Consider the following 104748-nt stretch of genomic DNA (forward strand, 5'->3'; position numbering starts at 1 on the left):
GAACTGTTTTGGTGTACTATCTGTTCTTATTGGGGTCATATTTTATAATTGCTGAAATGCTTTTTACATATACATTTTCGCAGTTTTTGACCCCTTTTTTTCTTTTCTTTGTGAGAAATCCGGGATCAGGGGGTTACTTCGTTCCCAATTCTTTATTGAGCCGATACTTCCAAATCTCGAATGGCAGGGTATTGAGAGCTAATAAATACTGTCGCTAATAGAAGAAATCCTATGATTACAAATAATAGTCCAATACCACGACCAGGACCAGACCCAATTATTTGGCCTAATAGTAATCCAGCCCCAGGTCCGTCAAAAGACATGAGTGGCTCAAAAACATAATCAGCAAGCGGTCCAGCAATAATCGCAGCAAGCGGTACAACCGTTACCCATATCGCTCCAGTTAAGGCAAATACTCTTCCCTGTAACGATTCAGGAACTATTGTCTGTAAGATAACTTGCACTGATCCACTGATAAAAGGTGTAGTCAGGAAGAAAAGTAAAGTAGCAATAGCAATTTGAATGATAGAAGGGCGTAAACCAGCAAGAATTATGCACAACCCACTCAGCGACATAGAGATGAGAATAGGATTGATCAAGTTCTGCCAATTTTTCTTCCATGTACTCATTACTATAGAACTGATTAACATCCCCATACCGCTAACAAATACTATCTGTCCTAAACCAGATGGACTGGTTAAAGAAAGAATTAGTGGAAAGCTTAGTACACTCATTAAACCGGTAAAAAATTGGTAAATGGTGAATAGAATCAGAAAGCTAAGTAATCCAGGATGCTCTGTTAGATAAGTCCAACCGCTTAGTGCCTCTTGCCAAAATGAAGAAGATGGATTGTCCCGCTTCCCATCAGCAGCATGATTTAACTGAGGGAATCGTACCAATACAAGGGGAACAAGAGCAACTAACACAGTTACAAAGTTGATGATAAGAATATCTCTTGGCTTCAGAATACCCAGCAAAATACCTCCGAGTAAAGGTCCAATAAGTTGCTGAATGCCCGTTCCTAGTTGAATTATTCCATTTACCCGTGTTAAATCATCTTTAGGCACTAGAGAGGTAATAGAAGCTTGATAAGCAGATGAATGGAAGGCACCAATGATGGAAGTAAAAATATTTCTGAGATAGATGTGCCAAATCTCTAATTGACCAATACTTATTAGCACTATCAACATCAGAGTAAACAGTCCTTGACAGACATCACTAATGATCATGATCAAGCGACGATCCCAACGATCAACTAATATGCCTGTTATAGGCGAAACAATAATGATTGGTATTGTACAAGCAACGGTAAGGAAAGCAAATTGGGTGGCAGAGCGAGTTTCCTGAAAAATTGAGATATCCAGAGCAAACCCGGTCATGGAAACACCAATTAAAGAAATTAGTTGTCCTAACCAAATAAATGTAAAAGTCTGCATTTTTTATTTATAAAACCTACTGCACATAAATCTAGATGAGACTAGCATAACAAGCTACAAGCTAGTTATCTAAAATCTTCACAATTTCAGCTACTAAATTTCTGACATCAGGTTCTTTGAGCATGGTCTGATGTTCACCTGTTACGCAAGAAACACGCACTTTTTCACAGGTTAATTTTCCCCAACCAACTGTAGGATCATTTGGAAACTGTTCTGCTAAGGATGCAGTTTTAAAGACTGTAATAGGAGATTTCACAGGCTGTGGTTGATAAATTAGACTAGCTTGTAAATTAGCTTTATAAACGTTAATTAAACCTGCAATTAGATTCCGTCCTGAGTCTGGTGGGATAACTTCATGATGCTGCAAAGTTTGTAGCACATATTCAAATTGGGATTCTTGATCTAAAGTTGCTAGTTCTTCATAGGCAATATTGATGGTTTTTTGAAAATGCAATCCTATTTGTTCAACAATAAAGCAAAGAATACCAGCATCATCTTCAAGGGAAGCTGTAATTTCATCAGTTGCTAAAGGTGGATGGGTATCCATAATTAATAGATGTGCAATTTGTTCTCCTCCAGTTTCTAATTGATGAGCCATTACAAAAGCAATTAATCCTCCTAAAGAGTGACCACCTAATAAATAAGGTCCAGAAGGCTGTATTTCTCGAATAGCACTAATATAACTAGTTGCCATTGCTTCGATAGTATCTAAAGGCGGTTGTTTACCATCTAAACCACGTGCTTGAATTGCATAAATAGGACGTTGTTTATCCAGTTCTTTAGCTAATTTTTCGGCTAATACTGAATAGGATAAACCATAACCACCTGCTTGGTGAATGAGAAATAAGGGAGGTAAATTACCTTTAGTTTGCAAAGGAATGAGAACATCTAAATTACTGCTGGGTTTTTCCTGCTCCAGTAAGGTGGCAATTTTTTCTATTGTGCCTTCTCGGAATAAGGAAACAACTGGTAAATTACATTTTAATTTTTGTTCAATGGCAGCTATTAATCTAATGGCTAAGAGAGAATGACCACCTAAATCAAAGAAGTTTTCAGTTACACCTATAGGACTGACTTTTAATATTTCTTCCCATATTTCCACCAACTTATATTCTAAAGGTGTGCGGGGTGAAATTTGTTGATCAGAGTCAATATTTCTGTCTACACTTAGGGTAGATAGGGCTTTCCGATCAACTTTACCATTAGGTGTTAAAGGTAGATGATCTAAAATCACAAAATTACTGGGTATCATGTAATCAGGTAATTTTGCTTTTAAGAAATCGCGCCATATACCTGAAGAGATTAATGGCTGTTGCTGAGTAACAATATAGGCAATGAGACAGTTACTACCAGATGAATCTGTCGAAGTAATCACCACAGCATTAAGTACATCTGGATGTTGAATTAATGCCGTTTCAATTTCTCCTAATTCGATACGGAAACCGCGTATTTTTACTTGATGATCAATGCGTCCTAAAAATTCGATGTTACCGTCAGAAAGATAACAAACTAAGTCACCTGTTTTATAGAGACGCGCACCAGGTTGATAACTAAAAGGATGAGGAATAAATTTTTCCGCAGTTAATCCTGGACGGTGAAAATAACCCCTGGCTAAATTATTACCACCAATATATAATTCTCCTGAAACTCCAATAGGAACTGGTTGTAAATATTGATCAAGAACAAAATATTGAGCATTATCAATTGGTTTACCGATGGGAATTGATATTTTATCTGTGTTATTGCAATTATAGATAGATGATACTACTGTTGCTTCTGTGGGTCCATAGGTATTTAATAATTTAGTTTTATGGGGTAAGTGATATACAGATTTTTGCCAGTTCTGAACATTTTCTAGTAATACTTTTTCTCCACCAAAAACAATTAACCGTATAGATTCAGGAATCATGTTTTTAGGGATAATTTCCGAAGTTAACTGATGCCAGAAAGCAGTAGGTAGTGACATAAATGTTAACTGGTGATAATGACAATGTTCCCAAAAACTTTTGGTAGAGAGTAACATTTCATCGGTTCGTAAAACTAAGGTAGCACCAACAATGAGAGTGGGATAAATTTGTTCTACTGAGGCATCAAAGTTAATGGAGAAAAATTGGATAATGCGATCTAAGGATGTGATTTCGTATTCTTTAATAGCTACTGTTGCAAAATTAACTAAAGATTGATGAGCGATCGCTACTCCTTTTGGTTTACCAGTTGAACCAGAAGTATAAATAATATAGGCTAAATTTTTGAGGTGAATTATACTAACTGGATTTTCTTGGTTATATTCGTTAATTTTTTGCCAGTTTGCATCTAAACATACTATATTTATCTCTGTGTGATTTACTGTTAGTTTTGACGCAAATTTTTCCTGTGTTAACAGTATGGATAAACCAGTATCTTCAATAATATATTCTAAGCGTTCTAGAGGATAATCAGGATCTAAAGGAATGTATGCACCACCAGCTTTCAAAATTCCTAATAATCCCACTATCATCTCTAAAGAACGTTTAATAGAAATCCCCACCAATACATCTGGTTTTACTCCTAAATATTGCAGATAATTTGCTAATTGATTGGCCCGTTGATTTAACTCCCGATAGGTCAGACTTTTGTTTTTAAACACCACTGCAATTGCATCCGGTGTTTTTTCAACCTGTAATTCAAATAATTGATGAATACATTGATTTTGAAGAATATCAACTTGAGGAGGATTCCATTGTAACAACAATTGATTTTGCTCTGTTGCTGTTAATAAGGTCAATTCCCTAATCCTCTGTTCAGGGTTAGCAACAATATTTTCTAGCAAAGTTTGCCAATGTCCTACCATTCGCTGAATGGTTGTTTCCTGGAACAAATCAGTATTGTATTCCCATTCCCCTTGTAATCCCTGTTCTGTTTCTACCATTGACAGAACTAAATCAAACTTCGCTGTCACCTGTTCCATTTCCCAGGGAGTTAGTTGTAAATTGGGTAATTCTAATTTACCCATTGGTGTATTTTGCAGGACAAACATCACCTGAAATAAGGGATGATGGCTCAAATTTCTTTCGGGATGTAGTTCTTCGACAATTCTTTCAAAAGGTACATCCTGGTAAGCGTAAGCTTGTAAGGTTTCTTCTTTAATTCTGGAGAGTAAATTGATAAAATTAGGATTACCGCTTAAATCATTTCTAATCACTAAAGTATTGACAAAAAAGCCAATTAAATCTTCAACTTGTTTACGATTACGGTTAGCAATTGGTGTCCCAATTAATAAATCCTCTTGCCCTGAATAACGCATTAATAAGATGCTAAATACCCCTAATAATCCCATGAATAAGGTAGCACCTTGAGATTCACATAATTTTTGCAACTTCTCACTTGTTTGTTTATTAATGGTAAAGGATACTGCACTACCTTGATGACTAACAACTGGGGGACGAGGATAATCTGTTGGTAATTGTAAAACCTCAGTTGCACCAGCTAATTTTTGTTTCCAGTAAGCTAATTGTGCAGGTAATTGTGTTTGCTCAAAAGTTGTCCGTTGCCAATTAGCAAAGTCAGCATATTGTATAGATAAAGGAGATAAAGATTTGATATTATCCTGACAGAGTGCAGTATAAGATAAGGATAATTCCTTAATCATTAATCCCAAAGACCAAGCATCAGAAATGATATGATGTATTACTAAAACAAATATATAAACGTCTTCAGATAACTGATAGAGATGGACACGCAATAAAGGCAGTTTACGCAAATTAAAAGGAGAAATGATGACTTCTTTAACGGCATTTTTCAGTGTTTCTTGTTGGGTTTGAGAGTCTAAATGACTAAGATTTGTTACTGTTAACGGCACTTCTAAAAATTCATGAATTACTTGGATTGGTACACCGTCTTGACTATCAAAGGTTGTACGTAATACTTCATGACGTTGAATAATGATTTGCAAACTTTGATGTAATGCTTCTTGGTTTAAATTGCCATCTAAACGGAAAGCAACAGAGATATTATAAGCAGGAGTATTGGGTTCTAATAAATCTAAAAACCACAGTCGAGATTGAGAGAAAGAAAGTGGTAAATTTTCTCGGTGAGTTAGATGAGATATAATATCTTGAGGTGTATTTGTAGAATTACTCACTAGAGATAAACTATCAATTTCATCTGCTAAACCACCAATAGTGGAATATTCAAAAACCGCACGTAAAGGCAAAGCTAAACTAAATTCTTCTCTAATTCTAGAAACTAATTTAGTGGCTAAAAGTGAATGTCCACCTAAATGGAAGAAATCCTCTGTAATACCAATATTATCAATTCCTAAAACATCAATCCAGATTTGAGATAATTTCTTTTCTGTTGAAGTTGTGGCTGGAATAAAAGCTTGTTTACTAATAGTTAAATCTCGCTCTGGTATAGGTAAAGCACGTCTATCTAGTTTACCACTGGGAGTCATGGGGAAACTGTCTAACATCACAAAAGCAGATGGACGCATATATTCTGGTAATTTTTCCCGCACCTGTTTTTTTAGCTGGGAAATTAAGGATTTGGCAAAACGTCCTTTAAGTGGATTAATCCAGTAAGATTGATTACTTTCAGTGGATATTTTACTGCTAATTGGCATTACTGGTGCAAGACGTTTTCCTTCTGTTGTGGGATAGAAACAAACATCAAAATAATCAGGCTTTGTTAGTGAATAACTAATAGTTACTTGACAACCAATTTCTTGAGCAACTGCATATAAATCTGCTGGATCAATTGCTTTTTTGATATCAATATTTTCAATAACTTGCTTTAATTCAGCAATGGTATTTTCACTATTATTCTCTGATATCCATTGACAAATGGCAACATCTTTAATTAACCGAGAATGGGGTATATTACACCAACCAATTGTACCCACTTTGATAATTTGCTGTTTTAAATCTTCTAATTGTAAATTTGCTGTTTCCCAATCTTGCCAAATAACTTTTATTGGTTGATTTGCTGATGTACCTAATTTATCTAAAACGACATCATAACGATATTTAGTAAGTTCATTATCGCTATTTTCGGCTTTGAGTTGAATTTCTACTGCTGTTAAATCGGGGAATACTTCTGTTAAATTAACAAAGAAAAGCGGATCAATTACTAACTCGTTTTCTGTTTTGGCTATGCGCCTAATTTGGGTATTAAAGGTTTCTTTATCTGTATTATCATTAGCTTGAAAATAGGCAACACTGGCATGAAAATAATTTAAAAGTGATAAATTCCGATTATCACCAATAAATAAACTTCCTCCTGGTGCTAGTATTCGTAAAGCACCTGTAATTACTTGCTGTAAATACTCAATAGAGGGAAAATATTGAGCAACAGAATTAATCACAATGCTATCGAAATAATTTTCAGGAATTTCTGAAAAGTCAGTGGCTTCTCTAGTTAATAAATTGATATGATTCCAGGAGCGATTTTGGAGAATATTTGTCAAGCGAATAATTGCAGCTTGGGAAAAATCTGTTCCCCAATAAGATTCTACTTGATCAGCAATATTTAATAATATCATCCCTGTACCGCAACCAATTTCTAAAACTCTTTGGGGTTTTAGAGCTTGAATTCGTGTTAAGGTATTATTTAACCATTGACGCATTTCTTCAGCAGGAATAGGTTGATTGTCGTAACTACTATTCCAACCGATAATATTAAATGATTCGTTAGTTTCTGTTTCAGTCAGATGATAGGTGTCGTTAAAAGTATATTGCCATTCTTCGGTTTGTTCTCTTATCAAAGTTTCCGAGTCGAAAATTTGATTTTTAGGAACAATATAAGCCTCTATTCGTACATCTTCTTCAGCTTCTTCTCTGACAATGACTAAGGCATCACGTACTTCTGGATGATGCTTAATAACTGCTTCAATTTCACCTAATTCAATGCGGAAACCACGAACTTTTACTTGATGATCGTTTCTTCCTATATATTCAATTTCACCGTTATCAAGAAAGCGAGCTAAATCACCAGTTTTGTAGAGACGTTCTGGTTTTGAATTATTAAATGGATTGGGAATCATCCTCTCTGCGGTTAATTGTGGACGATTAAAATAACCGCGAGTTACACCTGCACCACCAACATACATTTCCCCAACTACGCCAATGGGAACGGGTTGACAATGACGATCTAAAATATATAAGGAAAGATCAGGAATTGGTTTACCAATTAAACTTCCTAACCGTTGTTTAACATCTTTTAAATAAATCGGACGGTAAGTAACGTGAACTGTGGTTTCTGTAATTCCGTACATATTTACGAGTAAGGGAAATTGATCATCATGACGTTCAAACCAAGGTTCTAAACTTGCTAAATCGAGGGCTTCACCTCCAAAAATAACATAACGTAATTCTATTTCTGCTTCTCGACAAAGTATTGATTCTGCTTGAATTAATTGCCGAAAAGCTGAGGGTGTTTGGTTTAAAACTGTGACTTTAGAATCACATAATAAGTTATAAAATTCTTCAGGTGAACGACTAACTAGATACGGAACAATTACTAAATGACCACCAAAGAAAATAGCACCCCAAATTTCCCAAACTGAGAAATCAAAAGCGCAGGAATGAAAGAGTGTCCAAACATCTTTGGCGTTAAAGTTAAACCATTTTTCAGTTGCTAACATTAACCGCACAACATGACGATGACTGACAACAACTCCTTTGGGTTTTCCTGTAGAACCGGAGGTATAAATAATGTAGGCGGCGTTATCTGGAAAGACTAATATTTCTGGATCTGTTGTTGGCGCTTGTGCCAGTTCAGTTTGACAGTTATCAATAAATATAATTTTAGCTGAATGGGGTGGTATTTGTGTTTCAAATTGAGTATGTGTGAGTAAAACTGTAACTTGACTATCCTCTAACATATAGGCTATGCGATCGTTCGGATAGTCAGGATCAAAGGGAACATAAACACCCCCAGCTTTCAAAATAGCCAAAATAGCCACTATCAAATCTAAGGAACGGGACAACCATAGTCCCACTCTTGCTTCTGGTATCACTCCAGCACTAATTAAATAATGTGCTAATTGGTTAGCGCGATGATTTACTTCTGAGTAAGTGAGGTTCTCATTTTCAAATATCAATGCTATTTGTTGAGGACGTAATTTTGCTTGTTGAGTAAAAATTTCATGCAAACAAAACTGCACAGGAAAAGTTTGGGAAGGTTGATTTGGTGCTAAAACAGCTAATTCTTCTGTTCGTAAAAAAGGTACACGACTGACTGGGGTATCTGGTTGGGAGATTAAATTTTCTAGGAGTTGGCAAAAATGACGGGCAAATCTTTCTACTGTTTCTCTTTTAAATAAATCTACGTTGTAGGATAAAACTCCATTTAACCTATCTTCACTTTCAGTAATGAACAATTCTAAATCAAAACGAGCCGCTTCTTGATTTGCTAAAATGGAAACTTCTAAATCACCTGTGCTAAATTCTGGTTTGGGTGCATTTAATAAAGTAAAGGCAATTTGGAATAAAGGATTGCGACTGGTATCTCTTTCTAAATCTAATCTTTCTACTAAAGTTTCAAAGGGAACTTCTGTATGTTCAAAACCCGTCAAAATTGTTGTTTTAACTCTATTTAATAGAGTTTTGAAACTAGGTTCATCAGCTAAATTACTGCGAATTACTAACATATTCACGAAAAACCCAATCAGTTTTTCTGCATCCATTCCCGGACGGTTAGCAATGGAAGTTCCTACAGGTATATCGTCTTGTCCTGTGTAACGTGATAATAGCACTTGAAAAGCAGCCATCAAGGTCATAAATAGGGTTGTCCCCTCTTTTTGACTCAAGGTACGAATGGCTGTAGTTAGATGATTTGATAGTTCAAATTTAACTAAATCTCCGCGAAATGTTTGTAAACGGGGTCTAGAAAAATCAGTGGGAAATTGTAAAATTGGTAATTCTGCTAATTGCTTCTCCCAATAATTGAGACTATTTTCTAAATGAGAATTATGAGATTTTTCTTTTTGCCATAGGGCATAATCAGTATATTGAAATTTTAATTCAGGAAGTGTTATTTGTTCACCGGCAATTGCTAATTGATAAAGCAGGGCAATTTCTTGTAAAATTACACCAATAGACCAGGCATCAGCAATAATATGATGTAAAGTCAGGGTGAGAATATGTTGATTTGCTGCAAGTTGAAAAAGGCGAGCGCGAACTAATGGACTAGTTTGTAAATCAAAGGTATAATCACCTTCAGAACGGGCTATTTTAGCAATTATTGGTGCAGTTTCAGTTGTATTTGTACTCCAATCTTCTAATACCAGTTCAGTCAAAGGATGAGGATGAATTTTTTGCCAAGGTTCTCCATCAATATCTATAAATGTGGTGCGTAGGCTTTCATGTCGTTGTTGCAATTGTTGAAAAGCTTGCTGCAAAGCTGGGACATTTAACAATCCTTGGAGACTAAAAACCGAACAAATATTATAAGCAGAGGATGTTGGTTCTAATTCATAGAGAAACCATAACCGCCTTTGTTGAAAGGAAGCAAGTGCTTGGGTGAGGTTACGACGGGAAATCAATAGGTCTTTGTTTTGTAATTCGATTCCTTCTTCTTCGAGCAGTAATTCTAAAAGATCAATATCTTCAGCTTCTGAGTGATTTATCATATTAACTCTGGTTAAAATTATGTCTAGTTGAAAGTGGACAGAAAAAACAATGACAGGAAGTAGTTTTTTGCCCCTTGGAAATATAAACTCAAAGCTGGCAGGATTTTCCTTTCTGTAATTAACTGATTAGCAGACATCATTGCTACTAAAGGAACCAATCTTTTTTCATAAAAAAATATGGCGTGATCAACTTGTTTTTTTTGTTCGGAATTTAAATGGTTTTGATTTTTCCACTTATTGATAATTTTTTTAGCCTCTTCTTCAAAATTGACATTTATATGTAGTTGGTTGCTATTATGTAAACGATATTGATACAGTTTTTCGGACACAAAATGAACGTTGCTAATTAAAGCGATTTGTAGCAAAATATCAATGATTTGTCCACTATTTCTTCCAAAATTCTCATTCCATCCTGATGTTTGTTCATAGATACTGCGACGGAACATAGTACGTGCGTCTAGTCCTCCTCCTAACCCAGCCGCAATAGCTACTAAAGGTGTTTCAGGTATATTGTATGGTAAAGTTTTCACACCAAACACAGAAGGAATTAATCTAGGACAATAAACAGTTTCTATGGGGTTATCCTCCGCATCAATGTGATAAAAATCGCAGTAAGCTGCCCCAACATCAGTGTGTGTGTTCAGGTAGGCAATCATTATCTCTAGCATTTGCGGTTCTATACAGTCATCTGCATCAAAAAATAGTAAGTATTGCGATTTTTCAGAACAGGCTTTAAAGCCATTATTCCTAGCAACACAGGGACCACAGTTAGACTGTCTAATTAACTTTAAACGTGGTTCTAATTCTGTATAGGATGCGATAATTTCGGCGGAACTGTCGGTACTGCCATCATCTACAATAATATGTTCCCAATCGGTGAATGTTTGAGCGCGAACACTTTCTATGGCTTTACCAATAAATTTATCGGCATTGTAACAGGGAGTGATAATACTTACATGAACCATAGAAATTAGCTCCAATAATAGACTGCATCATGCTCTTTAGCGAAGGAAAGAAATCCACCAATAGTTATTCTGGTGCGATCGCCCACTGTTGGTACAATACAATGATAAAAACGACCACCATCAAAAAGCATCATATCTCCAACATTCGGCTTAAAAGTCATACTCCCATATTCTTGATCAAATAATGAATGTGATTTATAATACGAACGATTTATGTTGTCAAATGCTAACTCCTCACCGTCCCACTCCATTCCATAGACTACCAATTCCCCACCAGATTCGGGGAGAACTAAGGGAACGAAGAAACTTAGCTGGTCTGTGACATCAACCAAAGTTCTCAAATGCTCACTTTGAGGACTATTTAAAAAATCAGGCATAATCTTTACTCCAACACTATGTTTTTTAGGTTACGGTATTGACATTACCATATATTTCATATAATCATCTTCTTGTCAATCAAATGCTTCTAAATCTTTACTCCAACACTATGTTTTTTAGGTTACGGTATTGACATTACCATATATTTCATATAATCATCTTCTTGTCAATCAAATGCTTCTAAAACCAATGATAGGTTCTTATTATGTGTTGTGGTAAAAAATAAAGTTTTGATTATCAAAGCATCATCAGATATTTTAAACAGTTCATTGATTTAAGGAACTAATACATTATGAATCAGATATTGCCATTATCAATCAATCAAAGAGAAATCTATATTGACCAAAGGATGTGGGCAGAAGGTTTTCATCTCAATATTGGTGCGACTGTAATTGTTTATGGCACTTTTAAACGGGAAGTTTTCAACTATGCCATGAATAAGATAATTGATTGTTATCCCGGTTTGCGGACACGAATTTATGAAGTTGAAGGTAAACCTTTACAGACCATAGCAAATCATGAAAATGCTAATATTCCTTTGATTGATTTTTCCATTCGGGAAAACAGCAAAGAACAGGCTGAAGAATATATAAATCAGGAATTTAAAAAACCTTTTAGTTTTGGTGAAAATGCCTCTTTGGTTGACTTTCAATTAATTCGAGTTCGAGAGGATTACCATATTATTTTCGCAAAATATCATCATGCTATTACTGATGGTTGGGGAACCGCTATTTTCTTTCGAGAGGTAATTAAAACTTACAATCAAATTATCCATGATGGTAAGGATAATCAAATAGAAAGAGATTGGGTAATTGCTGAATATATAGATGACGAAGCAGCATATTTAGAATCAAAGAATTTTCAGCGCGATCGCAATTATTGGCAGCAACGTTTAAGCGACATTTCCCCTAATATTTTCACCTCAATTAAACAACAAGAATTGCACGGACAACGACAATCTATTTACATTTCCCGTGAACAATATAACCGGGTTAGTCAACTTTGCCAAAACATCCAATCAAACGTATTTCATTTTATCCTGAGTTTGATTTCCATATATTTAACTAAACGCTATAGCAAGAAAGATTTAGTTGTAGGTTTGTCTCTCTTAAACCGGAATAAAAAAAGCTTTAAAGATGCCATTGGTTTATTTGTTAGCACCATTCCTTTTCGTGTGGATGTTAATGGTAATGAAACAATTCATGAGTTATTAAATAAGATTCGTTCTTTACTACGCCAAGATTATCGTCATCAACGCTTTCCTGTGGGAGAAATGAAGCGTATTTCTGGGTTTCAATCCAATAATAAAGAACATTTATTTGAAGTTTATCTTTCCTATGAAAGACATGATTACAATGAATATTTTGCCGATACTCAAACAAGTTGTATTCCTCTTTATAGTCAGCAGCAAAAAGTCCCTCTAATTATTTATGTGCGAGAATATGAAGAAAATAGCGATATTAAAATAGATTTTGATTATAACCTTTCTTATCTGGATGCAGAAACAGTTGAGCAGATAACTACAAATTTCCAAAATCTATTTACTGAAGCAGCAAATAATTTAGAAAGTACGATTTGTGATCTTGCCATTTCCTTGCCAGAAGCAAGAGATATTACTATTTCTCAACCCGAAATATTAATAAAAGACACCACGGAAACACTAATTTCTGCCTTTGTAAGTATTGCTCAAAAATATCCAGAAAAATCAGCAGTTCAATTTAATAAACATATTCTGAATTATACAGAATTGAATAGTCAAGCCAATCAGTTGGCACATTATTTACTTAGTCAAGGAGTAAAACCAGGGACAAGAATAGGAATATGTTTGGAACGTTCGGAACAGATAATTACTGCTATTTTGGCAATTCTCAAAACTGGATCAGCTTATGTTCCCCTTGATCCTAATTCTCCTGCTGTCCGTCGGCAATTAATTCTGGAAGATAGTGGCATTTTAGTATTAATTACAGAAGAAACACTACTATCAGAATTAACTGACGAAAAAATTACCGCTTTTACTCTCAAATCTATCGAATCTGAACTTATCCAGCAACCACAGACATCACCACAAATCACGGTAAAACCGGAATTTCCTGCCTATATTATTTACACTAGCGGTTCGACTGGAACTCCTAAAGGTTGTATTGTCACTCACAGTAACGCTATCCGGTTAATGCGTTCTACAGAACCCTGGTTTGGTTTTAATGAAAATGATATTTGGACGCTGTTTCATTCCTTTGCTTTTGACTTTTCTGTATGGGAATTGTGGGGTGCTTTATTATATGGTGGTAAGGTAATTATTGTTCCTTTTTGGTTAAGCCGCACACCAGAAACATTCCGAGAATTTCTCACCACAGAAGGAGTGACAGTCCTCAATCAAACCCCTTCAGCTTTTTATCAATTGATTCGCACTGATGAAGCTAGTGTGGGAGAATTAGCATTACGCTATGTAATATTTGGTGGTGAAGCTTTAGATTTACAAAGTTTGCAACCTTGGTTAGAAAAATATGGGGATAAAAAACCTCGTTTAGTGAATATGTACGGGATTACAGAAACTACCGTTCATGTTACTTATCGTCCTATTTCTCGTCAGGATTTAAAAGTAAAAGCGAGTGTAATTGGTAGAGAAATTCCTGATCTTTCGATCTACTTACTAGATGAAAAATTAGAACCGGTTGCTGATGGTATTCCTGGAGAAATTTATGTAGCTGGTGCAGGAGTGACAGGTGGTTATTTAAATCGTCCAGGATTAACAGCAGAAAGGTTTTTACCAAATCCCTTTGGTAGTGGAAGAATTTATCGCAGTGGTGATTTAGCGCAAAGATTAAGCAATGGAGATTTAGAGTATTTAGGGAGAATAGATCAACAAGTCAAAATTCGCGGTTTTCGGATTGAGTTGGGAGAGATTCAAGCAGCTTTAACATCCCATTTTCAAGTCCGAGAAGCGGTGGTTATTACTGATGAATGGGAAGAAGAAAAACGTCTAGTTGCTTATTATGTGCCTGGAGAATCTCAACTGCATGGAAATGAACTGCGTCAATATTTGAAGAATAAGTTGCCTGATTATATGGTTCCCGCAGCTTATGTAAGTGTGGATGTTTTTCCTTTGAATGTGAATGGTAAAATTGATGTTAAGGCTTTACCTACACCAGATTGGAATTTGTTAAGAGTAGAAGAGGATTATGTCGCTCCCCGCAATGCTGATGAAGAAAGTTTATGTGCTATTGTGGCGGAAACTTTGGGTTTGGAAAAGGTAGGTATTGATGATAATTTCTTTGAAATTGGTGGAGATTCAATTTTAGCTTTACAAGTGATTGCTAAAGCTAAAAAAGCTGGTTTTGCGATTTCAGCTAGAGAGTTATATGAATTTGCAACTGTGCGTTATTTGGCTACTAAAAAAGCAACAGGTACAATATCATCATCTAATATTAATCAAACTCCTGCAAGTAATTTAATTTCAGCAGCAGACAAACAGCTTTTACCGCAAGATGCTGAAGATGCTTATCCTCTTTCTAGTTTACAGGGAGGAATGCTTTATCACAGTGAATTACATCCTGATTCGGCAATTTTTCACCAAATTTTTACCTTTGATTTACATTTGAGTTATTCAGAATCAGCCTGGAAAAAGGCAATTCTTGATATTTGTTTAGCGAATCCAGTGTTAAGAAGTTCCTTTCATTGGACAGGATATAGCACTCCTATCCAAATTGTACATAAAGACGTTGAACTACCTTTAACTGTAGTTGATTTGCGAACTTTGAAAGCCAATGCACTTGCACAAATTGCTGCATGGATCGAATCTGAAAAAAACCGGGCTTTTGATATTAAGAAATCACCTCTGTTCCGTTTCCAAATTCATAGAGTATCAGATGAAGAACTCAGTTTTAGTTTTAGTTTTCATCATGTCATTCTAGATGGTTGGAGTGTGGCAACTTTACTAACGCAACTATTACAGCGTTATGTGCAGTATTTAGAATCGGAAACTTTGTTACCTTTGTCCATATCAGAGATTACTTACAAAGATTTTATTATTCAAGAACAAAATGCGATCGCTAATCAAGAAATTCGGCAATTTTGGCAACAACATCTCAGTAATTTACAAGTAACTACCCTCCCGCGTCTTCATACAGGAAGCACTGCCAAAGAATCTCAAAAACGCCAGTTAAAACGCCTATCAGTAACTATTAATGAGGAATTAGCCAATAATATTCGTAAACTCACAAAAAATATCGGTGTTCCCTTAAAAACAGCCCTTTTAGCTTTACATCTGCGGGTTCTCTCCTTTATCACTGGACAAAAAGAGGTGGTAACAGGTAACGTAATTAATGCCAGACCCGAAACTACTGATAGTGAAAATTTATTGGGTTTGTTTGTGAATACAGTACCCTTGCGCTTGGAATTAACTTCTGATAGTTGGATGGATTTGATACAGGCTGTTTTTCGTGCAGAGACAGAAATTCTTCCCTATCGTGACTTTCCTTTAGCGGAAATTCAGCGCCTCATTGACAAACGCCCCCTATTTGAAGTGGGATTTAATTATGTGCATTTTCACGTCTATGAAGCATTGCTAAATTTACCAGAAATTCAAGTTGACAAAATTGATATTTTTGAAGAAACGGATTTCCCTTTCTTGACAGAATTTTGTTTAGTACCAGGAAGTGCAGCTTTAGAACTGAATTTAATCTATGACATCCAACAATTTACAGATCCACAAGTTGAGCAATATAGCCAGTATTACCAAGCTGCCTTAGCGGAGATGGCGACTCATCCGCAAATATCATATCACAGGCGATCACTCATCTCTATCCCAGAACGGCAACAATTACTGCAAGCAGTCAACACCAACCCCCAAAACTTTTTATCTGCTGATACCATAGTTTCTGTCTTTAGTCAAGCAGCAATAAAATATACAAATAAAACTGCCCTAGTTCATCAACAAACCAGCCTCAGTTTTACAGAATTAGAAACCCGTGCCAATGGCCTCGCCCATTATCTGCAAACTCAAGGAGTCAAGCCGGAATGCTTGGTAGGTGTGTATTTAGAACGTTCAGAACAATTGGTGATTACCATTTTAGCGATTTTGAAAGCTGGTGCTGCTTATGTTCCCATTGATCCTAATTACCCAAGCGATCGCATAGAATTTTTGTTACAAGATAGTGGTATTATCTTCTTAATCACAGAAAAAGCCTTAATTTCCCAATTACCTGAATGTGAAAAAGAAATCCTCATCCTCGAAGATATTGTCACCCAGTTAAAACCGGAAAATTCTCAACCGCCAATAGTCCGTATATTACCAGATTGTCCAGCCTATGTAATTTATACTAGTGGTTCTACAGGCACGCCCAAAGGTTGTATAGTCACTCATAGTAACGTCATTCGCCTCCTCAAAGCTACCGCATCCTGGTTTGAGTTTAACAGTCAAGATGTCTGGACTTTATTTCACTCCTACGCCTTCGACTTCTCAGTATGGGAAATCTGGGGAGCTTTATTATATGGTGGTCAAGTGGTGGTAGTTCCTTATTGGACAAGTCGTTCACCAGCAGACTTTTTCCAACTGCTACAAACACACAAAGTTACAGTATTAAATCAAACACCTTCAGCCTTTAAACAATTAATCCCCATTGCCAAAGAAAAGCAAGAAAAGTTACCTTTGCGCTACGTAATTTTTGGTGGAGAAGCCTTAGAACTACCAAGTTTACAACCTTGGACGGAATTATATGGTGACGAACAACCAAAATTAATTAATATGTACGGTATCACCGAAACCACCGTTCACGTCACCTATAGACCGATTACTCAAGCAGATATAATCAGTAACCGCGGTAGCCTTATCGGTCAGCCTATTCCCGATTTACAACTTTATATCTTAGATGAGAACTTAGAACCTTCACCCTTATGCGTTCCAGGGGAAATTTATGTTGGTGGTGCTGGAGTGACTAGGGGATATTTGCATCAACCGCGCTTGAGTGCAGAAAGATTTATTCCCAACCCTTACAGCCAAATCCCTGGTAGTCGTTTATATCGTAGCGGTGACTTAGCTAGGCGTTTACCAGAGGGAGAAATAGAATATCTCGGACGTGCTGACCAGCAAATTAAAATACGTGGTTTCCGCATCGAACTAGGAGAAATTACTGGAGTTATTAATAGCCATCCTCAAGTTAAACAAGCATTAGTCATGGTGCAAAAAGCCACAACTGGGGAAAATCGCATAGTTGCTTATTTTACATCTGACACCGCACCACACCTGAAAACAGACCTACCAGAGTTTTTAAAGAGTAAACTACCCGATTACATGATACCAGCGGCCTTTGTGCCACTAGAAACCATACCCTTAACAGTTAACGGGAAAGTAGACCAACAAGCCTTACCTGCACCGGATTGGAATTGGACAAGTAAACCTTATATTGCCCCCAGAAATGACCAAGAAGCAACTATTTGTAACCTCATGGCTTCCTTATTAAAGCTAGAACGGGTGGGAGTGACCGATGATTTCTTTGAAATTGGTGGAGATTCCTTGTTAGTAACACAACTAGCCATGCGTCTGCGTCAAACATACAACAGCGAATTTCCCTTATCGGAGTTATTTAGTAATCGTACCCCAGAAGCGATCGCCAAGCTGACCGAAGGTATCCCTTTATCACCAGCAAATTCTCCCACAGCATCAACAACCACTGATATCCCCAAAGCCAACCGACAAAGACGTTCTGTCAACTTAAGTGATGATGGTACTTTAGTTAAAGACAATAGATAACAAGTCCTTGGACAAAATCAAATTTAATCTGTGTAATTTTGTTCTGTCATTATATAATCCAATCAATAAGATCAAGGAAATAAAAAACCATGAGTAACAACGAACAAAACGACGAAACTATCTATCTTGTAGTAGTCAATCATGAAGAACAATATTCAATTTGGCCTAAATGGAAACAGGAACTACCATTAGGGTGGAAATCTGTGGGTAAAGAAGGTATTAAAACTGAATGTTTGGCTTATATTGAAGAAGTATGGACGGATATGCGTCCTTTAAGTTTACGTAAAGCCATGCAAGAATCATCAAATTAAACAACCACTCGAATGAGATACATTCAGTAAATCGAAAGCCCTGTAGGGGCGCAGGGCCTGCGCCCTTGATTGCATTGCATCCAATCAATAACTAAATCTATGAATAAAATTCCCAAAATCATCCATCAGATTTTCTTTCTAGGAGAAGCAGCAGTACCAGAAAAATATCGCCTTTATCATCAAACAGTTCTGCAAAATCATCCTCATTGGGAACATCAATTTTGGGATGAAGCCAAAGCCAGACAATTTATGGAAGCACATTATTCCTGGTTTCTACCAGTATTTGACGGTTATCCCCATGATATTCAACGTCGTGATGCTATTCGTTATTTTATCCTTTATCACTACGGAGGATTTTATCTGGATATGGATGTTGAATCCCTTAAACCACTTGATGATTTATTAGCAGATTTCGAGCTTGTATTATCAAAGTTAGTGGGGTTTAGTAATGCAATTATGGGTAGTATTCCCAATCATCCCCTGTGGCTGAAAGTATTTGAAGAATTAGAAAAACGTCAACATAATTTAGACAATAAAACTATGCCTATTTATGTTGGCTACAGTACCGGACCAATCATGTTAAATGATTGTGTAGTAGCAGGTAAATTTCATGAAAACCCTACAGTTCTTGTATGTCCAGGGTACATTTTTGAACCCGGTGCGCCAATGGAACTTAATGGTAAAATCTTCAAAAGTCGGCAGACATCAGAGACTTATACCATACACCACATGACTACTTCTTGGTTGCCTAAAAAACACCAAATAGCTAGAGTTTTATTCGGTATAATTTTAGAGCCATATTGGTTTTTCCGCTCTTTTGTACAAAGTAAAGTATAATTATTTCATATTGGCTATAGTCCTCATTATCTTCTTAACCCACTAAAAGTTCCACTTTAATCGTCAGGAAAAATTTATGAATATTAGTGTAAAAAATAATTTTGACAAAACATCACTAAATCAAATTGAGCGCATTTATCAACCTACATTAGATGAGTTTAAACGAAAAATTTTCCCTTCCAGGAAACCAGTGATTATTACTGGTAAAATAACTGATTGGAAAGCATATTCTTCATGGTCAGTTGATTATTTAAAGGATGTTGTAGGTCATAAAGAAATTAATGTCAACTTTTCCAAAAACAAGATATTCAATTTTGATCCTAAAATAGACTTTACTATACCTAGTAAAAAAATGAAGTTTACTGACTTCACAGATTGGATTCTTGAGGAAAAAACAACAGACGAATATTATTATCTTCAGCAAAGTCCCATTAAGGACACCTTTCCCGAACTGGTTTCAGATATTGAAGTTCCAGATTATATTGATAAAAAATTATTTATTATTACAAATCTGTGGATGGGTGCTGGTGGTAATATCTCTCAACTACATTATGATATGTCAGAAATCACAAATACCTGGTCTGATTTGGCAAAAAATTAAGAATTTTGCAGGAATTTAATACCTACTCTCTTTTCAGTGGAATTATATATTAATTGATTAGAAAATCTGGCTATCCAAGAAATTGTTATGAACCCACCTGACTCCAATTTAGAAAGAATTTACGCTTTTGATTATCTGAGAGCTATCAGTTGTATTTTTGTTATTGCATTACATAGTAATATAAGTTGCATATTTGATGAATATCCAATAATACATGGTATCCTGATTTTCAACTTATTTGATTTGGCTGTTCCTCTGTTCCTGCAAATATCTTTGATTCTGTTTTTTTTGAAGAGAGAACAGCAGCCGGATTATTTTCTCAAAAAAAGATTGTTTAGACTAATTAAATTGTATATTTTTTGGGGTTTGTTTTATCAGCTATTTTCCTTAATATCCCATTTTAACAAAATAAATTTAACTTCTATTAAAGATTTAATCAACATTAAATTTACTATTAAAGATGGTATAGTTTTTATTTTGACAGATGGAAACTCAGCAGTTTTTTATTTTTTGTTTTCATTATTTTTCATAACTGCCTTAGCTGAATTATTTGCTTTTTATATTGAAAACAATGACACCAATAATCAAATAAATAATCAAGTAATATCTTATATATTTTTAATATTTTCCTGCGTTATTCTTTTGCTTTTACCCTTAATCCAAATTTTACTGGGTGGAAAGTTTCCTATTTTAACTGATGTTTATAATCCTCTCAATTTTATACCTTATATATTTTCTTCTTTTTTAATTAGCAAATCTTTATTACAAAAGAAAATTGATTCTAATTATAATCTCAATAATCCACAAATTTGGTCTTTAATAATTTTATTATTTTGCTTTTTTGTCATTGAGTGGCGATATTTTAACCAGCCTATAATATGGGGTTGGGGTGTTGCTAACAAAGAAGGTTTACCAATTTATTCTAGGGTATCTTTAGTTCTTTGCTCTTGGTTAGTCACTTTAATTTCGCTAAAAATCAGACATTTACCTCCTTTAATAATTAAAATTATCTCTGATTTTTCTTTGGGTATTTATTGTCTACATATATTCTTGATATTCATAATTATTCGATTATTTCCAGAACAACCTTATCCTCATTATGTTCATTATTTAATATTTGGAGGATTACTTGTAGTGACAATTTCCATAACTAAAATTATGAAGAATTTACCGATTTTCCAAGATATTATATAGTTTACACACTAAAAAATGCTGATTTAGTGGAATCTACAAGTGTGAGATCCCACATAAAAAAGTTTTTAAATATCCTCTAATACCAATATTCTAATTGCTATTCTTTTCATACACATATCGCCAAATTTCATTTACTGCTCGTTCTACACCTCCAGCCGCGCGACAAGCATCACCTAAAAGACCACTATTGACTCCAAAAGAACTATCATCAAAAATCTGCTGTGCTGTCTGTTGCAAATTTTCTACAGTAACATCTTCTAACATCATCATAATTCCTGCACCCTGCTCCTGAATGCGACGGGAAATTATTTCCTGTTCATAAGTTTGGGGGACTGCAATCATTGGTACTGCATACCAAACAGCTTCCCTTGCACCGCCACCTGCTCCGTGCATAATAAATAAACTGGCGCGTTCTAATATTTTTAATTGAGGAACAGTACCAGTAGGTCGAATAATAAAATTATCTGGAATATCTCCTAGCAGCGTTACATCCATAGCAGGACTTAATATCATCACTACTTGAGCGTCTGTATTGCCAAAGGCTTGAAGACAACTGCGATAAAATTCCACACCGGGGTCATGAATATTGCCAAAGGAAATTAGAATCAACTTATCTTTTTGCAGTTGTTCCATTGGGAAATCATATTCCATTCCTCGCACCGGATTACAAGGGCCAACAAAATGAAAACGCTCGTCAAATTTATCACTATAGGGTTGTAATTCTGGTGGTAAATAACATAAGTTTAGCGGTTCAATATTGGTAAAGGTATCCACAAATTTAATGGGTGGTATACCATAAATTCCTCGTAGTTCTCGCTGATATTGACGATAATGTTTCATCCCAGCAGCAGCCTGTTTTAAAAATCCTGGTAATTTCTTTCTTAGCCAAGGACATTCATAGAAAGTTTGAGGAGTAAAAGCTGCCGTAGCAATGGAATTAACAGCAGGAATATTCAGGATTTGGGCTACTAATCTTCCCCAAAGACAGAGGGAATCATGAATAATATAATCTGGCTTTTCTGCACGTACTGACTCCAGCAATTCTGGCAACATTTGATGGGCGCACCAAGTTAAGGAAGGGACTAAAGACATTTCATTTTCTGCTGGTGGTGCTGTTTCCGGATTTAGCGGTGGATAAGAACGAAATTTAGCTCCAAAAGATTCAATTTCTGCTTGAAAATTAGGAGCTTCATAATAAATTACCTCCTCACCTCTGTGAATTAATTCTTTCACTAATCCCAAGGTGGGGATGACATGACCGGCTGCGGAAACGTTGAAAAAAACTACACGACCCATATTTAAGTTCCCTGTTGTATATAGAAAGTTATCAAGATAGATCCTGATCAGGATGGGGTTTTACCTAATTTTTTGATAACAGCTTAATTCATGCAAATTTCATCTCTCCAAGCTGCAACAATATCAGCAAAGATTGAGTTTAAGGATTTGGTAATATACCAATTAGGATAATGGTCTTTAATTTTGCGTAAATCGCTATAGTAACAGATATGATCACCCTCCCGATTTATTGGCACATACTCATATACCATTGGTTTATTTGTTAATGCAGCCACGATTTCAAAAGCTTCTAATATTGAACAGGTATTTTCTTTTCCCCCGCCTAAATTATAAACCTCACCACTACGTGGTGCTGCCATAAATTCTTCTATAAAACGGGTAACATCGTAAGCATGGATATTATCTCGGACTTGTTTACCTTGATATCCAAATATTTTGTAAGTACGATCTTCTAAATTACATTTGACTAAATAACTCAAAAAACCGTGCAGTTCTACACCAGAATGATTAGGACCTGTTAGACAACCTCCACGTAAACAGCAGGTTTTTAAGCCAAAATAACGCCCATATTCTTGAACCATAATATCGGCTGCAAGTTTAGAAGCACCAAATAGGGAGTGTTTGGATTGATCAATGCGAAAAGATTCGGGTATACCATGCTGATAAGTAAGATCAGCATAATCCCAACGGGTTGCTAACTCCAGCATCGGTATTTCATTTGGTGCATCACCATAAACTTTGTTGGTTGACATATGCACAAAGGGAACTGAAGGAACAAATTGCCGAGTTGCTTCTAAAAGATTGAGTGTTCCTACAGCATTGGTATCAAAATCATCAAAAGGGATTTTGGCGGCTAGATCATGACTGGGTTGGGCGGCTGTATGCACGATCGCATCTGGTCTAAGACTATCAATTAAGTCTAAAATAGCAGTGCGATCGCGGATATCAATTTCATGATGCACAAAACCCTTAATTTTCGACTCTAGCCGTTTTTGATTCCAACGAGTATCCCCTTGATTACCAAAAAATACGGCTCTTTGATTATTATCAATACCGTGAATTGCCCAACCTTTTTGAGCAAAATATTCACAGACTTCCGAACCAATTAATCCTGATGATCCAGTGACAAGTAGTTTTTTCATGTTGGTTAATTTCTTGGGTTAATTTTGTTGCTGCTTGGCTTGTAATAATTGGGCTTTTTCTTCTGGTGTCATGCGTTTAAGACGTAAAAAGGCTTTAGCAATTTTTTCTGTATTTCCTGATTTGGTTTCTCTTTCTACCAGAAGTGGCGCTATTTCTTCAATAGTTACAGTAGAAAATAGTTCTCTTAATGCCAAATCAACGGCAAATACTTTTTTAATCCGTCCATGAAATTGCCCAGCTAACAGCGAATGTCCCCCCAAATGGAAGAAGTTATCTTTTACCCCCACTTTTTCAACTTTGAGTAATTCTTGCCACATTTCTACTAATGCTTCTTCAATGGGATTTCTGGGTGCTAAATAATCTACTTGTGCATCTGCTTGAGTAGGTATGGGTAAAGCACGGCGATTTACCTTATTATTAGCGGTAAGAGGCATAGTATCTAAAAAGACCCAAGCCGAAGGTATCATATAATCGGGCAGTTTTGTCGAGAGATATAAGCGCAGGGTTTCTATTGTTGGTGTTTCCTCAATGGCTACGCCACGCAAGTTATCAGATTTAGCCACTAAATAAGCCACAAGCTTTTGATCTGTAAAAGTCTCACCAATTGCTTGGACAATGGCTTGAGTAATGGCTGGATGACTTTCTAGAACAGTTTCAATTTCTCCCAACTCAATGCGATAACCACGGATTTTTACTTGATAATCGAGTCTTCCTAAAAATTCAATTTCTCCATTTGGTAGCCACCGTGCTAAATCTCCAGTGCGATACAAACGCTCTCCGGGTTGTTGTGAAAATAGGTTAGGTATAAATGTTGTTGATGTCAGTCTTGGATTGCCACGATAACCTCGCGCTAGTCCCATGCCGCCAATGTACAATTCACCAGCAATTCCTACTGGTAGTGGATTTAAACCCCTGTCCAAAATATACAAAGATGTGTTAGTAATTCCCTGACCAATAGAAAGGGCATCTTCTGGTTGCTCTACCTTTTTCATGGCTGACCAAATAGTAGTTTCTGTAGGTCCGTAAACGTTCCACAGATTTACCTTTGATTCTAAGAGAGAAGCCGCTAATTCTCCTGGCATTGCTTCCCCACCACAGAGGGCGCAAAAGTCATTTTGTGGTTGCCAACCTGCGGTTAATAGTAATCTCCAAGTTGTGGGAGTGGCTTGCATAATTGTTGCTTGAGATTGTTGCAACAATTGAGCTAATTTAAATCCATCCTGGGTTGTTTCTCTGTCAGCTAGAACTAATTTTGCACCACTAATTAAGGGTAAAAATAATTCTAAACCGGCAATATCAAAGGAAATTGTTGTTACCGCAACTTGGGTATCAGCCGCAGTTAATTGTAGTTTGGCTTGGAAACTGAGGAGGAAATTCACTAAAGATTGATGTTGAATTTGTACTCCTTTGGGTCTGCCAGTCGAACCAGAAGTGTAAATTGTGTATGCTAAATTTAAGGGTGTTTGCGGTGGAGAAATGACTGTTGGATCTTGTGGTATTGCTTCTAGTAAGAGGATTTGGGCTGATGATGTGGGTATGTGGGGGGCAATTTGAGATTCTGTGAGGATTACCCCAGCCTGACTATCAGCAAGTATCCATTGTAAGCGATCGCTTGGGAAGGCTGGATCTAGTGGTAAATAAGCTGCACCAGTTTTGATAATTCCTAACAATGCCATGACTAAACCTGCATGGCGTTCTAAACATACAGCTACTAATGTTTCTTGTTTGACTCCTAACTGGATTAATGCTTGGGCAATTTGATCAGATTTTTGATCTAATTCACGATATGTTAACCATTTTTTACCTTGAAGAATAGCAGGGGAGTCGGGATTTTGTGAGACTTGTTGGCTAAATAAATCTAGGATGGTACTAATTGGTAATGGATGATGGGTAATTGGTTGGTCAGGGGAAGTTCGCAGACCAATTTCACCAATATATTGTGGTGATTTGGTGGCAAAGGTGGTTAAAATATGGGTTAGTTGCTGTAATAATTGCTCCCGTTCTTTTACCGTCCCTATATTTTTTTGGAAGGCAATTTTTAGGGTTAGATCTTCTCCTGGTAAAGCGTAGAGACTGACAGGATAATGATTTTTTTCTAAAGACTCTACACCATTGATTACCAAGTCACCGGGATGGTTACGTAAATTTTCGCCTACGGGGTAATTTTCATAAACCACAATAGACTCAAATAAAGACTCCCCTCTGTTGACATCACTCCAACCTTGAATATCTACCAAACGATTGTAGGAATATTCATTGATGGATAAAATGCGATCGCCTACTTCTTTTAACCATTTTTGCACAGGTGTGGCTGCATCAAATTTTAACCGCAAAGGTAGGGTATTAATAAACAAACCCACCATCTCACTAAAACCTGACAATTCTGTTGTCCTTCCTGAAACCGTCATCCCAAAAACAACTTCATCAGCACCACTATATTTACTCAACAAAATTCCCCAAGCGGCTTGCACTAAAGTATTGACTGTAATTTGATTTTTATTGGCGTAGGTTTTCAGTTGTGTGTAAATTTCCGGCGCAATAGTAGCTTCTAAAATTTGGTAATCAGTAGATTTTTGATTTATTAATCCTAAGCTAGTTGCAGACTGTAAACCTGCTAATTCTTGCCGCCAAAATGCTTCTGCTGTGTGAGTTTCTTTTTGATTTAACCAGACAATAAAATCTCGATAATTTGGTGTTGGTGATAAATGCAAAACTTGATGACTTTGTTGTGCTTGATAAAAAGCAATGACATCGCCAAAAACTAGAGGTAAAGACCAACCATCTAACAATATATGATGATGAGTCCAACAGAATCGCCATTTTTGGGATTCGGTTCTTACTAACGTTAACCGCATTAAAGGTGCTGTTTCTGTGGATAAGTTTTGTTGACGGTCATTTGTTAATAAATCTGTCCACATTGACTCTAATTCATTAACGCCTAAATTCTGCCAATCTTCGACGATAAAAGGCAAATTTACACTACTATGCACTCTAGCTACAGGATGAGGAAGCGATCGCCAAATAAAGGAAGTACGCAAGCTAGAATGACGATTAATGCAGCTTTCCCAAGCAGTTTTAAATATTTCTACATCCAAATTTCCTTCAATATTACCTGTTACTTGTTGCAGGTAAATATCCTTATCAGTTTCATAGTTAGTATGGAAAAGAATACCTTCTTGCACTGGTGCTAGAGGATAAATATCTTCTAAATCAGTAGTTCCCTCGACAGCTATATTTAATTGTTCCTGAGTTAAATTAACCAAGGGAAAATCTCTAGGTTGCCAACTTTCAGCTTGATAATCACTAGCTGTTAATAAATCTCTTAAACATCTTTGATAACTATTTACTAGATTGTGAATAGTTACTTCTTGATGTAAGGCTTTACTAAAACCAAATCGCATTTGCAATTTACCGTTAGCAATTAAACCAGTTATTTCTAATTGAAAAGCACGTTGATTTTCTGGATGTCGAGAAATTCCTGTATCTTCAACAGCAGGTGTAAATGGTGCATCTGGTGTAATTTGTTCGTCAAATTGTCCCAAATAGTTAAAAATAATCCCTTGGGGAATGGGCGATAAAATAGCAGCATATTCTGGTTTTTGACTGAGAATACCGTAAGAAAACCCATTATTGGGTAAGTTTCTGAGATGTTCTTTAGTTGTGGCTAAATTATCTAAAATATTGCCATTTGATTTTGCTAATTTGCAGGGGAATAGAGATGTAAACCAGCCAACAGCATCAGATATATCTAAAGTGGTTTCTCTACCATGACTTTCCAAAGCAATGACAATTTCTGATTTACCAATCCATTCGCTAACTGCTGCTAAAAGTGCTGTGAGGAGAACTTCTTGAATGCGTGCTTTGCGGGTACGAGGGATATCAAATAATAGTTTATCCGTTTCTTCTTTGGTGAAATTACACTCAATTTGCGTTGCCGAATTTTCTGTATTATTTGCTAGTTCTATGTCTCCTACGTCGCCATGCAAGCTATTAGGTAAATCCAGGGGTAATGTGAAATTATCTACAGTTTGGTGTTTCCAAAAGTCAACATCTTTTTCCCAATTAGCACTTTGAATGGTTTGTTGTAAATAATTACTCCATTGTGGAAAACTTACACTCTGCTTTTGCAAAGATTGAGGCATATTTTCCACAACTTTCGCTGCTAAATCTTGCAAAATCACACGCCAAGAAACACCATCAACTATGAGGTGATGAATAATCAATAATAGTTTATCGGCTGTGTTTGCTGCTGTTTGGAAATAGACAGCACGGAACAGAGTACCAGTTTCTAGATTAAGTTGGCTTTGAAACTTAGTGGCTATGGTTTGCAGTTGTGCAGATAATTCAGTTTCAGGAATATTTGTTAAATCAACAATATCCAAATTTACACCTTGAATATTAGGATCTAATTCTTGTATCCAACCTGTTTCACTTTGGCGGAATTTTAACCGGAAAGCTGGATGTTTGGTGACAAGTTGATTTACAGCTTTTTGGAATTTGGCAATATTGAATTGTGGTTTGATATCCAATAAAATAGCCTGATTCCAATGTTCTGGATAAGCTAAAGATTGTTGAAAAAACCAATTTTGAATGGGAGTTAAAGGAATTTCACCTTGTTCAATAGTTGGTAAGTTTGCAGGGCGATTATCAACTTTCCTGACATGATTAGCCAAATCACTGACCTGGGGATAGTTAAATAAATCTTGAGGTGTGAAATAAAAACCTAAATCCCTGGCTTTAGCAATAATTTGTAATCCAATAATTGAGTCTCCACCTAATTCAAAGAAGTTATCTGTCACCCCAATACGAGATACTTGTAATACCTGTTCCCACAGTTGAGTTAAAATCTTTTCTGTTTCATTTTCTGGGGCTATATATTCTTCCCTTGTTGTTTCTGCAATTTCTGGATCTGGTAAAGAATTAATGTCAATTTTGCCATTTGGTAATAATGGCCAATTTTCAATCTTCACCAAGAAAGCGGGAATCATATAATCGGGAAGAATCTGTGCTAATTCCAACCGCAAAACCTTTTGCCAATTTGTGATTGTTTCTTGTAGTTGCAAATAAGCAATCAGCCGATTTGGTTTTCCTGGAGTAGTAATTGCTTTAACCACTGCACGATTCACCCAAGTTTGTTGTTCTAAAGCAGCGACAATTTCAGCAGTTTCAATGCGGAAACCCCGAATTTTTACCTGTTGATCTGCACGTCCTAGAAATTCTATTGTACCATCTGGTAAGTAACGAGCGCGATCGCCTGTGCGATACATTCTTTCACCTTCCACAAAAGGATCGGGTAAAAACCGTTCCCCAGTCATTCCTGGTGCATTCCAGTAACCACGCGCTAATTGATATCCAGATACAAATAACTCTCCTGGTGTCCCCACTGGTACAGGTTGCAGATGAGAATTAAGAACATATAACTTAGTATTGGTGACTGGTTCACCAATGGGAATAATATCAGCATTTTCATTTTCTCGACAATCATGAACAGCCACATCAATTGTCGTTTCTGCTGGTCCATAAAGATTGATTAAAGGAATAGCTAAATTGTCTTTAAAATCATGCCAAACCCGTTTTTTCAGTGCTTCTCCACCACTAAAAACTAATCGCAAACTAGAACATTGAGAAAATTTAGGTTCACCCAAGATGATTTCTAATAAACTGGGTACTAATTGCAGCAATGTGACATTTTCTTGTTGTATTGTTTTCACCAAATAAGCTGGATCTTGATGTCCTCCTGGTTTAGCCATAACCAGTTTTGCACCCACCATTAAAGGTGTCCAAAATTCCCACACGGAAGCATCAAAACTAAATGGTGTTTTTTGCAGAACTATATCATGATTATTAACTGTAAAATTCTCTAAAAACCAATTTTGGTGATAGGCTAATGCTTGGTGAGAAACAGCTACACCTTTTGGTCTACCAGTTGAACCAGAAGTAAAAATGATATAGGCAATATTGTCAGGAAAAACGGTAATTTCTAAGTTGTCAGTAAATTGGGTTTCTATTTCTTCTTTGTAGATATCCAGACAAATAGTTTCACCATAATTGACCTTTAATTCTGACCGAGTTAGTAATAAATTAACCTTGGCATCTTCCAACATAGATTGGATACGCGCAGCGGGATAATGGGGGTCTATGGGTACATAACAACCACCTGCTTTCAGGACACCTAGCATGGTACAAACCATATCTAAGGAACGTTCTAAACAAATACCCACAGGTTGTTCATGACTAATACCATGCTTTTGTAAAAACCGCGCCAGGCGATTAGCTTTTTGGTTTAATTGCTGATATGTCCAAACTTCTCCTTCACAAATAACAGCAATAGAATCAGGATTTACGGCTGCTTGTTGAGTGACAATTTCATGGACTGGAGTAATTTCTAATTGATCATTTTTATCATTCGTGAAAATTTCCTGTGGTGTGAGCAAATATTCTCTATTTTTTTGAGGATTTTTACTCAATAATTCTGCACTGGTTTGATAGTAATTAGCAATGTTATTGATTTGTGCTGCGGTCAGTTCCTGACTGTTGTAGGTAATATTTAAACTGATGTTAACAGCAGCCACCTCTTCATTCCAAGTAACTGCAAAAGGAATATTTGTTTCCTCAAAAGATGTTGATTCTAGTAATTCAACTTCTCGCCAATTTAGTAATCCTTTGTAAACATGAAAATGCACAAAATTCAAAGAAGTTTCAAATAAAGGTTGATTACCATTTAGCCGTTGCAGTTCTGCTAAAGGAAAACGACGATTTGGCATTAATGCTTGTTCAGCCCGCCATGTTTCTTTAATCAAATTTACCCAAGAACCACGAGGTAATTTTAACCGTAATGGTAAGGTATTTAAAAATAGTCCTAAAATGCGATCGCTATCTGTTTCATCTGGCCTACCGTTACTTACCAAACCTGTAACTATTTCTTCTTCTCCTGAAAAAACAGCCAGAATATGTAGATGTAACGCCAGCAATACAGTCCTTAAAGGTACACCCAATTGATGAGATACATCTTTTAAACCTTGAGAAATTGTGTCTGATAAAGTTAGATCAATTTTCCCCATGCTTGATTGTGATTCCGAGGAAACTGTTATCGGTAAACGAGGTATTTTAGTAAAAGAAATTTCCTTCAGTTGTTGTTGCCAAAATTCCCTTTTTTTCTGATCTTGTAAAGCCTGTTGTTCTAAAGCAATAAATCGAGAATATTCTAAATTAGTTTGAGGATGTAAAATCGGCACACCCTTACCCATTAAATTTAGATATAAACCTGTTAATTCTGCTAAAAAGTTAGCAAAACTCCAACCATCTATAATGGCATGATGGAAACTAAAAGTTGCTTCCATCACATTTTGATCCAGCAAATGAATATGAAAACGCATTAACGGCGCACTTTTATAATCAAACCGACTTACTCGTTCTTGATCAATAAAGGTTTTGATATAATTATCTTGTGCTGATGGCAATAAATTAGTTAAATCTGCAAAAATCACCTTTGCGGGTACATCTTTAACAATCACCTGAGTTGGTTGACTAAATTCAGCTAAATAAAATGCCGTTCTTAATACCCTATGTCTAGCAAACATTTGACCATAAGCTTGTTCCCAAACTTGCAAATCAAAAGGTATACGAATCCGAAAACTAAAAACATCATGGTAAGTTGTTGAACTCTGAGAATATTCACCATGAAATAACATTCCGGCTTGCAATTGTGCTAAAGGATAAGCATCAATGGCAATATTTTCTAAATTTTCTCTATCTGCATCGGTAATTAAAGCAAACGGTTCTTGATGCCAAACTTGAGTTTCTACTGTTGCTGCTGTCTCCAAAAATTCCGCTAATTCCAATAAAACAGGATGGGAAAATATTTGCTCAATTTTTAAGTTTAATCCAGCGGCTTGTGCTAGAGAACAAACCCGAATACTGCGGATAGAATCGCCACCTAAAACGAAATAATTATCAAATCTGCCAACTCGATTTATACCTAAAACCTGTTGCCAAATTTCCGCTATTTTTTGCTCAATTTCTGTGGCTGGTGGGACAAATTCAATCCCTATATTTTCTCGATTAATTTCTGGTACAGGTAGGGATTTTCTATCTATTTTACCGTTGGCAGTGAGGGGAAATTTATCTAAATAAACTATCTGCGACGGGATCATATAGTCCGGTAAAAGCTGTTGCAGATGATTTCGCAGAGTTTCAATAGTTGGTTGTTGTTCAGAAGTACAAACCAGATAGGCAATTAACCGTTTTTGATTTGTTTCTGCATCAGTCGCAACTACAACAATATTTTCTTGCACAGCAGGAAACTGAGAAAAAGCAGTTTCAATTTCGCCAATTTCAATGCGGAAACCGCGTATTTTAACTTGGTTATCTATCCTTCCTAAATATTCCAAATCGCCATTAGGCAGAAAACGACCCAAATCACCTGTACGATACAAGCATGAACTTGAAGAAAAATGATCTTTAACAAACCTTTCTGCTGTCAATTCTGGGCGGTTTAAATAGCCACGAGCAACTCCCGCACCACCCACATACATTTCCCCAATTACTCCTGTTGGGAGACGATTTCCATCAGAATCAAGAATATAAAGATGTAAATCGGGAATTGGTTGACCAATTAAACTACCAGATGAATTATCTACATCTTGTTTGCTAATTGGTCTATAGGTAACATGAACTGTGGTTTCTGTAATTCCATACATATTCACCAAGCGCGTCTGATTTTCCCCATAATGTTCAAACCAAGGACGCAGACTTGCAAGATTCAAAGCTTCACCACCAAAAATGATGTAACGTAAACTTGATAAATTAACAGTAACATCTTTACAAGCTAATAATTGAGCAAAGGCCGAAGGAGTTTGATTAAGAACAGTAACTTGCTCATTTTGTAGTAGTTGTAAAAATCTTTGAGGGTCACGACTCACACAATGAGGAACAATGACTAATTTTCCACCATAAAATAAAGCTCCCCAAATTTCCCACACAGAAAAGTCGAAAGCAAAGGAATGGAAGAATGTCCACACATCTTGCTCGTTAAATTTAAACCAATGTTCTGTACTCTTAAACAATCGAGTTAGATTATGTTGAGTGACTAATACACCTTTAGGTTTTCCTGTTGAACCAGATGTATAAATAATATAAGCTCCTGAATCTGGCTCAATATTATCTATAATTAAAGCCTCTGTGCTTACATTCAAATAAGGTGCATTTTCTGCATCTAAACAAATTTTGATGGTCGAGTCTGGAAGTTTTTCAGTAATATTAGTTGTGGTGAGAATTAATTCTGCTTCACAGTCAGTAATAGTAAATTCAATTCTATCATCAGGATATGCCGGATCAACGGGAACATAAACTCCCCCTGCTTTGACTACAGCCAACATGGCTATAATCATTTCTGGGGAACGTTCTAAACAAATTACTACTCGTTTTTCTGCACTAATTCCTAATGATTGTAAATATCGAGCTATGCGGTTAGACTGACGGTCTAATTCTTGATATGTGAGGCTTTCATTGTCATAAGTTAGGGCAATGCGTTCTGGATATTTCTTAACAGTTTCTGTGAAGATTTCAGCAATGGTAATTGGTAACTGTTCTTTCTTTTCTGTTTTCTGTTCTCTTTCTTCATAGCCAAGCAGTGATAAAGAGTGCAAAAGTGCTTGAGAATTATTGGCCATGTTTAACAACAAATTGCTAAATTGTTCTAGCAATAATTCCATAGTTACTGCATCAAAACGAGCCGCATTGTAGCTTAACTTCAGAGAAATTATCTCCCCAGGAACGACTACTAAAGTTAAGGGATAATGGGTACTTTCAGAGAAGGATGACTCTGGTACATTTAAACCAAAATCTTCAGTTTTTAAGGAGTTGTCAAAGGGGAAATTTTCAAAAGCTAACAAACTTTCAAACATTTGTTGTCCACGGGGGACACGACTCCAGCTTTGAATGTCTGATAAACTAGTATGTTCAAATTGACGCATTAAAGATGCTCTAGCTTGCAGTTTTTGTAACCAAGATTCCAGAGTTTCTTCTCCAGATATCAAGACACGAAATGGTAAGGTATTAATAAAGGGTCCAATCATCCCTTCTACCCCTGGCAATTCTGGAGGTCTTCCTGCAACTGTAATGCCATAAACAATATCTGTAGTCCGACTATAGCGGTTAAGTAATATTGCCCAAGCCCCTTGAATTACAGTGTTGAGAGTGACGCTACAATTACGGGCTAATTTTTGTAAAAATGCGGTATTTTCTGGTGATAATAGTTGGTTAATTTCTCCACCTTTAAAGGTGTCGCTGACTTTGGTTTTAGAAGTCATTAATAATGGGGTAGCACTTTCAAAGTCGCCCATATATTCACGCCAAAAAAATTCACCATCTTGGGGATTTTTCTGTTTTAACCAAGCAATAAAATCACCATAGGGGCGGACATTAGGTAGGGAAATATTTATATTTTCTCTGGCTGCTTTATGCAGCATTAAAAATTCTCGCAGTAGAATTGGCCAAGACCAACCATCTAAAATTAAGTGGTGATGACTCCAGATTAAATGCCAACGATCTTCTTCTAACCGAATTAAGCTGACTCGCATTAAGGGGGGACGATTGAGAACGAAACCCTGTCGTTTATCTGATTCTAAAAATTCTTCAAGGCGGATTTTTTGGGCTATGCTACTTAATCCTCGCCAATCTTCTTCTGTGATATTAAATACGAGATTGCGAAATACGATTTGTACGGGTTCTGTTTGTCCTTTGGTAACAATAGCAGTCCGCAAAATGGGGTGACGATCTACTAAAGTTTGCCAAGCTTGACGTACTGCGACTATAGATACATCTCCCTGTAATTGACAATGTAATTGTTCAAAATAAACCCCTGATTCTGGTTCATAGAGGGAATGAAATAATAGTCCTTTTTGTAAGGGAGTAAGAGGAAAAATATCTTGGATTTTATCTTTGAGACTTGTCATAATTAACCTTGTGTTTTATTAAAAGCAGAACATGAAAAAGAGTTATTCTAAATCTTCTAAAATCGAATCTAGTTCGTTTTCAGATAAATCAACTAGGTTGAAATCAGTAGCACTATAAAATGATGAATTACTAGATGTTGAATCTGTGAGGTATAAACGCAGGTTCTCCACATATTTTTCTCCTAGATGATTGATGGTTTGTTTTTGATGTATATTTTGACTGTAAGACCATTCTATTTGCAGAAAATCGTTTTGAATACGTGCATTAATTGCTAACAGGTGAGGACGTTCTTGTTTAGCAAATAGCCCCGTTCCTGTAGGCACATGACTAAGATTAAATAGGTGATTACCTGGGTATTTGTTGTCAATTTGCCCCAAATAGTTGAAACTGATAGCAGATTGATTAGCATAATTAAGGTTTTCCTGTAAGGTTTTATTTTGACTGACATATCGTAGTAATCCAAAACTGATGCCATGATGGGGAATATTTCTAATTTGAGTTTTAATTGCTTTGATTAATGTATCTTGATGGGTATTGGTTTCTGGTTGCTGTAGTAAAATTGGATAGAGGGAGGTAAACCAACCTACTGTTCTAGAAATATCTAATTGATCAATTAGTTCTTCTCTACCATGGCCTTCTAAATCAATGAGCCAATTGTCAGCTTGATAAGTTTCCCAGAGAGTTTTAAATAATGCCGCCAACATGATTTCTTGGATATTGGCATGATAGGTTATAGTTGCTTGTTTGAGGAGAATATTTGTCTCTTCTGGGGTTAATTGGTAAGATATTATGGCTGTACTGTCTACTGTATTTTTACCGTTGATAACTGGATAATCAACGGGTAAGGTAGCGACAGGATTTGAGAGAATGTTCTGCCAAAAGGGGATATCTTTAATGATCGCATCAGAATCTGCTAAAGTTCGCAAAGATGCAGTCCATTCTCGATAGGAGGATGTTTTTGATGGTAAGGAAATGGGTTGATCATCTATAGTTCGTTGATAGGCTTGGTTTAAGTCTGTGAGTAAAATTCGCCAGGATACGCCATCTATAATTAAATGATGAGCAAAGAGAAATAAAACGTTACCATACTCGCTGAGATTGGTAGCATATAACAACCGCAGTAATGGCGGATTATCTAATTGAAAACTTGCGTGTTCTGCTTCGACAATTGCGGTTAAAGCCTCTTGTTGGGTTTGGGGTGAATGGTCGCTAAAGTCTGCAATTTGCAAAGGTGGGCTTTTCGCAGTACCAGTATAAAATTGTTGCCATTGTCCTTGATTTTGGGAGAATCCCAAGCGGAAAACGTCGTGATGGGCAACTAAGGCGTTTAAGGACACAATCAAGGCATCTATATTTAAAGGTTCACTGCTATTCAGGGCTATTGCTTGATTCCAGTGGTGGAGATGAGTCCAATTTTTGCTCAAAAACCAATACTGAATGGGGGAAAGGTCAACAACAGCAGTTAACGGCTCAATAATTTCTATTTTCCGCGCTAATGGTTTAGCTATTGCAGCAAGTCGTGATAAAGTTTGAGCTTCAAAGATGTCTTTGGGGTTAATTTCCCAACCAGCAGCACGAACGCGAGAAACTATTTGCAAACTGATAATCGAATCTCCTCCTAATTCAAAGAAATTATCATCAGGATTGACGGTTTCCAGTCCTAAGACTTCTGCCCAGATTTGCGCGAATATCTCCTCTGTAGGCGTTTTAGCTATGGTTGGTGTAGTTGATATTTCCGGTGCGGGTAAGACTCGACGATCTATTTTCCCGTTAGGTGTGAGTGGCCAAGCTGAAACTAACACTACTGCACTAGGTAACATATATGCAGGTAAAGTTTCTGCTAAATAATCCTTTAATTCTTGACTAGTTGGTGGGTTGTCTTGCGGTGCTAGGGCGTAAGCAACTATGCGTTTACGTCCGGGTAAATCTTGGCGCAATAAAACTACCGCACTATCTACGGTTTTATGCTTAGTTAGGGCGGCTTCAATTTCACCTAGTTCTATGCGGTATCCGTTAAGTTTAACTTGGGCATCCTGACGACCCATGAAGCGGATATTACCTTGTAGATCATATACACCGCGATCGCCTGTTTTGTAAAGTCTTGCCCCTGGTGTTTTACTAAAAGGATGGGGTATAAATGCGGTTGCTGTTAAATCGGGACGGTGTAAATAACCCCGTGCTAAACTGATACCTCCAATATATATTTCCCCAGTGACATCAGGGGACACTGGTTCTAAAAATGAGTCAAGAAGGTAAATTTCGACGTTAGCGATCGCTCTGCCAATACTCGGTTCTCTCAACAAATTGCTACAATTCATCAAGCTGGCGCAAACTGTAGCTTCCGTTGGTCCGTAAGCATTGAAACAGGTGCGGCTCTCTCCACTCCAACGCCGCAATAAATCCCCAGAAACCGTTTCCCCTGCCACAATCAAAGTCTGCAATTTGGGTAAATTTGCTGGTTCAATAGCAGCTACTAAGGAAGGAGGGAGGGTAACATGAGTTATTTGCCATGCAGTTAATGTCTCCCATAGAGCAGCATTAGGAGAGCGATTTGCTTGTTCTTGCAGATATAAAGTTGCACCGCTACCCAAAGCCATAAATATCTCGGAAACTGCCGCATCGAAATTCAAAGAAGCAAATTGATAAACGCGACTTTTGGCTGTGACACCGAAACTTGCAGTTTGATTGCGTACCAGATTCTCTATCCCTGCGTGAGAAACCAAAACACCCTTGGGTTTACCTGTAGAACCGGATGTATAGATCACATAAGCCAGATTTTCTGGTCTAACTTTTAAGCAAGGACGAGGAATATTTGCCGTTAAATCTAATTCAGAAATAGCAATAACTTTGACATCATCTGGAAATAATCCTGGTGCAGAAACTGTTTTTGTTAAAATCAAACGAGTTTGACTATCTTCTACAATAAATTGCCGTCGTGTTTCTGGATAACTGCGATCTAAAGGTAAAAAGGCTGCACCTATTTTTAACACAGCCAGGAGAGAAATCACATATTCAATAGAAGGATCAAAATATAAGCCAATTATGGACTCAAATCCAAACCCTGTGGCGATGAGTTTAGCTGCCAAATTATTGGCATATTTATCCAAATCACTATAAATAATTTCACTATCACCACAGACCAATGCCACGCTATCAGGCTTTAAATCAGCGCGTTCTTCAAATAATTGATGAGCAGGACGAAAATCCCCCCAGGTAATAGTATTAACTGCAATGTTACTGATAATTTGCGATCGCTCTGGTTTTGATAACGCCGGGATTGTTCCTAATGCCACATTCGGCTGTTCTGCCATATTCATCATGATATTCCGCAGGCGCAACAGCATGATTCTAGCCGCTGAAGGCGATAAAAATCTAGTTTGATAATTTAGTTTTAATAATAATCCCTGATCAGGAATTACACCCACCGTTAAAGGATAATTTGTTCTTTCATAAAACTGGATTTCATCAACTCTAAAATCTTGCCCTTGTTCCTTTAAACTTTGGTCAACAGGGTAATTTTCAAATACTAAAATACTCTCAAATAAAGACTCTCCTGACCCTATTTGAATCTCTTTTTGAATATCTGTTAATTTACTATATTCATATTCTCTCATTTCAACATGATGCTGTTGAATATTTTGCAACCAAGCAGCAACAGATAAACTAGGATTAATTTGGACTCGCATTGGCAAAGTATTGATAAATAACCCCACCATACTTTCTATTTCTGGTAATTCCGGTGGCCTACCAGAAACAGTAACACCAAATAATACATCTTCCCCTGCGCCATGCTTTTGTAAACAAATTCCCCAAGCACCTTGAGCTACAGTATTCAATGTTAATCGCTGGTTTTGTGCCATCTTTTGCAATACTGCAAATTCATCTTGACTCAGACGTAATTCTACTTCTTGATATGCAGGTAAATTAACATCAAATTCTGATTCTGGTATCTGCCAAGACAGACGAGTAGATGTAGAAACATCAGCTAAATTTTCCTGCCAAAATTGTTTTGCTTCCTGCAAATTCCGAGTTGCTAACCACTGAATATAATGGCGATAAGGAGGAACCGGTGGCAAAGAATGGGGAACTCTTTGACAGGTTGATTGATAAATAGTCAGAACTTCTTTGAAAATAACTGGTAATGACCAACCATCAAGGGTAATATGGTGATGACTCCACACCCATTGCCAGGTAAAATTATCTAAGCGCATGACGCTAAACCGCATCAAAGAATATTGGTCTAAAATAAATCCTTGTTGCCGTTCTGCGATGAGATATTCCTGAAGTTTATCTTCTTGCTGAGTAGAAGATAAATCACGCCAATCTTTTTGGACAATGGAAAAATCAACAGATTTACTCACAATTTGTAGAGGGGTATCTTGGTTATCCCAAACAAAAGCACTCCGCAAAATAGGATGTCTATCTACAACAGCTTGCCAAGCAAAATTAAAGTTGTCAACATCTAATTTGCCAATAATTTTACCAGTAACTTGTTCAAAGTAAATAGCATCTTCTGAATTATATATTGTGTGAAATAACATCCCTTCTTGCAAAGGAGATAGGGGATAAATATCTTCTAACTGAGAATATTTTTCCTGGAGCTTATTTACAGAAGATTGAGAAATTTTAACTAGGGGAAAATCTGATGGTGTATAGCTACCTACACCTACTTCTTTGCAATGGTTGATAATTTCTAGAAGATTTTTGTGAAATTCATCCGCCCATTTAGTAATTGTTTCTTCTTGATGTAACTTAGAACTATATAACCAATCAACCCGCAACTCTCCCTCAACAACAATGGCGTTAATATCAATAAGATGGGGACGCAAGCCTTCAGGATTTCGAGTTTGTTCTATTTCTGAATTCAATAAGCGGAGTAATTTTTTATTTTTACCACTTTCACTGCGTACTTGACCAAGATAATTAAAACTAATTTCTGGTGATTGATAATTGGTAAATTTCGGCTTTTCTCCCTTCTCCCTATTCTCTGTTCCCTGTTCCCTGTTCCCTGTTCCCTCTTCAAGATATCTTAAAAGTCCATAACCAAACCCGCGTTTGGGAACAGCACGCAATTTTTCTTTGACGGTTTTAATGATTTCTGATTCTAAATTAATATCCGGCAATTCTAAACTGAGAGGATAAAGAGTGGTGAACCAACCCAGGGTGCGCGTGATATCTAAATCTGAAGATAATTCCTCTCTACCATGCCCTTCCATCATAATTTGGAGATTTGATTTTTGGGTGATATTTCCCAAAGTTTTCGTTAAAGCTGCCAGTAATAATTCTTGGGGTTGGGTGCGGTAAGCTTTATTAGCTTTTGTTAAAAATATCTGAGTTTGTGCTGTGGTTAATTTACAAGCAACTGTTTTCACAGAAGACTCTGAGTTATTTATTAAGCTTTGGGGAAAATCTAGGGGAATTTTTGCTGCTTCTTTTTGAATAGTATTGAGCCAAAATTGTGTTTCTGCTTGAATATCTATAGAGTTCCTATAGGTTTGCAGAAAGTGACTCCATTGTTGGAAAGATGAGGTAGATGGTGAAAGTTGACTACCACTGATTGCTTCCACCAAATCTTGCAGTAAAATCCGCCAAGAAACACCATCAACAACCAAGTGATGAATGACTATTAAAAGTTGAGATGGGCGATTTTCTCCTAAATCAAACCAAATTGACCGAGCCAGAGGTCCATTAGTTAAATTTAGCGATCGCTGTACTCTCTCTCCAACTTCCCTCATCATAGTATTTTGTTCTAACTCTGTTTTCAGAGCTAAATCAACAATTTCCCAAGTTAAATTCTCCTCTTGGGTAGCTTTGTTTTCTACATAAAACTGTCGCCAAACTCCTTGTTTCTGTTCAAAGCGTAATCGTAAAGTATCGTGATACTCGGAAATTAATTGAATTGCGGATGCAACTGTTGAAGCTTCTAAAGATTGATGAACTTCTAAAACTAAAGCTTGATTCCAATGGTGAGGATTGGGAATGTTCAGATCAAAAAACCATTTTTGGATAGGAGTCAAAGGAACTTCTCCGGCAACTATAGCAGTAGTTTCCACTGGCAAATTCTGCTTTTGTACTATAGTAGATAGGCGTTTTACAGTTTGTTCTTGAAAAATTTCCTTGGGTGTTAATATCCAACCTTGACGACGCATTTCTGTAACGACTCGCAAGGCCAAAATAGAATCACCACCTAAATCAAAGAAGTTATCTTCAATTCCTATAGCATCTATACCTAACACTTGTTCCCAAACATGACAAATTACCTTTTCAGCATCGGTTTGTGGAGGTGTAAAACTGCGTCTAGCTGCCGCTTTATTCCAATCTGGTATAGGTAATGCTTGACGATTAATCTTACCTTGAGCAGTCAATGGCACCGCATCTACCACCATAAAAGCCGCCGGGATCATATAATCTGGTAAACTCTCTTTTAGATCCGTCCGTAACTTATTGTAGTCAATCTCACTATTCGAGACAATATAAGCTACTAAACGCTGATCATCTTCAGCTTCTGAGTAGACAATAACCACAGCTTCTAACACCTCTGGAAGTGCCGTTAAAGCTGCTTCAATTTCACCTAATTCAATGCGAAAACCGCGTACTTTTACCTGTAAATCGCAGCGTCCTAAATATTCAATATCACCATTTCTCAACCTTCTCGCCAAATCTCCTGTCCGATATAATCTCGCTCCCAATTGTTGACTAAAAGGATCAGGAATAAACCTTTCTGCTGTTAAAGCAGAACGATTAAGATAACCCCTAGATACGCCCATACCACCCACATAGATTTCTCCAGGAACACCATAAGGTGAAGGTTCAAAACCGGAATCTAATATATATAAAGATAAATCTGCAATCGGTACACCAATCACACTACCGCGATTTTCTAAAATATCCTCTTCTAGAATGGGACGGTAAGTAACGTGAACAGTAGTTTCTGTAATCCCATACATATTAATTAAACGCGGGTGACTATCACCATAACGTTTAATCCAAGGTTTGAGACTTTGTAATTCTAATGCTTCTCCGCCAAGAATAATTACTCGTAAACTATTTAATTTATCGGCAAATTCTTCATCAGCCCGGATTAACTGCCGAAAAGCAGAAGGAGTTTGATTGAGAATCGTCACACCTTCTTGTTGTAAAAGAGTGCGAAAAGCTGTGGGAGAACGACTTTCTAAATAAGGAACAATAACTAATTTACCACCATACAATAATGCTCCCCACATTTCCCACACTGAAAAATCAAAAGCGAAAGAATGAAACATTGTCCAAACATCTTTGCTATTAAACTCAAACCATGCTTGGGTATTTTCCATCAGTCTCACAACATTGTTATGACTGACTAAACAACCTTTTGGTTGTCCAGTCGAACCGCTAGTGTAGATGATGTAAGCCGTTTGATGAGAGAGAATTTGAGAAGTAAGAATTACATTCGGTGCAAACTCTATCTTATCAATCACCAAAATTTCCGCAATATTTACCGGAATTGTAGATAGTAAATTCTCTACTGTTAATAGTAAATTAATTCCACTATCTTGAGCAATAAAACCTAGCCTTTCTGGCGGATAATGAGGATCTAGGGGTACATAAGTTCCACCCGCTTTCAAAACTGCCAGTATAGAAATTATTAACTCTACACTACGTTCTTGAAAAATCCCTACTCGTGTTTCTCTAACCACTCCTTTTTGTTGTAAAGCAGCAGCTAAAATATTTGAGAGTTGGTCTAATTCTTGATAAGTTAATTTTTTTTCTGAGTCAACTACAGCTACGTTATCACTATAAATATTAGCTATATTAGCAAATAGTGCAACTAAATTTGTTGTCTCTGATTTTGTGTATTCTAATGCAGAACTTAATGCTAAAAGCTTTTGTCTTTCCCTAGTTCTTAATAGAGGTAAAGTGTTAATATCAACATCAGGATTATTAACAACAGCAATTAACAATTGTTGATAATGTGTGAGTATTTGTTGGGCAGTTTCCGTTGTAAATAAATCAGTATTATATTCTAGCGCTACTATCCATCCCTCAGCCGCAGGTTCTAACATCAGACTCAGATCAAATTTAGCACCACCATTGTCAAGATAGATAGGTGTAATTGTAATTTCTGGTAATTGAATTTCGCCATTTGGTGCATTTTGTAGAGCAAAAAGTGTCTGAAAAATTGGTGAACGACTAGGATCACGCTTAATTTTTAGTTTGTCAGTTATTAATTCTAAAGGAACATCTTGATTTGTGTAAACATCTAGGCAGGTTGATGATATTCGCTGTAATAATTGTCGAAATGAAGGTTGACCCGAAAGATCACTGCGTAGGGGTAAAGTATTAACAAAACAACCAATTAGATTTTCAATTTCGCTACGTCTACGATTGGCAAAAGGACTACCAACGACAATATCATCTTGACCAGAATAACGAAATAATAGAATTTGATAAACTGCTAAAGCCACCATGAAAAAGGTGACACCTTCAGTTTTAGCCAATGTTTCTAAAGAATTAGTAATAGATGCTGATAGCGGTTCACGTAACACTGCACCATCAAAAGTTTGTGATGCTGGACGGATTTTGTCTAGAGGTAAATCAAGAACTGGTAAGGGAGACGCTAAGGTTTGTTCCCAATATGCTAGTTGTTGTTGAACTGTCTGTGTTTGCAACCAAGTTTCTTGCCATTCGGCATAATCTCCATATTGAATCGGTAGTTCTGGCAAAGAAATATGTGAACCTTTAACCGCAGCACTATAAAATTGTGTCAGTTCTTGAATAAATATTCCTAATGACCAACCATCACTGATAATGTGATGGAGATTTATTAAAAGAATATGTTCCTGTGTTGATATTTGATATAAAATCACTCTCATCAATTGGTCTTTGACGAGATTGAAGGGTTGACGCGATTCTGTTTCTAAGATGATTTTGAGATGATCAGATTGCTTATCTGCAAGTGATTCTATAATTTTATATTCGAGATGAAACTCTCGTTCTGAATGAATTAATTGAACGGGTTCTGCATTTTCTATAGCAAAGGTTGTTCTGAGAATTTCATGGCGGTTCATGATTTCCCGAAAGCTATTTTCTAAAGCTATTCGATTAAGATTGCCCACTAACTTTAAGGCAATAGGAATATTATAAGCTATATTGCCAGGAGATAATATTTCCTGATACCATAATTGTCTTTGAGAAAGAGATAGAGGCAATACATAAACTTCCATAAATCAAACCACTTAAGTAATTTTCTGAACAACTGCGATCGCTCCATAGTAGGGTAAACCCATAGAACAGAAGACAACTAAATCACTAGTTATTTTGACAATTCAGTTTGAGATAAAATATTTAACCAATACTCTTCATCAATCCCTTGACTACTGCTTATTGGCTCTGTCAAAATTGACTCCGGCCTCTTAAAGTCAATAAGTAAAACGATTCTTGTTTTGTCAGATTTATTCCAGGCCTCATGCTCATAAGTATCGTCAAAAATTAGACATTTTCCTGCCTGCCAACTTTTTGTTTCTTTATCTACCCGAATTGCACAATCATCCGGTACAACTAAACCTAAGTGACAGCGCAGAACTGCCTTAGTAGCCCCAAAATGAGGTCCAATATATGTCCCTGGTGCTAAAGAAGAAAAACCCGCTGACATCATACCGGGGATGTTTTCAACTAGTTTGGTTGTTTCGGGACATAATCTACAGTTGTCCTCTAATCTTTGTCCAAAAGCATATAATCCAAACACTTCCCAGCCTTGGTTATAAATATTTTTTTCTGGCCAATCAATAAAGTTTTTTGGTTGGAGTTGTTCTAATTCGGTGCGAACCATTAGCCAGTTATTTTCTAAAGGTGCAATAAATTCAAAGTCTCTAGATTCAAAAAACATATCCCAGTATTCTCACTTTCTTTGTATATTATATTGTCAGTAATTTACCCCAATTATTAGAATATCATAAATTTTGAAATTTTCACCAGACGTATAAAAAAATAATTTAAAAAATTTTTCAGGCTCAGAAACTCTCAGGTTGACGTAAAATACACTTGACATTGTATAATTCTAACAGAAATACGATACATTTTTATACATGGACAAGCAAATTTTGACACACGAAAATGGACTGTAAGGTTTTATGAAATTAGAAAATATTAGAGCTATAGTTACCGGTGCAGCTAGTGGCATTGGGCGTTGTATCGCGCTAGAAATGGCTCGTGCTGGGGCTAAGGTGGTTGCTGGTGATTTAGATATGGATGGGCTAAAAAATTTAGTAACAGAAGCTGTAGAATTACCGGGAGAAATCTACGGATTGCATTTAGATGTTGCCAATGAATCAAGTGTTAAAGATTTTATACCTTTAGCATCTTCAAAAATAGGATATGCTAATACCCTAGTTAATAACGCAGGTATACTTAGAGATGGATTGTTAGTTACACAAGATGAAGAGGGTTGGTTGCGTAAACTACCGACGGCTCAATGGAAGCGAGTAATTGATGTAAATTTGACCGGTGCTTTTTTTATGGCACGGGAGTTTGCAGCTTTAGCCATTGAACAAAATATTTCTCCTGCGTTGATTATCAATATTTCCTCTGTCACCAGGTCAGGCAATCCAGGTCAGTCTAATTATAGTGCCTCTAAGGCAGGACTAGATGCGGATACACGCACATGGGCTTTGGAATTAGCTGCTTTCGGTTTTCGAGTAGCAGGTATAGCACCTGGGTTAACAAATACGCCAATTCTGAGTCGGGTATCCCCAGATGCTTTAGCGGAAATGACTGCTACCATACCTCTAGGGCGTATTGCTGAACCTTATGAAATCTGGCAGGCCGCACGGTTTATTATTGAATGTGACTACTTTACTGGTAGCATTATAGACGTGGATGGCGGGGCGCGATTTTAAGCTACACATATAACAGGAAAGTAGAGAAGAGAGTTTATAGACTTTACGTAAATGGAAAAACCAATTTTTACAACTCACTAAATATAGATGCAAATGATGAAACATCTTAATCAACTCATTGAACCGATTCGTGAACTCCGTAACTTTATTATTTTCTGGTTAGGGCAGTCTGTATCTGAAATCGGTAATCGTCTCACAGGATTTGGTTTAAGTATTTGGGTTTATCAAAATACTCACGCCGTTGCCCAATTAAGCCTAGTTTTATTTTTTACTATATTGCCAGGCGTATTAATTACTCCTTTTGTTGGTGCATTGGTGGATAAATGGCATCGCAAAACAACAATTATTATCAGTGAAATAGGTGCAGCCACTGTTATACTCACACTTGCCTTACTGCTACTAACTGACAATCTACAACTCTGGCATACTTATGTCGCTGCATTTTTTACCTCAGTCTGCGGTTCTTTTCAAATGACAGCCAAGGCTGCCGCTTTACCGATGATGGTTTCTAGTAATCAGATGGGACGAGCTAATGGTTTAATACATTTTAGTTCAGCAGTAGGACAATTAGCAGCACCAGTATTAGCCGGTATCATTATCGTTAATTTCCAACTTCAAGGCTTATTAATGATAGATTTATGCAGCTATTTGATTGGGTTTTTAACGTTATTAATTATTGATATTCCTCAGCCTGAGCCTAGTATTATCCCGATAACAGGAATAACTGCTATCTTTAATAACATTTTTTACGGCTGGGAAAATATTTCTTCTCGCCTTTTTTTGATTATCATGCTGGCATTCATGACAATTAATTCTTTTGTGAATGGTATGACTACAGTTTTAATTAATCCCCTCATTTTATCCTTTTCCACAGCAACAACCTATGGCAGTATCATGTCAATCGCTGGCTGTGGAATGCTTGCTGGCAGCATTTTTATGAGTATCTGGGGAGGTGGGAAAAAATCTATCTCTCCTTTGTTTATATTTTCTAGTTTAAATGGCATAGCTTTAGTAATTGCTGGTCTCAAACCTTCTGTCCCGTTAATTACCTTGGGTATATCGCTTTCGTTTTTTACACTGCCAATTATTCTCAGCACTAATGCCACAATTTGGCAAAATAGCGTGCATCCAAATGTTCAAGGGCGTGTACTGGGACTGTTCTACACTATTACAGGCTTGGGGGCAGCGTTTGGTACTCTCAGTGCTAGTCCACTGACTGATACAATTCTAGAACCGATGCTGGATGTTGACGGCGTACTTGCTAACAGTATTGGTAGATTAATTGAAACAGGTCCAGGTCGGGGAATTGGGTTTTTGATGATTATGGAAGGGGTGCTGATGTTATTTGTGTCCATCATTTTGTTCAATTATTTTTACTTCCAACATATTGATGAGGAGTTGTTGGTTGGTGATAGAAAAACTGTAGAGAATTTATGAACGGAAAATTTCATCAAACCCAGGAAAAACCAATGCGTGGGAAGATTGAGAAAATTGATTTAGATTCAAAAATTTCAGGTTTTGTCCGCAAGTTATATATCTATTTGCCCCCCAGTTATGCAGATAATTTGACTCGGAGTTATCCGGTTCTTTATATGCACTCTGGGCAGCACCTATTTGAGCCAAAAAAAGTGGATGGTGAATCTTGGCGAATACATGAAACAATTGAGCAACTATTACATGGTGATTTAATTCATGAAATTATTGTCGTCGGTATCGCTGCTGCTGCTGCTACTGTGACATCTGATTACTGGCATTATGCGGGTTTGTATAAAGATCAAGCACTAGGAGGTCATACCTATGAGGGTTTCATTATACAAGAGGTAAAGCCTTTTATAGATAATAATTTCAGGACTTTGAGCGATCGCTCCCACACTGCCATAATCGGCTCTTGTGCTGGTGCAACTGTCAGCTATAACATTGCCGAACGCCATCCTGATGTTTTTGGCAAAGTAGGGATGCTTTCCCCGGCTGTTCGTAGTTTTGATAGTAATACTTGGCTCTACTCCTGGCCAATGCAAAAACCACAGTTCATGCTCTGGATTGATGTCGGTGATGCGGAAGGAATTTATACCCGCCCGGTAAGAGAATTGGTTGATGTGCTAGTTATTCAAGGTTGTGTGCCTAATATTGACCTTTTCTACTATTTAGAACCCGATGCTGCTCACGTAGACACTCACTGGGGTAAGCGCTTAAAACACCCACTACTGTTGTTTTTCGGTAAGGAAGGGACACCTGTTTCTGTGGAACTACAAGGTGATCAAGTCCTGGGAGTAGGTAGCGCACCATTAACAGTTAATCCGGTTGTAGAGTATGACACTGGACTACGATGTACTGATCTTACTGGTAGCTATGATGTGGAAGATCCACAGATTTTGCAGGTGCAACCAGGCAACCGATTGACTGGACTTTCCACTGGTATGACCAGAGTATCCTTTTCATCTCAAGGAGTAAAAACATCCGATAATTTCCAAGTTGTACCTAGTTTACCTGATCAAGTGCAAGTTCATCTACGCGCCCATGTTCCAGATGAAACTCCGAATGTTGAGCAGATACATTTTGGAACTATGACCTTACAGCGAACCAGCGGAAATTTCTATGAGGGAAAATATACCTTGCCACGGGGTTTTAATCTAGCAACTGTTTTTAGCTGTGAGATGTATAACTTTGAGTGTCAAAAGGACGGTTCACCAATGCCACTGCGGTTTTTACAAGTGCAAAAAGATATATCTATTGAGTATAGGATTGAAAACTGGTCTAAGCTCTAATCTACAATTTGAGGTTTCATTCAGAGTAAAAAATGATATGGATAAAATCACTCTTGCATCCCAACTTCAATTGGAATTTCCCTATTACTACGTATGTCATTATCCATTAGTAGATTTGCATTTACGCCAGAATCAGGGTCGAAGTATACTCAGTCTCCTACCTAATGCTGATTTTTGGAGTATCCCTGTGTTTAGCGTTGATACCACTGATGTAGTGCCGAACCTGGTGATGCAGCGTGGATATAAGCTTTTTCGAGAGGGGATGGATCTATTTGAATTAACTACAACCGGTGAATCTTCCTTCCAAGAGGGACTTGCTCAAATTAGTGCCTCCATAAAACGCAATCAACCAGTAATTCTTACAGGGACGACTTACGAACTACCACATAGTCCAGATTTTCATAATCCAAATTATCTCAAACCGCCGACTAACTCTACATTAGGTGGTAGTTTTATGGTCGGTGATCACTATATCACTGTGGTGGGAATAGGATCTGAAGAGGTTTTCATTTATGACCCTATACCTAACAAGTTTCTGGGAACGATTTCTCTTGAGTCCTTAGAAAAATTCTGGCGCGGGAATCTCCAGTTTCCAGAATTTACTCAAGCTAGGGGCTATTCTTTTTTAGTCACTTACGGTATTATCAATGTGACAATTGCAGAGCATTATCAAAATAAAAAGTTTGATTCGGTGGCAATCAATGTTCTAAATAAAGTCAATACTGCTTTTCTGGAGGGGCGGACAAGAAGTAGACCAGGTAGACTTTATTTATCAGGTGTTGCTCTCAACACTTATATCTATGAAGCTTTTTGTGCTTATTACTCCACATCGGGAGAAATTCCGCAATCTTTGGGAAAATGCCTCTTTGATATGCGCTGGAGTCGCTATTATTTGCGGGACTTCCTCCATGATTTGGATCAAGAACTCAATCTTCCTGTCTCAGAACTCGTGGATGAGATTCTCGTGATTATCCAATTGTGGGAAGAGGTTTACAAATCATTTCTGATTATTGTCCGTAAAAACTCCCAGGACAATCAGACTCAAGTGCAAAAATTTATCACTTTTCTGGCTGGGGTGATCAAACGTGAGAAGGAGTTCCACTGTCAGATTCAGGATTGGTTAAGCAAAACAAAAGTGGGGTAAATTTTAAATGTCAGAACAAGCCAAGATTAACGAAACTGTTCAGGATATTGTCCTGGACTGTATTCAGGAAGTAACTACACAAGGCTGGGGTCGTATCCAAATTGAACAGGGTGCGGCTGCTAATATTCTCGCGGGTGGTGGATACATAGATTCTTTGGGACTGACCTCATTGCTGATAGCGATTGAGCAGGATATTGAGGCTGAGTTGGGATTCACGATGAATCTAACTAGTACAATTACTGAAATTACTCCCAGTAGCACTAATCCATTAGCTACTGTGGGATCACTAACTGATTATATAGTTGATTGTATTCACAATGCTACTGTGTGTGGGGGTGTCTGATGGCTATTGAATTTCTATTGGAGAGGTTTGATCAGACCAAAGATGCTGAGGCGTTAATCTGGGGCGACTCCTACGGAGCGCTAGTTCCCGCCGGGACGCAATGCGTTCGCTATCGTTCGGTGCTTTATAGTGAACTTGGGCAATTAGTCAAATTTTGGCAGGAACGATTGCAAAAGGAGGTTGTTCCCAAAGGTGCAGTGATCGCTTTGGAAGCAGATTTTTCACCCAATTCTGTAGCTTTGTTATTGTCCTTACTCCAACATAATTGCATTGTGGCACTGTTAACAGCAGAGATGAAAACCAGTCGGGACGAGTTGCGTCAGATAGCAGAGGTAGAATGGATCATCAAGGTTGGCTTAGATGATAATGTGAGTATTGAGCAGACTGGAACTCAAGCTAGACATGAGCTTCTGCATCAACTGCGCGATCGCCAACATCCCGGATTAATCATTTTTACATCCGGCTCCACAGGCAAAAGCAAAGCTGCTGTCCATGATTTCATTTTAATGCAAGAGAAGTTCCAAACGGTAAGACCTGCCCAAAGAACACTACTATTTTTATTATTTGACCATATTGGTGGTATTAACACCCTCCTGCACGTTCTCGCCAATGGGGGATGTGCAGTTATACCTTTAGATCACTCTCCAGAAACAGTAGCAGCAGCGATCGCCAAGCATCGGATACAAGTATTACCCACCTCACCCACCTTTCTCAATCTTCTACTTCTGGGTGGTGTTCACCAGAGATACGACCTTAGTTCCTTAGAAATTGTTACCTATGGGACAGAAGTGATGCCAGAAAGCGTTTTGAGCAATTTAAATCAGCTTTTTCCCAATATCCGTTTCCATCAAACCTACGGACTCACCGAACTGGGTATCATGCGTTCAAAATCCCGTTCCTCTGATTCTCTCTGGTTTAAGGTGGGTGGGGAAGGATATGAAACCCGCATCGTCAATGGAATGCTGGAAATTCAAGCCAAAAGTGCCATGCTAGGCTACTTAAATGCTCCAGCACCTTTTACACCAGATGGTTGGTACATGACGGGAGACTTGGTGGAAATTGACGGTGATTGGCTAAAAATTCTCGGACGCAAATCCGAATTGATTAATGTTGGTGGACAAAAGGTTTATCCTGCTGAAGTAGAGAATGTTTTACAGACTATGGAAGGTGTGCTAGAAGTGTCCGTTAAGGGTGAAGCAAATCCCATTACTGGAAATATAGTTACCGCTAAGGTTCGTCTGACAACGGATGAATCTCTGCGGGAATTTCGGATCAGATTACGAGCCTTTTGCCAAGATAAGTTAGAGTCTTACAAAATTCCTATGCGAGTTATGTTGGTGAAAGAAAAACTGCATAGCGATCGCTTTAAGAAAACCCATTAGCTTCTAATCAGAAAAAAAATTCTCACATCATCAAATGAACCAATCACAACTACTAACAAAAACAAATCCCCCAAGTTGGTTAAAAATTTTAGTAATAATCTTCATGGGATTAAGTATTTTCTGTCGGTTTACCAATTTAGGGCAAAAAATTTATTCCAGTGATGAAAATTGGACATCTGTAGCAATTTCTGGACACACATTAAACGAGTTGAAACAGGAAGTTTCTCAAAATCAAGGCATAATTCCCATTAGTAATTTTGACAAATATCAACATATTAATCTAGATCGCGGTGTGGCTGATACAGTAAATTATTTAATCACCTCAGACCCACAGCATCCCCCTTTGTATTACGTTATGGTCAGATTGTGGGCGCAAGTATTTGGAGATTCGCCGGCAGGAGTGAGGAGTTTATCAGCAATCATCAGTTTATTGATTTTTCCTACTGTATATTGGCTCTGTTTAGAGTTATTTGATTCAGCCGTTGTGGGATGGATAGCAATGGCATTAATTGCTGTGTCTCCCCTACAATTATATTTTGCTCAAGAGGCACGTCAATATACTTTATGGATGGTGGAAATCCTTGGATCAAGTGCTGCTTTATTGCGAGCTATGAAACAAGAAAATAAAATTAATTGGGCTTTGTATAGCCTATCTTTAGTCTTGGGTTTATACACCCATTTATTCACGTTTTTGATCATGATATCTCATGGTATTTATGTAATTATTCAACAACAGTTTCATTTTACAAAAACTTTCATTAATTATCTAATTAGTACAATCGCTGCCTTTTTAATATTTTTACCTTGGTTGCTTGTATTTATCACCCATCTTCAAACAGCATTAGCGTTAACTTCAGGGTTTGGCATAAAATATATCAATAATCCTTTCGAGCTAATTGCTATTTTTCTAGATCGAGTTACTCGCATATTTTTTGATCTAAATTTTACTACAAGTATAATACTTGCCCGCTTCACTGATGAAGGTTCTTTATACTATAGTATTACTTCGTTAATACTTAGCTTAATTCTAATTATTTATTCCCTATTTCTTCTAGTAAGAAATTATCAAAATAAAGCTTATTTATTTATTTTTCTATTGGGAGGATTTCCTAGTTTATTGTTGATGGTATATGACATAACCTCTGGAGGAAGTCGGTCTCTTCAAGTCCGCTACCAATTGCCTTTATATCTTTGCTTAGAAATTACGGTAGCTTATCTTTTAAGTTTTGCTTTTCAAATTCTGCAAGAGCAACTTTGGCGGAGAAAAATAGCTCAATTACTGATGGTTTTATTTCTTTTAGCTGGATTAGTTTCTGATGTTACATTTTTTCAAGCTCGGAGTTGGTGGACGCAATCAAGTAGTAGATTGATTATCCAAACTATTCAAACTATGAATAAATCAGAAAGTCCATTATTGGTAATTAATAACGCTCCTATAAATTTAGGAGGAATTTTAGCTTTAAGTCATTATTCTCCAAAAGTTCCTTTATTGCCAGTAGCAGACAATGAAATTATGCAAATTCCTGAAAATTATCATCAGATTTTCTTCATACAAAATAATAGTCGGTCATTCCATCAAATGGAACAGGATGAAAAGTATGCTGAAAAAGCAATAATAGTATTGGATATACCACCGGGAGGTTTATGGGAATTTGAGAAAGGTCAGCAATCATAAACATTGATTTTGAAAGTAAAATTATCAATAGAGAAAAAGGCAATGAATCATTTTCTGGAGATTACCAATCTCATCAACAGACTGCAATTAAGTTCTTCTTGGGTTTTTCTCAGTCGTCTGGTTCGTTTCGCTATTGTAGGTTTAAGTGGTGTATTTGTAGATTTGGGAGTATTTTACTTTCTACATACATTCTTAGGTTGGTTATTAACTCCCAGTGGAATGCTTTCTACCGAAGTGGCAATTATTAATAATTTTCTCTGGAATGATGTATGGACATTTGGTGATATATCTGATTCACAACAGTTAGATAATAAGCAACTACAAAGGTTTTTCAAGTTTAATCTAATTTGTTTTTTCGGACTGATTTTAAATAGTTTAATTGTGAATTTTTTAGTTTATAAATTTGAAATCAATGAATATATGGCAAAATTGATAGCAATTATTTGTGTGACATTCTGGAATTTTGGTATTAATTTAAGGTTGAACTGGCAAATTAAGGAAACAACAGAATCATGATCACTAATAGCTTAAACGACTTGATATCAGTCCCGGTGGGAACGTTAAAAATTCCGGCATTGTCAGAACTTTCGCAGTCTAACGAGCCTGTTTATTGCTCTTTGATTATTCCTACATACAATGAAAGCAAGAACATTTTAGCAGTGGTGCATTTGTTAAGCCATTTGCTTGATGAAGCGTTACCAAATAATTATGAATTGGTTGTAATTGATGATGATAGTCCCGATCGCACATGGGAAATTGCCCAGGGACTAACAAAAGATTATCCTCACCTGCGGGTGATGCGTCGTCAGGGAGAACGAGGCCTATCTACTGCGGTGATTAGGGGTTGGCAGGTAGCTCAAGGGCAAATACTAGCAGTAATTGATGGGGATTTACAACATCCGCCAGAGGTATTAATAAAGTTATTAGAGGCGATCGCCCAGGGAGCGGATCTTGCTGTTGCTAGTCGTCATGTAGAAGGTGGTGGAACTAGTGATTGGCAATGGCATCGGCGATTTTTATCACGGGGGGCGCAATTCTTGGGATTGATGATTTTACCCAGTGTCGTTAGTCGTGTTTCTGATCCCATGAGTGGTTATTTTTTAGTCCGTCGAGAAGCGATCGCCCAGCAATCAATGAATCCCCTGGGTTACAAGATTTTAATTGAAGTATTAGGGCGATGTCAGATTAATCGTATTACAGAAGTCGGCTATGTGTTTCAAGAGCGTCAAGAAGGAGCGAGCAAAGTCACTTGGCGACAATATTTAGAGTATTTAATGCACTTAATCCGGCTGCGTTTTTAATAGTATAATCACTGTCAATAAATTTTGTTTGTTTTACGTTCACTCAGGTATAATCATGGAAAAAATTACTGCTACAGTCTACGACACAATTGACCCCTACCAATGGGTAACAGATATAGCTCATCAAGCCTGGAAAACTAGAGATCAGGAAGTTTGGGCTAACAACATTCAAGACTTGATTACACCTGACGCAGTTGTTCTTGATGCTGGATGTGGATTAGGAAGATTACTGCCTCGGTTTTGGTCAGCTAAAAAGATTGTTTTGGTCGAACCAGATCAAAAGAGATTTTTACACGCTTCCATAGTAGCCAAATGCTTACTTAATGAAGACCAAAAACTATTAGAAAAATTAAAGGATGACGCTTTTTGGCAAACTGATGAATATGATGGTTTACTTAAAGAAGCACATACATCACCAGTCAAAAGTGATAAAGTTCATCTTCTGAATGATGTCATGCAAAGTCCAGCGATCGCGCAATATGGAACTTTTGACCTCATCGTTTGTTCCCACATTTTTGAACATATTTCTTTAGATATTATCCAAGAAAGTATTGCCACTTTTTATAACCTCTTGAAGCCAAATGGTTCTTTAGTAATATTTGCTTGTAAGTCTCCCATCCTCCATCACAAGGGAGCTACTAAGGAGTTTGATCATCAAGATATTTTGATTAGCCGAGAAGAATTTGCCGAAATTTGTAAAAATGGACATTCCGCAGGTTTAGGAATTAGATATATGCCCTTCGATCTGTTTCAAACTATCCTGAATAATCCGTTTAATCCCACATTACAAGAGACATTTGGAGATGAGTTTAAATTCAAATCAGAACATTATCAACTTCCCACAACACCCCTATTTACCATCAAGCAATGGGAAGCTTACCATTCTGAGTTTTATACTCACAAAACTATGGAAGTTGGCACATATATTGAATATCCACAAATTCAGGCTCTTCTCTATCATCCAGTTAAACCAATAGAGAGTGTGGCAGAAGTATTAGAACTTGAACATCAAGTTAATCAAAATGAAACGTTGAAAAAAATGCATTTGATTGATATGGTTGTAGTCGCAAAAAAAATGAACCCTGATATTTTTTAGACTTCAACAATAAATCCAGGACTTACGCAACTGGCACATTGGCAAGGTGCATCAGACAGCAAAAATTTAGCAAATAAACAGATTGTTGATATCTGATGCACCCTACAATAGATTTTTGGTGTGACACTTGCGTAAGTCCTAAAATCCTTAAAATGCTGATGATCATTAGTTTTCCAACACACCATTTTTAATTCGGAGGAATGCTATATGCGCTATTTTGATGAATACTGTGAAATACATTTAGACCCTAACATTGCACCATATACATGGGTGTTTAGAACTAACGAGAAAATCTGTATCAGATTTGGTGTTCACTTATCCAAACATCCAGATTTGGGGCAGATAGCTTATGAGTTAAATGATGGACAAGGATATTGCGATATAGATCGCATTGTAGCACAGCCGGAAAGCGTCATCGAAAATGGCTTTAAAATGTTTTCAGTCGTCTTACCTCCTATTGGAAATGGCGGAGGATATGAATATAGGTTAGGATACGTGGATACTGATGGGAATGAACATACAAGTGAGCGATCGCAGTTCCTCTTTATCTGCGATGAAGCACCACGTTCAATGGCAGAAATTCCCTCCCTATTTCTCGGATTTGTCAATAATCAGCCCCTGTATGGACCTAAACCATCAGTGTCCATCACACCTGGTCCTGATGATTGGAATTCTCGTTTATTTTACTCAATCATTATTGATAGATTTGCTCGCAGTACGGACAACGATAACACTGGTCTAAGTGCAGTTAAATATGATCCATCTTCTCCCCATGCCAGTCATGGCGGCACAATTCGCGGTGTAACTGACCAGATAGCATACTTGAAAGCACTAGGAATCAGAGTCATTATTCTGAGTCCTGTCTATGTCAACGAGGCTGATGGTTATCATGGCTATCATCCTATTCATTTATTAATGGTTGATCCCCGTCTGGGTACACTTGAATGTCTGCGTGAATTGGTGAAAAAAGCGCATGAAGCTGATATTGCCGTCATTTTAGATGTAGTTGTCAATCACATCGCAGATAGCATTAACTGGGAAGAATATGGCGGTCCACCAGGGGGAGAATTCAAGTATGTGCAAGGTGAACAAGCTGCGGTTATGCCTTTTCCCATCGAGGCACGTAATACGGCGCTTTTTCACGGACCAGAATACACCGACATGGTGAATCAAAGACTCTTTGGGTTTCTCGAAGACTGGCGCACGGAGACGAAATATGTCCGCGAGTTACTGATTCAACACCTTAAATACTGGATTGCCGAAACAGATATTGATGGTTTTCGCTACGATTCAGCCCGTCATGTTGGGGTTGATTTTTGGGAACCTTGTGTAGAAGAAATATTAAGATATGCAACACATCTAGGGAAAAAAGAATTTATACAAATAGCAGAACACGCAGGAAGCACCCACGCAGAAGTAATTGAATATAATAGTGCCAAATTTTCCGGTTTGATTGACTATCCAACCTACTATTCTATTAAAAATAGTCTGGCTGATGGTCATTGGCTAGGAGGTTTTGCAGATTATTGTTGTGGTTTTCTAAAACCATCGCAGCAATATCATCATGGTTGGCAGAATAATCTGATGTTCCTGGATAACCAAGACACAACCAGAATTTTTCATCAATTCTTGTGTCGGATGGAAAATCGAGATGAAGCGCGAGTCCGGTTACATTTTGCCCTTGCTTGTTTAATTTTAGGTCCACAAACACCTTTTATCTATCAAGGAACAGAACAAGAGTTTTGTGGTGCTTTAGGAGTATATCAATGTGAGGATACAGGGAATTGGCTGGGTCATGATTGTTATGTACGGGAGGATATGTTTGAAAATCCTGCTTGTGCTTGGCAGTTTGGGTCAATTAATCGGAAAACCTTTCAGCCATATAGTCAACACCATCCCACTTTTTTACTAATTCACAAACTTGCTGAAATTCGTGGGCAAAACAAACTGATTCAAAATGGCACAAGAACCTTATTGTGTTCTCATGAAAATGGTATGTGGTGTGTGCTTATTCATGGTACTGGTGATCAACAACCGCTGTTAATAGCCATGAATTTGGGAATTACTCCCGTATCTGAGCAGAGTTTAAAGATTCCTAGCTGCTATGGAGATTTTTGTACAATTGATATCCTAATTACTACGTCAGGTGGATTACTTAAACTGGTGGCAGACGAAATACAAATTCAGCTTTCAGCTTTTACATTTATGCTGGGGAAACTATCCAAAAGTCTTTCTTGAATATTAATATTTTGAGTATTTTAGCCAAGTTATACATCTAAATTTGTGATACAAAATTCAATCGGCTACTGAGAGGATGTTTGAAAAGTATCAGAATTAATCGAGATCCCCCCAACCCCCCTTACAAAAGGGGGCTAAATTCCTCAAAGTCCCCCTTTTCAAGGGGGATTTAGGGGGATCTGCGGGTGTCAGATACCACACGAAAAAGTTTTCAAACAACCTCTGACTCTATTATCAATACATATAATCCACACAGCTTAATCGTTTGATTCTATTGTTTGAATTAAGATTTTACTCTTTTCTCTTTTGCTTATGATATAAGGGATATAGTAATGCTAAACTCCTACACATCTAGGTTTAGCAAAAAAATCTGGAGTCAACTAAAATCATTAACACTGATTAACCATATAAAGATGAATGGATTTAAACTCAGAGCAGTATCGCAATTTTGGGCGATCGCCAAACTCTATTGGTTAGGTAATGAAAAACGAGGTGCGATCAGTTTACTTGGACTTCTAGCGATTTTACTATTCGCTAATACTCAAGTTAAGGTTTTTCTAAATACCGTACAGGGAAACCTGATTTCTGCCCTTTCGGTTCGTAATAGTACAGGATTTTGGCAAGGTATAACAGTTGCTTTTGCTGGAATTGTTATCTTTGGTTTTTTAAACTCTGGCTATGGCTATTTACGAGAAATAATCGGTTTATATTGGCGCAAATGGTTAACCCATGATTTACTCAATCAATATTTTCAAAATCGTGCTTTTTATGAATTGAGTAATTTTGATAAAGAAATTGATAACCCAGACCAACGTATTTCTGAAGACGTTGCTAATTTTTGTCAGCAATCTATTGGTTTCTTGGTCAATTGTCTGGAGTCAATTTTGGTAGTGATTGCATTTAGTGTCATTCTCTGGTCTATTTCTCCTAATTTAGTTATTGCTTTAATACTCTATTCTATATTAGCTTATACAATTACTATTGTTTTTTATGGTAAAAAATTAACTCAACTCAATATTGAACAACTCAGAAAAGAGGCTAATTTTCGCTTCAGCTTAGTTCGCATTCGAGAAAATTCTGAGTCTATCGCCTTCTATAATGGCATATCTCAAGAAGAAAACAAAGTTAAATTTATATTTAATCAAGTATTTAATAATTTTAAAAAATTAATCCTCTGGTCAGAAGTATATTTAAATGTATTTAAATATCAGTTTGGTTATCTGCCTTGGATTATCCCAGCGTTAATTTTAGGAAACCAAATTCTCTCAGGGGAAACTGAAGTAGGCAAAATCACCGAAGCTGGAGGAGCTTTTGGACAAGTTGCTTTTTCAGTGAATTTGATTATGTATCAATTTGAAAAATTTACAAAATTTGCTGCGGCCATTAATCGGTTATATGTTTTTCATGAATATCTCCAAAAATCCAGAAAATCAACTGCTGATAACAGCAATATTCAGATACTAAAAGAAAACAGATTAGCATTTGAAAATCTGACTGTTCAGACTCCTAACTATGAAAAAACCCTATTTCAAAACCTTTCTCTAGAACTACAAGCGGGTCAAAGCTTACTTGTCATGGGAGATAGTGGTTGTGGGAAAAGTTCTTTATTGCGCGTCTTAGCTGGCTTATGGAATTCAGGAACTGGTGTAATTGTCCGTCCAGAATTAGAAGAAATACTATTTTTACCTCAGCGTCCTTACATGATTTTAGGTACTCTGCGAGAGCAGTTAATCTATCCCCATAGCAATGCTAATATTAGTGATGAAGAACTTGATCGAATTATCAAGTTAGTGAATTTATCAGACTTAGCTGCAAGATTTGAGGGTTTAGATATAGAGAAAGATTGGAGTGAAATTCTTTCTTTAGGAGAACAACAAAGATTAGCTTTTGCTCGGCTTTTAATCACTAAACCCAAATATGCTATCTTAGATGAGGCTACTAGTGCGTTAGATGTTAAAAATGAAGAAAAACTTTATAATTTGCTGATAGATATAGAGACAACCTTTATTAGTGTTGGACATCGCCCGACTCTCAAAAAATATCATCAAATTGTTGTTAATCTTTCAGCTTCAGGTCATTCCACTGGAGTTTAGACTAAGAGAACTCCACAAAAAAGAGGGCGCAGATAGCGGCTGGGGGATACTGAAAAATAGAGTAGATAAGTAGGGCTTGCTGAATAAACATAAAACCGGGACAAATAAATGACTTGATGGGGATAGAAAGTGAAAAAGGTGCAAGAAAAAGAGTTAAAATGGGTAAAATCCCTTGCATCAAGGCGCATTAAGATGTATATAAAATCGCAAGAACAGGAAACAGCACCGGAAAAGTTTCAACAACCCTTCGAGGAGAAATTGGCATTAGATAACCGATGGGTAATCATGCCACCTGTAGACCAGCAGATGTCAGTTATCCCACAGACTTAGGATTATTAAATCAAGCCAGAAAGCGCACAGAAACAATTATAGATATTCTATATAAATCTCTAGAAGGAAAAACTATAAACAAACCAAGAACTTACAGAAATATAGCTAGAAAAGATTACTTATTAGTAGCCAAAAAAAGGAGACCAACTGTTCAAGAAAGAACAAAAGCTATTAAACAACAACTGCAATATATCAAAAGAAATTTATCTCATATCCAGCAATTAATTGAGCTAAGTACCTCACTCTCAGAACTGAGTAACAGACAATATAAAATGTTGTTAGTAGTAGCAGAAATTCATCGTCAACAACTGTGGTTATATGAAAATAAAAAACAGAAAATAGAAGACCGTATAGTCAGTTTAACTCAACCACATATCCGTCCAATTATCAGAGGCAAAGCGGGTAAAAGGACAGAATTTGGGGCAAAGTTATCAGCTAGTTGTTATGATGGATATGTGTTTTTAGACCACATCAGTTGGGATAATTTTAACGAATCAGGAGACTTAAAATCGCAGGTAGAAGCATACAAAACTGACACTGGATATTATCCTGAATCCGTTCATGTGGATAAAATTTATCGGGCAAGAGAGAATCGAGCTTGGTGTCAAGAAAGAGGAATTAGAATCAGTGGTCCGCCGTTGGGAAGACCACCTAAAAATGTCAGTAAAGAAAATAAGAAACAGGCTGCTTATGACGAAGGTATTCGTAACTATATTGAAGGTAAATTTGGGCAGGGTAAACGAAGATTTAGTTTGGGTAGAGTCATGGCTAAACTTCCTCATACCTCTCTAACTGCTATTGCTATTACTTTTTTAGTTATGAATCTTTCTACCTTACTATCAAGGGGTTTTTGGGGATTTTTATGGCAATTTTTCCAAATAATCTCTTTTTTCTTTAATTCGATTAGAAAAAGTGATGTTTTGCCTAATTTTAAACAACAAAAACTTATCTTTGCTTTTGCCTAACTACCTAGTTAATTTTTTTTGCCTTTTTCCACTTTTTCAGCAAACCCTAAGTAGGGGGTAACTGTTCACAGGATTAATTCGGCTACCAGAAAAAATAAGTAGAAAGACATGGTAGAGTAGAAGGCATGGAAAAAATCTGCCACATCTGCCACACCTATAAAATGGAAATACTGGTGGGAGTCAACCTTCTCCTTCTCTACTCCCACAAGTTCCTGCCCCTAAATAAGTTTAAGTTATAAATACTGCTGTGTTTTGCGTAGTTATTCATTTGTACTCCAGATGGATTAGCAAGTGATTGTTCGTGACCCGCCCAACTAGCAGCGAACTGCTTGCAGCAGCGCTTCGCTATCGCCACCGGGATTTTGTATTCTGTGGATAACCTTATGCAGTAGGCGTGGCGCAAACAGTAAGCAGTGAAAGGGATGTTTGCGCGAGAAAATGCTTTAGTTACTCGCTGTCCATATTCCTTGAAAGTTTTAGCAGTGCATGGTGATGGGTGCTGATTCCATAATTCCCAATCTTTGACCCACTCCAAATAGTACGGATAAACTTCTCTGTAACCTGTTTTACCTTGATTAACTTTTAACAGATATGGGTGTTCTGAGGAAATTTCACAGAAAAATATTTCATGTGGTCTGAGTCCATAAGTCGCTAAAACTCCATAAGCCCATTGCCAGTAATTTTTAAATAATTTTCTGTTGGATTCTATTTCTGCCTTGCTGGGAATATAGCGGGGTGTAGTTTCGCTGATACCATAGTTTCCCGTATAAGGTTTAAGGTCAATGTTTATATTTGCAAATTTAGCTAATGCCGTTAATTTCTCGCATACCAATTGCCTCTTTCTGGTGTTAGCTGGTACTTGAGATGCAGCCGCTAATATCGTTTCTGGGGTAAGTTCATCTTCCAAAAGTCGCCATGCTGGCAAGTAATCTGATTTCCAGGTGGTTTCGGTTATAGGAGTTTTCCCCTTGCGGTTGTAGTAATCAGCCTCAAATTTCTCAATCCATAATTTAGCGTTGTCAGTGGTATTTTCAGTAATTGCTAATTCCTTGACAAGATATTCAGACCACTCAAATTTCCCCTGGGCCAATAAACCTCCAACTTTCTTGGCTTCTGATTCAGCAAATTGTAACCCAGCAGGATTGGCGTAAATCCCCAAAGATAAAAGCTGTTGGTAAGGTGGCTTGTCTATTCCTGGTTTTGGCGGAAATGTGGCACGAAGTGAGAGACGATCTCCCCGCTGATAAACCACTACACCGATATTGCCGGCTTTTAATCTTGCGTTAACCTCGTCTAATGTCCACTTCTTGCTGTTCATTGATCTAAAGTTGATCTATTATTCTGTTATTTTCCACTAAATTCTAAAGTGTTGCGGCACGATGGAGAAATATCAAAAGGTTAATATAACAGGGCATTGAAACGACAAAACCCCTGATTTCTCAAGGGTTTCACTAGGGCCAGCAGTTGGATTTGAACCTACGACCTTCCGATTACAAGGCAGAATTTATTTATCTAAAACCCAGTGTTAGCAATGGTTTTGGCTACATCTAAAATAATTGATCTAATTTTGAGCTACCCTATTAATGCTGTAATAATTTTTAACAAAGTGTTCCCATTTGTAATGCCCACTAATCCTACACTACCCGTTTTAACAACATGGACACTATTTACACCCAATTTCTCGGATAATAATTATCCATCAAAAAATGATAATTTGACACAGGTTCTCCACTTAAATTAAGAGAGTTTGATCTTATTTTTTTCAAAATGAGAATTGCTGCTCGGAAGGAGTTAGCATTGATGGAGGATTTGATTCCGTTGTTGCACAAGCTGGCGCAGGGGCGAGAAATTTCGGGGTTGGGGGCGTATGAGCAGTAATATAGATATCGTCGGTACTAGACAAACGACATAAAAACAGCTATGAACCCTATTTTGCAACAAATTCAACACCATGCTGCCGCTCTACCGATATCATCGCAAGCGGAGTTACTGAATTATGCTGTTTATTTAGAACAAAAAGCACGAGAAAAAACGCCTATCACTTTAAACCAAGTAAGGCGCGAAGGTTTGGCGCAAGCATTGGCGCAGGCGGTGGCGTTAAATCCTTTTGCAGAAATTACTGATCCAGTTGTTTGGCAGCGTGAACAACGCCAAGATCGCAATTTGTTCGGGAGAGACGATGCTGATTGATAGTAATTTGATTATTTATGCCACTCAGCCGCCATATACGCAGTTGCGTAGCTGGTTGGTGAATTATGCCACGCATTATTCTGCGATTAGTCGTTTGGAAACATTGGGCTACCATCGTTTAAGTGAGGCTGAAAAACAGGCCATCATGGCGATTTTAGATAACTTGGATGTTTTGATGATCAATAAAGTTACGCTGGAAATTGCGGTGGCTTTGCGCCAACAGCGAAAAATGTCCGTAGGTGATGCCCTAATTGCTGCAACCTGTTTAGATTCTGATCTACCGTTAGCAACGGCAAATATAAAAGATTTTGAGTGGATAGAGGGTTTGGTGATCCACAATCCATTGGAGCTAGGGAGTTAGCATTTTATGGATGATTTGATGGCGCAGGGGCGGGACATTTCGGGGTTGTTTACAAAAGAGGCTGTTTTGGATTGGGAAACACAGCATGGGGGTGAGCTATGAGTGTGCCTAAGTTGCGCTTTCCTGAGTTTTGGAATACGGGGGAGTGGGAAATGTTCACGGCGATTCCCAGGTCGCGCTAGTTACACTATCGCTCGGTATTTTAGATGGATACACCGATGGAAGAAATAGTCAAATTTTAGGAGGTATAATTAAATCTAAATATTCTCTTTTAAATTAAAAAAATGACTGAATTTGATTTTATAGAATCTATACCAGGTTTTATTTCCCTGGTTGATCTAAATTGTAGATACTTGAGAGTCAACAACAATTTATCTACTTTATTTAAAGATAGCGTTGAAGGTAAAATAGCAGGTGACAAATGCTATGACCAAGCTAGAGAAATAAAAAAATTGATTAATTCCCCAGTGGGAACAGAGACAAATTGGGAATATCATCATGATGATATATGCTTGGCAGTTTGTAGCAAACGGTGTGAAAATTTTATCATTAACCAAGCAATTGATATTACTGACAGAAAAAGCTTAGAGCAAAAGCTTTCTGCATTAGCTAAACGACAAGATGCCTTACTAAAAGCTATTCCTGAAGCGGCTGAATCCGGTTCTAGCAGACGCTCTAGTGAAGAATTAAAAACGCTTGTTAAGTTATTAACTCAACGTCCGATAATTGAGAAAGAATCTACTGAATCTCTGATAAAATTAGAGGTGGAGTTAAGAGAAAATACTGCTAAAATCCAAAATATTGAAAAACTTCTTTTTTGGGATGATACCTCGCTTTTGGGACGAATTAAAGAGCTTGAAATTCACCAGAATAATGATAATGTGAACTGGCATGAAATTGAAACAAGCAAAAAAAATATAGAGAAATTATCTGAAATTGCCGGCATTATTGTTAACATTCCAGGTGGAGGAAGAACAATATTTGTGACATTAATCATAGTTAATGTTTTAACTACCTTTTTTGTAGATATTGCTGCAAGGGTGGTAGACATCCATGAAATAATTCCAATAGTTAGAGATGCAAAGCCTTAAAATAATTTGTAATTCGTAATTAAACCCCAAAATTACGAATTACGAATTAGTAATTAAAAATGTTATTGATTTACCAATGGAAACTCCCTAATTTGTAAATCTTCTGGAAATTCAGATAAAATGCCACCTTTTTTATCGCTGATTTTATAGGGTTGGTTATTCAATATTGGTTTAGCACCAAGTTGTTTGATAAATGGAGGAATGTTGGCTTTTTGGCACTGATTCAGGAGCGAACGTAAATGTTCAAGATGAGTAGTTCTAGCATTTGCCCCACATACAGGATAAGCATCAAAACCGTATAGTTGACTTTTTTCCTTTCCGCAACCATCACAGATACCCGCACCAATGAACTCGCTTAACCATCGACCCAAACCGAGATTTCAAATATTTTTGGGTAACCAAGATTCTTGCTCGGTAAATTTTAGCCCTTCGTCTATTAACTTACTTGCTTTATCGTACTCACCTAATCGTTGATAAAGCAGTACAAGATTTTGCCTAGTTGTGGCTAAAGATGGATGTTCAGCAGAAAGTCTTATTTCTTTTATTCTCAAAGCTTCTTTAAAACAAATTTCTGCATCTTTATATTGTTCAACCTGACCAAAAAAACTTCCCATATTACTTATAATATTTGCAGCTTCTAGGCAGTCGTTTCCGTTGTAAGCTCTATTTATTCTCAGAGATTCACTATAGCATTCTAAGGCTCTGTTATAATACGCGCGAATTTCGCTTTCGGGAATACGACCAAAATCCATGTTTGCTTTTTCACGCTGATACCCCATTCTAAAGCTTAATATTCCTATGTGGTTTAATGAGTAAGCTATTAGAAGTGGTTGACGAAGAAGCATAGCTAGTTGTAATGAAATTTCAGCATTTTCCATTGCATCCGCATTATTTTCTTCATTTATTTGTTGAAGCATTGTGTCTTTTGTCTGATGGTATAGCTGAAGCAATTCATCGGCACTAAGATCGCTAATTTCCATTTTTTATAACCTATCCATAAAGTAATTTGAATTTTATTTCGACAAAAAAGTCGAAACAGGTAGTCTATTAAAAAAACTAGTCTTTAATAGAGGTACATAGTTTTTATAGCTTTCCTTATATTAAGATTTGAAATTCCTAAATCTTCTCGTTGAAAATTATTTAGTTGACTAACATCTCTTGGTTTTGCTTGACCATTATAATTGTCCCACTCAACAGTATAAAGCCAAGGAATAGCTGGAACCTTACCTGACAAATATTCGACTACAGATTTTGCAAATCTAGCATAATATGGAATATTAGAAGGTCCCCATAGTATGCGATCAGGCTGTTCAGCAAGACCTTTATCTTTTTTTTTTATTATTTGCTCGGCTACATGTGGACCATATTTATGCCACATAGCCATTTTGTAAAGTTTATATAGTACCCAATTACATAAAATATTATTAGTACAAATGTCCAAGTCGTTAGAGCCAGTATGCGGATTGTAGTTGCAATAAAGCTCCTTTAATTTTTCATACCTAGCCTGACTACACTGTTCATCCTGATAGTTTAGCCAATAAGTATTTTTTTGGGGATTTCCAAAAATATCAATTAAATATGGAGCAATTGCTCGATCTATAAAACGTGCAACTTGATGGCAACAATTATTTGCAAATAAATTATATGGTCTGCCACCCATTCCTCTATATGAAAATATACTATTTTTTGCAATAGATGGATTATATAGCTCAAGAATATAAGGGTGAAAAATTCTATCCACATCAATGTCTATAATTTTATCCGCTTTCCCAAGCCCCTCTTCATCTTGAGCAGGAGTTTTCCACCACTCATGATGAATTTCCTCACTAATATTAATATTATTAGGGTAGAAACTAAAATATTGATCTTCTATTTGAATGGCAGCATGTCCAAAAGGATTAAATTTAAAATCAGATTTTAGGGTTAAAAGATCCCATATATAGACTCTCATAAGTATTCTGTCCTATAGTAGTTTGTTTATTAAATCAAATACCAAATTAGATACATCAATTTTTTCTGAAAGCTGTGGAACAACGTTATTTTTCAAATAACTCCAATCCATTTCTATTTCTTCTAAGTCATTAGAATTTGCTATTTCCATTCTATTTTGCCTCAGTGTGATTCGATATTTATATGGCCAAACAGGAAGACCAATCTTGTGCTTTTGCAGAATAAAATGCTCATTCTGCCTAACATTTTCCCACATGATTAGTCCGCCAAGAGTTGTAATCGGTTTTCTAAATGCCATTTTCTTTGCTCACTTATAGAGTGTTTTTCATGATTTACTTACGTGATGCTGAATAAGTCTCCAAACCGAATTTAGATGTTACGCAGCGAGAAACAATGGTGGCTTTGGAAATGGACTCCTAATTTCAACCGATAGTTTTTCAGCAAAATAAATGGATCATGATCATTTAAAAGCCATAGTAGCATAGGTGCTTTCTTAAAAAGAGACTGAAAACAGTCATTTCGCTGAGTTACAAATGAGCATAACAAAGCCTTCGTAGGTTTAACAACCCCCAGGAAAACGGATTTATACGGGACTTTTATCACAAGAACTCAATAAAAAAACGGAAAATATCAGAAAAAATGGGATCAAAGTCGGCTACAATGCCTCAAATACTTATCTTGTATAGTTCAATGGATGTAAACGATGTGTTACAATTTGTGGATGGATTAATGGTTGAACGCACAGGCAAACATCTGGATGACCTGCAAAAAGCTGTGATCGTAGGAACTTGGGAACGACAAACCTATGAGGATATTGCCCAGCAGTACCGTTTCAATAAAAATTATGTGGGAGATGTTGGTGCAGGTTTATGGCAACTCTTATCGCAACAGTTAGGAGAGGATATTAATAAACGGAATTTCCGTTCTACTATCGAAAGATTACGATTAAATCAACCAGCATTTATTATACAGAATAATAGTGAAAATAATAATAGTTTTAATATTTGTAATTATCCCTATCAAAATCCTAACAAACATCAACAAAATAGCCAATCATTAATTTCTCACGATTTAACTTTTGCTCCTCAAATTATTCATTTTTACAATAGAAAAACTGAACTAGAAATTCTCTCGAATTGGATATTAAATCAAAATATTCGTTTAATTTCTGTATTAGGTTTATCGGGTATTGGTAAAACTACTCTTATTAAAAAATTTGTTGACTTAAATCTCGAAAAATTCCAAATTATTATCTGGAAAAATCTCAAATTTCCTAACACTCTAGAATCATCACTTAATGAAATATTAACCACTTGCCATCAAGAACCTCAAGATAATATTAGTGATAAAATCAAACAAATTTCTGCACTTTTAACCAAGAAAAAATCTCTAATTATTTTAGACGACATCCAAAATCTCTTTATCAGTGGCGAATTAGCAGGTCAATATCAAACCCAATATCTCGACTATCAAAACTGGTTTAAAACCCTCACCGAAAGCCAGCATCAAAGCACCATGATTTTAATCAGTCAAGAACAGTGTCCAGAAATGCACTGTTTAGATAAAGAATTATATCCTATCAAATGCTTAGAACTTTCAGGATTAAATAATACAGAAATTCTTGAAAACGAAAATTTGAAAGATCCAGAAAATTGGCCACATCTCATTAACCTATATCAAGGTAATCCGAAATATATTCAAGACGTAACCATCTTAATTAAAGATTTTTTTGATGATAGTGTTGCCGAATTTTTAGCAGAAAACCAACTCATTCTGACCAATCAAATGAGATCGCATTTTAAACAGCTATTCACAAAACTCTCTCCCCTAGAACAACAACTAGCCCTGGAATTAAGCAAATTTAAAGAACCTGTCGTTAGGGAAACCTTAAAGCAAAACTTAAACTGGTCATCCACAGACTTTATTAACGCCCTAGAATCCCTGCAAAAACGCTATTTAATCATCAAAATCAAAGCAGATAAAACCCAATTTGATTTGTCCCCAATTTTTAAAGAATACGTCAAAACCCTTGATAAGTAGATTAGTAGATTTTTTGTTTCGCGCAAAGACGGCTCAATTACATATCTGCTAAATGTTTACTGAGGCCAATCTCTATTCCTGTGAGTCGTGATTTTTAGGTGATCGCTTGTTGATGCTTCTCAATTTCCGATTCAATTCTAGCTAAATCGTTGGCTTTATTTTGAGATAATTTAGCCGTTGCTGTTCTGATATCTGATTCAAGTCTGTTTAACTTCAAATCAGTTTGAGGTGTTTCGTATTGTTTCTTGAATACCAAAACAATTTTGCTGTTATTGTTCTGGTAAACAGTTTTATTTTTGGTGTTTTCACAAGTACCCAAAACTTCTATTGCTTCACCAACTGCTTCTGGCATCAAGCCTTCAATTTCAAATTGCAACTTAGAAATATTGTTTCTAAGCTCAAGTAACTTTTCCAGATTTTTCATGATAAACTAACTTCAGTAATTAACTTATTAGAGGGGTTAGTTGCAATCCTAACCCTTCATTTTTCATGAGTTCAATTCAGATTTATTCTGGTCAGACGTGGACATTGCCAGAATTGATTCTAAAGTTTCATGGTCAAACTCAAGTAGTTTCTTGCAACCAGCTTGAAAAGATTGAAATTTCTCCCTGGCATAATCAGAATCTACAAATTTAGTTCTGAAGAGAAAATCATAATAATCCATATTCCAGTAGGCTTTTGCCAATTGATTCAAAAATTCAGTTGTCATTATTCATCCTCTTTGATATTAAATTCGTCAGCTATTTCTTGCCAATCAATTTCTTCAAAACTTGCTGTAAGTAAATAAGTTAATGGTTGAAATAATATTGAATCTTTATTTTCTAAGAAGTGATTTTTCAAGGATTCAAAATATTTCTCTAGTTCACTTGCAGATGATTCACAAGGTAATCCATTGTTGGTTATCCACATTGAAATTACATAAGTTTCGTAATTTCTCCAACCTTCCCATCTACCATCATTCATCACAGTCATCATCTTTTTCTGTATCGTCTTCGTCGCTATCAATCCCATTTAGTTCTGTTAATTGTTTCCAATTCACCACATTAAGCGACTCAGTAAGTAGGTCTTCTAACGCACTACAAAATCTGTTATATTGCGATTTTTCTTTGAATATTTCATTTTTGAGATTTAAGAAACTATCTTTCAATTCCTGTTCTGACAAATCACAATCTTCAATCCATAAACTAACTTGCCAAGTCTCGTCATTTGAGTATCCGTTACAAGTCATTATTCTTTCATCCAGATAATACAATCATGAACACAACCACTAAGCGGTAGCACTGAAAAAATAAAGCTATCAAAGTTCAGATACCACCATTGTTTTACCGTCAAAAATCTCAACTTTCACAACTTTTTCTAAATTTTCAATAGGGTAAATTCCTACAGCGAAATATTTTCCTAGAAAATACTCAATCGTTGATTCATAAGATGCCGTTGCACTGATTGAGGTTTTCCATGTATAGCCTGTAGTGGTTGTAAGTTTTGCTGATTTGAGCATTTATTTCTCCTGATGGATTTGCATAACAAAACCCCTAACTCTATTGTGAATAGAATTAGGAGTATTAAAATTAGAAATGGTTAAAACAAACTAAATTGAGTATGATTTGGTTTTGGTGGTTGATAAATCGAGACTTCTTTCGTTTTTGGATGCACTTTAATCACAGACATAAACTTCTTAACTGCCATGCAATAAGTTTTGAAAGCTCCACCTGTAAATCTTCCGTCATAGATTGCAATGCAGACATCAGAATGATCAATCATGTATCTATTTCTGATGTGCATACAATCTGCGGTATAGTTGGGTCTAAGGATTACTTGATTTTCTGCATATCTGAGAAGAAAATCGCTTTCTTTCCTATGCTGCAAACTCCACAATTCTGATTGATTAGCGCAAGGGATTACAGCCGTCCAAGGTAAGTTTCTACTCATTAAAACCTTTGCAGCCAATTGATCTGAACCTAAAGCCATACCAACAAAAAAATGATTTATCCCCATGTCTAAAGCTAAGTCAATTGCTATATTGATTTGTTTGGTGATATCAGGAATTTTTCTATGACCTGTAAAGCAAGCAATTTTCTGAGAATATAGTTCTGGATATTCTGGCTCATATCTGGTTTCTTCAACAGATACACCATGAGCTTCAATTGTTTGAGCAATATATTTCATCATGAAACTACTACTAAAGACCAAAACCAAAAGGCGGTAGCACAGAAAAAAATGAAATAGATCCTAACCTTCATGATGAAAGCTAGGATTCCAATTAATTAAAAATCTATTTCCTCGCGGATTTGCTTATACCGACGTAAATCGTTTTGATTTCTTGCTGTTATTTCATTTAATTTAGTAAGTGCTTCATCAAGGTTCTGAGTGTTATAAATACAATACTGTCTACCCTTTTCAAATACACTATAAAAGCCTGTTAAACCAATACTTTTCCCATATTTTGTCAAATCCGTACACCATTTGACATAAAGGTTATTGCCTACAGCAGCTAATTCATGCTTGATTAATTCATCTTGTCTGATTCTATTACCTCTAGCGATAGCTGAACTTAAAGCTTGCTCACGAGATTGAGAAGAAAAATCAAAATCTTCACTCAAAACTAGCTTATCATTGAGATATATGTCATAAGAAAACACATTCATTCCCGCTGATTCACGATAATACTGGCGAAGATTACGGATAGAACCTTTGATTTCTGGATGCTGGTAAAACATTAGTTTAAACCTTAGTAAAACATTAAAAACAAATTCTCTTCGCGGTAGCGTTACTATCGTAAAAATTATGAAAAAAATAACGATTACTTCTTTGAATAGGAGTAATCGCTATTTAAGCTATTCACAATTTAATAAACTTGTCTGATAGTCAAATTTAATCTTCCTCCAGATTTGAGAAGATTAGATGTACCATGAATTATGCCTTTAATGCCGTGATAAAACATCCTAAATTCGCCATGTAAAATCAAGATATCGCCACTTTTCAAGATAATCTCTTTGGTAGGATCTTTTCTACGTTTACCACCTATGAGAAAGATTCCATCATCACCTAAACTAATACTAATGATTGGTGATTTTTGATTAACTTCAGTGTTATCTTGATGAAGTCCTAATTTACTACTCTGAGTATAATAATTAATCAAACAAGTCTCAGGTTTATAGTTATAATCTCCAACTTCTGCTGCTAGAGATTTAGCTAAATTTCTGATAACTCCTGGAATTGGCTGCCAAGGTTTATTAGTTACAGGATGTTTATCATCATACCGATAACCATTTTGGTCAGAAATCCAGCCAACTTTACCACAATTGGTCATTTGATAATTAAAGGGAGAGCCATTTTTCATTGTCGGACTGAAAAGAGGCGATCGCTTACCAATTTCTCTACAATGTTGTAAAATTTCTTGTTGTTGAGATTCGGAAAGATATTGTTGTAGATGTAGCATAAAGATGTCCTAAAAAAATAAACTAAATTCTCTTAGCGGTAGCTGCAATATCGTAAAAAATTTAGTAATTCATTAAAAAAAAGCCCCAATTCCTATAGGAATCAGAGCTATTCAAAATCAGAATCTATATTGTTGCTAAAATCTGACCAATTTTGTCATATATTTCATTGTCAGAAATGCTTCTAAATTCTCTGTTTTTAACGTAATAATTACCATCAAAAATCATACATTTATCGTGATAATACAAAAATATGTATTTATCGGGATAACATGATACTAATTGTTCTAAATGTGGTTTAATTACTTCATTGAAATATTTAGTATTTTCCGCTAATTTTCTGAATGCTGCTTGAACTGGTGTTTCTCCAGGTTTTCTATCAATCGGCTGTTGTTTAAATTTTCTTACGAACTTGACCATTATTTTCCTCCAGTTGTAATTAAAAAAAAAGCTTCTAACCTCATATAGAGATTAGAAACTATTAAATCAATCAAGCAAAGATTTAGTATGGAGGATACCCATATTCATCATCTCCATCTCCATCTTCACTTTCTTTAAAGCCATTCGTTTGACTAGTCTCATAACCAAACTCTCTAGCTTTCTTAGCTGCTACTCGTTCTTGAATTAGTTTCTTCTCAGAATAATGTTCTGATCTGACACTTAACAACTCATCAACGGTAAAACCTAACTCTTGGATAAATTCAATCAATTCATCTAAAGATTTATCGTGAATTGGATCTATTTTCCATTCATCACCAAATTCTGTATTATAACCTTCTAAGCCACGTTTATAATTAGGATTATCAAGCTTATGCTGTTCCCAACTCATAACTCGAATAGCATCTAATAAAGTTAAACGTTGCTTTTCAATAACTTGAACTTCTTGTTGAGATTTTGTGACAAATTTAATAGCCATGATGAAACTCCTAAAAGAAAATAAAATGAAAGAAAAAAAAGAAAAGGAATCAATTGACTCCCAAAATCTCTTCGCGGTAGCGTCCATATTTAATAAAATGCTGAAATAAATATTCAATGAAACCTCCAAAAAATATTAGAGATTTCATTAAGGTTTATTTAACAGCAATAGTTTTACAACAACATCACTATTTGGCAATAGCTTTTTAAAAAGCCCCGATTCTACAAGAACCAGGACTTTGATATCAGCTACTTACTTTGGCAAATTCTCAATAGATACTAATTCTGGAATTTTAGAAATGTCAGTTACTTTTTGTAATCTTTTTCCAATAATGGAAAGTATTTTTAGCTTTTCAGAAGTACACTTATCCTTGAGATAGTATCCCTGAATTCCAAAGTCAATATTTAAGATCGTATGAATTTCTGCCTCCATACTTGAATTAATTGTTTTTAAGTCAGCGATAGCATTCAAAGCATCTAACTGATTTGTAACTCCTAATTTCTCGTAAATTTCTAACAGCATTGGTGCATTATTATCAGACATAATCAAATTCCACCTCAAAAACAACACCAATTAGCGGTAGCACTCACAATAATTTGCAAATGCTACCAAAATAAAATCACTTATAATACTCGCTATACGCTTGTTTAAACCAATCTTGCTGAATTATCCAATTCACACACCTAATAATTCCATCCCCATGACATTGCAAAGGACTACACCAACAAGTTAAGATTACATTTACACCTTCAAGAACTTTAAAGCATATATTCCTAAGAGCGATTGTTGTTTCATCAAGTATTCCCTCATTCATCCAAAGTTTAACTTTGTCGTACAAATATTTATCGAACATTTTACAACTTTCAACTCTTTCTTTCTCGCTGCTGACTTTAAATGGATTATGTAAAGAACTTTCTTGTAAACCATAAAACTTATTAAGTCTACCAATATAAATTTTATCTTGACCAATAAAACCGTCACGTTTACCATTGATTATTTTAATCATAATTTCCTTTATTTTATTAATTAATTCACTGCCAAAATTAACTAGCAGTGACGTTAAATTATCTATTCATCCTTATCATTTAGATGATTAGAAATTACTCTTACAAGACTGTCAATATTTGATTGATTAAGCATTTTATTCTTAACTATCAAATCAAATACATAAATTGACTGCATGGGGTTTAATTGTTTGAGCTTTTTAACAACATCACTCCAAACACCATTAATGATTTTATTTGACAATTCTTCAGCAAAACACCAAGCTTCTGATGCTTCAATATACATTTGATTCACCTCTTGTCTAAACTAAATTATTCAGAATTTCGTTGTTTGGCAAACAATTACAAACTCATTGTTTCTCACTTATAAACAAATCACAAACTAAAAGCGGTAGCAAAGAAAAATCATGTTTTCAGTTGGTGTTACTAAAAAATCAATAACACCAACTTGTTTTGTTATTACATCTGCACTAATTCAAAAACTGACTCAGCTATTAAACCTCTAACTTTTATCTCCAATGGAAAGCTAGGATGTTTAACACGCTTGGCTTCTCTTGGAGTTCCGTCGTCACCTTCAAAATACCCATTATTCAATGCAACCCATTCAGCAAAGTGTTGATATTCTGAATAAGATTTTAACCCGATATAGGTAATAAAGCTCTTGAATCCAGAATCAGAATCAGGCGACTCCTCCCAGTGAAAGCGATTGCTGAAAGTTCCTACAATTGTAATGCGATTCCTACGGAGCGCTTCGCTATCGCTAAGTTTAATTGTCAAATAATTTCCATGAGGTGAAACACTTTTAACTTCACCTTCAATTCCTGCAAAATTGATTCTGTTCATGATATAATTCTATTATTACTAAAACACCCTAAATAACAGGGAATAGCCTCTAACTATTCCCATTTTTTCCATTTCAAGTATCCTAGCTATCGAGCCATTTCAAGTTATCTTAGAATGGCTTGTTTCTTAGCGGTATATACAAAGCTTTCTAATTCTAGCTGGATAGAAATTGCAGACTGTTCAAGAGAATCGCTAGGATATTTTGTGGATAAGTTTCTGATTTTCTCCAAGATTTCTGCGACATCATTTTCAAGCATCTTTAACCTATTACTGTCCATTGGTGGTTCAACTGATTTAACTAATTTCATGGCTCTAAATAACAACAGCAAACTCTAAAGGCGGTAGCACAGAAATAATTTTATTATGCTCACTTGTATTGATTACTTTGCTGGAATTGGTGCGTGGGAATTAGCTACTGAAATTCTTGAACAAATTTATGGTTATCAGGTTTTCACAACTTACCAATTTGTAGAGATTCTTCCTTCTGCTCAACAAGTATTACGTTCACACTATCCACTAATTCCTATTCACTCTGATATTAAAACTTACACACCACCGCAAAATATAGATGTCTATTTCGTTTCCCACCCATGCACAGGCACATCTAACGCAGGTAAAAGAACCGGACTTGCACACCCAGAGTCAAACTTATGGTTTGAAGCCCTCCGGTGTATCTGCATTGGCAAGCCCAAATTTGTCGTTATTGAGCAACCTGAAGGATTCATCCATAGAGGATTACGAGCGTGCCTTGGAGGACTCAGAATGGCAGGATACTCTACAGAAGTTGAAATTATCTCGGCATCGGAGTTTGGAGCGCCGCACCTTCGTAAAAGGATATTCGTTGTTGCCCACACTAACCACTTATCCTTGCAGCAACGGGAAGGGTGGAAATGCTGGAGCGAACAAATTGGAGAGGATATTGAAAGAACAAGGTCGTTTGGAAAGCGATAGCGAAGCGCTGCTGCAAGCAGTTCGCAAGCTTTCAGTCAAAGCAGCACTGTGGAAGATGGGGTTCCCATCTGGTTATCTGGATTGTCTTATTCAGGGTGGTGGAAAAAGAATAACCCCCCATTAGATTGTGGAGTTCCTAGAAACACACCGGGACGTAGGGAAGCAATTAATTTAATTGGTCGTTCAATTGTGCCGTTGCAAGCAGCAATTCCTTTGATAAGAGTAAAGTTTTTAACAAGTCTATCAATAGGCAATTACCTACGGTAAATTTCGTGAACGCTTAATTATGACACGAAAATTTTGAACCCATTATTTTAAACGCCAGAATTACAAATAATTTGTAGTAAAAACGCTACCGCGCTTTGGTGTTGTTGTTTTTTCGAGGGCGCACAAGTCGAGCAAATGATTTTGTTTTATGAAGCCTGTAAGCGTCTTAATTATAAAGGTAAATCCATCACAATGGATGCAATAAACGCCAAAATTAACCAAATATGGGATGAATTAATAAGTAATGAGTAAATTTTGTTGCCATCTCTGAGATTCTACTGCATTTGATTTTTCCTCTAGGAATTGTACTGAGATATGCTGGAATCCCCTTGATCAATAAATTCCAGGAAATCTGAACAAGCACTGACCCCCAATATTTTGATACACTCTGGAAACAATGGTTATAAAAGGTATATCAACAGGGTACTTTGCAGTTAATTATAAATAGACAGTTCAACACTCTCGACTGTTAGCCTAAAAGCGAACATCTTTTGGACGGCTCCTTCGGAACATCGCCTAGTTACTTAGTCAAAAATGCAAACTCTAGCTTTGGTATCAAATGAAAATCTTACTAAATGCAGCGTGTATCAATATTCTACAAATAAAATTTGAAATTATACCTGTAACTTGGTTTCATGAGATTACTGTATTTAGTATCTTAAGAGCCAGGCTGTACAAGAATTTCCCTTAGATAACAGTTTTTTCGTGTTATTTGTAACCTAAATAATTGTGACGAAGACGATAAGTAGAATTAACCTGATTCAGATCGTCAACAGTCACAGTTACGAAAACTGGAAAAACTTTTGGCTCTTCGGTACTTGTTATGCTAAATTATTTTCTTAAATCCCAAAATCTTTGTTGTATAAGGATTTTACGTTAATTCATTGGTTATTTTGACAAATTTGGTATCAAAAACAATAAAATCCTTTATTTATATGGGTTGTGGGGTAAATAAACCCATATTTGGCATAACAGTTACGAAAACTGGAAAAACTTTTTTGTGGTTATCTCGATGAATCCTCAAGTGCTAATTTTAGACGACAGTGAAGAATGGCTGGCGTTACATAAAAGCCAGTTAGAAAATGCAGGAATCAGTTGCTATGCTACCAAAAATTCAATTGAAGCTATAGACTTTGCCACAAAATACAACATCAAGATAGCCCTGATTGATGAAATTTTATTTACTCTTGGGCAAGAAGGAGAATTACAACGCTTGCAAGGAAGAGGCGTTATCCGTGAACTTATTAATCGTGGTATAGCTACTAGGTTTATCTTCATCACCGCCTCACCTTACAACAAAGGTAAGCTGAATGAACCAGGATTTTGGAGAGAATTTGTATCTTTAAAAGTTCTGCCTGGTGTAATTGAAGTCATTAATAAACAGGAAATAGACCACAACCAGGAGGAAACTTATGAGCGAGTAATTAATCTTATCATAAATCTCAATCAACAGACTCATAAGGTAAACAAGATTAATAGGGGAAAAACTCCATTAGCACAATTTTTTCAACTAGTAAAAAACCTTCGGGTTGATTTTAGTATGGTCTTATTCACCATCAACATTCATTCAGATAAGGAAAATAAAATGACTATTAAGCACATTTATGTATCCAATAGCAATGGTGTCTTCTTCAACGAAGATAAAGTTGAAGGAGAGCAAATCGGAGTACAAAATAATTATTTCACCAACCCGGATGTAGTAGAATCTGCCCAGGAAATGAATGCGATAGTTGATGTTGTATCACCAATCTATTCTATCGAAACTGATTGGCAAAAACAGCGATTTGCTGAGGCTTTGAAGCGGGAAATTGAAAAGAGACCAGAACTTAAGGCTAAGATTGTTTCTGCCATTAAATCTGGTGGAACTGAAGCATTTAAGCAATTGTGCAGTCACCCTGCAATTGACATAGTGCTTGCTGCATATGAAGGATGGCAAAATCCTTAATTGCTTAACGTCCGATTCTTGTCCTAGAAGATAATCTAAATTGTGGTAGTGTGTCAAACTGCATCACCTACCACAATAGACAACATCAGCAGTTACAAGTATCGATTCTTGAGGTTAATCGATGAAAATTTTCAGAAAGTTGCTTGTATAGACTCTACAGAGGCAGAATTAGCAAGTCAGTTCTTGTAACCTGGTTACAAGCTTTTATCTGGGGTATCGCTTGCATCCCTAATGGGGTAATAGATAGAGAATTTAATGCTAAAAATAAGTTTTGTTGTAACTTGGTTAATTGTTACATAATTTTCGTCTCTAAATCGGAGGTTTTATAAGAAGTGGACAAGTATACAATCATCTCGCTAGACAAAGGAGATCACTCTTTACCAATTTTACAAAACTTAAAGAAGAATCTAGCAATTTTCAAAACTAAATTTCTTTTAGAGGATTAACCAAGTTTGAGGAGGTGAATGAGGAGGTTAGTTTTATATGTCTCTAGCAGCTAGTAAAGGAGGAGTATATGCAAAGCACAATGATGCTATTGGTTATGATATCAATATAGTCAGACAATGGTTATCAGTAGGTCAAAAACAAATTACTAGTTATCAACTTTATCAAAATTTAGTTGAAACATCAGGTCTTATACAGTTAGAACTAGGTATAGGCAATACTTGTGGATTAGAATGCCAACATTGCTTTTTGGGTTATGAAAGTGGCGCTATGATCAGCCAATTAACACCCATGCCAATCTTACTAAACACAGTCACAAAAATGATCGAGCAAATGGGTACAAGATTAATTGCAGTCACAGATAGAGATGCTCTTACTCCCAACCGTTCAATCCCCTTGTTTGAACATATAGCTAAACTTCGCACAAAATATCCCCAAATCAAGATGGGTGGAGTTACTAATGGTTTAGCTATTGATAAATATGCTGATAATTTAGAGCAAATTCAACTCGATTATTTAGATATTTCATTAGACGGCTTACGTGATGAACATGATGCAATTAGAGGAAAAGGTAAATTTGATTTAGTCTTAAAAAACTTAAGAATTGCTGTAAATCACCAGTTAGCCAAAAGAGTAATTGTAGCTACTACACTCCACCGCTTCAATGATGATTCAGTTATTAAACTAATTCATAAACTTATTATTGAAGAAGAAATACAATGGTTTGATATTGGTCCTTTGATGGCTGTAAAAATGCAAAACTACCAGCTACAATCCAAGGATATAGTAGTCTTTTTAGACAGCTTATCTCAATCTCTTCAGCCAATTAAAATTTCTAAATCAGTCACGATTTTAGTAGAAATTTGTGCTTATTGTGCTGCCTTTATTCCAGCTTTAATAGAAAGTGGTTGGCTAATTCCAGAAAAGATTCGTCAAGATGAATATGGACACTTATATCAAAATATTCACATTAATGACTCTATAACCATCACACTTCGCCCAGAATTAATTCCTGAATACTGGCGACACACTTTGCGGATTTCATCAGATGGTTATGTAGTCGGAGGATGTGAACCTTTAACCCAAAAAGATTATACTCACCTAGCTGTCAGCAATATTCAGATGGAAGATATCCAAAATATTTACCACAAAGCATTAGCAATAAACTCACCTTTTTATCATGCAATTATGAGTTACGACCAGTCAAGTTGCCGTCATAAAGCTTGTTTTTCTCATTGTTTAGGTGGAGATTCTCTTTTAGCTAAGGCGGTATACGATGATTACAACGTGAAAGATCCTAACTGTACTTGGGACGAATATCAATATAAAAATATGCTGAACAACGAAAAATACAGCACTTTGTGTAACGGTTTGGTACAATAATTGAGAAGATAAAAGTAAAAAATAAGACAAAACTCTACTCGGCATATCTGCGTAAGAAAATTATTAGCGTTTACGAAGCGGGAAATACATCTATGCTGTAACTATAATTATATCTCTATCAATACCTTAGCCAAACCCCTGAAACCCTATTGATATCTTCACGATTTTATTGGGTTTCAGACCTATATTTTGAAAATTGGCTAAAGTATTGTCTATATGTAAATTTTTATATTTACTGTGGATAGGATAACATATTGAACTGGTATAATCTCCAAAGAGGAGTGTAATAAAAAGTAAGTGGCTAAATTCTTTATGACTTCTAACCCATATTTTTCCAGTTATGTTGAAAGGATTCAAGAAGCTTTAGCAGTTTTCTCTATGACTGATGCTGAATCTGCAAGGTATGTCCAGTTTAACGACTCTATTAATAATTATCACCCTAACTTTTTGATTTTTGAGATTTTATTTAATTATAAATATCAGAATCAAGAAGAAACAGTTATTAGAAGAAGATTTGATCCTCATGTTTCTGACCAATTATTCAACACTTTCCAAACAGAATCATTATTAAATGATGTCAAGAGATTATATGATAATGCTAACTTTCGGAATTTAGACTGGCAATCAGTTAAGTGGGAAACCCAAGAAACTGATGAGTTTGGTATATCAGATATGGCGGAAGTCATGCAGCGTTTAGACAAAATTTATTACGATAGAATAAAAAAATTAGAGCCAGGTGAAATTCTAGACAAAGATGAATTAGATGAAATAAAACAGATAATTAAAAAATTAATTACGCGATACGAAATAGAATTTATTCCTACTAATTTTGGTGCTACTGCTGTTATTTATGAAGCCTGGAAACTAGGTAATCTACTTCCTTTGGGTAGTCAAGAAAAAGATTTAAACAAATTCCAGAAAATGATTGATGGGTTGTTTATTTGTCAAAACCAACCCAACACCAAAGATATATTATTAACAATGGCTCAGAATCTAGGACTATCGCATTTAACAGAGATCGAGAAAAGCCGACTTAGAAATGACAAGGTTTGGACGAGGCAATTATATAATGACCCTTCTCAAGCCTGGTTCGCTTGTGTAGAGAAGTCTTTAATCCATAAAACTCCCTATACTAATGAACATCCAAATTTTTTAAAGAATTATCTGATTCATTTTCCATTAATCATTGATAACTACTGGTTTGCTGGCATGGCATATTTATTTGCTCAATGGGATACAAGAGAGCCAGAAACACCAGAAATTTTTCAAAGACAAAAGTATTTTAAACTTTATAATGTTATTCAAACAGTCTCAGAAACACTGAAGTTTTCTCTGAAATTTGATGCTTTATCAAAAATAGAGGAGAAATTGAAAAATAACCTAAGCTTACCCGATTTATTTCTAGAAACAGTAAAAGATTATTTTGTGAACTTTAATGTTGCTAAAACCGGAGAAAATACCAATAAATCTTCGACTAATACTATGTTAGTTTATTCTGAACATGGTGTCGATATTTATGGACCCACATGGTTAACAGAAAAACATAGAAATTTAATTAAAGAAGAATTGGATGGGCAGAAAAAGATAGTAGGTATTAATATTCCCGGTTTATATGAAGAACTACTTTTAAGGAAAAAAGAAGCTGAGAAAATTCAAATGCGGGGTAGAGAAGAACAATCTAGACAAATAGCACATCAAGCGGCTGGTTTAGTAGCTGAAGTTTGGGATGATCCGGCAAAAGAATCCCTGAAACCGAGAACAAAATCATCTCTTTGGCAATTGAAATCCTTAATAGAGATTTGGGGTAACTTTGACCTTAAAGCGTCAAAAAATATTTCTGAAGAACCAGAACCTGATTTTCCTGAATGGGAGACTTTAACCAATAAACAGGTTTTTTATGAGTTGATTAATATTAGTCTACGTCATGCTTTACGACGTGCAACATACACTCGCACCTTAGAAGAAACAAGTGATATTGAAACTCAAAAAGTTGATACAAAAACAGTCGATAAAGCCTTGGAAATTTCAGCAAGTTTAAAACCAGTCTCCATATTTAGTAATGAGGTATTTGAAAGTTCTTTAGAAGCAGCTATTGAATGGTCAGATGGGGATAGTCCAGATTGGTTACGATGGAGAGGTTTTGCTATTTGTTTTCATCATTGTTTTTGGCAAGCAGCATATCATGCCTTCCGTGCTAAATGTGCTGGTCAATCAGGTCCATATTTACTGATACAAGTAGAGAAAGATAAAGTAATTATTAAAAATCGCAAACAACTCAAACTATTACAACAAGAAGAACCAAGAGATATGACATTTTATCAGTCTTTAAATAATCGTATGCAAGACATTTTAGAGATTGTAGTGCCACCAGTAGAAGATGATTTATGGTATACAGTTATTAATAAAAAGTAATATAGAAATTCGGTTTGATTCCTGAAATTACTTCCGTAGGAAAGCAAGAGGATTTCAGAATATTAAAGTGTACAGAGTTTTGTTCAAAAATAAAATAGGAGTCCTATATTTATGACAGTAATAAGACAATATTTAAATCAAAATGACCAATGCTTAGGATATGTCTGGAATCAAGAGCAAGGACAAAAAGTAGTAATTGTTGTTGATGACAGTTTTAAATTGGTTGAATATGATTCTCCTCCAAATGCACATGGCTATGGTTTAAAAGTAATTTTTGATAAACTGAGCCGTCGTGATGATATTCTAGCAATTGGTTTTTTTGACTTACCTCAATCACCTCAAACTCAAGATATTCAATTAATTGTTGAGACTATCCAAGCTTGGATAAGAGAACTACAATTTCAAAATTATAAGCTATACTTACTAGTAGATTATTATCATGGTCAGCAAACTACGAGAAGTAACGCACATGGGATAGATTTTGTGGATTATTGGCAAGAACATCAACCTCTAAGAGCAAAAAAAATTGCTCATTTAAGTATTGCTGGTGCTAGTTCTGGGGAAGATATACCTAACCCTTATGATTTAGAATGTTTTTCAAAACCATTAATTCACTCTTGTAAGCAGGATTATAAGCAACTACCTGAAGCTTTTTTGTCTTGGTTAGATATTGACGAACATCCTCTATACCGACTATGGCGTTACTCGGATAGATGGTTTTTAAGCGATGATACAACAATCCTAGTGAAGCATAACTTTGGAGAAGTGAGAAAATTCTTATTTGAGTCAAAAGACGATAATGATTTTTTTCACGCTAGTGAATACAAAAGGAAAATCACCGATGCCTTATACATTAATCTACCTAACGCTTGGTGGGAAAATGAGGCATCAGCTAATAATATTCATGAGTCACTAAAATGTCTGACTGGTGCTTTTTTTTGTGGTCAAACCAACAATAGTGCAAAGCGTAATCTTTGCGTTGGCTCTGCTTATATTATAGCATTAATGGCTCATCAAAAAGTTTACGGAAATGCAGATATTTTCATAAATGACCCTGAAACTTGGATTGCTTGTTCACACGCTAGTAGTCCAATTTTCGCTTTACAGGAGCAAGAAACGGCACGCACTTCAGCTATTGCTCTCTATGACTTATTTATTTGTCTATTTACCCCACGCCATACAAATCAAGAAAGCTCATCCGGAAAATCTTTAGTACGTAGTGTATGCTTTTATGAAGCAGTTAGAGTTTTAAAAATACAACTTAACTGGAATGCTCAAAAACCATCGTTAGATAGTCCAGACAGTCTAGCGAAAATTAATAGTAAAACATTTCAACAGCCAACAATAAATATGTCACAAATTGCTAAAAATACTAGGACTACTATTTTGAATTTATGGTGCCAAATGGCAATTAGTGAAAGTGGATTTATGAGTCCGGGAGTTGTATACATGGAAGCAGACACAATAGTAATTGCTTCTACAAAGTAAACTAACACCAACATTACATCAATTATGAATAACATACAATTAATTCAACCTTACCTAACTGCTTGTGTGATTTGCAGAGATAATAGAAATTCTCTTTGGGCAAAAGCTTTATTAAATAATTTTGCTGAAGTATACATCATTGCATCCAACAGTGATTATAGAAAATTTAACCATAGCGATACAGAAGGGGTAATTATTCCCAAAAGCAAATTACCTACATTCATAGATGCTATATTTTTTCATTCTAGTGATGAACAACTTTGGCGTAGTTGTAATTTAAATTCTCAACATATTTTTGAGTTTAATACTCCTGGCAATCCTGAAGTTAAAGAAGGTATTTTGCCAATATTACGTCCAACAGCGCCAAATTTTGCAATTAAACTACAAGATATTGAAGAGATAGCTGACTATGTAACTGGAAAATCCTTAAGTTTGCCTCTTATCTGCTGTAAAACTTTAGAATTACTGCCAGCACTGTCATTGCTTTCTCAGACTTATCTAGCAGTATATTCTCAGCAACAAGAAGTATGGCATCCATCATGGTGGCTTAACGGTTTGGGTATTTCAGAGTATAGCCAAAAACAAGCTGATTACCTGATAAATTTATTAGATAGTGAGTGGCAGATAACCAGGAGAAATAATAGTGATAAACAAGATGTTGCAACTTTAATCCATCATATTGCTTCATCTACACTCTCTGAAAAGCAAATCAATCCAAATATAGTAGTAGCGGCTGATCAAGTCCTTAACACTCAACTGTGTTTACAATCTATTGATTTAGTTGTGAGGAAAATTAAATCTCAATTTAATACAATTTTAGCTTTTAGGGACAGTTTAACAAGTGTTGCTACAGCCAGTGTTATCTCTACATTGAATAATATTCCCACGTTATTTATTGATGAAAATGAACATCTACATAAATCGAAGGCTTTCAAACAATCCGTCATTATCATGGCAGAAAACCAGTTAAAACACCTGCCAATGCTGAGAGTAGAAAACTTCAGTGGTGCTGTTTTAGTGTTGACTGCTACTCCGTTTTCACTCTTAAAACAGCAGTACCGAGTTCTGCGTTTTGGACATGGTTCTCATGATTGTTTCGGCAGTTCTTGGGTACTTCCTGATTTGCTAAATAAGATAGCAGAATTAGTCCCATTAGAGCCAGAAAACCTTAAATTATTGCAGAAAGAATTACAAGCTATGCAAAAAATAAGGAATAATCAAATAACATCATGCCTGGAAAATATTAAATATCTTAAAAATCTAAGTCATGAAGATGATCAGAGAATAAAAGATATAGAAAACGCTATTGAACAATGGCGAGCAGATGCTCGCGTAGCTTGTCATACAGTCGTGAAAATTGGAAATGAGCGTCAACAATTACAACAGCACTTTCAAACAGCACTAAATAATCTTAGTATTCAGGATAACGAACAAAGATATCAGGCAATATCTAGATTAGAAGAAGCATTTAACCATTTAAAAGACCTGTTACAATCTACTGGTGAAAAATTTATTTCTTCATATTAAAAAGGTGAGAATGTGATTGATTTCAGTATTTTAGTGCTAGATGATGATGAACTTTGGGTAGCGCTACATGAACGGCGATTAGAACAAGCTGGTTTTATCTGTCACTCTACTCAAGATGCCAAAGAAGCTATCAAAATAGCTAAAACAAACCCAACTGTCAAGTTTGCACTAATTGATGAGATTCTCTATGTTACGCCTACTTCTGAAACTGAGGAGCAAAGAGAACTCCAACGATGGCAAGGAACGGGTGTGATACGAGAAATCTGCGCCCAACGCTCTGATATACAAATTATTGTAGTTACAGCAGCCCCTGTTTTTCTGAGTGATGGTGATAATCAACTATTTAGACGGGAAACAGCAAAATTGCGGAGGCAAAAAGGAGTTATTGATGTCATTCACAAATCAGATATAAAGGAAGATCCTGATGGTTCTTACGACTGGCTAATAAACTTACTTAACCAGCCTAATGTATCTGCTAACACTTCTGTAGTCACACCAAAAGTTTTAATTGGTTTAGGGTTCACAAGCGATGAACGTCAGGCTATGGCTGAACAGATGAATATGCCTAAAAAGCAATATTTGTCCATAGCTCCTTTGCTGGAAAAAGGTAAATCAGAGAAAGCTAAACTGAAAATATTAGATAATTTTTGGGAGAGGGCGAAGGAAAAATCTGTGTTATTAGAAATGCCTGGTTCTAAAAAACTTGATCCTTTATCAGGAATAAAAGCCGAATCAAGTGCTTTCCAAATATTAGCTTGTTTGGCAAAAAAAACTGAATTACAAACTCCGGTAATTATTTGTGAGCAAGATTATAAATGTTCACCACGTAAGTCAAAACCGCAAGTAGATGATATTCCTGAGCATGATCCTTCATCTGTTAGGGATTATACTTATGAGAATGGAGTTCAATTTGAGGGAGGAACAAGCAAAAACTCCCCTCTTAAGGTGGCGATACACAGATTAAGTAGGCAATTAAGTAAATTCAATGTTGGTCCTGCTGGTAAGTTATTTATGTATAAACCAGAGGATAAAGGCTACCATCCTTGTTTTGAATTAGGCATTGTTCTTTACACAATAAAGAACAGGTAATTGATGCTTGTGATTAGTGAGTGGCTAATTCCTATTTTGGGAAGGGCTGAAAAGAAGGTGATCGCGTAAGCCCTGCTGCAAGTAGTTCGCTTTACTAATCCTGTTTATCTTCTAACTCGTAAATCCGCATTGATGGATGTTCGTCCATCATCCGCCAGTAATATCCATGAGAAGGTAATGAAACCGTACCACCACAACAGTATAAAAATACTTGAAAGCCTCTGAATTAAGTTTGAGAGGCTTTTGTTATGGGAATTTATTGAATCAAATTATACCACTTTCCAGCCAAAAGTATTATTGCTAAGAGGGAAACCAGGAAGAAAACCAGGTGGGAAACTAAGATTACCACCAATACCATCAGGAGGATTAATCAAAGGAGGAAGAACATTAGTAGCCCACATTCCGCACTTCATTTTGTAGTACAGATACAAGTGTAATAAGTAACAGAAACAGCTTAAATATAAACACATAACTAAGTTGGCAATAAATATAGGCAGTAATATAAAAATTGCCAACAAATTGAAATTAATAACTCCCGGTTCGCCCATTTAAAATCGAGTTACAAAAAAGCTGAACGATTTAATCAGGGTTTTCGGCTTTGATAAAAATGTACTACCCTACAGACTTTATGCGATAGCGAAGCGCTGCTGCAAGCAGTTCGCATAAAAATAGAGTTTTAGCGCCGGATGTGGTAGTTCAAGCTAAATTTCGGGAAATCGCTAAAACCATTACGACACCTGGATTTCTTGTTTTTTTGGCAATTTCTCGAACTCCAAAAAAAATGAGCGAACCGGGAGTAATAAGGTATTGACAATAAATTCAGAAGAAAAAATGAGAAAATGAGTCTGAAGGAAATCAAAATACCCAAAAATATGAATTACCAAAAAGAAGAATTTGAGAGTAAAAACTTAGATCACTTAGGAATAATAGATGAGATAGGAATAGTAGAAAAAATTAATGAGATATTCTTAGTAGATATCAGAGAGAAAGTAAATACAGGCGAAGTAGTCAAAGCAATCATTCTCAATGGACTGGGTTTTGTATCAAGACCATTATATTTATTCCCTGATTTTTTTCAAGATAAACCCATAGAACATTTAATAAAGGAAGGAATAAAAGCATCAGATTTAAACGATGATAAAATAGGTAGAGTAATGGACAAGCTCTATAAATATGGATTAACAAAAATATTCCTAATAATTGCCTTAGAAGTAGTCAAGAAATTTGGAATAGAAACTAAATATTCCCATTTAGATTCAAGCTCATTACATTTACATGGAGAGTATAAGAACTGCGTAAATAATGAAGATAAAGAACAAGGAATAAACAAAGAAAATCCGATTAATATCACACAGGGCTATTCCCGTGACCATCGCCCAGACTTAAAACAATGTATATTAGATTTAATAGTAAGTAGTGATGGAGATATACCTTTATTTTTCAGAGGAGCATCAGGAAACGAATCAGATAAAGCCGTATTTGCTCACATCTTAGTGGAATATTCTAAACAAATAGATTTTGAAAGTATAATGGTCGCTGATAGTGCATTATATAGTGAAAATAATTTAAAATTAATGTCGAACATGAAATGGATAAGTCGAGTACCATTATCCATTAAAAAAGCCAAAAACTTAGTGAAAGCATTTATAAGTAAAGAACTGAAACCAAGTGATATCAAAGGATATAGCTATCAGGAAGAGAAAGTATTTTACGGGGGAATAGAGCAAAGATGGTTATTAGTTGAAAGCACAGAAAGGAAAAAAGCAGATTTAAAGAAATTAAGCAAAAAAATCTTAGAAGAGTTTCTAAAAACTAATAAACAGCTAGTCAAGTTAGAAAAAGAAGATTTTTGTTCAAAATCTTTAGCAGAATTAAAAATTAAAGACATAATAGCAAAATTAAAATATCATCAAACATCTGACATAGAAATTACCGAAAAATTAAATAAAGGACAAACAGTAGTTTATCAAGTGAGATGTAAATTAATAGAAAATCAGGAGTTAATCAAAAAACATGAAAATTCTTGTGGTCGATTTATTTTATTCTTCGAATATTTTAGACACAACCAAATTAACACCTACAGAAATATTGAAAATATATAAAGAACAGCAATCAACAGAGCGAGGATTTAGATTTATCAAAGACCCATTGTTTTTCGCGGATAGTTTGTTTGTGAAAAATCCCGAAAGAGTAGAGACAATGATGATGTTAATGGCATTGTGTCTTCTGGTTTATAATCTGGGACGCTGCAAATTCTAATCTAGTTCTTGCTAAATCTTTTAAATGATCTGATAGAGAAGAGTTTTCTACGCCTTGGAGAATTTCTTGAAAAGTTATTTGGTCGCGTAGTCTTCTCATAATTTGGTTGATTTGACGCAAATACATACTTTGGCTACCAACAGCACCCATCAAAAATTTCCAGTGTGTAGCTTTTAGTTCTGATGCAGCAAAGGTAAGAGGAAGAACTTCTATATTTGGGTACTCAGCTTTTCTTTCTTCAAGTTTTGCAGAGGGAACAAGAATTACGACATCGTTAAGCGCGGCTGGTTCTGCCCCAAATCTTTCCCTTAACAGAGCTACCTGAGCAGACTCGGAGTTGGGAGAAACCATTGAGGTAAACTCTGGTTTGTAATCTTGGGTTTGACTGTAATGGAAAATTACAGTTGCTAAAGGACTTGGTAAAATATTGATATTTGAAATGGGCATACAAGCCATTTCAACAATGCTCCCTAATGTGTAACTTTTTCCTGCTCCCTGAACTCCAAAAAGGCTGATGGTATGAGTTTGATTCAAGTCTAAGGCAACCTTACGCCCAGACGTTTCTCCTAAAATTCCATACTGGGGTGTTGGAGATTGAACACCAAGCATTATGTCATAATTCAGTTCAGTTTGAGGTGTATCATCAGTCTCTATCTCTGGTGGTAAAGATAAGACAATATTTTCTGATGATTTAATAACCTCAACAGGTTTAAAGATATCTTGATGTTCTTTTTGTGTTTCAGGTTCTACTTTGTAAGCTTCGATTTCTCTATCCAAATTTGAGGATACTTCAAGAGAATTTTCTGTTGATTTAACTAATAAAGTGGATATTTCAGGCTGTTCTTGTTTTGGGGAAATATTTTGTTCTTTATCCTTTGTAAAATCATCACAAGTTGTAGAGCGTTCCCTTGATGGGACAAGAAAAGCGGCTGAAACCAGACGGGGTATTGAGTCTGTAACGTCCCTTTGTTTTAACTCTTGTTGAATTTCTTCTTGCTCAGAGTGTTGAGTGATTTGTGTGAGGGCTGGTTCTGCTAAAGCAACCAATTCTTCAATTAAATCAATACCGATGCGATGAAATTCAATTCCTCGGTCATACTCTGGTGGTTCAGTTCCCGGTTTTTGAAAATCAAAAATTAGCGCACTTTGAGTAAATTGTAACGTATAACCATCTTCTAAAGTTGTTAGTAGACTTCTAGCTTCATTGGCAGCATCTTTATCGATTACTCCATATCGTAAAGATCGATCTAAGTAAAATTCCAATATAGTTGCAAACTCACGAATTTTTAGTAGAAAATCTGGTCTTTCTTGTAGTTCAAAGTGTAGACATAAAACATTTTTAGATTGATTAATTTGTTCTGAAATTTCATCTTTCAATCGATTGAAATCACTAACACTTCCTACTTGTGCATAGCATTTTACCTCAACCAAATTACAAACTATAGTTCGAGTTGTGATATTTAGATCGAAAAGTGCTAAATCTGTCCTTTGAAGGGTAACTGAGTTACCCAAAGCTTCTGCTTGCTGCTTTGCTTTTTGAAATAGTTCTATATGGGCATCAAGCGGTAGTATAATTTGGTTTGATAATGCTCCTTGATACTGCAAAAATAGACGAGCTAAAGCTAACCCAAGTGCCTCTGTTTGCTGGTTAGCAGATGAAATTAGTTTTAATGCTAATCGTCCAGAAAGCGATCGCATCTGCTCAAGGATAAGCTGCGTATTTCTTTCTTTTGCTTTTAATCCGTGTCGCTCTAGTACCTGGGACAATACTGATTCCAGTTCTGATAAAGAGCGCGAGGTAATGACCAATCGATGTCCAACACTAGCAGTAGAATCAGGAACATAGTCAACCAAGTAAGGCGGGCGATCGCTCTGACCACCATGATCAAAAAATTCAATGCCGATATTACGATCAATGGTGAAGACCCAATCACAGACATTATGAATATGGTGCAATAATTCCCGTTGTTCTGCATTTAGACCCAACGTTACCACCGGACGATTTTCAAAAGCTGGTATCCCTGTAGCAACAGTAGCAGTTGCGCCGGATATTATTTTCGGTAACTCAGCCAGTAAATCAATCAAGCTTTCCGCACCAGGAAGAGTAAGTGCCTTTCCATGACACGGTTGTCGCCGCCAAAAAGTACCGCTTTCATCATCTTGGAATTCGATAACAAAGTCTTGAATTAAACCATGTAATGATGCAATTTCTTTTGGTTGAAAGGGTGGCGCTGAACCAATTTCTTTTGCAGGAAATAAATCTACCAGTATGCTGATGTGGGCTTGGTATTTATTTTCTGATTCTAGGTTACGAAAATCATTAACGGAATGAACTGCCAAACTTAACTTTGGAAATAAATAATTTCCGCTAGATGTAGAAAAAGCATCAACTACTTCTGAAGTTATGTTGGCAGTTGGTGTAAGGAGTTGTTCTATGGCTTCACCAACTCCTGGTACTTCTGGGTCAGGGACAAATAAGCGAATTTCATACCGTAAATTGCGAAATGCTTCACGCTTTTGCAATAAAATAATGGCATCTGCAAGGATGGTGGCACGACCTGAGTTAAAGGCATTAATAGTGAGTGTGCGGATATAAGGGTTTTGTGCCAAATACCTTTCAATCCGAGAAGCTAAAACTTCAGCATTCACCGCAGCACCAATAGTAGGTTCTGGTAGTCCAAAAGCAGTACAGACTTCACCTAACAAGCCGCGTGTGTTTTCTTCGGTTGATTGGGCATACAGCGACCAAAAGAAATTAATATTATCAACGGTAATGAAAACTCTGCCATCAGTTAGGGGCAAAGTAGGGGGTACATTTAAAGGTACAAACCCCCGCAAAATGCTATCTCGCGTAGAACTCACATATTCTTCTTGCCCATTGTAGGCAGCAGTAATCCAGGACTGTGCAACTTGACTCCATGTAGTTAGCCATAAGGCACGTAACGGATGGGTTGGACCCAGTAATATAGCTTCTCGTGTTTGTCCCCGGAAGTCTATAACTTCTAAGCGCACGGTATCTACCAAAAGTAGTTTTTTCAAATCACTTAGAGACTGCCCATCTGAACCATTGCTTTTTTCTACTTTACGGCACAAGTCAACTAATATTTCTCTGTATGCAGCAGCATACTCATAACAATAGTTTTTTAAATCACTAAAATTAACTGCCTGAGAAATGAAATTCTTGTCCTCTGAAAGAACGGCGGCGAAATAATCAGCACGGGTTGATAAAAAACTTGATGCTAGTCCTGATTTTGGAAAATCAATAATATCTGGTAAGGGAGAACCAACTTGACCCATGCTGACCTGTAATTTCCAACTTACAGGACTTTGTGGAGATGTTAATATTGCCAGTTCCAAATCTTTTAAGCATGGTGCTATAGGAATACGAAATTTGCCATCCCGACCAAATTTAACTTCTAAGGCTTCTTGGAATGTTCTGCGAGTTTTGCTACTTTTCTCAGCCCAAACTACATCTTTAAGAGTAACTGCTTTGGGATCACGACGCTCCGAAATAGCTGCAAACTGAAGCTTCAGTTTAGCGTGTTCTAAACTTGTTTCTTCAAAAAACTTGATTGTTGGTGGTTCTGCATCAATTTCAGTATTTGGAAGTACATAAAATAATTCACTTTCATAAGGTTTTATCTTGCCCAACCTTGAATTTATATCTGGTTCAGTTAAACGTATTGGATCATCATTTTCTGTCCAAGGTAAAACCCTAACAGAATGCCAGCCTTCTTCAAATTCAAATTGATCGAGTTTATCTAAAGTAACACTTTTAGTTGTTTTTTTTGTTGTCCATGCTTTAACTTTTTTAGCACTTCCAACAGTACAACCATCTTGCGTCATAATTTGGACAGTAAAGTGATTTAACCCTTCTATTTGTTGAGGGTGAGGATCTACCTTAAATTCAACTTTAAATTTTTTCTGCTCTTTGGGAACTAATACTTGTTGACCAATTAGGCTTTGTAAATTTTGATTAGTTGCGTTATCTTGAATAAATGTTAGCCCAATATCTAGAACTTCTATCGATACTTTGTCAGGACTAACTTCTTCCTGAAATTTCCATTTATCAAAAGAAATATCCCAATTTTTTGGATTTATTACAACTTGCTTAGTCCAGATACGAGGGTCTTCTAAACCTACTTCTACTAAAAATTCAGTTAATCTATTTTGAAATATTTTGTCTGTTAACTCTAAATCTAAAACTCTACCCCGAATTGATTTATCAAAATTTAAGGTAAGTTTTTGCATCGATTCTAAATTCTTGCGGATTTTAAAAGTGGTAGTTGCAGGTTCATCAAACAAATGAAAATCTGGAACCAAGCCCAATTCATATAATGCAGCACCAAGGGTATCTCCATCTATTCCATTAATTACTGCTGTTTGCAAAAAACGCGCTTGTGTTACTGCATTAGTCCAACGCCATTTTTCTTGGGTTAAATACCTCAAAATTTCTTTAACATAACCTTGTAGGGGTGTCGGAACTTGCTGAATGAGTTTTTGAACCAGTTGTTGATAAACATCAGCCAAAGAAATTTCTTCAAATGATGCAACGTTGAAGGAATCTTCTGCATTTGTTTGCAAATTGGAGGGTAAAAATACCAGTAATGGTGGTCTCAATGAACCATCAGGTAAAGGGTTGCGTAGTTCGATTAACTTGGTAGATGAAATATATAAATCTGTATCGTCAGTATTTTGACCATTACCATTCAAAATAAAACTCTGTGCTTCTGGGATTTCTCGGCGCAAGCTGCGTGTCAGTACAATCATTAGATGTGAGTCTAAATCTGCGACTCGCATACAATGACCTTTGCTGCGTGAAGCAAGAATATCTCTCAGGCGCGGCAATAATAATAATTCTAAGGCTTGAGTTAATTCATCATCCTGAAGTTCCTGAAAACCTTGGCTCATCTGTTACCTCCCTGAGTTATCAGTAGTTATGGTATAACGAGGAGTCACGGTTTGGGTAACATAGGCATCCGAGAGGTCTTGGAAAAATCCAATTTCGCGCAGACGAGTCTTAAAAGCTGTAACATTTTTTCGCAGTGCCTGTTGATCTACAATGCTGGGTTGTCCGAAGCCATCACCAGGGGGTAAGCGGTCAATGTAGAGGCCATAGCGATCGCGTAGCAATGTTAACAGTTCATCAACTCTAATTTCACGGGTCACAAAGCTTGTTCCTTGAGGTTCTAAAACAGCAATTTGTAATAATACTTCAAGTAATCGACTTCCCAGAGCAAACCAGCGAGGGCTACCCTTGGCACGAGATTGGCGTAGCAAACCTAAATCACTATTTTTTAATAAAAAAGCGTCTAAGCATTTGATAATCGCCTCCCGATGGTAACTACCTCGAAGAGCTAATATTATTTCTATGTAAGTATCAAATTCTCCTAAATTCATATTAATAATGCGCTGTACTTCTGGAGGAATAGACGATTCTGCTCCTTGCTGATACCTTTCTATCAGGGGTGTGACTCTTGATTTAAAATAATCCTCTCGCTCTTTATTTTTAGAAGAATGTAAAAGTTGTAAAACTTCTCCAACAGAGAAATGATTTCCAGCAGGTGATAATTTATTTCTTGTTCTTAAATATTCAGCCATTTCATCCAATTTCTTAGTAATGAAATGAGCTTCAATATAACCTGGTATGCGGCGGTAATGACTATCTGCACTATGACGAGCCAACTCAGTCATGTGGGGGTTGGTGGGGTCGCCCATATCAACTACTAGCCCGATACGGTGCGGACAATCACCATGCGGTGAAGATATTCTGGGGTTTACCGGACAGCGATCGCACGTCGGGTCACTTCCACGCCGCTTTACTAACGCTGGTAAAAGTTTCATCAGACGCAGGTGGTAAAGGGCTAAGTGGAAAGACAACAGGGTTTTCAGGTAATCCACCAGAACTGACCGAGGCATATAATTTTCATAGGTCAGCAAACGCAGAATATCATCTGCTAGTAAGTCTGCTTGACCAATACAAAGGGGAGAATATCTTTCCGGTTCTTTGGAACGGTCTTCAGCATCTTTTTTCACTTGCTTATCAAAATGTAGAATTGCCTGAGTTTCTACATCAATTCTTTGGTCTGAAAGCAAAATAAGGTCAGTTTGTTGGTCAAGCCCCGCAAAAATAAAATCCTTCAACGCATCCCTTGCAGCTTGACCCAAACCCTTACGAGCATAATAAATCATCCAATAAATTTGTTCAGAAGATCCTTCATCTTTAGCATATTTGGTATTTCTATATTTGTATGCGTTACCGTGTAAAGGACGAGGTGATACAACAGCTTGATTTGATTTTCCTCGATTAGCTAAATCCAATAAATCAGTTTCTAACCATTTAGAGACAATATCTTTATGCTCTGCAAAACCAATAAATTTGGATTGATTTTTATCATCTATAAATTCTTCTAAAAATTTCTCAACTGTGAATAGAAGGCTCGAATTTCTAACTCTACTTGGATAGCCATCAAATTTTAGTCGAGGAAATAAATTAAGTAAAGTACGGTCAATTTCAATATGTTTGAAGTTAACGTAACTGATTTTGTCTAGTGCAAAATCTTTGTCTTTTTTATTATCGAGTCCCATTAAATTTCCTCCTGGACTTGTTTGAGCGATAAGTTACCAGCTTCATCGCGGCTGATATTATAAAAATCTTGTCCAGTCTCTGTGAGCAAAACTTCTTGATACGGGGCTGAAGCTAAGAGATTTTTGAATACTGCCAAACTCCGGTAAAACCCCTGTTGTTCTTCAACGCTGGGACGATAGCCCTCATCAAGTCTTTTCAGCATTTCATATACATCCAAGTTTATACTTAACTTTGCATTATGGCTCATCAAAGAATCATACTGAAGGAATAAGGTTTGTGGTAAAAATTCTATAAAAGCAGTAATTCCTCTAGCTTCATGCGGTTGAAGGCTAAAAGTTTGACTATCAAATACACGGTAACTGCGAATAGTACCGTTATTGACTTGGCGGACTCTTAGGGCTAGTTTATTCCCAAGGCGAGATGGGTTTCTCAAACCTTCACCCCTGTTGATAGCGCGTAGAAGTAGTTGCACTTCCTTAGTTAAGTCTTCCTGTTTTGTTACTAACTTTAAAAAATATTCAAAATGACGGTAGGGTAGCATTCGTTGCCATCCTGAATCACGGCGTTCAAAGTATTGCCGCCGTCGTAGCATAGCAATATATTGTTTGTATACTTTTTGACCATTTTCTTCGATTTTACTTCGATAGTCACGAGGTAGTTCATCGAACGCCCTTTGTAATAAATGATCATCATTGCGGCTGCGGTCTGAGAAGTTAAACCGTCCCATTTCTTTAGCACTGGGTTTCAAAAAGGCAAAACTGCGGTCAAGACTGGGATTGCTGGTTTCTCCAAGATCAATTTCTCGCAGCAGGGAAATGAGGCGATCACCGGAACCCTCTATACCTCCCATCCAAGAATTAAAATAAAAGCCATCAAGGATGTTTTGTCGTGCTTAGGGAGTGCTTTGGTGATAAAGTTCGTGAACCTCGTCGCAATCCCTTGTTCCCGCCAGCATGAAGGCTAAAGCTGAACGTAAATCGCGCAAGGTTATGTGTAAGCGTCCCCGCAGGTGGGTGATGGTATATAAGGTTTTGAGCCTTTCAATCACCTTGGGACTTGCTTTCTCATCCATGAAGGTTTGGGCGTTGTGGAAGATATAACATCTTTCTTTCAAGTCGCAACTACCGCAAGCTTTCCAAAAACGCGGCTCAGTCATGCGGCGGATTAATCTATCAAAAATTGAGTTATTTTCTTCACCCAAGTTAGCGACTACTGAGCGAAGATTAAGGTTAATGACGGCAACACCCTCTTGGGGATCTGCACCTTTTATACCATTTTTGACGATTTTAGTGAGTTTGGGAAAGCGGCTTTCATGTTCAGATAAAAAGTCAACTAAGCGACCTTCATTAATTGCAATTAACCGCGTTTCGTTGGTTTGCCAAACTTGTGTATTTGACCCTTGGAAGGGAGCTAAAAATTCTAACAGTACCTCGTTATTAACTTTATCCCCTTCATCTTGGCTACCGTCGTAATTGGTAAAGAAAATTCGTCCTTCTATTTGGAATTCCGAACCGTTTAGTCCCCGTTGCAATTTAGTGTTTTCTTTCTCAGCTTGCTTTTCTAACTGTTGAATAAAGGCTGTTTTACCATCACCGGCATTACCAGAAATAATCACTAAGTTAAATTGACCCGCTAAAATTGCAGGTTGTAATGCTTGGTCTAAAAGTGTAGGGACATAAGTTAGTTCCCCTATTTTATCCAATCCCCTTGTTCCAGCATTGGTTTGTTGACTCTGGCTGTACAAGGTAAGCAGATGGCTAACAAAGGGATTAAAATTAGGTTTAGAGGTATCTGTTAAGGTCGCTGGGAGGGATTCAGTTGTTAGCTGGGTAGGTTGAGACACCTTTCTAGGGTGTTTAATTGCATCTAACGCTTCAGCAAATTCCTTAGCAACAGAAAATCTATCAACCCTGCGCGGTGCGATCGCTTTCATCGAGAATTGCACTAGTTCTTCACTCAAATCCTTACAAGCAGTAAAACTTCGTGGATCGCGGGGTTGCTTGTCTCGCCTTAGTCTGGGGTCTTGGTCGTCGAAAGGATATTTACCTGTAATGCACTCATAGAGAGTAATTCCCAGTGCATAAATATCGCGGTCAATTTTTTGCGCCTGATCAATTTCGTCTAAATCTAAAGTCAAGTCAAAATCCGGTGGGATATATGCCCTAGTTCCGCCGCCTGTCATGCTTTCATCTCGTTCTGAGACAGCAACGTTAAAATCAATGATGCGGACTCCCTTATCTGTGAGTAACAAGTTAGAAGGCTTAATATCTTGATGATACACACCATTTTCGTGCAGATGTGCCAAACCTGCGGCAGTTTGTCGTGCAATTTTTACTGCATCTTCCAAGGAAAGGGCTTCTTTTCCTAGAAGGTTTTCTACATCTTCACCATCAATGTAATCAAATAGGATGTATGGTGTATCATCTGGCAATTTACCAGCAATAATAACTTTGACAATATAAGGATGTTCGGGAATATTTAGCAGTGTTTTGTATTCTCGTACTAAACGTTGGTAAATTGATTGCTTGTCACGGGTGATAAGTTTCATTACTAAATCCCTATCACCCATCGAATCAAATACTTTGTAGGCTACACCAAATCCACCTTGACCGAGACGCTTTTGAATAATAAATAGCTCGTCAAGAATATAATCTGCGGGTAAATTCTGCAAGTCTATTTCAGCTAAAGATTTAGGGGTTTCTCCCGTGTTGGGCTGAGGTACAACTGGTGATTTTGGTGTGATGATATTGTTGAATTCCACCAGTGTAACTGCTGCACTTATAAGGCGTTCTTCAGGGTCAAAAGCGCAAAGTTTTTGCAACCATTCATCCATACCTGTTGGGAGGTCTGGTTTATAGGAGGATGGTTTTTTTGGAAAAATAGCATCGCATTCCAAAAAGGCAGTATTCTCAAAAGCCGTTTGTCCTGTTAATAATTCGTAAAACACCAACCCAGCCGAGAATAAATCTGAGGCGATACTGGCTTGGCTGGGGTCGCGGTAACATTCAGGTGCTTGGTAGTTATAGTCAAGCTTATCTACAATATATTCTGCAATCGTACTGCTGCGGTTTTTTGTCACCCTGGCATAGTCGAAACCAGTCAGCCGCGCATTACCATCAGGTGTGACTAAAATAGCATCTGGTGTAAGGTTGCGGTGAATAACTTCGTATTTGTGGGCGTGGTTAAGGGCTGAGAGAATATCTTGGATAATGCCAATCTTTTGGTCAAAAGTAAGTGCTAAATTAGGTTTTCTAATGTGTTGGCTGAGAGGTTCTGCTGCTATATCTTCTATAACTAAAATGAATTTATCTTCCGCTTCGGTGGAGAAAAATTCTGTTATTTTTAAGATGTTTGGATGACCAGGCATCCGCACCATTGAACGATAAGCATTACTAATCAGATTGCGCTGGCGATCGCGGATGCTATGCTCTTGGTAGGGGTCAACTTCATAAACACGCAGTCGGGCTATTCCGCCGCGTTTACCGAGAAAAATATGCTTGGCGCGATATTCTGTATATTTATCTGGATTTCCTCCCAGTTCCTCTTCTATTTGCCATTCACGGTAAATAGGAGGCGCAGATTTGGGACGGGCTTTACCAACAATTGCTTGTTCAATGTCAGCATGAAATGAGCGAATATCCTGCAAACGATGGCTAGGAATATGACCTTTGCCTTTGAAATAAGTTAAGCATTTTTGATTAAGGTAAGTGATATCATCCTCATCTGAACTCCCATGAGCCTCGACATGAGAGTTAGGGGCTGTCATTAAAATTGCAGCATGGACATGAATATCTTTGAGGTTTGTTTTGATAGGATAAGTATCACGAATTAAAGCCTTGATCACCTTAGCATTTTGTCTGCACTTTGCTAATGGTGCGCCAATATGGTCGCGTCCTTGTGGATACCATTTTGAATTATAAATATCAATTAGTCCGGGGATACCTTTGACATCAACTATAAATATGCTGTGAGGGGCAATTATGGCTAGGTCTATTTCATACTTTTCTTTGCCTTGAGGGATTTCAAAGTTATGAATTATTGTGTAGGTATCGGGTAAATTATCACGAAGAAATTTAATTGCTTGACGTTCAGAGTCGTTGACAGGTTGACCAATAGCGATGACTTTTGCAGCCATTAAGCACCTCCCTTATCAATACTACTTTCAACTATTTTTACTGCCTGAGCTTCTATTTGAATAGCCTTAGCTAAATCTTCCCAAGCATTAAAGACTGGTTGCCCAATTGATTGCCGAGTTTTTTCATCTGGCCAAGGAATGATAACTTGTTCTACGTGTTCAGAAACTACTCTGGGAATACTGTAACCATAAGCTTGTCTTTTAAGAAGTCTTTGACCATAATTACTTCTCAAATAAGCATAGATGTAGCCAGCATCGGCCTCATTATGAGGAACTAATCTGAATACATCATCAGCACAGAACATCCCATCAAGATGTGAGTTTACTAAAATTGGCCATCCAAATATTCCATTAAGTTGTCCTGCTGCTTGAAAAACGATCCAACCTTTTTTTAGCAAATAAGTTTCAATATCTTTAGATTTCTTACTAACAAATCTCTCTGGTGATGGACTCATTCGATAAATATCATTTCCACTTACAAACGCTGGTCCATAATTTTCTGATTCTACCCACTGTCTTTTAAAAATATTTGGCTTAAATAGATTTTGATTAACAGAGCTATGAGCAAGAGTTAGAATATCGCATTTAGCTTTTGTAATTGCCTTTTCTGCTTCTAAGGCTAAAGGTGAATGAAAAGCACCATCAAAGCGCATTCTTAGAGAGCTAGAACTAACCCCTGCTACTAGAGGTTTAGATATTTCATGTAAATCTGGTAATCGAGGTAGCTGTATTTTATTTTCTAATATTTTATCTGATTCATACAAAATATTTAATGCTTTTGCTCTCTTAATAGAAGCTTCTTTAATTAATTCATCTACGGTTTCTTCAATATCTGCCCCTAATCTTGGTACTGGTAAATCAGCAATATGATGAGGTTCAATACTTTGAATTATTGAACCATAAGTTCCTGAGATAATAAGAGGAACTCCGAATTTACTACTGAGATAAGCATATAAATAACCTGGCAAAATTTTATCAACGTCGGGAACAACTCTCATAGCGTGTTCAGTACAAGCCATTCCTGCCATATCTGATCGTACATAAACCATTCTGCCAATAGTCCCAGAACGGGTGATGAGAGTCCATCCTTCCTGAATAGCAAAATTTGGATTAGCTGCTACTTGCTTTTTTGACAAAAGAGATAGAGAAGAAAGATCAGCCGCAAGAATATCTGTACTCCCCAGGAAAGGAACACCATAAGCTGGATCATCTACATATTGACGACGCTCACGACCAGCATGAAAAATTCCGTTTAGACCTCCCTTTGTAACTTCATGCAAAGGTTGTTTCTTCGCTGATAGTTTTTCAAGTATTACCTTAGCTTCAAAAGCCCCTGAAAGGTAAGGGTTACAATCCAAACGCCGCCCGTTACTTTCCATCCAAGAAGACATTACTGGAAAGTCTAGCTTAGTAGTTTTCATGCTTGACCCTCATCAAATGGAAACCATTCCTGCATTTTAATGCACAACATTTGAAATGCTGTATCTGTACATCCTTTAACAGAAACTTTGCTAGTTATATTTTTATAAATAGCTGATGAACGAGGAGTTCTGGATAATTTCAAAGCATCTTCAACAGCTTTCTTCGGGTCAGCAGGTTTCAACGCCGAAGCATCCCATAACCCTTTTTCTTCTAACCACTTTCTTAAAGAGATATCTTGTTTAAACCGAAAAGCCTCTTCTACATTGCGATTATCCTGTAATATCCAAATCTCTAGTTCTGGATCTATTACAATCACGGCACAATTTTCTTCATCCCAACCAGTATCAATAAGATTTTCCATAATATTATTAGTAATTTTTTCTACTCCAGGCGACCCATCCCAAGCATTATCTAATACTACAACAGCATAACGATGAGTTTTTTGATAAGGACGAATTAATTGATGGGCGCGGGTATACACACCTGGATCACTCCCCGCTTCAACAATAATATCCTGTTGTGGGTCGAATGCAAACTGCCTAATTCCCAGACTTCTATGGAACTGCACTCTGGTAAAAAAACCTGTAAAAGCAGCTTCCATATTTTTATCAGCAACCAAGAAGATACAATCTCTCATCCCAGTACCCCTGCTGCAAACAGAGAACCAAGGTCAATACTTCCCTGCCAATCTTGTAAACGCGGATGTTTATTTCCGGGAATCGCCTCTGCACCATTTTCCTTACTAGCTCGCATCACAATCATTGATTCTAGTTCAGTATATGCCAATACTACAGGAGAATGTGTAGATACCCAAACTTGAGAATCGTACACCGAACTCAAAGATTGTAATACTACCTCAATTGCTCTAGGGTGAATACCATTTTCCGGTTCTTCCAAGAAAATTAGACTATGGGGTTGAGGTAGGTAGGGCAAAATAGTCAGTGCCAAAATATGCAGAGTCCCGTAAGATAATCCTGAAGAAGTCACAACATGATTACCCCAATAAGTTAATTTGAGGTAAGCGTGATAATCTTCTTCACGTTGAATAGCTTCTATTGCCATAACATTAGGCAAAGCCATTTTAATGTGTTCTACCCAAGACTCAAATAACTCTGGCTGTTCCTGCTGCAAATTCAGCACTAACCAAGGCAAATTATAACCATCTTTACGCAAGGTTTTAGGCTGTCCAGGCGGACAAGCCTTCCGCAGCACTGACCAACTTGGTTCATAACGCATTACGCCTTTTTCTAAAAGATTTCTGAACCAAATAGACGCAGAAAATTTATCAATATCACTGGGTAAATTTGCTAAAGCTAATTCCTGGGGTTCCAGTCGCAAGTTGATTTTAGAGCGGCTTCGATCTTCTTGTTTCAGAATTGTTGGTAAACCAGATTCCCGCTCAATAATTGTGTGCCAGTAACGAGGACGTTTACCTCCTATTCCCCAGCCTTCTTTCGGTTCAGAAACCTTCTGCGGAACAATATATAAAAATTCATCAGTTACATGAAGCTCAATATTATTAAAAATTTGAAACCGAATTTCATATCTAATACTTCGAGGATGCCTATTTTTATCTTTTAGAACCGTGGGTGGTGCATCTTCGAGCAATTTAATAATAATTTCTTCAGGTAAATCAGCTTCTATGGCAAAACCAAAATAATTTCCTCTGCCATAATGCAGTAATTCTTGTAAATTTTGCGCTCTTGGACTGCCACCAATAGAAGGAGATTCTAAAAAAGCTGGGATTAATCCCTGTGATAGAATTTCGCCCAACAATAAAGGAATATCAAGCAGCGTACTTTTACCCGTGCCATTTGCACCAGCTAAAACATGATATTGACCGAGTTTAATATCAAGTCGGTCAAAGCAGCGATATTTAAATGCTTCTATTCGAGAAATCATATACCTGGAGTTGGGTATTGTTGACGGAACTCTCGATATTTTTCGGCAATTACAGGCAAGTCATCATCGAGTATCTTTTCTTTTCGTTTTAAAGGACGTTCAATAATACGTTCCCCAATCCGAATTTTTTCTATTTTCTCTTTGACAACCACAATTTCTTCACCATCAGGAGTCCGTTTATAAAGCGTATTTCCTCGACGGTCAAATCCTACCTTCTCTGCCACTGCCATAAATACAGGATAGTCTGTCTTACCTCCTAAATCCTCAGCCCTAATTTCCTCTTTGGTTTTCTTCTTCAGAAACAGCAAACTTGTGAGAATATTTACATTCGCTTCTACAATAAATGCTTCAACTGGAATATCCACACTAGCTAATACCCAAGAATGACGCAGAATCCACCACCGGATATATTCAGTTCCAGGATTGCCCAAAATGCCATCTGGTAAAACAATCCCCATCCTTCCCCCCGGTTTTAGCCAGTTCAGACAACGCTCAATAAATAGTATCTCTGGTGCAACACTGCCTTTGAGTGTACCAGTTCTGCGAAAACTACCATCCTCCGTCCGTTCCCAATTGTAAGCTAATTCAAACTGCTTGAGTGTATTTTTATCCGTAATTGGAATATCAGAACCAAAAGGCGGATTAGTCAACAACACATCAATTGATTCTAGGGGAATTTCTTTTTTAGCTGGTTCTAACCCATCTAAATGTCCGTTAGGGAAATCCACAGAGTTGATATGATAAAGATGACCCCTGCCATTTCCTGCCATCACCATATTCATCTGGCAAGCTTTAATTAGAAATGGGTCAAAATCCGCACCAAACACTTGTTTCTCGGCAAACTGGCGCAACCGTCCATTGACAGATAGAAACTCCTCTGTAGTCTCTAATCCTACTGGCACATTCGCTTCTTCCCGAAACTTTTTCATCATATACGCCAGCACTGCCACCAAAAATCCCCCAGTTCCACAGGCTGGATCTAAAATTCGCTCATTTTCTTTGGGGTCAAGCATTTCCACAGCCAGTTTGATAATACCCCGTGGCGTGAAGTATTGTCCGCGATCGCCCCGTAAATTAGCGCCGACAATTTCTTGATAAGCCGCACCCTTAGCATCTACATCTGTACGTGTAAAGTCATATTTTGCCAATTCAGAAACCATAAAAGCAAGGGCGCGGTCAGAAAGAGTAATTTCCTCATTTCCCCTGAAAAGATTGCTGTAATTCTTTTTCACCTCTTCAAACAGAGGTATAAGCCGCAAGCGGATTTCTTTACGCCCCTCAGTATCGAACTGCTCCTTCGGCCCTGCCCAAAATCGCCTTTGACCGCGAAGTGATTTCTGCTCATCGTGCATTTTGCAGAAAATCAAGTATAAGAACTGCCAAAATGCCGCATCTTTGGGCATTCCTTCATTACCATGAATAAAATTATGGCAGCGCCGGAAAGCCACACGCAGCATTTCTGGATCAGCCTTGCGGGTACGCGCACTAGAAACTACTTCCTGTGTGTCCAAAGATTCATCCGCAGGTGGCCAATCACCTATCGGCTCAAACCGGTCTTCAAACCGCGTTTTTTGCTTCTCTAAGTAAAAGAACTCTAAACCATTCGTCCACAAACCATACTTACAGAAGTCAATATGCTCCATGATGGTTTCTAGTTCTTCTAAATCCTTCGCTGCTTGGTCGTAATCTCGAATCCTCACTGCATTTCTGCCGACCTTTGGTTCTTGGCGACAAACCACCACTCGACTTAAATTTTGAACTGTATGCTCCTGGTCGTGGTGAAAAATGGCAATATCCAGCTTTTTCCGCTTCCCATTAATAGAAACCGGAAAATCAGCCGCCATATCTTCCACCGAAATTCCATACTCGTGAAACAAAGCCCTTGCAATCCGTTGACGCACTTGTTCTTTTGGCGTGTCCTTGAGACTTTTCTCACCACTAATAAAGTCAAGGATACAACCATCAGAAATAGTGTAATCTTCCGTATTATCTTCTAAATCAGGAATCGGCAACTGTTTTGCTTTCATGTGCTAATAAAAATTCTCCTCGTATTCCTCCTCACTTACTGCGGGGAGAGCTAGGCTTGAGTTACTCAGATACAGTGAGTATTGTATCCGAGGAAGTTTCTCTTAATATATCTCGCTTAATAAAATGCTCAATTTTACCAAGCTGCTCATCAGAAAGTTCCTGAACCATCACCAAACGAACTAATTCTAGTACCTTTGGTCTTTCCTTCAGCAAAGTCACTACATCTGGGTCTGTGGAAGGACAAAGCCGAAATAGTACATCAGGATCAGCCGCAGGGGAAACGCATCTAAATTATCTTGACAGAATACTATATTAGTGCATCAATATGGGAAAATATCTAACTTCATTCAAAATCTGATAAATTCCTTTATTAAAATTATAAAAATTTCATAAATT

At 36.7% G+C, this 104748-nt stretch carries 68 protein-coding genes and 3 pseudogenes; 32 read left to right on the forward strand and 39 right to left on the reverse strand.

What is annotated here, in order from left to right:
• Positions 1 to 152: 152 nt before the first annotated feature.
• From FJR09_RS10580 to FJR09_RS10595, 4 genes and pseudogenes are all read right to left on the reverse strand, one after another.
• A complete protein-coding gene (locus FJR09_RS10580; RefSeq protein WP_015080908.1) occupies positions 153 to 1436 on the reverse strand; it encodes an MFS transporter in 1284 nt (427 codons plus the stop codon).
• A 61-nt stretch (positions 1437 to 1497) separates the two neighbouring features.
• Positions 1498 to 10044 carry a non-ribosomal peptide synthetase gene (locus tag FJR09_RS10585; RefSeq protein ID WP_168653844.1) on the reverse strand — a complete coding sequence of 2849 codons (8547 nt, stop codon included), beginning with the start codon at positions 10042 to 10044 and terminating at the stop codon, positions 1498 to 1500.
• Positions 10045 to 10067: 23 nt separating this feature from the next.
• A complete protein-coding gene (locus FJR09_RS10590) occupies positions 10068 to 11009 on the reverse strand; it encodes a glycosyltransferase (RefSeq protein ID WP_015080906.1) in 942 nt (313 codons plus the stop codon).
• A 5-nt stretch (positions 11010 to 11014) separates the two neighbouring features.
• Positions 11015 to 11395 (reverse strand): annotated as a pseudogene (locus FJR09_RS10595) (hypothetical protein); the annotation flags it as partial.
• Between the two features lie 284 nt (positions 11396 to 11679).
• Between FJR09_RS10595 and FJR09_RS10600 the strand changes: the two are divergent.
• From FJR09_RS10600 to FJR09_RS10620, 5 genes are all read left to right on the forward strand, one after another.
• Positions 11680 to 18135 (forward strand): non-ribosomal peptide synthetase, encoded by a 6456-nt coding sequence (locus FJR09_RS10600; protein ID WP_015080904.1) that lies wholly within the window; start codon positions 11680 to 11682, stop codon positions 18133 to 18135.
• An 89-nt stretch (positions 18136 to 18224) separates the two neighbouring features.
• Complete coding sequence (locus FJR09_RS10605; RefSeq protein WP_015080903.1) at positions 18225 to 18446, forward strand: MbtH family protein; 222 nt, start codon at positions 18225 to 18227, stop codon at positions 18444 to 18446.
• 99 nt (positions 18447 to 18545) lie between these two features.
• Positions 18546 to 19283 carry a glycosyltransferase family 32 protein gene (locus FJR09_RS10610; RefSeq protein WP_041458094.1) on the forward strand — a complete coding sequence of 246 codons (738 nt, stop codon included), beginning with the start codon at positions 18546 to 18548 and terminating at the stop codon, positions 19281 to 19283.
• 76 nt (positions 19284 to 19359) lie between these two features.
• On the forward strand, positions 19360 to 19884 hold the full coding sequence (locus FJR09_RS10615) for a cupin-like domain-containing protein (protein WP_015080901.1): 525 nt from the start codon (positions 19360 to 19362) through the stop codon (positions 19882 to 19884).
• An 87-nt stretch (positions 19885 to 19971) separates the two neighbouring features.
• A complete protein-coding gene (locus FJR09_RS10620) occupies positions 19972 to 21078 on the forward strand; it encodes an acyltransferase family protein (RefSeq protein WP_015080900.1) in 1107 nt (368 codons plus the stop codon).
• 90 nt (positions 21079 to 21168) lie between these two features.
• Here FJR09_RS10620 and FJR09_RS10625 read toward each other — a convergent pair whose 3' ends face one another.
• The 5 genes from FJR09_RS10625 to FJR09_RS10645 all read right to left on the reverse strand — a co-directional run bounded on the left by FJR09_RS10625 (position 21169) and on the right by FJR09_RS10645 (position 44338).
• Positions 21169 to 22374 (reverse strand): macrolide family glycosyltransferase, encoded by a 1206-nt coding sequence (locus FJR09_RS10625; RefSeq protein WP_015080899.1) that lies wholly within the window; start codon positions 22372 to 22374, stop codon positions 21169 to 21171.
• Positions 22375 to 22457: 83 nt separating this feature from the next.
• Positions 22458 to 23516 carry an NAD-dependent epimerase/dehydratase family protein gene (locus FJR09_RS10630; protein WP_015080898.1) on the reverse strand — a complete coding sequence of 353 codons (1059 nt, stop codon included), beginning with the start codon at positions 23514 to 23516 and terminating at the stop codon, positions 22458 to 22460.
• An 18-nt stretch (positions 23517 to 23534) separates the two neighbouring features.
• Positions 23535 to 34472 (reverse strand): non-ribosomal peptide synthetase, encoded by a 10938-nt coding sequence (locus tag FJR09_RS10635; protein WP_168654075.1) that lies wholly within the window; start codon positions 34470 to 34472, stop codon positions 23535 to 23537.
• 42 nt (positions 34473 to 34514) lie between these two features.
• Positions 34515 to 43676 (reverse strand): non-ribosomal peptide synthetase, encoded by a 9162-nt coding sequence (locus FJR09_RS10640; RefSeq protein WP_168653846.1) that lies wholly within the window; start codon positions 43674 to 43676, stop codon positions 34515 to 34517.
• Between the two features lie 89 nt (positions 43677 to 43765).
• Entirely contained in the window at positions 43766 to 44338 is a 573-nt protein-coding gene (locus FJR09_RS10645; protein ID WP_015080895.1) for an aspartyl/asparaginyl beta-hydroxylase domain-containing protein, read from the reverse strand.
• A gap of 244 nt (positions 44339 to 44582) precedes the next feature.
• Here FJR09_RS10645 and FJR09_RS10650 point away from each other — a divergent pair, with 244 nt between their 5' ends.
• From FJR09_RS10650 to FJR09_RS10715, 14 genes and pseudogenes are all read left to right on the forward strand, one after another.
• On the forward strand, positions 44583 to 45347 hold the full coding sequence (locus tag FJR09_RS10650) for an SDR family oxidoreductase (protein WP_168652023.1): 765 nt from the start codon (positions 44583 to 44585) through the stop codon (positions 45345 to 45347).
• Between the two features lie 87 nt (positions 45348 to 45434).
• The gene (locus FJR09_RS10655; protein ID WP_254433083.1) at positions 45435 to 46784 is read left to right on the forward strand and encodes an MFS transporter; all 1350 of its coding nucleotides are present in this window, start codon (positions 45435 to 45437) and stop codon (positions 46782 to 46784) included.
• Entirely contained in the window at positions 46781 to 48112 is a 1332-nt protein-coding gene (locus FJR09_RS10660) for an alpha/beta hydrolase-fold protein (RefSeq protein ID WP_015080892.1), read from the forward strand. The genes FJR09_RS10655 and FJR09_RS10660 overlap by 4 nt, the downstream gene beginning before the upstream one ends.
• Positions 48113 to 48149: 37 nt before the next feature.
• Positions 48150 to 49256: a hypothetical protein gene (locus FJR09_RS10665; protein WP_015080891.1), complete on the forward strand. Its 1107-nt coding sequence runs from the start codon at positions 48150 to 48152 to the stop codon at positions 49254 to 49256.
• 7 nt (positions 49257 to 49263) lie between these two features.
• Positions 49264 to 49599 carry a hypothetical protein gene (locus FJR09_RS10670; RefSeq protein ID WP_015080890.1) on the forward strand — a complete coding sequence of 112 codons (336 nt, stop codon included), beginning with the start codon at positions 49264 to 49266 and terminating at the stop codon, positions 49597 to 49599.
• Positions 49599 to 50981, forward strand: a complete 1383-nt coding sequence (locus tag FJR09_RS10675) for a fatty acid--CoA ligase family protein (RefSeq protein ID WP_015080889.1) — start codon at positions 49599 to 49601, stop codon at positions 50979 to 50981. Before FJR09_RS10670 ends, FJR09_RS10675 begins: the two co-directional genes overlap by 1 nt.
• A gap of 34 nt (positions 50982 to 51015) precedes the next feature.
• Positions 51016 to 52656 (forward strand): glycosyltransferase family 39 protein, encoded by a 1641-nt coding sequence (locus tag FJR09_RS10680; protein ID WP_168653847.1) that lies wholly within the window; start codon positions 51016 to 51018, stop codon positions 52654 to 52656.
• A gap of 42 nt (positions 52657 to 52698) precedes the next feature.
• Positions 52699 to 53172 carry a GtrA family protein gene (locus FJR09_RS10685; RefSeq protein WP_254433084.1) on the forward strand — a complete coding sequence of 158 codons (474 nt, stop codon included), beginning with the start codon at positions 52699 to 52701 and terminating at the stop codon, positions 53170 to 53172.
• Positions 53169 to 53951, forward strand: a pseudogene (locus FJR09_RS10690) (polyprenol monophosphomannose synthase); the annotation flags it as partial. The gene FJR09_RS10685 and the pseudogene FJR09_RS10690, both read left to right, overlap by 4 nt.
• 61 nt (positions 53952 to 54012) lie before the next feature.
• Positions 54013 to 55053, forward strand: a complete 1041-nt coding sequence (locus tag FJR09_RS10695) for a bifunctional 2-polyprenyl-6-hydroxyphenol methylase/3-demethylubiquinol 3-O-methyltransferase UbiG (protein WP_015080885.1) — start codon at positions 54013 to 54015, stop codon at positions 55051 to 55053.
• A 207-nt stretch (positions 55054 to 55260) separates the two neighbouring features.
• Positions 55261 to 57291, forward strand: a complete 2031-nt coding sequence (locus FJR09_RS10700) for an alpha-amylase family glycosyl hydrolase (protein WP_015080884.1) — start codon at positions 55261 to 55263, stop codon at positions 57289 to 57291.
• A 413-nt stretch (positions 57292 to 57704) separates the two neighbouring features.
• On the forward strand, positions 57705 to 59384 hold the full coding sequence (locus tag FJR09_RS10705; protein ID WP_168653849.1) for an ABC transporter ATP-binding protein/permease: 1680 nt from the start codon (positions 57705 to 57707) through the stop codon (positions 59382 to 59384).
• 129 nt (positions 59385 to 59513) lie between these two features.
• Positions 59514 to 59714, forward strand: a complete 201-nt coding sequence (locus FJR09_RS10710) for a hypothetical protein (RefSeq protein ID WP_158310539.1) — start codon at positions 59514 to 59516, stop codon at positions 59712 to 59714.
• A pseudogene (locus FJR09_RS10715) lies at positions 59672 to 60679 on the forward strand (IS5 family transposase); the annotation flags it as partial. The gene FJR09_RS10710 and the pseudogene FJR09_RS10715, both read left to right, overlap by 43 nt.
• 196 nt (positions 60680 to 60875) lie before the next feature.
• Here the strand turns inward: FJR09_RS10715 and FJR09_RS10720 are convergent.
• Positions 60876 to 61997, reverse strand: a complete 1122-nt coding sequence (locus FJR09_RS10720) for an integrase (protein ID WP_254433085.1) — start codon at positions 61995 to 61997, stop codon at positions 60876 to 60878.
• A gap of 602 nt (positions 61998 to 62599) precedes the next feature.
• On the opposite strand from FJR09_RS10720, the gene FJR09_RS10725 reads away from it, so the two are divergent.
• The 3 genes from FJR09_RS10725 to FJR09_RS10735 all read left to right on the forward strand — a co-directional run bounded on the left by FJR09_RS10725 (position 62600) and on the right by FJR09_RS10735 (position 64321).
• Complete coding sequence (locus tag FJR09_RS10725) at positions 62600 to 62869, forward strand: hypothetical protein (RefSeq protein WP_015080880.1); 270 nt, start codon at positions 62600 to 62602, stop codon at positions 62867 to 62869.
• The gene (locus tag FJR09_RS10730) at positions 62859 to 63230 is read left to right on the forward strand and encodes a type II toxin-antitoxin system VapC family toxin (RefSeq protein ID WP_148762202.1); all 372 of its coding nucleotides are present in this window, start codon (positions 62859 to 62861) and stop codon (positions 63228 to 63230) included. Before FJR09_RS10725 ends, FJR09_RS10730 begins: the two co-directional genes overlap by 11 nt.
• Positions 63231 to 63514: 284 nt before the next feature.
• Positions 63515 to 64321, forward strand: coding sequence for a hypothetical protein (locus FJR09_RS10735; RefSeq protein WP_015080878.1), 807 nt, complete (start codon positions 63515 to 63517; stop codon positions 64319 to 64321).
• A gap of 62 nt (positions 64322 to 64383) precedes the next feature.
• Here FJR09_RS10735 and FJR09_RS10740 read toward each other — a convergent pair whose 3' ends face one another.
• The 4 genes from FJR09_RS10740 to FJR09_RS10755 form a co-directional block, all read right to left on the reverse strand.
• Positions 64384 to 64692 carry a hypothetical protein gene (locus tag FJR09_RS10740; RefSeq protein ID WP_168653843.1) on the reverse strand — a complete coding sequence of 103 codons (309 nt, stop codon included), beginning with the start codon at positions 64690 to 64692 and terminating at the stop codon, positions 64384 to 64386.
• 9 nt (positions 64693 to 64701) lie between these two features.
• Entirely contained in the window at positions 64702 to 65301 is a 600-nt protein-coding gene (locus FJR09_RS10745; protein ID WP_168653851.1) for a tetratricopeptide repeat protein, read from the reverse strand.
• Between the two features lie 83 nt (positions 65302 to 65384).
• Positions 65385 to 66272, reverse strand: a complete 888-nt coding sequence (locus FJR09_RS10750; protein ID WP_168653852.1) for a hypothetical protein — start codon at positions 66270 to 66272, stop codon at positions 65385 to 65387.
• Positions 66273 to 66284: 12 nt separating this feature from the next.
• Positions 66285 to 66569, reverse strand: a complete 285-nt coding sequence (locus FJR09_RS10755; protein WP_168653853.1) for a hypothetical protein — start codon at positions 66567 to 66569, stop codon at positions 66285 to 66287.
• Positions 66570 to 66961: 392 nt separating this feature from the next.
• Between FJR09_RS10755 and FJR09_RS10760 the strand changes: the two genes are divergently transcribed.
• The gene (locus FJR09_RS10760) at positions 66962 to 68311 is read left to right on the forward strand and encodes an NB-ARC domain-containing protein (RefSeq protein ID WP_168653854.1); all 1350 of its coding nucleotides are present in this window, start codon (positions 66962 to 66964) and stop codon (positions 68309 to 68311) included.
• A gap of 94 nt (positions 68312 to 68405) precedes the next feature.
• Here FJR09_RS10760 and FJR09_RS10765 read toward each other — a convergent pair whose 3' ends face one another.
• From FJR09_RS10765 to FJR09_RS10835, 15 genes are all read right to left on the reverse strand, one after another.
• Positions 68406 to 68735 carry a hypothetical protein gene (locus FJR09_RS10765; RefSeq protein ID WP_254433086.1) on the reverse strand — a complete coding sequence of 110 codons (330 nt, stop codon included), beginning with the start codon at positions 68733 to 68735 and terminating at the stop codon, positions 68406 to 68408.
• A 63-nt stretch (positions 68736 to 68798) separates the two neighbouring features.
• Positions 68799 to 69020, reverse strand: coding sequence for a hypothetical protein (locus tag FJR09_RS10770; protein WP_015080867.1), 222 nt, complete (start codon positions 69018 to 69020; stop codon positions 68799 to 68801).
• Complete coding sequence (locus FJR09_RS10775; protein WP_148279062.1) at positions 69020 to 69286, reverse strand: hypothetical protein; 267 nt, start codon at positions 69284 to 69286, stop codon at positions 69020 to 69022. The genes FJR09_RS10770 and FJR09_RS10775 overlap by 1 nt, the downstream gene beginning before the upstream one ends.
• Positions 69267 to 69539 carry a hypothetical protein gene (locus FJR09_RS10780; RefSeq protein WP_015081240.1) on the reverse strand — a complete coding sequence of 91 codons (273 nt, stop codon included), beginning with the start codon at positions 69537 to 69539 and terminating at the stop codon, positions 69267 to 69269. Before FJR09_RS10780 ends, FJR09_RS10775 begins: the two co-directional genes overlap by 20 nt.
• A 69-nt stretch (positions 69540 to 69608) precedes the next feature.
• Positions 69609 to 69809, reverse strand: coding sequence for a hypothetical protein (locus FJR09_RS10785; RefSeq protein WP_015080864.1), 201 nt, complete (start codon positions 69807 to 69809; stop codon positions 69609 to 69611).
• 80 nt (positions 69810 to 69889) lie between these two features.
• Positions 69890 to 70480, reverse strand: a complete 591-nt coding sequence (locus tag FJR09_RS10790) for an SLOG family protein (RefSeq protein ID WP_015081241.1) — start codon at positions 70478 to 70480, stop codon at positions 69890 to 69892.
• A gap of 95 nt (positions 70481 to 70575) precedes the next feature.
• Positions 70576 to 71028: a hypothetical protein gene (locus FJR09_RS10795; protein WP_015080862.1), complete on the reverse strand. Its 453-nt coding sequence runs from the start codon at positions 71026 to 71028 to the stop codon at positions 70576 to 70578.
• 128 nt (positions 71029 to 71156) lie between these two features.
• Positions 71157 to 71750: an alpha-ketoglutarate-dependent dioxygenase AlkB gene (locus FJR09_RS10800; protein ID WP_015080861.1), complete on the reverse strand. Its 594-nt coding sequence runs from the start codon at positions 71748 to 71750 to the stop codon at positions 71157 to 71159.
• A 124-nt stretch (positions 71751 to 71874) separates the two neighbouring features.
• Complete coding sequence (locus FJR09_RS10805; RefSeq protein WP_015080860.1) at positions 71875 to 72168, reverse strand: hypothetical protein; 294 nt, start codon at positions 72166 to 72168, stop codon at positions 71875 to 71877.
• 82 nt (positions 72169 to 72250) lie between these two features.
• Complete coding sequence (locus FJR09_RS10810; RefSeq protein ID WP_217361118.1) at positions 72251 to 72751, reverse strand: hypothetical protein; 501 nt, start codon at positions 72749 to 72751, stop codon at positions 72251 to 72253.
• A gap of 165 nt (positions 72752 to 72916) precedes the next feature.
• Entirely contained in the window at positions 72917 to 73207 is a 291-nt protein-coding gene (locus FJR09_RS10815) for a hypothetical protein (RefSeq protein WP_015081243.1), read from the reverse strand.
• Positions 73208 to 73283: 76 nt separating this feature from the next.
• Complete coding sequence (locus FJR09_RS10820; protein ID WP_015081244.1) at positions 73284 to 73670, reverse strand: DUF4326 domain-containing protein; 387 nt, start codon at positions 73668 to 73670, stop codon at positions 73284 to 73286.
• A gap of 62 nt (positions 73671 to 73732) precedes the next feature.
• On the reverse strand, positions 73733 to 73954 hold the full coding sequence (locus FJR09_RS10825; protein WP_168651223.1) for a hypothetical protein: 222 nt from the start codon (positions 73952 to 73954) through the stop codon (positions 73733 to 73735).
• A 173-nt stretch (positions 73955 to 74127) separates the two neighbouring features.
• Positions 74128 to 74511: a hypothetical protein gene (locus tag FJR09_RS10830; protein ID WP_168651224.1), complete on the reverse strand. Its 384-nt coding sequence runs from the start codon at positions 74509 to 74511 to the stop codon at positions 74128 to 74130.
• Positions 74512 to 74615: 104 nt separating this feature from the next.
• On the reverse strand, positions 74616 to 74819 hold the full coding sequence (locus FJR09_RS10835; RefSeq protein WP_254433087.1) for a hypothetical protein: 204 nt from the start codon (positions 74817 to 74819) through the stop codon (positions 74616 to 74618).
• Positions 74820 to 74874: 55 nt separating this feature from the next.
• Here FJR09_RS10835 and FJR09_RS10840 point away from each other — a divergent pair, with 55 nt between their 5' ends.
• The 7 genes from FJR09_RS10840 to FJR09_RS10870 all read left to right on the forward strand — a co-directional run bounded on the left by FJR09_RS10840 (position 74875) and on the right by FJR09_RS10870 (position 86017).
• On the forward strand, positions 74875 to 75462 hold the full coding sequence (locus tag FJR09_RS10840; protein ID WP_168651226.1) for a DNA cytosine methyltransferase: 588 nt from the start codon (positions 74875 to 74877) through the stop codon (positions 75460 to 75462).
• Between the two features lie 1279 nt (positions 75463 to 76741).
• Positions 76742 to 77674: a response regulator gene (locus tag FJR09_RS10845; protein WP_015080853.1), complete on the forward strand. Its 933-nt coding sequence runs from the start codon at positions 76742 to 76744 to the stop codon at positions 77672 to 77674.
• A 483-nt stretch (positions 77675 to 78157) separates the two neighbouring features.
• Complete coding sequence (locus tag FJR09_RS10850) at positions 78158 to 79501, forward strand: radical SAM protein (protein WP_015080852.1); 1344 nt, start codon at positions 78158 to 78160, stop codon at positions 79499 to 79501.
• A gap of 312 nt (positions 79502 to 79813) precedes the next feature.
• Positions 79814 to 81913, forward strand: coding sequence for a hypothetical protein (locus tag FJR09_RS10855; protein WP_041458084.1), 2100 nt, complete (start codon positions 79814 to 79816; stop codon positions 81911 to 81913).
• 111 nt (positions 81914 to 82024) lie between these two features.
• Complete coding sequence (locus FJR09_RS10860; protein ID WP_168652862.1) at positions 82025 to 83401, forward strand: hypothetical protein; 1377 nt, start codon at positions 82025 to 82027, stop codon at positions 83399 to 83401.
• Between the two features lie 24 nt (positions 83402 to 83425).
• Positions 83426 to 84928 (forward strand): hypothetical protein, encoded by a 1503-nt coding sequence (locus FJR09_RS10865; protein WP_015080849.1) that lies wholly within the window; start codon positions 83426 to 83428, stop codon positions 84926 to 84928.
• A gap of 12 nt (positions 84929 to 84940) precedes the next feature.
• Positions 84941 to 86017, forward strand: a complete 1077-nt coding sequence (locus FJR09_RS10870) for a response regulator (protein WP_015080848.1) — start codon at positions 84941 to 84943, stop codon at positions 86015 to 86017.
• A 269-nt stretch (positions 86018 to 86286) separates the two neighbouring features.
• Here FJR09_RS10870 and FJR09_RS25840 read toward each other — a convergent pair whose 3' ends face one another.
• Complete coding sequence (locus FJR09_RS25840; protein ID WP_256369493.1) at positions 86287 to 86418, reverse strand: hypothetical protein; 132 nt, start codon at positions 86416 to 86418, stop codon at positions 86287 to 86289.
• A gap of 471 nt (positions 86419 to 86889) precedes the next feature.
• Between FJR09_RS25840 and FJR09_RS10875 the strand changes: the two genes are divergently transcribed.
• Both FJR09_RS10875 and FJR09_RS26140 read left to right on the forward strand, forming a co-directional pair.
• Complete coding sequence (locus FJR09_RS10875) at positions 86890 to 88119, forward strand: IS1634 family transposase (protein WP_217361119.1); 1230 nt, start codon at positions 86890 to 86892, stop codon at positions 88117 to 88119.
• Complete coding sequence (locus FJR09_RS26140) at positions 88031 to 88276, forward strand: transposase (RefSeq protein WP_371416383.1); 246 nt, start codon at positions 88031 to 88033, stop codon at positions 88274 to 88276. Before FJR09_RS10875 ends, FJR09_RS26140 begins: the two co-directional genes overlap by 89 nt.
• Here FJR09_RS26140 and FJR09_RS10880 read toward each other — a convergent pair.
• From FJR09_RS10880 to FJR09_RS10915, 9 genes are all read right to left on the reverse strand, one after another.
• Entirely contained in the window at positions 88226 to 93187 is a 4962-nt protein-coding gene (locus FJR09_RS10880) for an ATP-binding protein (RefSeq protein WP_254433089.1), read from the reverse strand. The genes FJR09_RS26140 and FJR09_RS10880 overlap by 51 nt on opposite strands.
• A 3-nt stretch (positions 93188 to 93190) precedes the next feature.
• Positions 93191 to 94864, reverse strand: coding sequence for a hypothetical protein (locus FJR09_RS10885; protein WP_168651229.1), 1674 nt, complete (start codon positions 94862 to 94864; stop codon positions 93191 to 93193).
• Positions 94864 to 95715 (reverse strand): hypothetical protein, encoded by an 852-nt coding sequence (locus FJR09_RS25145; RefSeq protein WP_254433090.1) that lies wholly within the window; start codon positions 95713 to 95715, stop codon positions 94864 to 94866. The genes FJR09_RS10885 and FJR09_RS25145 overlap by 1 nt, the downstream gene beginning before the upstream one ends.
• 42 nt (positions 95716 to 95757) lie before the next feature.
• Positions 95758 to 99000 (reverse strand): protein kinase, encoded by a 3243-nt coding sequence (locus tag FJR09_RS10890; RefSeq protein WP_254433091.1) that lies wholly within the window; start codon positions 98998 to 99000, stop codon positions 95758 to 95760.
• Complete coding sequence (locus FJR09_RS10895) at positions 99000 to 100421, reverse strand: type I restriction-modification system subunit S (RefSeq protein ID WP_015080844.1); 1422 nt, start codon at positions 100419 to 100421, stop codon at positions 99000 to 99002. Before FJR09_RS10895 ends, FJR09_RS10890 begins: the two co-directional genes overlap by 1 nt.
• Positions 100418 to 101059 carry a hypothetical protein gene (locus tag FJR09_RS10900; protein WP_015080843.1) on the reverse strand — a complete coding sequence of 214 codons (642 nt, stop codon included), beginning with the start codon at positions 101057 to 101059 and terminating at the stop codon, positions 100418 to 100420. Before FJR09_RS10900 ends, FJR09_RS10895 begins: the two co-directional genes overlap by 4 nt.
• Positions 101056 to 102324 (reverse strand): AAA family ATPase, encoded by a 1269-nt coding sequence (locus FJR09_RS10905; RefSeq protein WP_015080842.1) that lies wholly within the window; start codon positions 102322 to 102324, stop codon positions 101056 to 101058. Before FJR09_RS10905 ends, FJR09_RS10900 begins: the two co-directional genes overlap by 4 nt.
• Positions 102321 to 104351, reverse strand: a complete 2031-nt coding sequence (locus FJR09_RS10910) for an N-6 DNA methylase (protein ID WP_015080841.1) — start codon at positions 104349 to 104351, stop codon at positions 102321 to 102323. The genes FJR09_RS10905 and FJR09_RS10910 overlap by 4 nt, the downstream gene beginning before the upstream one ends.
• Positions 104352 to 104412: 61 nt before the next feature.
• Positions 104413 to 104571 (reverse strand): hypothetical protein, encoded by a 159-nt coding sequence (locus tag FJR09_RS10915; RefSeq protein WP_254433092.1) that lies wholly within the window; start codon positions 104569 to 104571, stop codon positions 104413 to 104415.
• Between the last annotated feature and the right edge of the window lie 177 nt (positions 104572 to 104748).

Origin of the sequence: Dolichospermum sp. UHCC 0406 (genome assembly GCF_009712025.1) — a bacterium.
Lineage (GTDB): Bacteria > Cyanobacteriota > Cyanobacteriia > Cyanobacteriales > Nostocaceae > Dolichospermum > Dolichospermum lemmermannii.

Bases quoted from the DNA above. Each gene is read 5' to 3' on its own strand.
- FJR09_RS10580 (WP_015080908.1), bottom strand. From the start codon at position 1,436: ATGCAGACTTTTACATTTATTTGGTTAGGACAACTAATTTCTTTAATT.
- FJR09_RS10585 (WP_168653844.1), bottom strand. From the start codon at position 10,044: ATGATAAATCACTCAGAAGCTGAAGATATTGATCTTTTAGAATTACTG.
- FJR09_RS10590 (WP_015080906.1), bottom strand. From the start codon at position 11,009: ATGGTTCATGTAAGTATTATCACTCCCTGTTACAATGCCGATAAATTT.
- FJR09_RS10600 (WP_015080904.1), top strand. From the start codon at position 11,680: ATGAATCAGATATTGCCATTATCAATCAATCAAAGAGAAATCTATATT.
- FJR09_RS10605 (WP_015080903.1), top strand. From the start codon at position 18,225: ATGAGTAACAACGAACAAAACGACGAAACTATCTATCTTGTAGTAGTC.
- FJR09_RS10610 (WP_041458094.1), top strand. From the start codon at position 18,546: ATGAATAAAATTCCCAAAATCATCCATCAGATTTTCTTTCTAGGAGAA.
- FJR09_RS10615 (WP_015080901.1), top strand. From the start codon at position 19,360: ATGAATATTAGTGTAAAAAATAATTTTGACAAAACATCACTAAATCAA.
- FJR09_RS10620 (WP_015080900.1), top strand. From the start codon at position 19,972: ATGAACCCACCTGACTCCAATTTAGAAAGAATTTACGCTTTTGATTAT.
- FJR09_RS10625 (WP_015080899.1), bottom strand. From the start codon at position 22,374: ATGGGTCGTGTAGTTTTTTTCAACGTTTCCGCAGCCGGTCATGTCATC.
- FJR09_RS10630 (WP_015080898.1), bottom strand. From the start codon at position 23,516: ATGAAAAAACTACTTGTCACTGGATCATCAGGATTAATTGGTTCGGAA.
- FJR09_RS10635 (WP_168654075.1), bottom strand. From the start codon at position 34,472: ATGACAAGTCTCAAAGATAAAATCCAAGATATTTTTCCTCTTACTCCC.
- FJR09_RS10640 (WP_168653846.1), bottom strand. From the start codon at position 43,676: ATGGAAGTTTATGTATTGCCTCTATCTCTTTCTCAAAGACAATTATGG.
- FJR09_RS10645 (WP_015080895.1), bottom strand. From the start codon at position 44,338: ATGTTTTTTGAATCTAGAGACTTTGAATTTATTGCACCTTTAGAAAAT.
- FJR09_RS10650 (WP_168652023.1), top strand. From the start codon at position 44,583: ATGAAATTAGAAAATATTAGAGCTATAGTTACCGGTGCAGCTAGTGGC.
- FJR09_RS10655 (WP_254433083.1), top strand. From the start codon at position 45,435: ATGCAAATGATGAAACATCTTAATCAACTCATTGAACCGATTCGTGAA.
- FJR09_RS10660 (WP_015080892.1), top strand. From the start codon at position 46,781: ATGAACGGAAAATTTCATCAAACCCAGGAAAAACCAATGCGTGGGAAG.
- FJR09_RS10665 (WP_015080891.1), top strand. From the start codon at position 48,150: ATGGATAAAATCACTCTTGCATCCCAACTTCAATTGGAATTTCCCTAT.
- FJR09_RS10670 (WP_015080890.1), top strand. From the start codon at position 49,264: ATGTCAGAACAAGCCAAGATTAACGAAACTGTTCAGGATATTGTCCTG.
- FJR09_RS10675 (WP_015080889.1), top strand. From the start codon at position 49,599: ATGGCTATTGAATTTCTATTGGAGAGGTTTGATCAGACCAAAGATGCT.
- FJR09_RS10680 (WP_168653847.1), top strand. From the start codon at position 51,016: ATGAACCAATCACAACTACTAACAAAAACAAATCCCCCAAGTTGGTTA.
- FJR09_RS10685 (WP_254433084.1), top strand. From the start codon at position 52,699: ATGAATCATTTTCTGGAGATTACCAATCTCATCAACAGACTGCAATTA.
- FJR09_RS10695 (WP_015080885.1), top strand. From the start codon at position 54,013: ATGGAAAAAATTACTGCTACAGTCTACGACACAATTGACCCCTACCAA.
- FJR09_RS10700 (WP_015080884.1), top strand. From the start codon at position 55,261: ATGCGCTATTTTGATGAATACTGTGAAATACATTTAGACCCTAACATT.
- FJR09_RS10705 (WP_168653849.1), top strand. From the start codon at position 57,705: ATGAATGGATTTAAACTCAGAGCAGTATCGCAATTTTGGGCGATCGCC.
- FJR09_RS10720 (WP_254433085.1), bottom strand. From the start codon at position 61,997: ATGAACAGCAAGAAGTGGACATTAGACGAGGTTAACGCAAGATTAAAA.
- FJR09_RS10725 (WP_015080880.1), top strand. From the start codon at position 62,600: ATGAACCCTATTTTGCAACAAATTCAACACCATGCTGCCGCTCTACCG.
- FJR09_RS10730 (WP_148762202.1), top strand. From the start codon at position 62,859: ATGCTGATTGATAGTAATTTGATTATTTATGCCACTCAGCCGCCATAT.
- FJR09_RS10735 (WP_015080878.1), top strand. From the start codon at position 63,515: ATGACTGAATTTGATTTTATAGAATCTATACCAGGTTTTATTTCCCTG.
- FJR09_RS10745 (WP_168653851.1), bottom strand. From the start codon at position 65,301: ATGGAAATTAGCGATCTTAGTGCCGATGAATTGCTTCAGCTATACCAT.
- FJR09_RS10750 (WP_168653852.1), bottom strand. From the start codon at position 66,272: ATGAGAGTCTATATATGGGATCTTTTAACCCTAAAATCTGATTTTAAA.
- FJR09_RS10755 (WP_168653853.1), bottom strand. From the start codon at position 66,569: ATGGCATTTAGAAAACCGATTACAACTCTTGGCGGACTAATCATGTGG.
- FJR09_RS10760 (WP_168653854.1), top strand. From the start codon at position 66,962: ATGGATGTAAACGATGTGTTACAATTTGTGGATGGATTAATGGTTGAA.
- FJR09_RS10765 (WP_254433086.1), bottom strand. From the start codon at position 68,735: ATGAAAAATCTGGAAAAGTTACTTGAGCTTAGAAACAATATTTCTAAG.
- FJR09_RS10770 (WP_015080867.1), bottom strand. From the start codon at position 69,020: ATGACAACTGAATTTTTGAATCAATTGGCAAAAGCCTACTGGAATATG.
- FJR09_RS10775 (WP_148279062.1), bottom strand. From the start codon at position 69,286: ATGATGACTGTGATGAATGATGGTAGATGGGAAGGTTGGAGAAATTAC.
- FJR09_RS10780 (WP_015081240.1), bottom strand. From the start codon at position 69,539: ATGACTTGTAACGGATACTCAAATGACGAGACTTGGCAAGTTAGTTTA.
- FJR09_RS10785 (WP_015080864.1), bottom strand. From the start codon at position 69,809: ATGCTCAAATCAGCAAAACTTACAACCACTACAGGCTATACATGGAAA.
- FJR09_RS10790 (WP_015081241.1), bottom strand. From the start codon at position 70,480: ATGATGAAATATATTGCTCAAACAATTGAAGCTCATGGTGTATCTGTT.
- FJR09_RS10795 (WP_015080862.1), bottom strand. From the start codon at position 71,028: ATGTTTTACCAGCATCCAGAAATCAAAGGTTCTATCCGTAATCTTCGC.
- FJR09_RS10800 (WP_015080861.1), bottom strand. From the start codon at position 71,750: ATGCTACATCTACAACAATATCTTTCCGAATCTCAACAACAAGAAATT.
- FJR09_RS10805 (WP_015080860.1), bottom strand. From the start codon at position 72,168: ATGGTCAAGTTCGTAAGAAAATTTAAACAACAGCCGATTGATAGAAAA.
- FJR09_RS10810 (WP_217361118.1), bottom strand. From the start codon at position 72,751: ATGGACGCTACCGCGAAGAGATTTTGGGAGTCAATTGATTCCTTTTCT.
- FJR09_RS10815 (WP_015081243.1), bottom strand. From the start codon at position 73,207: ATGTCTGATAATAATGCACCAATGCTGTTAGAAATTTACGAGAAATTA.
- FJR09_RS10820 (WP_015081244.1), bottom strand. From the start codon at position 73,670: ATGATTAAAATAATCAATGGTAAACGTGACGGTTTTATTGGTCAAGAT.
- FJR09_RS10825 (WP_168651223.1), bottom strand. From the start codon at position 73,954: ATGTATATTGAAGCATCAGAAGCTTGGTGTTTTGCTGAAGAATTGTCA.
- FJR09_RS10830 (WP_168651224.1), bottom strand. From the start codon at position 74,511: ATGAACAGAATCAATTTTGCAGGAATTGAAGGTGAAGTTAAAAGTGTT.
- FJR09_RS10835 (WP_254433087.1), bottom strand. From the start codon at position 74,819: ATGAAATTAGTTAAATCAGTTGAACCACCAATGGACAGTAATAGGTTA.
- FJR09_RS10840 (WP_168651226.1), top strand. From the start codon at position 74,875: ATGCTCACTTGTATTGATTACTTTGCTGGAATTGGTGCGTGGGAATTA.
- FJR09_RS10845 (WP_015080853.1), top strand. From the start codon at position 76,742: ATGAATCCTCAAGTGCTAATTTTAGACGACAGTGAAGAATGGCTGGCG.
- FJR09_RS10850 (WP_015080852.1), top strand. From the start codon at position 78,158: ATGTCTCTAGCAGCTAGTAAAGGAGGAGTATATGCAAAGCACAATGAT.
- FJR09_RS10855 (WP_041458084.1), top strand. From the start codon at position 79,814: ATGACTTCTAACCCATATTTTTCCAGTTATGTTGAAAGGATTCAAGAA.
- FJR09_RS10860 (WP_168652862.1), top strand. From the start codon at position 82,025: ATGACAGTAATAAGACAATATTTAAATCAAAATGACCAATGCTTAGGA.
- FJR09_RS10865 (WP_015080849.1), top strand. From the start codon at position 83,426: ATGAATAACATACAATTAATTCAACCTTACCTAACTGCTTGTGTGATT.
- FJR09_RS25840 (WP_256369493.1), bottom strand. From the start codon at position 86,418: ATGTGGGCTACTAATGTTCTTCCTCCTTTGATTAATCCTCCTGATGGT.
- FJR09_RS10875 (WP_217361119.1), top strand. From the start codon at position 86,890: ATGAATTACCAAAAAGAAGAATTTGAGAGTAAAAACTTAGATCACTTA.
- FJR09_RS26140 (WP_371416383.1), top strand. From the start codon at position 88,031: ATGAAAATTCTTGTGGTCGATTTATTTTATTCTTCGAATATTTTAGAC.
- FJR09_RS10880 (WP_254433089.1), bottom strand. From the start codon at position 93,187: ATGAGCCAAGGTTTTCAGGAACTTCAGGATGATGAATTAACTCAAGCC.
- FJR09_RS10885 (WP_168651229.1), bottom strand. From the start codon at position 94,864: ATGGGACTCGATAATAAAAAAGACAAAGATTTTGCACTAGACAAAATC.
- FJR09_RS25145 (WP_254433090.1), bottom strand. From the start codon at position 95,715: ATGGGAGGTATAGAGGGTTCCGGTGATCGCCTCATTTCCCTGCTGCGA.
- FJR09_RS10890 (WP_254433091.1), bottom strand. From the start codon at position 99,000: ATGGCTGCAAAAGTCATCGCTATTGGTCAACCTGTCAACGACTCTGAA.
- FJR09_RS10895 (WP_015080844.1), bottom strand. From the start codon at position 100,421: ATGAAAACTACTAAGCTAGACTTTCCAGTAATGTCTTCTTGGATGGAA.
- FJR09_RS10900 (WP_015080843.1), bottom strand. From the start codon at position 101,059: ATGAGAGATTGTATCTTCTTGGTTGCTGATAAAAATATGGAAGCTGCT.
- FJR09_RS10905 (WP_015080842.1), bottom strand. From the start codon at position 102,324: ATGATTTCTCGAATAGAAGCATTTAAATATCGCTGCTTTGACCGACTT.
- FJR09_RS10910 (WP_015080841.1), bottom strand. From the start codon at position 104,351: ATGAAAGCAAAACAGTTGCCGATTCCTGATTTAGAAGATAATACGGAA.